The following is a 115,343-nucleotide window of genomic DNA, read 5'->3' on the forward strand; positions in this document are numbered from 1 at the left end:
CAACTCAACACACGGATGCGTCCCGATTTTATAGCTTATGACATAGATGATTTACCAAATAAAAAAGTCACTCATTTTAAAAACATAGGAACTCCTATATTGTTATGGACAGTGAGAAACCAGGTACAAATGGATAACTATCATACTATTTTTGACAACATCATTTTTGAAGGATTTACACCTTCTGTTTTAAATGATAACCTAGAATAAAGATGGTTCCTTTATGATTCTTGACCAAAATATATAGCAATACCTATAACAATAAGCACCGCCAAGATGGCAAAAAATATTTTCCAAAAAGAATAAGGTCTATTTCCTGAAACAGCTCCAGTCTCCCCATTTACAAAGAAGTTATATTCTTTCCCGTTATATCTATAAGCACTTACATACATAGGTAGTAATATATGTTTGAAGGTTTCTTCAGATAGACGCATGTCCATACTACTCACTCGTTGTGTATCTCCTCCTATGTCACTTTTACACCAGCGATCTGCTATACGACGTGCTTCTTCTTTGGATTCTAAATGTCCTTTTTGTAATGGTATCGTGTATTTTTCAGTAACAAAACCTGTTAAAAAATTAGTGTTAAAAGGTTCTAGTTTTTTTAAATTCCATCGTGCAATGGCTTTAGGAACACGTCCAGCTCTTTGCTTTGATGCTTTGATGAGTGTATCATCTACAAAACCTGAAATATTCCCTGAAGCTGGGTACCATCGCGTTTTACGCACGCGTCGTGTTTTTGTATTCCCTTTACTATCCCTATAGGTTTGTGACTCATAATAATATACTCCTCGTTGCCCAGTATAAGATGCTCTTAATTGTGCATCAAACGTCCAGAATGGCAAATACAATCCCTTTGTAAATTGAGGGTCTAAGGATGCTTTTTTAAGATTATTAGGTGCCCACCAAAGACCATCTACCCATTTTTTAAAAATTTGAAATGATTTTTTTTGATCTATCTGAAAAGGTAATACAGCTCCTGGTAATATCCAATCTTCTGTATACATGTCTTCTACAATCAAAGGCATACTACAATAGACACAGTGTAATGATTTATAGTTCTCTTCTACGTGTTGATTTGCTCCGCAGTTTTTACAATTCAGCATAGAGATTTTCTCACTATGTGATTGCGCTCCCATCTCTTTAAGATAAACAGATAACTCTAACTCTTCAAAACCATTAGGATCTACCGTTATTTGTTCTTCATGACCACAATATTCACATGTTATAGATGTGGTGCCTGGCTTATATTTAAGCTCTGCTCCACAATTAACGCAAGACTTCTTGAGTTCTGTATGTTGTTGTACAGTAGGTTCTGTTTCTGCCATATATTAAAGCCATTGCGCTTTTATAAAAGCACAACGTAACAAGGTTAATTATACTTACAATGTATTGTCAAAAAATGACTGTTTATTATTGAGGTAAAGGTGGTGGTGTACTTCCTCCTAAAAATGATTTAAGTTCTTCTACCTCTTTTAATGCTGTCCAACCTGACATTCCTTGTTTCCAGACTAAACTATCACGGTTTATAGCTCTACTTGCAAATAATGCTTTAAGTTGATCAAAAGAAACAGGTCCTTGTTGTGCTCCATTTGCCGCATAAAAGTATTGTACTTGTACTGGCATAGGTGGTGGTGACATAGGTGCTTGTTGTTGCATTTGCTGTCCTCCCATTTGTGGAGCCATCATACCTCCCATTTGTTGAGCAAGTACAAATCCCATACCCATACCCATACCTGCCCCAGCAGTACCACCTTCATTAGCTGCCGCAGCTTCGATCGCTTTGGCAGTTTTAAACTTGGTTAATTTATCAAGGTCTAATTTATCAATACGGCTATACTCAAAAATCTCCTTTTTAAGCTCTTCTGGCATAGAGACATTCTCTATATAGAATTTTTCTAGTGATATCCCTACAGATGTAAACTCTGGCTGCATCACTTCTTGACACGTTTCAGAAAGTTCTGATGTATTTGCTGCATATAATTCTATAGGCAGGTTTGCTTCCCCTACAGTATCGGTAAAGCGAGTTGCTATAAGGCTTTTTAAATGCTCATTAATTTCGAAGTTTGTAAAATTACTGTCTGTCCCTACAATGTCTACAATAAATTTGCCTGGGTTAGATACTTTAAAAGCATATGTTCCAAAAGCACGTATTTCTACAAGACCAAAACGCTCATCACTGAGTGTGATTGGGTTTTTTGTTCCCCATTTTTCGTCGGTAAATAAATGCGTATTTACAAAATATACCTCGGCTTTAAATGGAGAGTTAAAACCATATTTCCACCCTTTAAGAGTTGTCAAAATAGGTAGATTTTGCGTCGTTAGATCATATGTCCCTGGTGTAAATACATCTGCAAGCTGTCCTTCATTTATAAAAACAGCCGCTTGTCCTTCGCGTACGATTAGTTTTGCTCCGTTTTTTATTTCATTTTGATAACGCTCAAAACGATGCGCAATCGTATCATCAGTAAAATCAAGCCACTCAATGATATCAATAAATTCATTAGTAAGCTTTTCTTTTATCTTATCGAAAATTCCCATAGTTGATTGGTTTTTAATTGGTCTCCTAAATCTACAAAATACAAGGTTTATGTGAAAAATAAAATCCCTCAATCAAAATTAGACTAAATATAAATAACCTGTTGAATTTTAAAATCATAAAAAACCACTTAGATTTGCAATCTCATAAACCCAAAACAGTTTATGACATAAAAGAAAAAAACACATGTTAAGATTAAATACATATCATATAATTCCTGAAGCGCAGAAGCAGCTCACGGTAGGATATTGTAGTTAATATACTATACATACAATATATAAAACCCCTGAGCTTAAAAGCTCAGGGGTTTTTATTTTAAACACAACTAATAGATACCTATATGCTATTTAAAACAAACAATAACTCATAGACTGAAAATACCTTATGTGTTTCCAGTCTTTAATTTAAAATTAAAGTTTATGAAATCATGGAAACACTATACACAACACATGCATCCGAAGTAAAAACTACTTCAAAAGCTACTAGCAAATACATCACTCTTGTAGAAAAAATCTACAATGCAGAAAACAAGCCACAAGAATATAAAGGAACTGTGGAGTCATTACTGTGGAGTTCATTTTCAAAAATGAGCAAAACACGTACGACTTGGAAGCGTGTCACTTTTAAAAACCTCCTTATACATATGTATACTGAAGGGTGTTATAACGTTTTAAAAAGCCATATATATATTCAGGTTTTGGCAAATGTGAGCACTTTTGGACTTAAAATGGTAAGACCCATTGAAAGATGGCAACGACCAAATTTTGATCCCGAAAGACAGTTAGAGAGTTTAATTAATCACTGTTTTGCAAAATATCCTACCCCTTCATTTTTGGTAAGTTCTTTTTATGAACCATCATTAAGATATCAATTATGGTATGTACAACTTGGTTCTGGTAAAAGTGTAAAAACGCTTAAAGGCCTTCCTGATAAGTTCACTTCAAAAATGATGCACGAGTTTCGTAATACACCAAAAGGATTTAGTGTACGTCAGGCAATAATTCGTGCACAAGCATTAGGGTTTGGAGCATCACAACAATATGCAGAAGAACTTACTCTATCAAGGTTAAGCCAAGTTGAAGGGAATGCATTGTTCTGGATAAGTGTTATACAGTTTTTTGCAAATCAGAAGCAAATCACTCATTTGATTCTTTGTAATATATTAGAATTTCTAGAAGCTAGAATTCAAAGAGATCGGCTTTTTACAATGAAAGGAAGAACACTTGAATCTTTACTAAGTCAAGCACAAGAGTGGTATCTGGAAATGCAGAAAATGCGTAATAAAGCAAACTATTTGTCTTGGCCTCCTAGTGGAGTTACAGAAATGCGTCTAGAAACTATAAAAGATGGTAGCATTGTCACATATGTAGCAAAGGAATTGTTGACCTCTGATGAGTTATATCAGGAAGGGTGTGATATGAATCATTGTGTTGCAGATTATATAGATGACTGTTATGCTAAGGAAACTAGCATTTTCTCTCTAAGAAGACAAGAGGGAGATACCATTAAGAAGCTAGCAACTATTGAGATTGACCCAAGGACTTTAGACATTCTTCAAGCAGAAGGTAACTGTAATACACCTCTTTCTCCTGAAGCAACTAAAGCTCTAAATCATTGGATAAGTATACTTGGGATAAAAGAAAAAGGAACGTGTTCTAATCAAGTTCAGAATATCCCAGAAGACCCTCCTCCTCCAATTAAAGAGTTCTCTGATATACATTTTGGAACTCGAGGTTGGGGAATCATCTTATATTTAATTATAAGAATCATTATTGCTCTTATGCATTAAAAAAGAGTACACTTTTAATTTATATAAAAGTGTACTCTACATATCGTAGTACAAAAAAACGCCCTCTACTCCCCCAAGTATTAGACGTTTTTTTTATTCAAATAACTATGGCAGTGCGCATAGTTTTGTAAGCTATAGAATGATAATTCCCGTTAAGTTACTTTTCCCCTAGAAAAATCTGATGTAGAAAATTACTACATCCAAATCATTATTTATAAACAACATAAATTAGGTGTCTACAACTTAGACATTCTATAAGGCATTACTTTTTTGAATGGTTAATCTCTTACAAATGTCTAATAATTTTATGAATACAGCATCCTATTTAAGACTTATTCTATAGGGGTAAATGCCCCTTTTTTCTCGAAGCAAAGGGGCATTTACCCCTTTACAAAAGCATTAGACGCTGTATAAGATGTTCTATTTCGCCCTTTTTCTTCTGGATATAGCTCCCATACAGGATCACTTTGCCAAAACATTTTTGTATCTACATCTAGCACCGAGATAGTACCTAGAAAAGCAGCTCCAGTATCAATATTCCAAACATTTGCTTTTTGTACTGGCTCCGTTTCTCCTAAACGAGTGACAGGAGTATGCCCTATATAAATTTCTTTAAAAAGCCACAAACGCTTAGGATATAACAAATCTTCTGGAGTTAAATCTTCTCGCATAGCACATACCATTTCCCACAACGTACGATCCCAATAAAAAGTAGTGCTATTCCACTCATGACTTGGGCCATTAAGGTTTTGAAACCCCGCGTGACAAAACATACGGTTTTGATCATCTATATAATAATCTTGTAACCGTTCATAAAAAGGAAGATGCGCCTCTTTTTCTGCATCAGAAAGCTTAGCATACGCACGTTTTGTACTCTGTCCACCATGTTGTATCCATTTAGGACTCATCTCCTTTCCCTTAAGCCATTGATAAACCAAATTATCATGATTTCCTCGAATTAATGTGACTTCCTGTTGTTGAGATAATTCTATAAGAAAATCGACTACATTAACACTGTCACTCCAACCGTCTACATAATCACCCAGAAAAATCAAGTGATCTTCCCTTGTTACCGTTGCACGATCTAATACTTGTTTAAGAGCAATTAACCCCCCATGAATATCTCCTATAACTAGCGTTCTCTTCATATTAATTATATCTTACTTTTCGCAAAATGCGCATCGTTTCTTTATAACGACTATAAATGTCTCCTTTGTACTTTTTAAGAAAAGGTTTTACCTCTTCCAGTTTATAAATAGCCCCCTCAAACCCATTAAGGTAACAAATAAGATATGTGTTAGGCAATTCATATAAATCGTTATACTCCCCTTGATTGAGTTCTATTTTTCGTTTTAACTTATAAAAAATCACATTGTTATTATTGTAAATATGATACAATGTGCGCTTATCAAGCTGTGGTGGTTCAAAAATAAGTTTGGTGTCAATGGTGTAGGTTCCGCTTTCGCGAAAGCGTATAACAACTTCCTCCAAAGGATAATATTTAAATTGCTCCTGAACACCAAGATGTACATATTCTAACATAGAAAACGAATCCTCATTATATGTTATAGACACCTCATCTAGCGCCGAATAAAATAGGCGTACTTGCTCATTAATAAGTTCAATGTCAACTCTAGAGTAATAAACTTGTCCTTTGACCACCTTCTTTTTACCAGCCCAACACAATACAAATTGTTCTTTAAACACTTTATACTGACTTTCCATATCATTATGACGATGGTTTATAAAATCCATAACCCCATCTAATGTAAGTTTTATACTGTTTTTAGCATGATTTTCTATGGCTGTAACAATCTCACTATTTACATCTTCTACATCAGATTTAAAAACTTTAGGCATAGACATACTACCATCTCTAAAAAAAACAGTGCCTCCCCAATATTTCCAGATATTCTTCTTAAGCGCTGTCAGTTTATCTTGTTCTCTAATAGTTACAAGACCTACCACTCTATCTTCTGGTAAATGTGGAAATGGGATATTCTCATACGATATAATAGGAGGGTTATCCAAATAAGCGTTAATTAAGTTTTGCAACTTACTATCATCAAAAAATGGAACTCCTGGTATTGCATTATCCCCATCATCTACTCCTATTACTATAAAAGAATTATTCTTAGGGTTTGAATTAGAAAGTGCACAAATATGTTTTAAAAATTTGGCCTTTCCTTCTTTTGAGCTTATATCAATCTTACGCTTCTTATCATAAAAGCTATTCTCATCATTATGAGCTAGTAGATTTTTTACAAGAAGGCGTTTATTAATCAAGGCGTTAGATCTTAAAGATTGTTTTTATTAATAATGGTATTACTTGCTTGTGCTGTAGACATCACAACAAGGTCTGCAATATTAATATGATAAGGTCTTGAAATTACAAAGTATATAATGTCTGCTATATCTTCTGGTTTTAAAACATCAAACCCTTGATATACCTTATCTGCTCGATCTGTATCTCCTTTAAAACGCACCTCACTAAACTCGGTAGCAACCATTCCTGGATTGACAGCTCCTACTCTAATATTATGTTTATTAAGGTCTATACGCATTCCTTGATTAATGGCATCTACGGCATGTTTACTAGCGCAGTATACATTTCCGTTAGGGTATACTTCTTTCCCTGCTGTAGATCCTATATTGATAATATGTCCTTCCTTGCGATCTATCATTTGAGGAATAATAGCCTTACTTACATAGAGTAATCCTTTTACATTAATATCAAGCATCGCATCCCAATCATCTGTGTTTCCTGTTTGAATAGGGTCTAGGCCGTGAGCATTTCCAGCATTATTAATTAGGATATCTATTTGTTTCCATTCGGATGGAAGTTCTTCTATTTCTTGAGCTATTTTTTCTTTATCACGCACATCAAAATTGAGTGTATGTACTTTGACTTGGGTGCTTAATTCTTTTTGTAGCTCATCAAGGCGTTCTTGTCGTCTTCCACATAAAATTAAATGGATACCTTCTTTTGCAAAGCGCTCTGCCGTTGCTTTTCCTATACCACTTGTGGCACCTGTTATTAATGCTGTTTTCATAATATGTGCCTATAAAGGCGAGTATCTTAATTTGTTTTCAAAAGCTATATTTTAAAAATACTATGCATTAGGGTTTAAAAAGATTATGGTACTTTATGTCCTTGACTTTCTATAAGCATTGCAAACCAGTCTTGTAATTCAAGATCAAGATCTTGTGCTTTTACTGCATTTGTAATACGCTCTAAATTTGTCGTTCCTATCACTGGATGTACTCCAGCTGGATGTTTTAAAATCCAAGCTAATAAAAGTTGGTCTTCTGTTGCATTATATTTTTTTGTCAAAGAGTCGAGTAATACCTTAATACGCTGTGTTTGTGGTGTATCTTCTCTAAACACACTTCCCAAAGGACTCCAGCTCATAGGAGTAATACCGTGCGTTTGCATATGATCTAAATGACCATCATGCATAGCGGTATGTTGTGTAAGGCTAAATTCTATTTGATTTACGTCTACTTTTGATGCTGTTGCTATAAGGTTGGTCTGTGTTGGTGTAAAATTAGACACTCCAAAATCTACAATTTTTCCTTGCGTTTTTAATTCTTCTATCGCTTTTTGTATTTCATCGGTTTGCATTAAAGGGCTAGGGCGATGTAATAATAACAGGTCTAAATATTCCGTTTTTAAGAGTTTTAGAGATCGTTCTGTGCTCCAAATAATATATTTTGCAGTATACTCATAATGCTTTACTATGTTTTCAGATCTTGCTTTTCCTGTGTATTGAATCCCGCATTTTGAGATCAATTGGATGGTTGATCTGTCTATATTTGCTTTCGCGAAAGCGGACCCAAAATCCTTTTCAGTACTATAGTCCCCGTAAATATCTGCATGATCAAACGTAGTAATCCCTTGTGTAATGCAGTGATGCATCAAATCAACCATTTGAACATCATCTAGTTGTTTGCCCCAAGCGCCCCATGTCATGCACCCTTGAATTATTTTTGAAAAATTTGTCTTCATTTTATATTTTGCGTTCTCATTAAAAATACTGCTTCCCAAGATAGAAAAATACGTCGGAAGCCCTTTATTTGATAGAATTTTTAACCAATTGTTAACAAGAAGTTTGGGAATAAAACCCCACTTTGCAATGTTTTAAAATACCACAAATTTAATTTTGAACTATGGAAGAAAATATGACAACGATAGATATCGGTGCAATTAATGAAAAGATAGAAAAAGAAAGTGCATTTATAGACATCTTAACCATGGAAATGAACAAGGTGATCGTAGGTCAAAAGCACATGATAGAACGATTGCTTATTGGGCTCTTAGGGCAAGGTCACATCTTACTTGAAGGTGTTCCTGGTCTAGCAAAAACACTTGCCATTAATACACTCGCTCAAGCTGTAAAAGGATCGTTTAGTCGTATACAGTTTACTCCAGATTTACTTCCTGCCGATGTTGTAGGTACGATGATCTATAATATGAAAGTGAATGACTTTAGTATTAAGAAAGGTCCCATTTTTGCAAATTTTGTACTAGCAGATGAGATTAACCGTGCTCCTGCAAAAGTGCAATCTGCTTTACTAGAAGCGATGCAAGAGAAACAAGTAACTATAGGAGATGAAACTTTTATTCTTGACAAACCCTTTCTTGTAATGGCAACTCAAAATCCTGTCGAACAAGAAGGAACATATCCTTTGCCAGAAGCACAAGTCGATCGTTTTATGTTAAAAACAGTGATCGATTATCCAAAAATTGAAGATGAGCAAATGATTATACGTCAGAATCTTAAAGGAGGTTTTGAAAAAATAAATCCTGTTGTAACTGTTGAGCAGATTTTACGTGCGCAAAGTGCTGTTAAAGAGGTGTATATGGATGAAAAAATTGAGAAATATATTCTTGATATCATCTTTGCAACACGATACCCAGAAAACTATAAACTAGCAGAACTTAAACCGCTTATTAACTTTGGAGCTTCTCCTCGTGGAAGTATTAACCTTGCAATAGCGGCAAAGTGTTATGCATTTATAAAACGTCGAGGATATGTTATCCCAGAAGATGTAAGAGCAGTTGTACATGATATATTGCGTCATCGTATAGGTATCACTTATGAAGCAGAGGCAGAGAATATATCATCGGTAGATATTATTAATAAGATTGTAAATCAAATTGAAGTACCATAGCCAGTAGAAAGTAAAACAGTAATAGTACATAGGTATCCTTTTGTTGAGGTTACCTATTGTCATAAACTAATACTGATCATTAAAAACTGAACACTGAAAAAATGGACACAAAGGAATTACTTAAGAAAGTACGCAAGATCGAGATCAAGACACGACGATTGTCTGATCACATATTTGGAGGTGAGTATCACTCAACCTTCAAAGGTCGCGGTATGACTTTTAGTGAAGTGAGGCAATATCAATTTGGAGATGATGTACGTAATATAGATTGGAACGTTACTGCTCGTTATAATGAGCCTTTTATAAAAGTCTTTGAAGAAGAGCGAGAACTCACTATGATGCTTATTGCAGATGTGAGTGGATCTGAATTTTTTGGCACCGATAAGCAATTTAAAAATGAAATTGTTACAGAAGTAGCAGCCACACTTGCTTTTAGTGCTATGCAAAATAATGACAAAATAGGACTTATCTTATTTACAGACGAGATAGAACTATTTATCCCTCCTAAAAAAGGGAAGTCTCACGTACTTCGTATTATACGAGAGCTTTTAGAGTTTAAACCAAAATCTAAAAAAACAGATATCGCTCAAGCTATTAAATTCTTAAGTAGCGTTATGAAGAAAAAAGCAATTACGTTTATTCTTTCGGATTTTATTGCAGATGACTATGAGCAAACGCTTAAGATCGCTGCAAACAAACATGATATTACAGGGATACGTATATATGACCAACGCGAAGAAGCGATTCCTAGTTTAGGTATGGTCCAAATGGAAGATGAAGAAACAGGAGAATTGGTTCTTGTAAATACATCTTCAAAAAAAGTGCGTAGAAACTATGAAGCCTTCTATAAGGATCGTGTAGCTTACTATGAAGAAAGCTTTCGCCGAAGTGGTTCTGGAATCATAGACATACGTACTGACGATAGTTATGTAAAAAAATTATTAGGATATTTTAAACGACGAGGATAATAGAATAAAGAGATGACACATCCACATACTAAAATATCAAGAACAAAAAAAAGCATACATGCATTAAGCATGTCGGTATTCTTTGTTCTTTTCTCTTTTTTATCAATGCAAGCGCAGATAGAACCTGCCGTAAAAGCAAAGATAGATACTACAAGCATACTCATAGGTGAGCAAATAAACTACACGGTTACTGTTGAGGCAGATCAACTAGCAAGTGTCGTTTTTCCAGAAGGACAAACATTCTCTCCCTTAGAAATGATTGAGAGTTACAAAATAGACACCTCATTTGCACAAACCAGAATGACGCTCATCAAAAAATATGGGCTTACCCAGTTTGATAGCGGATCATATAAAATTCCAAGACAACGCATATTAATAGGAGATCGTACTATAAAAACTGATTCCTTTCAAGTAGAGGTTAATAATGTCGTTTTAGACACAGTAAACCAAGGGCTATATGATATTAAACCTGCTATAGAATTACCTACAGATTATAGTAAATTTTGGAAATACTTACTATGGATTTTACCTATTTTACTAGCCATCGCAGGATTTTTATTTTGGTTATTAAGAAGACATAAAAAACGAATTGAAGCCGAAAAATATATTCCTCCATTTGAGCAAGCAATCGCAACGCTACATCAACTCGATCAGAGTGATTTTATTGCTTCTGCAAAATATAAAGAATACTACTCAACCCTTACAGATACCGTACGTCGCTATTATGAAGAAAGAGTATATGATCGAGCTTTAGAAAGCACTACCGAAGAGCTTATACTACGTCTTATAGCAGAAAAAGATAGTGGCCATATTGATTTCAACTCAGAAACGATACAACAACTTAGTGATATTTTTAAACGTGCTGATCTCGTAAAATTTGCACGTATTAATCCACCATCAGGAAAAGCCGAAGCAGATCGTCTTGCTATAGAACAAATTGTAAAAGAAACCAAAGAAGCACTTCCAGCACCTACGGTAGAAGAGTTGATGAAAGATCAAGACTACCGAGAAGAGGTAGAGCGTAAGCGTACTAGAAAATTGTGGCTTTCAGGAATTGCCGGAGTTGCAGGTATCTTACTACTTGCTCTTGTTGCAGGAATTGCCATTAAAGGTGTTTCTGAAGTAAAAGATTTTGTCCTAGGAAACGCTACTCGTGAACTTGCTGAAGGTAATTGGGTTACAAGTGAGTATGGATATCCTAGTATTGTCATCAGTACCCCAAAAGTACTTGAACGTAAGGAAGTTCCTATACCTCAGGAAGCTCAAGGACAAGTTCAAGCTACATCTTTTGCTTGGTTTAGTGAGCCTCCTGCAATTACTATTGCACTTTTCCAAACACAATATCCCGAAGGAACAAAAGCTACGCATGAACCTATAATAGATGCTAGATTAAAATACTTTGAAGAAGCTGGGAATAAGTTCAACCTTTCTAAAAATGAAAAATTTCAAACACCTAATAACGCCGAAGGTATTAAAGTTTTTGGCTCTGGAACCACAGATTTTGCAGGTAATACAAAACCAATAGATGTAGAATACACATTTTTAATATTTGTTACTGATTCATATACGCAAGAACTATTTATAAGTTGGCCTTCTGATGACTCTTACAGTAAAGAAATTGCAGAGCGTATTCTAAACAGTGTCGAACTCCAAAAAGCCCCAACAAAATAATGTTTGATTCTATTGAATTTTCTAATCCACAGTTTTTCTGGTTGTTTCTTGCACTACCAGTTGCAATTGCATGGTATATCTGGAAACGAAAAAAACAAACCCCTTCTGTAAAACTTTCTAGTATAAAAGGGTTTAAAGCAACACATAGTATTTTACCTAAATTACGCCCTTTCTTATTCTTATTAAGATTGTTAGCCTTAGCCGCACTTATAACAGCAATGGCTCGCCCTCAAACGACAGACGTCTCTACAAAGACAAAAAGCACAAGAGGGATTGACATTATTATTGCTATTGATGTCTCTGCAAGTATGCTAGCAAAAGACTTAAGACCTAACCGTCTAGAGGCCTTAAAACTTGTTGCCGCAGATTTTATTAAAGGAAGACCTAGCGATCGTATCGGACTTGTCGAATATGCTGGAGAAAGTTATACAAAAACACCCATCACTAGTGATAAGAGTATTGTATTAACTTCGCTCAATAGTATCCGTTATAACAATATTATAGAAGGAGGAACAGCTATAGGTATGGGGCTTTCTACTTCAGTAAATCGTTTAAAGGATAGTAAAGCATTAAGTAAAGTCATCATCTTAATGACAGATGGAGTAAATAATGCTGGATTTATTGATCCAAAAATAGCAAGCGAACTCGCTTTAGAATTTGGTATTAAAACATATACTATTGGAGTAGGAACAAATGGAACCGCGTTATCTCCTGTTGCACGTAATAACAATGGGAATTTTGTGTATGATAATGTTCCTGTAGAAATAGACGAAGATCTATTAAAAGAAATTGCAGAAGTCACAGGAGGTAAATATTTCCGTGCTACAAATAATAAAAAACTGAAAGAAATATATGATGAGATAGACAAACTAGAAAAAACAGAAGTAGAAGAGTTTAAATACACCAATTACGAAGAAAAATATAGACCTCTTATTCTACTTGCAAGTATATTATTGCTTGTAGAATTACTTCTCAAGTTTACAGTGTTTAGAAGTTTCGTTTAATAAAAATACTAATTACGCTTTCGACATAGTCGAAGTTTATACTGAGCCTGTCGAAGTACGAAAGCATATACAATATGTACCTATTAGAAGAAAAAATATGGTTTTGGTTATTACTGGCAATCCCAGTCATTATCTTATTATTTTTAGGCGTGCTATTCTGGCAACGCTCTGCACAAAAACGCTTTGCAGACAGTGCTTTACTTAAAAAGCTAAGCCCAGAACGATCGCTGTTTAAACCTATACTTAAGATTTTTGTATTGAGTCTCGCTATTCTCTTCCTTGTACTTGCACTTGTAAATCCAAAAATGGGAACAAAACTAGAAACCGTAAAACGAGAAGGAGTCGATGTTGTTTTTGCAGTAGATGTATCAAAGAGTATGCTAGCAGAAGACATTGCTCCTAATAGGATGGAAAAATCCAAACAACTCGTTACTCAAATTATTAACAATCTAGGAAGTGATCGCATTGGTATCATTGCATATGCCGGTAGTGCCTATCCTCAATTACCTATTACTACAGATTATAGCAGTGCAAAGCTATTTTTAAGTCAGATGAACACCAATATGCTTTCTAGTCAAGGAACCGCTATTAGTGAAGCCATAGAGCTAGCCAAAACATATTATAATGATGAAGAGCAAACCAATAGAGTTCTTTTTATTATCTCTGACGGTGAAGATCACGTAGGAGAATTTTCTAATATTGCCGAACAAGCCAACGAAGAAGGGATTCGTATTTTTACAATTGGTGTAGGAGATTCAAATGGAGGCCCTATTCCTTTAAAACGTAACGGAATTGTACAATCTTATAAAAAAGATCAAAACGGAGAAACCGTTATTACAAAACTTGATGAACAAACCCTAAAAGATATTGCTGCAGAAGCAAATGGCGAGTATATCTATGGAAAAAACACATCAGAGGTTACAGAAAAAGTAAAAGAAATTCTTAACGGAATGAATAAAAAAGAGTTTGAAGCAAAGCAATTTGCCGATTTTAAAGATCAGTTTCAATGGTTTTTAGGAGCAGGATTGTTTCTTCTCTTTATAGATATATTTTTACTAGATCGTAAAACGAACTGGTTAAAAAAATTAAACTTATTTAATGAAAACTAAAGAAATGTTATGAAGCACCTTCTTTACATATATGCCGTTTTATGCCCTATAGCAGTATTTGCTCAGGACAAAAAGCAGGCACCTATAAATCCTTATGAAAATACGGCAAGAGAATTGGTTCTTAGCGGTAATGAATATCTAGAAGAAAAAGATGATAACGCTTTCGCGAAAGCGGAAGCCTCATACAGAGAAGCCATCTCTTTAGATCCTAAAAGCGTTCCTGCAAAATACAATGCAGGGAATAATTACTACCGTAACAAGAAGTATGAAGAAAGCACTGCTACACTTGCAAAAGCAGGTGAGGTAGCAGAAACTAAAAAAGAAAAACACAAAGCTTTTCATAATTTAGGAAACGCGTTATATCAACAAGAAAATTGGGAAGGCGCTGTAGAAGCCTATAAGAATGCCTTGCGTAATGATCCTACCGATGAAGAAACTCGTTATAATCTAATGCTTGCCAAAAAAGAAAAAGACAAAAATGGCGGTGGCGGTGGCGGCGGCGATGACGAAAATGAAAATCAAGACAAAGATCAAAATCAAGACAAAGACCAGAATAAAAAAGACGATAAAGGAGAAGGTGATCAGAAAGAAAGTGATGATGGAGAAAAAAAGGAAACTGATGATGAAGGAGAAGAAAAAGAAGATAAAGGAGAGCAGAAAGAAGATGAGAATGGTAAACCTGAAGAAAAAGATAAAGAACAATCTAGTGATAAAGGAGATGAGAAAAAAGAACAGCCTAAACAACAAGCTCCTCAACCTGGACAATTATCTCCTCAACAAGTACGTAGTCTATTAGAAGCAATGCGTAACGAAGAGCAAAAAACACAAGAAAAAATAAATGCCAAAAAGCAAAAAGGTGCAAAAATAAAAACTGAGAAAGATTGGTAAATTAATAATATCACTATGAAATTAAAATTATACATATTATTTATCCTCCTGCCTTCTATGGGAACGATATTTACACAAAATGGGCCTTTTAATACCAAAGCAGAATATGCGGAGGTAAGCATGAATGCATCTATAGACAAATCAAAACATATAGATATCGCTTCAGAAAAAATTCATGTAATCGCAGAAATTTCTAAAAGTAACCCATACCTCAATCAAGGGTTTGTTCTTGAGCATAAAATGTATGTATCTCCAGATATTAGTATTAATAACTGGAAAGAGATAGGCTCTCTAAAATTTACTAATTTCTGGAGTCAAGATATAGCTGAAAAGCCATTTAAAATACACGAAGGAAAATATAAAGGAAAACCCTACAGGTATGTCATTTTAAAGCGTACAGTCCTCTATCCTCAAAAGACAGGAGAACTTACTATAGAACCTTTAACTTTAAATATCTCTACTACGGTTCCTACAAAAGAACGTGATGCTTTTGGACGTTTTGTAACAGAAAAGATAGATATTACCGTTGCCTCAGAAAATAAAATTGTAGATGTCAAGCCTCTTCCACTGGAAGGAAAGCCAAATAACTTTACTGGAGCTGTAGGAACATTTGATTTTACTGTAAAAACAGATAAAAACCCATTACATACCTCAGAAATATTCCAAATAAGTGTAACTGTAAAAGGAAATGGAAACTTACCTCTTTTTAATCTTCCAAACCCTAATGTATCTAATAAATTAAAGGTATCTCAACTAGAAAGTGCAGATGAAATTCGTTCAGACCTAACTGGAGTTAATGGCTTGAAAAAAAACGTATATATCTTAAAGGTTATTACACATAATGAAAAATATACTATTGCTCCTATAACATTTAATTACTTCAATCCAAAAACAGAACGTTATGAAAGTAAAACCTCTGATGAATATGTAATAGAGGTGACAAGTAATGGGAAACAAGAAATTCGAGGAAAAATAAACAAGAAAAATAAAAATCATTAAAAGGTGAGTAAATCCTTAATATCACTATGAAATTAAAATTGTACATATTCTTTATCATGTTACTTTCTATAGCAACAGTAACCGCACAAGATGTGTCTTTTGTTGCCAAAGTAAATAAGAAAAAACTTGGTATTAATGAACGATTACGTGTTGATTTTGAAATAAATCAAGACGGTGACAACTTCAAGAGACCTAGCTTTGAAGGATTTAAAGTCTTCTCAGGACCTAATCAATCTGTAAGTAGAAGTTATATTAATGGGAAAGGGACATATTCTAAAACATTTAGTTATACACTTATTCCTACAAAACGAGGAAAGTTTACTATTAATCAAGCAGAGATTACCATTAATGGGGAAATCTATAAATCCCCTCCTATAGAGGTTACTGTTACCGCTGCTGTAAATAAGCCCAAAGATGGTAACGATGCAGCTTATATTGCCTCAGAAAACATACATCTTGTTGCCGAAATCTCTAAAACAAATCCATACCTCAATCAAGCATTTACTGTTGTCTATAAATTATATGTATCACAAAACACCAGTGTAAGCAATTGGAGAGAGATAGATTCTCCAAAATTTGCCGACTTCTGGAGTCAAAATATCGATGAGAAACAATTTAAAATTTATGAAGGAGAATATCAGGGAGAACCATATCGTTATGTCATCTTAAGACGTACTGTTCTGTACCCTCAAAAGACGGGAAAACTTAATATAGAACCTTTAAGTCTTAGTGTTTCTGTTGCTGTTCCAACAACTAGGCGTGATATTTTTGGGCGATTCTTAACTCAAAATGCGAATATTACCGTCTCTGCAAAAAATAGAACTATACAAGTAAAACCATTACCCATAGATGGAAAACCTGATGATTTTACAGGAGCCGTTGGTGATTTTGATTTTACTGTTACTACAGATAAAAAAACACTAGATGCTTCAGAAGCATTTCAATTAAGTGTAGAAGCAAAAGGAAACGGAAATTTAAAACTCTTTGATCTTCCCAAGCCTAATTTACCTAGTAAACTTGAAGTGTATGAACCTGAAAATGCAGACAAAGTACGCACAAATCTAGGCGGAATGAGTGGGTTAAAAAAGAACACCTATACTGTTGTTCCTGCTTTTAAAGGAAAATATCCTATCCCTTCGATTTCTTTTAGTTATTTCGACCCTAAAACAGAGCGTTATGAGCGCAAAACCTCTAGTGAGATTGTGGTAGAAGTACTCAATGGTCCTGTAGATGTAAACGCTTCTAGTACAACAACGCCAAATACCACAAATAAACAACAAGTAGTTTCGGCAGATAAGCAGTTTGCTTATATAAAATCTACTGCAAATCTGCAATCTATTACAAAAAAACAATTCTTTAAATCTGGATTATTCTGGGCATTAACGGGAATTCCTTTCTTACTAATCCCAATCGCAATGATTGTGCGCAAAAAACGACAAGCATACTCTAATGATGTGCAAGGCAATCGCATTAGAAAAGCAGATAAGCTTGCTCGTAAATTTTTAAGCGAAGCAAAAAAGAATTTAGGAAGTCAAAAAGAGTTTTACATTGCTATGGAACGCGCACTTCATAACTACTTAAAAGCAAAACTTAATATACAAACTAGTGAGATGAGTAAAGATCGTATCACTAGACTCCTTAAAGAACGTGAAGTAGATGAGTCTACAACTATTGAGTTTATAAGCTTGCTTGAAAGTTGTGAGTTTGCTCGTTACACCCCTGCAAGTAGTGTCGCTATGCAACAGGATTATGACAAAGCAGTTCGTGTAATATCAACGATAGATAAACAGTTATAAGATGGCAAAAATTTCAAAAACCTTTCTTGTTGTCGTAACTTTTCTTTTAAGTTGCACAACGTACGCACAACAAACAGAGCTACTTTTTAAAGCAGGTAATGATCATTATGCTCAAGGTAGATTTCAAGAAGCTATAGACGCTTATAAGAGAATTCTAGATCAAAAAGTGGAGTCTGCCGCACTCTATTATAATCTAGCAAATGCTCATTACAAATTAAATAATGTAGCACCTACGGTTTATTATTATGAAAAAGCATTACAACTGGCTCCTGCAGATTCAGATATACGAAACAATGCTGCTTTTGCAGAAAACATGAAAATTGATGCTATAGAATCCTTACCAGAAAACACCCTTCAAGTCTGGGCACAAAAAATACTTGGGTTACTCACGTCTGATGGATGGGCAAAAGCTACAGTATTATTTGTATTTCTATTTGTACTTAGTTTTTTAGGATACTATTTTGCCTTTAATACAGGGAAAAAACGTTTTTTCTTTATAACATCTTCTATAGTCCTTATTTTAGGCATTACTAGTTTAAGTTTTGCTTATACCGCTTTCGCGAAAGCGAAACAAGATAATCCCGCTATTGTATTTGCTCCAAAATCAGAAGTAAAAAGCGAACCTAATCTTTCTAGCACCCTAGCGTTTACATTACATGAAGGAACAAAGATTTTAGTACTAGAAGAAGTAAATGATTGGAATCGTATCAAACTCATAGACGGAAAAACTGGATGGATTCCAAAAACAGATATAAAATTGCTTAATAATTTTTAAAGCTACTTTAACAAAAATATATCTTAAAACCAGTATTTTTGCTACCTCATGCGAGGTATTGTTATCATATTACTTTCTTTTTTATTATCCCTATCTATATTAGGGCCTTCAGTTCTTGTGCTCTTAGATAATCACTCAGATATTGAGGTTGCATTAGAACTCGGAGAAGAAGAGAATAAGAAAGAAAACATAAAGGAACTTGATCTAAAGAATAGTTTTTTTCAATCACATTCTGACCCCGTAATTGCAAACATTCATGCATCTGCTTTAAATAGTGCCTACTATTTGCACTTTTATGGCACCTACGTTATAGATGTAAAATCTCCTCCTCCTGAGGATATTGCTTAGATTTAAAATTGTAGTTATTACAATTCATTTAAACCTCACTCAATCAACAATTAATAATTGAAAGCAATAGCTTTCTAAAAGTAAGATACTGTATCTGTTTTCACAAAACAACACATACAGATCTAACTATACAACAAGGAATTAACCATATTCTATTGTATTATTTAACTCATAACCAATAACTTGGTATAATAAAAAAAATATGAATACACCACCATTACCACCTGAAGGAACACAAACTGAAGAGTCTCAAAAAAATATGACTCCACAGTCTACTATTGAAAGATTAAGAGAAGGAAACAATAGGTATGTAAAGAACAAACAAGTACAACGTGATTATTCAGATCAAAGAGATATTACAAAAGGAGGACAATATCCATATGCAGTCGTATTAAGTTGTATTGATTCTCGTGTTCCTGTAGAGACCGTTTTTGATCAAGGGATCGGTGATATTTTCAGTGCTCGTGTCGCAGGAAATGTTGTTAGTCCAGATATTACAGCAAGTATAGAATATGGATGTAAAGTTGCAGGATCAAAGCTTGTTCTTGTATTAGGACATACTTCTTGCGGTGCTGTTAAAACAGCTATACAAGATGCAAATGCTACAAATCCTTTACAACTAGGAAGTATTAGATCATTACTAGATGGTATTAAACCATCAGTGCACGCGGTACATACTAATGAAGAAGATGAGCGTACATATACTAATGAAGATTTCTTTAGAGCTGTAGTCGATAAAAATGTAGAACTCACTATTAAAAACTTACGTAACGATTCTCCAATCTTAAAAGAGATGGAAGATAATGGCGATATTAAAATTATAGGAGCTGTTTATAACGTGAGTACTGGAAAAGTAAATTTACCTGAAAAGGGAGATGTAGTTTAATTTTTTTCTTGAAGATAAGGACAGGTATTTGCCACTTATTTTCTGTTTACTTAGTTAAAAAATCACATTTTAAAAACAATATACGTGAACAATTTTTTTAAACATTTTAAAGGAGATGCCCTAGGAGGCATCACGGCAGGAATTGTAGCATTACCATTAGCACTAGCCTTTGGAGTATCTTCCGGATTAGGACCTAGTGCAGGACTTTATGGAGCTATTATTATTGCATTTTTTGCTGCTTTTTTTGGAGGTACCTCAACTCAAATATCTGGACCTACAGCACCGATGACCGCTGTAAGTATGGTGATTATAGCTGGTATTGTAGCAGCAAATGATGGAGATATAAATAAGGCATTGCCTGCCATTCTCACTGTATTTTTACTTGCTGGACTTTTTCAAATCGGACTTGGAATTCTCGGTATAGGAAAATATATAAAGTACATTCCATATCCCGTAGTTTCTGGATTTATGACGGCCATTGGAGTCATGATTTTATTTACTCAAATCCAACCTTTAATAGGTTATAATGCAGCTGAAGATTCTGCTCTTATAGAGAAATTTACACCTCAGGCAGAAGAAGTATTACTTGATAAAATTCTAAAAGAAGAAGCAGGTGAAGGCATTATGGTACTTGAGGATTTTGAAGAAACTATCAAACGTGCCAAAGCCGTAGGAAAAGACGCTATCAAGTTGGAAGCAGTAGCCTTAGCCAAAGATTATGGAAAAGGTGTTACTGGAAATTTAAAAGTCTTGCCCTATGCTATTAAATCTATCCGTTGGCTTGAAGTTATACTTGCATTAGCTACTATTTTTATAATATATGGTTTTAAACGAATAACAAAGGCCATCCCTAGTGCATTGGTCGCTCTTATAGTGGTCTCTGGTGTTGCTTATTTTGCAAAATTGGATTACCTCCCTATAGAAGAAATTCCTCCAGGGTTACCAGATTTTAATTATGAGATCTTCACAGGGTTTAGTTTTAGTGCTATTTCTCCATATATATTGACCGCTTTGTCGCTAGCGTTCTTAGGAGCAATAGATTCTTTACTTACTTCTGTCGTTGCAGACAATATGACGAAGACCAAGCACAAGCCTAATAAAGAACTTATAGGTCAAGGAATTGGAAACTCTATTGCATCTGTTTTTGGAGGAATCCCAGGAGCTGGAGCAACGATTCGTACTGTCGTTAATATAAATGCAGGAGGAAAGACACGTCTTTCAGGGATGATCGCTGGAATATTATTATTTGTTATTTTACTAGCTTTAGGGCCGGTTGCTTCAAAAATACCAGCAGCTGTACTAGCAGGTATCTTAATTACAGTAGGAATTGGGGTTATGGATTATAAAGGTCTTAAAGCCATTCCTAACTTACCTAGGGATTTAAATATTTTAGGCCTTAAACTAAGTTCTGAAGTCATCATTATGCTTATCGTGTTATGTTTATCTGTATTTTGGGATTTAATAAATGCAGTAGGTATAGGTCTTGTATTATCTTCCTTGATCTTCATGAAAAAAATGGGAGATTTTACAGCTTCACAATCTAAGGTACTTGATCTTAAAGCTTCTGAAGAAAATGAACCTTTATGGAGCGATGAGATTTCTTTTCCTGAAAACCTAAAAGAAGAAATTTTTATTAAGCATCTAAGCGGTCCTTTATTCTTTGGCTACACAAGTGAATTTCAACAATTATCACAGCAAATTCCTAGTACAGCTAGTCATGTAATTTTACGTATGGATAACGTACCGTATATGGATCAATCTGGAGTATATGCTGTAGAAGATATTGTACTAGCTCTAGAACAACAAAATATACATACTCATATTGTAGGAGTTCAAAAACAACCTCAATATATGATGGAACGTATAGACATTATTCCCGATTTAATTCCTAAACAATGTGTATTTGATACTTTTGATGAGTGTATCACATATTTAAAAACATTTGTGAAGGATGTAGTATAATGCTGTATACGCTTTCGCGAAAGCGCACTGACAAAAACACAAGAGGGGTCTATTTAGATCCCTCTTCATCTTTATCTGGATTATAAATATTTTCTTCTTTTGCTTTTTCAAGAATAGAAGGTAAAATAGCTGGTGCAATAGATCTTACTGGATTAAAAAGTAAGGATTCTTCCATAGCTTCTTCACTCACAAAACCTATACGCTCATTTGCGGCATTTAAAAACATAATAACAACACTTAATAAAAAAGCATATTTAAGAACGGCAAACGCAGCTCCTGCAATCTTATTTATAACTCCTAACATTGCAAAATCTGCAATCTTTGTCAGGAGTTTTCCAGCCATAGATACAACTACTACAATAATAATAAACGTAATAGCAAACGCAGAAAGATTAATTATTTGCTCACTCCAAGACGTTTTATCTACAAGCCAGTCTCCTACAAAATGAGAAAAATAAATGGCACCAAAAATCCCTGCAATAAGACCTACTAGTGAAGCTAGCTCTACAAAAAGACCTTTACGTAATCCTTGTATAGCTCCTAAAATGAGAATAATCCCAAAAACAATATCGATTGTATTCATAAGATAAAGATAATAATTTAAGCCACTTTATACATGTAGGATTCATTATGAAGATTATCTTTGTTTAGCTTCAAATTAGGTAATAAGGCTTTGCGATAGATATAGAAAACGCAATAAAACAAAGAATCTTATAAAAATAGATTTTATAGTACTTATCCTGAGTTTATAAATTATGGCAAGAGACGAACAATTAAAAGAACGATGGGAGGTTGTTGTAAAACGACTTTCAGAGCGTTTTGCAGAAGGAGATACACTTGACCTTGATAGTATTATCTATCTTATCGGGATTCAAGAATTAGGGCAATTAGGGAGAGTTTTTAAAAAAGACGAAAAAGTAAATTTAATGCATATCGCAATATGTAGATTACTTGAACCTTTTGGTTATTATCAGTTTGACTATGAAGATCCTGAAGGATGGCCTCATTACAAAATATTGGAACCACTACCACCTTTAAAAGCCGGAGAACAACAAATCTTAATGAAAGAAGCTATCGTACAATACTTTATAGAGAAAGAGCTTATTTCATAATCTATTCTTATGGGGTTAGACGTGCGCAAACCTTCTTATAAATCTCATTGTTGGCAGATTAGTGGTTTCTAGAAACATCCTACTAAGACTAGCGTTAAGAGGTAATAAGTTATACTAAAAAGAACATATTGCTACACCAATAATATCTTGGCCTTTTAAAATAGTATTGATGGTAAAAAATCTATCCAAATAGAAAAAATCATTATTCTCTACATATACACTACAAATACTCGTTTTTTACTAAATTTGCACCTCCCGAATTTAAAAGGGTAAATTAATAGCTATGCTAGACAAGATCAAAGAACATATAGCAAAAGTAGAAGCCTTTTCTGCCTCTACTCTAGAAGATGTAGAAGCTTTCAGAATCAAATATTCTGGAAGAAATGGTGTCGTAAATGATTTTATGGCAGAGTTTCGCAATGTCCCTAATGAGCTTAAAAAAGATTACGGACAAGTCGTTAATAAACTCAAGACTGTAGCATTAGAGAAGGTAAATACTCTTAAAGAAGCTCTTGAAGATACGAATGATACTGCTAGTACTATTAATGATCTTTCTCGTCCGGGAGAGCCTATTTCTATAGGAGCTCGTCACCCTATTTCTATTGTAAAAAATCAGATTATAGATATTTTTTCTCGTATTGGATTTAATGTATCTGAAGGTCCAGAGATTGAGGATGATTGGCATAACTTTACAGCATTAAACTTACCAGAATATCACCCAGCTCGTGATATGCAGGATACGTTCTTTATTCAAACAAATCCAGATGTATTATTACGTACACATACCTCATCAGTACAAGTGCGTTATATGGAAAATAATAAACCGCCTATACGTACAATTTCTCCAGGACGTGTATATCGTAATGAGGCTATAAGTGGACGTTCTCATTGTTTTTTCCATCAAGTAGAAGGTTTATATATTGATAAAGATGTTTCGTTTGCAGATTTAAAACAAACACTACAGTACTTCACTACAGAAATGTTTGGAAAAAGTAAGATAAGATTACGTCCTTCTTACTTTCCATTTACAGAACCTAGCGCTGAGGTAGATGTATATTGGGGACTAGAAACAGAAACCGATTACAAAATGACCAAAGGAACGGGTTGGCTTGAAATTATGGGGTGCGGAATGGTAGACCCTAATGTACTAGAAAATTGTGGTATCGATAGTAAGGAATATAGCGGTTTTGCATTTGGTATGGGAATCGATCGTATTGCTTTATTACTGCATCAAATTTCTGACATTCGTATGCTTAGTGAGAATGATATCCGATTCTTAGAGCAATTTAAAAGCGCTTTATAAATAGTTTGCTTTCGCGAAAGCGTGATACAACAACACCCTATATTTATAAATCATAGCCACCGCAATTAGTTAGAATATGCGTAAAGATATTGAGATTCCAGAAGTAAAAGATGTATATGTCGCTGCTGTCAAAGAATTTAATGAAAAATTCAAAACAGAAGATTGGAATGCTTACATCATAAATGATGGAAAAGAACCTTTAGAGATTGTTCTTATTACTGTACAAGGATATAGTGACACCCAGATGACTACACATATGCGTCATAAAATTGCACTATTACCTGCAAAGGGGTTTGCTAAAATTGAGTTTATAGAAGAAAGTGTATTTAAGCTAGATAACTTTTACTCAATTACCTACTTCCTTAATAATAAGATGTACGAAAAACGTTGGGAATTTCCTGCAAACAGTATTAAAGAAGCAAATCTAGCTTCTATTCCTGTGATGAGTAAGAAAGGAGTGCTAGCTAAATAATGATTAATCCAGCTTATCTGTAAGCTTCTTAAAGACCTTATTAGGATCTTTTCCTTTATATAAAATACTATGCACAGCTTCTATAATGGGAATACGTGCCTTTTTCTCTCGAGTGTTATTGAGGTCTAAAGCACTTTTTGCAGCATAATATCCTTCAGCAACCATAGACATTTCCATCTGTGCACTCTTTACAGTATATCCCTTCCCAATCATATTACCAAACATTCTATTTCTACTAAAAACAGAATATCCAGTTACTAATAAGTCACCGAGATAAGCAGACCCATTGATATCACGTTTCATTTTATGAGCACGTTTTACATATCTTTTAATCTCACGTATTGCGTTACTCATTAAGACACTTTGAAAATTATCTCCATATCCCAATCCATGAGCTATTCCAGCTGCAATAGCATATATGTTTTTTAATGTCGCTGCATATTCTATTCCTATAATATCATCACTTGTCTTACATTTTATATAATGACAAGAAAGGTGATCTGCAACTGTTTGTGCTATTTCTTCTTTTGCACAGGCTATGGTTAGATAGGACAATCGTTCTAAAGCAACTTCTTCTGCGTGACAAGGCCCAGAAATTACGCCTATACGATCAAAAGGAATATTATAAACGTCATGAAAATGAGCTCCTACGAGTTTGCCACTTTCTGGCATAATCCCTTTAATAGCAGAAAATATAATTTTTTTATCAAGAGATACCTTTAAATTTTTAAGCTCTCCTCCTACAAAAGCAGACGGAACTGCAAATACAAGAATATCTGCATGCGCTACAATCTCATTAATGTCGTTACTCAACAATAGCTGATTAGGATCAAACTCAACAGCGCTTAAATAACTAGGGTTGTGTTGTTCTCTTTTTAAATGTTCTATAGCATATACGCTTCGCATATACCAACCTACTTGGTCTACGTTTTCGCAAAGCATTTTTACAATAGCTGTTGCCCAACTTCCGCCGCCTATAACCCCAAACTTAGGTTTTCCTTTCATTTACATATAATTATACAGTTTTGTAAAAATAAGACATTTTTTATCATTGTCGGCGTAGGGTTTGGTCTAAGTACGCTTTCGCGAAAGCATAAACATGTATATTCAAATAACTGATAAACAGTTGTTTACATTTTTGGCACGCCATTTGGTTTTATATAAGCAAATCAAAAAACAGAAAGATTATGAAGACGATCAAACTCCTTTCGGCATTTGCACTAGTTGCAATTTTATTTACTTCTTGTCATACAGAAGTAATTATTGAAGACGATATCGTGGTAGATACACCCGTTATTACATTAAATGATGTACTTAATGACTATGAAATATGGTATGTAGATATTAATCGTTCATCGGGTAATACGGTGATTCCATTTTTACAAAAGGCATTTACAATCTCTTTTAGAAACGGAAACATCTTTGCAAATAATAACCTTTCTGGAATTGGTAGTAATGGTGGTGGTTTTGGAATAGATGTAGGATATTATGATACTTATAACTTTGAACTCGATGCTCATCACGATTTAGATGGTGGATATAGTTTTGATGTAAGACAATTATCTGGTAATGAGATAGAATTACGTCATACAACATCTGGAGCTCGTTATATATTGGTAGGTTACCAGAGAAGTACTTTTGATTATGATCTTGTATTCTATGAGAATATCCATTATTTCTTACAAGAGTTTCAAGCATGGGAAAAAATATATACAAGTGATGAAGGAACTATTAATGCTTTTGATAATGAAAACTTCTTGCAGTTTCTTCCAGCAGGTCAAAGTGGAAACTTCAGAAGCTCTGAAGACACAAACGGCACGACTATTGATAATATATTTTGGGATTATGACGGGATTTATGATGTAGATGATATTGCCGGAGATTTGTATCAAAAAACTTTAACATTAGATTATAATTTTCCAGACAATGAATTTTTTGAACTCACCGTTATAAATGATGAAATGATAGAGCTGTATCAGGTTAGTTCTGGAACAACATATCAATTTAGAGGAAAAGGATATATAGAGTTTAGATATCTAGAACCTGGAAAAGCATCTCCAAAATTCAGAAAGAAAACGGAGGACATTAAAAAAGAAATAGAAGCTCTTAAAGCAAAAAAGCTCAAAAGAAGCTAGAAGATATAAAAATTTTGGTTGGTTATTTAGTTTGAAACCGCTCACCTAAGTGTTAATTAGTGTGGGCGGTTTCTTTTTTTATTGCTTTACATAGAGAACAAAAACAACACATTAAACAATAGTTTTAGATTTTATAATACACAATTAATTACCCAAAATAACTATTAGATTAAAAATACAGTAGGTAAACTACTATAGTATCAATAAATAATTTAACAAAATACTTGTGAATAATTCATTTACTGTGTATTTGATCGAAAAAAGCATGTTTTTTATCGATTTTATGAATCACTTCCTGTAGCTTTAGACTGATTAACCCCAAATCAATTTATATCATGAAGAAAATTACATTACAAATCTTTGCATTAGTAACATTATTAATGCTCAGTTGTTCCCCAGACCAAATTGAAGGTGACACATTAAACCTTACTCTTGATCCTAATTTTAGAGTTTATGAATCTAGTATTAAAGATTTAGATAATCAAAATAAGAATATGGAGGATGAATTTTGTCTTACTGTAAACCTTATTGCTGGTCAACATCATATAGCAGGAACAGTCACTGTAGCTATAGATGGAGAAGATTTAATCATCACGTATACAACAAACGAAGATTGGATCATTGATGCAACACATCTAAGTATTGGTAACTGTGCAGAACAAACGATTCCTACCACTGGTTCTGGAAATCCAAAAGTAGGTCGCTTTGAGCATTCAACGACACATAGCGATGGCACAAATGTCGTTACATATGTTCTTAATGCTTCTGTACTAGATGACAATTATTGCTTTGCTGCACATGCTGAAGTCTCTGGACCAACGGGAGGAGAAACAGCTTGGGCAGAAGGTGAGGATTTTGAAGGTAATAATTGGGCAATGTATGTAAGTGCATTATTATCTGATTGTGTATCTGATGGACCACCTCCTGTCATTTTTTAAAACTTTAATTATATCTTAAAAAAAAGAGGTTGCCTTAAAAGGCAACCTCTTTTTTTTAAAAACAGTGTTAAACCATATATTCTAATACTAGTTTAAAGATGGAGATATCAACTCTTTTATAAGTAACAGTATATATACAAATGAAGCCATTGCAAGAATAACCGCTATTACTTTTTTAAAAGAATGTATTTCGTTTTTTGCTTTAATGATGGTATATATACAAGCAAGACCGCAAAACACACATACAACCAAGATTGTTATAAATAGCCCTATAGGGACTTTAGTATCAGTAATCCTTTTTACTCCTTGTAATAAACTAATTACAAGAAACGAGATCAAAGCAATGACTCCAAAATAATAAGAGCGCCTTGAATATGGATTTTCTATATCTAGTTTTGGCATTTTGAGATGTTATTATTTATAAAAATGCATCTCATCAAGGTATTGGTATACCTCAGCAGGTAGTAAAGGTCTTATATTCTTACGCTCTTTAATCCCATTACGTATCATTGTAGAAGAAATTTCCATAATAGGAGCAGCTACTTTATGTATTTTAGGGTGATCATCAAATCGTGTTTCTACTACACCTTCTGAAATACGAGGATATACATATAGTTCATGACTTTCTAGAATCACTTCATAATTTTTCCATTTATGGAAACTTTTTAGATTGTCTTCGCCCATAATAAGACAAAACTCATAAGAAGGATACTTTTCTTGAAGGTGAGCAAGCGTATTTACGGTATAGTTAGGTTGTGGTAAATCAAACTCTATAGTACTCGCATTAATTTTAGGGTACTCTTCCAATGCTCTTTGCACCATCTGATAACGGTGATGGTTATCTAACAAGCTGCTTTTTTTCTTAAAAGGGTTATGCGGAGTAATTACCATCCAGATTTTATCTAGATCACTGTACTCTGCCATATGATTTGCAATAGCAAGATGTCCTACATGAATGGGGTTAAATGTCCCAAAATACAATCCTATTTTCATACTGATTATTAGGGCTTGTTTTATTTATTCCTCTTCCTCTTCATCTCTGCGTAGAGGGATTTTGATAAAATCTGCAACAACATCTTCTGCTTCTTCAAGAGCATTCTCTAGATGATCATTAAGTATAATATGGTCAAATTGAGGCGCAGTAGCAAGCTCTGCAGAAGCTTTTGCGATACGCATATTGATTTTATCTTCGCTTTCTGTACTACGATCTTTTAAACGTCTTTTTAATTCATCTATACTAGGTGGTTTTACAAAAATAGCAATTGTTCTTTCTGGAAATTTTCTTTTAATGCGTAATCCTCCGGAAACATCAATATCAAAAATCACATGTTTTCCTAAAGACCAGATACGATGTACTTCTTCTTTAAGCGTTCCATAAAAACTATCTCTATAGACTTCTTCCCATTCTAAAAAATCTTCATCCTTGATATGTTGTTTAAACTCTTTAAAAGACATAAAATAATAGTCTTTACTATGTTTTTCTTCTCCTCTAGGTTCTCTATTTGTTGCAGAAATACTAAACTTAAGATTAAGTTCTTCTTGTTTTAATAGATGCCGTACAATTGTAGTTTTACCACTTCCTGAAGGAGCCGAAAAAACAATAAGTTTACCTGAATGTTGGTTTATTTTTGTCACGTCTTACTTCTATATTAAAGTACGTTAAGCATTTGCTCTTTTACTTTCTCTAGTTCGTCTTTCATTTGTACAACAAGTTGTTGCATGGGTGCGTAATTAGATTTTGAACCTATTGTATTAATCTCACGACCTATTTCCTGACTTATAAAGCCTAGTTTTTTACCATTAGAGTTATCAGAATCTAATGCTTCTGTAAAATAATCTAAATGATTCTTAAGACGTACTTTCTCTTCTGTGATGTCGTATTTTTCTAGATAATAGATAAGTTCTTGTTCAAAACGATTCTCATCAAGCTCTATCTTAAGATCTGCGACTGCTTTTTCTAGCCTTACCTTTACACTATCTAAGCGATCTACATCCATTACTACAACATTTTCTAGTAAGGTTTGTAAATTCTTAATGCGTAATTCAAACTCTCCTTTTAAAGAAGCACCTTCATCAGATCTATATATATTTATCTCTTTTAAAGCTGTATCAAGTGTTTCTACAATGCTCTTATACTCGCCTTCATTCATCTCTTCACGCTCTACTTTTAACGCATCAGGAAGTCGCACAGCCATTTTCAATAACTCAATAGAATCACTGTTTGCTACATTTCCTAATTGTCGCATGTATTCTTTTACAATACCCTCATTTACTTTGGTGTTGGTATTCTCTCCTGTACTCTCTACATACAATGCAAAGTCTACTTTTCCTCTTACCAAGGATTTTGCAACAAGATTACGCATGGCAAGTTCTTTTTCTCTATATGTAGATGGAATACGAGCATTAAGATCAAGACTTTTACTGTTAAGTGACTTAATCTCAATGGTGATTTTTTTTCCGGGAAGTTGTACAACACTTTTCCCAAAGCCAGTCATTGATTTTATCATAAGACAAATATAACAGTTTTGGAATGAAGGATTCCCCTATTAGTAAAGGCTATTATGCTGAGTATTTCTTAATAAGGCGTATGAGTAATTCATTTAAAAATTCTACTTGATATTCACCTACACTAGCTTCTATATGATCATTCCCAATACCACTATCATTTGTAATAAATACATAGGTTCCGTTTGTGCTCATGGCAAAATAACGTAGTAAGAATTCTGTAGGTTTATCTATACCACTAGCAGCTACAGGAATCACTTTTATTCCATTTTGAGCTGCTGTAGCAATGGTAGATTGTAAATAATCAATCACCTGTGAATCATAATGCGGAGGAGCATCTAGCAATAAAAATGCAATACGAGTTCTTGCTTGTTCAGGCCATTGTAAATCATGTATTGCTGTACCAAGCCCTTCTTGTACAGCTTCTGGATAATCTCCACCACCTCCGGCATTTTGTTCTTGAATAAAATCAATCGTCGTACTTAAATTGGTAGTCATTGGAGAGTCTCTAACTAGGTATAAGTCCCCTTCATCTCTGTAAAACACACTTGACGTATAGATATCTATCAATGGATTATCTTGGGCCACTTCTTCGATTACATTTTGTAAGTCTGCTTTTAAAAAGGAAATCTCATCAGACATAGATCCAGTTGCGTCTACAATAAAAGAAAGCGCAACTGTATTTGAAACTTGAGCTGTTTCATTTAAAACAATCGAATTAATTCCTTGATCAAATAAGGTAATTACTTGAGAGATTGGTTCTTCATTTATTTCGATCGATATATCTTCTTCTTGTATTTGTGTAGGGCCTTCATATAAGCCTGCCCATAATGTTGCCTTTCCATAGTTATCTGTATGTGCTTCCCAAACTGTATTTCCAGTTATTTTTAGGCGAATAACAGCATCTACCAACGGATCTCCTTGTTGATTATTAAGTTGTATATCTACTCTATTTTTAGGATAAAACCCCCAATATTCTTGAGTTTCATTAAATTCTTCTTGTTCTAATAAATCATTCCAAAATGACCAATGATCAAGATCATTCCATTCTCCAGCAGTAATTAAACCTGCATTATCTTGACCATCACCATTCCCAGAAGAATCAGAAGTTTCGGCGCTAACATCTACAGTAGAATCTGGAGAATCAGATCTAGAATCTGCCTCACAGCCTACAAAAGTGATACTTAAAATGACAAATAGTAATGAGTATAAACGTTGCATAATAGATTGTTTTGTATCTATAAGATGCATAAAAGTATTAATGGTTGCTTATACGTTTTCGCGAAAGCGTATGTATCATACACTTTATTTTACAGTGTCTTGCATATAACGTCGCACTTGGAGTTGTGCAAGTAATAACAAAAAAACTAATAGTATATACCCTAAAGACATCGCATATCCCCAGTTTACAAAAAACATAGCCCCACAGAACACAAAAAGAATGATTGTATATAGAATGTATTTTTTTGCAAGAAAAACATAGGCTTTATCCCACGTTTGTTGATCTCTAGACCACCATTGGGGTGCTTTTAAAATAAATGCATTATCTATAGAAGGAGGAAAGAATCGTACTATTCCATAAGCAATAAGAGCTATTAAAGCTGGTGCCATTATTGTAAGTATGGTGGTTATATTCATAAAATCTTATTTCCGTTTTTATCAAAATGTTTATTAATTTCTTTTTCTGTATTCCAGACAGAAATTCCAAGTCCTATAAGCAATACGGCCATTTGCACAAGAACTTTAAATGGTATATCAAAAGGCAATAATGCCAAACCTGTGATCATAGTAACAATCGCTACACGCCAAAAATCTTTTGCGCTTTGTTTATTTGCAAAATCCCAAATATCTTGATTTGCCATAGATCGCCTTGTACGATATCCGTATAGGTGATTTATTTTTTTAGGTGGTTTTTTTAAGTAATAATAAGCTAAAAACAAAAATAAGAAACCGACTATTAAAAGAGCACTATTTTCCATACTCAAAAATACGATTTCTTGTTTTTAAACATGTATCAATAAGACTACTCTATACGCTTAATCTTAATATTACGATACCATACTTTATCACTATGGTCTTGTAATCCAATATGACCTTTCTGGTATTTTCCAAAGCCTTTCCAATCTGCAAATTTTGTTTTTGCAACCATAGTATCCCATGCTTCCCCATGTACAGGAAATGTAAAGGCATTCTTGTCATTAAGTTTTAACTTTGCAAGATTAGTTTTATGATTCACTTCTAGTTCCACCTTGTTCCACTCTCCTGCCGGATTGATGAGTCCATCAGGACGTTTGATCATATCATATAATGACCCTGCTTTGTGAGTTCCTTCTGCCACAAATGAATCAGGGTGCTTTGCATCATCCAATACTTGTATCTCTGGTCCCGTTTCATAGGCTTCTTTATATTCATCAGATTCATGAACTCCCCAAAAGATACCGCTATTCCCACCTTCAGATATTTTCCATTCTAGTGAGAGTATAAAATTCTCATAAATGTCTTTTGAAATAATGTTCTTCCCTCCTTGTTCTCCTGGAGTAAAAGCCATAGCACCATCTTCTATAGTCCATTCAGGGTGCATTTTTTCTGATCCATAACCCCTCCATTCATCCATGGAGGTTCCATCAAATAGTGTAATCCACTCTGATGTAGTATCCTCCACTTCTTTTATCTCTACCTCTTCGACTACTTCTGTTTTTGTTTCTGTTGTTTGTTTGCAACTAAATACGGCAAGTGCTACAGAAAGTACAATTAGCTTTTTCATGATCTTTATTTTAAAGTCCTAGTATTTTTTTTAATAATTCTTTATCTATGTCTGCTCCTGCAAAATCATCAAATCGTTTTTGCGTAGCTTCTATAATATGATTTGCAATAAATGGAGCACCTTCTCTAGCGCCTTGTTCTGGACTCTTCACACAACATTCCCATTCCATCACAGCCCATACATCACAACCATATTCTGTCAATTTTGTAAAGATAGTTTTAAAATCTATCTGTCCATCACCAGGAGAACGATACCGTCCAGCTCGGTCTTGCCAATCACTATATCCTCCAAAAGTTCCGCGTTTACCATCAGGTTTAAATTCAGAATCTTTTACGTGAAATGCTTTTATAAACGAATGATAATGATCTATATATGCTATATAATCTAGTTGTTGCAATACAAAATGGCTTGGGTCATATAAGATATTTACACGTTTATGGTTATTTGTTGCTTCTAAGAAACGTTCAAAAGTCACTCCATCGTGTAAGTCTTCTCCTGGATGAATCTCATAGGCTACATCAACTCCATTTGCATCATATTCATTAAGCAATGGCATCCATCTCTTTGCAAGTTCTTCAAAGCCCATTTCTACAAGTCCTGTTGGACGTTGCGGCCATGGGTGCATGGTATGCCATAATAAAGATCCACTAAAAGTAGCACTTACATTGAGTCCTAAATGTTTACTTGCACGAGCAGCACTTATCATTTGTTGTCGTGCCCATTCTGTTCGTTTTTTAGGATTATTTTTACAATCATCTGGTGCAAAATTATCAAACATCAAATCGTAGGCAGGATGTACAGCTACAAGTTGCCCTTGTAAATGCGTAGAGAGCTCTGTAATTTCAAGTCCATAATCATTGATTTTTCCTTTAAGTTCATCACAGTAGGTTTTACTTTCTCCTGCTTTGGTTAGATCTATCAATCGACTTTCCCATGTTGGGATTTGGATGCCTTTGTATCCTAAATCTGCTGCCCATTTACATAACCCATCTAGGGAATTAAATGGTGCTTTATCATCCATAAATTGCGCTAAAAATACTGCTGGCCCTTTTATTGTTTTCATAATAATGCCCGGATATACGGGTATCTTTTAGTCTATACTTTATTATCCTTTATACGCTTTCGCGAAAGCGTACTCACTAAGAATCCAGTGTTATCCACACATTCCCATCTCGATGTGACTGTACTGCTTTTTCGATAAAACTCATTCCTCTCACACCATCGGTCATTCCTGGGAATTCTCCTTCCTGATAATTTTCTCCGCGTATTGCTTTTGCAACTCCTTTATAAATATTACCCATCGCGTCAAAAATACCTTCAGGATGCCCCGGAGGAAGTTTTGTTCCGTCTAATGAGAAATCACTGTTATAGGTATGTCCTGGTTTTAATACACGCAGAGGTTGCCCATCTTCAAGTAAATACAGATAATTAGGGTTTTCTTGTTCCCATTTTAATCCTGCTTTTTTACCATAGATGGCTATCGTAAAGTTATTTTCTTCTCCGGTAGCTATCTGACTAGAGCGAAGTACACCTTTTGTATATTCATCAAGTCGTAATAAGACAGTTCCATCTATATCCATCTGATTATCTGCATACAAATGATTAAGATCTGCTAGAATAGAAGTGATTTTTTGTCCTGTCACAAACTCTAACATTTGATATGCATGAACTCCAATATCTCCCAGACAACAGCTTATTCCCGATTTTTCAGGATTTAATCGCCATGTAGTACTACGTTGTTCTTTATCATGTATCAATGGATTGATCCATCCTTGGTAATACTGAGCATCTACTTTTTGAATGGCACCTATATCTCCATTTGCAATCATTGCTTTCATCTGACGTACCATAGGATATCCTGTATAGGTATGCGTCAACCCAAAGACGTTTCCGTTTTTTTGTTGGATCGCTTGTAGTTCTAGAGCCTCCACATGTGTCATGGTCATAGGTTTCTCACAAATCACATGAAATCCTGCTTCCAATAACTGTTTTGCCATTGGAAAGTGCAAAAAGTTAGGCGTCAGTATCGAAAATACTTGTATACGTTCTTCCTCAGGGCGTGCAAGTTCTGCAGCAATCATGTCATCTAGATTGGCATGAATACGATCTGTTTCAATTCCTATTTCTTTCGCAAAAGCGATACTCACATTCACATCAGGGTTAAAAACAGCTCCTGTAAGTTGATATGCATCAAACATACTTGCTGCTACACGATGTAATACCCCTATTAAACTATCTCCACCGCCACCAAGGACGCCCCATCTTATTTTGTTACTCATTTCTAAACTATTATTGTCAGGCTGAGCTTGTCGAAGCTCTATCCCATTTATTTAAGTTAGACTCGTTTTCGACAGACTCAGAATGACATTTGATTATTCTGTGTATTCTATTTTTTCATTTTTAAATGCGATGGCAAAGATCACAAATACTACAGCCGCAAAAATCGCTGGGAATACCCAAATAGCATTCCAATTATGTCCTTCTCCTAGAATATTTGCATCTGTAATTTTTCCAGCTACATAAAACCCTACAAGCATTCCTACTCCATAGGTAGCAAGTGTAATAAGTCCTTGTGCTGCACTTTTTACTTTTTCTCCTGCTTTACTATCGGTATAAATCTGTCCAGACACAAAAAAGAAATCATAACAAATACCATGTAACGCTATTCCAGTAGCAACCATAAAGAAAAGGTCGCCTGTATTACCGTAAGCAAATAAAATATAACGAAGTGTCCAAGCTAGCATTCCTACCAAAATGGTCTTCTTGAAGCCAAATTTCTTAAAGAAAAATGGTAAAAGGAGCATAAATACGATCTCTGAGACTTGTCCCATAGATGCCCATGCAGTTGAGTTTTCTAAACTCGACTCTGTCAAAAATGGGCTTAGGTTTGCATAATAAAAAGCCAAAGGAATACAAATTAGTACCGAAGAAAGGAAGAATACTAGAAAGTTTCTATCCTTTAATAATTTTAAAGCATCAAGTCCTAAAATATCTGAAACACTTACTTTTTCTCCTTTTTCGCTAGGAGGTGTTTTAGGTAATGTAAAACTAAAAACTCCAAGTACCGCAGAAGCAATAGCCACCATTAAAAAAGTATTTGCAAGAAGACCATCTTTAATTCCTACTTCAGAATCCCATTTAAAGGCAAGACTAATTAACAATCCTGCAACAATCCAACCTAATGTACCCCATACTCTAATCAAAGGAAAATCCTTAGAAGGGTCTTTCATTTGATTAAATGACACAGAGTTTACCAATGCTAGTGTAGGCATATACGCAATCATATATCCTAATACGTATGGGTAAAATACCCCAAACTCTGTTGTTTGAGACATCAGATACATTAATCCTGCGCCTATAAGATGTAGTATTCCAAGAATTTTTTCTGCATTAAAATATCTATCGGCAATTAATCCTATAATAAAAGGGGCAATAATCGCTCCCCAAGATTGAGTAGAAAATGCTTGTGCAATTTCTCCCCCTTCGGCATTTAAGTTGTTTCCTAAAAAAGTTCCTAAAGTTACAAACCATCCTCCCCAAATAAAGAATTCAAGGAACATCATTATTGATAACTGTAATCTAGTTGATGCTTTCATAAGTTCTTATTTAAGGTTGTTTAATGATTTTTCTACTAAAGCTTTAGTCAATCTAATGCCTTCTTTTGGGTCTTCTAATGGTCCTTCATATTCTGTTCCTACATATCCTTTAAATCCTGAATCCTTCACAATTTGCATGATACGTGCATAATCTAGTTTTGTTTCATCTCCATGTTCATCAAAATTGTATGATTTTGCAGAGACCCCTTTTGCATAAGGCATTAATTCTTCAATCCCTTTATACGTATCGTATTCTTCTACACAAGGGGCGCCCCATCGCTCTCCACCTTCTCTTTTTACACAAAAGTTTCCAAAATCAGGGAGAGTACCACAATTAGACATATTAACTTCCTTCATGACTGCAGCTAGTTTTGCTCCATCACTAGACCATCCTCCATGATTCTCTATAAGGATACTAACTCCTTTGGTTGCTCCATATTCGGCGAGTTCTTTAAGAGAAGCAACAGAAACTGTATGCCATTTTTCTGGATCTAATTCTCCAAATAGATTTGCGCGAATAGAATGAGCTCCCATAACTGCAGCGGCATCCATCCATATTTTATGGTTTTCTATAGCTTCTTTCAGTTTTTCAGGGTCTGAATCTGCCAATTCTCCAGCATGATCCACCATAAGCAATACATTATCCATTTCGGCTTGTTTACTTATTTCAACAAGTTTGCTAGCAAGGGTCATCACACGCTCTCTGTAATTACCGCCAGTTTCAACTACAGAAGGATACAACTGCGTCACATACTCAATTCCTGTAAATCCTAATTCTTTTGCAATGGTTGCAAAATCCATAGGGTTTAAAGATCCATTTTGAAATGGTTCATGAAGTGACCATTGTGCAAGTGAATGTTTATAATTGTCACTAATCATTGCAACAGGGGTTTTTGTTTCTTCTTTTGTAGGAGTATTCTCTTCTTTTTTTACTTCATTCTTACAAGAAATAAAAGCAAATACACATACTAACGCAATTGTAAAATAATTTTTCATAAAGTTCTAATTAATTATGTCCGTACTACAACGTTTTCGCTTGTGATCAACTGTTAAATCTACGGTTTGACTAAGTTAGTCTTTTTTTAAAATTGACAAAAAACAACTTAAAATTTATATATTTGGTAGCATAGATCACAATATTTTCTCATTAATACATACTAAAGTGAATACAGTTACACAAAACGAAACGTACGATGCGATTGTCGTAGGGTCAGGAATCAGTGGTGGATGGGCTGCCAAAGAATTATGTGAAAATGGTTTAAAAACACTTGTTCTTGAACGAGGTCGCATGGTAAAGCATATCGAAGATTATCCAACGATGAACTTAGATCCTTGGGATTCTAAATTTAAAGGGGAGGTCACTCGTGAAACAAAAGCTCGTTATGAGAAACAATCACGTACAGGATATGTACACAAGGCAGAGCGTAATCACTTTTTTGTAGATGATATCGAACATCCTTATAATGAGACAAAGCGTTTTGACTGGATACGTGGATATCACGTAGGAGGTCGTTCTCTTATGTGGGGAAGACAGAGTTATCGTTTGTCTGACATTGATTTTGAAGCAAACAAAAAAGAAGATATTGCTGTAGATTGGCCAGTACGTTATGCAGACATTGCTCCTTGGTATGATAAAGTAGAAGAATATATATCTGTCTCTGGAGAAAGTTTAGGATTGGAAGTATTACCTGATGGTAAGTTCTCTCCTCCCATGGAACTTAACTGTGTAGAAGAAGTTCTCAAAAAGAACATGGCGCAAAGCTATAAAGATGGCCGCCTACTCACTATAGGTCGTGTAGCACATATCACGGGTGCAAAAACATATGATGGTCGTTCTGCCTGTCAATTTAGAAATAGATGTATGCGTGGGTGTCCGTTTGGAGGATACTTTAGTAGTAACTCATCTACACTTCCTGCTGCAGAACGTACAGGAAACTTAACATTACGCCCATTCTCTATTGCTGCCGAAGTTATGTATGATGATGCAACTGGGAAAGCAACAGGTGTAAAAGTCATCGATGCTGAGTCTGGAGAAAAAATAGAATTCAAATCTAAGGTTGTATTTCTTTGTGCTTCCGCTATTGCAAGTGCAAGTATTCTAATGCAATCTAAAAGTGATCGCTTCCCTAATGGAATGGGGAATGATAGTGGTGAGTTAGGACACAATCTTATGGATCATCACTTTAAAGCGGGAGCTACTGCAAAGTGGTCTGGTGATAAAGACAAATACTATAAAGGACGTCGTCCTAATGGAATTTACATTCCGCGATTTAGAAATATAGGAGGCGAGACAGAACAAAAAACGTTTAAAAGAGGATATGGATATCAAGGAGGAGCTGGACGTGGAGACTATCAACCTCAAATTGCAGAAGCTGGTTACGGAGCTGGACTCAAAAAAGTAATTCAAGAACCAGGTGGTTGGACAATAGGCCTTATGGGCTTTGGAGAATGTCTTCCATACCACGACAACAAAATGACCCTAGATTATAATAAACTAGATAAATGGGGATTGCCTACGGTAACCTTTGATGCAGAATGGAAAGAAAACGAATGGGAGATGCGTAAAGATATGATTGCATCTGCCAAGGAGATGTTGAAAAACGCAGGTTTTGAAGATATCCAAACAATGGACGATCCAAGTGCTCCTGGAAATGGAATTCATGAGATGGGAACCGCTCGTATGGGGCGTGACCCTAAAACTTCTGTATGTAATGGAAACAACCAACTACACGCAGTACCAAATGTATATGTAACCGATGGGGCTTTTATGACCTCTGCAAGTTGTGTAAACCCTTCACTTACCTATATGGCATTCACCGCACGTGCTGCAAATCACGCTGCAAATCAACTTAAAAAAGAAGCATAAGATGATGAATAGAAGACAAGTACTCAAAAATTTAGGACTAGGAGCAACAGCGCTTGTTGCAACACCTACTATATTAAGCTTATTACAAAGCTGTACAAACGAACCAGAATTTATCCCTTCTTTTTTATCAAAAGAAGAAGGACATGCATTACGTCGCATGGTTGATTTAATCATCCCTTCTGACGAGGCAATTCCTGGTGCTGTAGATGTTGGTGTTCATGAATTTATAGATAGCTATTGGGATCAAGTTTCGACACTAGAAGGTCAAGCACAAACAGCAATGGGATTTAAAGCACTAGCTACTCAGTTTCAAGCAACATTCAATAAACCATTAGGAGAAGGAAAAGCCGAAGATTTTGATCAGCTTTTAAAGAAATATCTCATCGTAGATAAGGCACAAGAAGAAGCATATGATGAAAAACTTGGAGAATTTTACCAAGCCTATGCAAAGGATAAAACGGCTACTCCAGATCCAGACGTTGCTTCATATGCACTTGTACAAGGAATACGTGGAATGACTATTTGGGGTTGGAAAACCTCTGAGCAAATAGGGGAAAATGTCCTTGCTTATGAACCTATCCCAGCACAACAAATAGGATGTCTTCCTGTGAGTGAAGCTACTGGAGGGAAAGCATATTCTATATAATAAAAGATCACGCATTCTAATTCTTGTTTTCTAAGCCCTAAAAGAAAACAAAAATTAATCTATATTTATTGATTCAAGGGCTAAAATCAAATAGATGAAACGAAGAAAGTTTATTCAAAAAGGAGCCTTAACAGGTTCCTTTTTGTCATTAGGAGGATTAAGTTTACATGGAATGGCAACAACTGTAGATAATGCCGCTTTCGCGAAAGCGGACATCGTAAAACACAATTTCAACTTAAACTATGCACCACATATAGGCATGTTTAAAGAACATGCCGGAGATGATCCTGTAGCACAACTTGAATTTATGGCTGCCCAAGGATTTACTGCTTTTGAAGATAATGAGATGCGTAATCGTCCTATAGCTCAACAAGAAGCCATGGCAAAAACCATGGAAAAACATGAGATGATCATGGGTGTATTTGTAGCTCATAAAATCTATTGGACAGAACCTAATCTTGCTAGTGGAAAAGAAGCATGGCGCAAAGAATTTTTAAATGATATCAAAAAATCTGTAGCTGTTGCAAAACGGGTACACGCCAAATGGATGACCGTTGTGCCTGGTCATGTAGACTTACGCCAAAACATGGCCTATCAAACCGCTAATGTAATTGAAACTTTAAAACAAGCTTGCGCTATTCTAGAACCTCACGGTATTGTGATGGTACTCGAACCGTTAAACTTTAGAAACCACCCAGGGCTTTTCTTATCAGAATCACCGCAGGCGTATCAGATATGTAAAGCGGTAAATAGTCCATCTTGTAAAATATTATTTGATATTTATCATCAGCAAATCCAAGAAGGGAACTTAATTCCAAATATCGAACAGTGCTGGGACGAAATTGCATATTTTCAAATAGGTGATAATCCTGGACGTAATGAGCCTACCTCTGGAGAAATTAATTACAAAAATGTTTTTAAGTATATACACAGTAAAGGTTTTACAGGTGTTTTAGGTATGGAACATGGGAATTCTATAGAAGGTAAAACAGGGGAACAACGCGTCATTGATGCGTATGTTGAGAGTGATCAGTTTTTATAGACGCTATTTAAAAACCAAAAAGCACTGTCTTCGTATGGGGACAGTGCTTTTTTTATATCCTTAGTTTTTATAGATTACTCTACAATAAACTTTCCTTTCATAAGTCCAGAATGACCTGGGAAACTACAGACAAAGTCATACGTCCCAGCGGCTGGTGCTGTAAACGTAACTGTAGTTGTTTGTCCTCCTCCTATCATCTTTGTATATGCAATTACATCTTTTCCTTCATTAGGAATCCAGTCTGCTTTTTGTCCAGCAGAGGCTGCACTTGCAGAAAATACAGGAATAGAAACATCTTGTTTTAATAACACAAAATTATGTCCCATAATCTTGATATCTCCTTTTCCGATATGACGTAATGTAAGTGTTATTTCTTGACCCGCTTTTACTGTAAATTCTTTCTTGTCAAATTGCATTACATCATTACCTGTAAGTGCAAGATTAACTTTAGAGTCATCTTTTTTTGCTTCCGTTTTTGAGCCTCCTATTTTAACACCTTCCTTCTTTTCTTCTTTTTTATCTCCCCCTCCGCAACTTACTAATAATCCGATAAGTACAAAAGCAGCTAACATACGTGTGATCTTCATTGTCGTATTTTTTAAATAAGCCTCTAATATAAGGCATAACAAGGAGTTTTACTCCATATATTCTTCAAAAAACTCTAAGGTTTTTTGCTCATTATAATAAAACTCTCCAGGAAGATAAAAACCCACATGACCTCCATGCTTTGGAGTCTCTAAAAAAAGACACCTATTATTGCCAGCAATCCCATATGGGTAGCAGTCTCCGTGTAAAAAAGAATCATTTTTGGCATTTAAAATAAAGGTAGGAATAGTGATCTTAGAGAGGTACTGAAAACTACTCGCTTTTACATAATAATCCAATGCATTTTCAAACCCATGAGCAGGCGCTGTATAGAGATCATCAAAATCTTTAAGAGAGTGTATTTTTTTATACGCATCTTGAGACATTTGATCTGGAAAATAGTGCATCTTTTTACGATATTTTCTTTTTAAATCTATTAAAAAAGATGTGCGGTACACAAAATTTTCTTTGTTTGTAAGTTGCTCTAAAGATGCTTTTAAATCTATAGGAACTCCTATCGTAGACACCGCTTTTAAGCTTGCAGGAATATCCTTATTTTCTCCTAAATATTTAAGAAGTGCATTCCCCCCTAGACTTACACCGTATAAAAATAAATTTTTATAGCTATTTCTTAAAGCGATAGTCTGTACTATAAAACGTATATCTTCGGTCTCTCCACTATGGTAAGAACGGTACATTTTATTCCCGCTGCCACTACATCCTCTAAAATTTACAGCGGCAACATCATAGCCATTTCTATTGAGCAACTTTGCCATCGCTAGCATATAAGTGCGCTGCGCATCACCTTCTAGACCATGAAAAAGAAGGGCCACTTTATTAGTTTGCTTTCGCGAAAGCGGAAACGACCAATCTACATCTATAAAATCTCCATCTGACAATTCAAAACGTTCTCGTTCTTGTTGCACTCCAAATACTCTCCTGATTTTTGCAGAGTAAATTGTAGAAAAATGAGTGTTTTTAAATAATCCTTTGGTTTTAAAACCAGATGTGAGTAATGGCATTATTATAAAAATATGACCTTGTTAGATGTGATAAAAGTACGGATTTGAGATATAGCAATCAAAGCCTTTTTGAGACACTTTTAAAACTTACAAAATCATAAATTTTTCTAAAATTTTATTTTGAAACGATCGTTTTAATTACATTTGTACCGATCATTTCAGATAATATGCCAAGAGTCGAAGTTTTTGATAGAGGACATGTCCTAGAAAAAGTAAAGGAATTATTTTGGAGCAAAGGCTTCAACGGGACTTCTATGCAAGATCTAGTAGATGTTACTGGCTTAAATAGAAGTAGTCTTTATAATTCTTTTGGCAATAAAGAAGCACTTTTTGAAACCGTTTTTAAACAATATCAAGAAGACACTAAATCTTTATTTAAGGATGCTCTTAAAGACGCAGATAGTCCACTAGATGCTATACATAACATATTCAAAAATATACTTCATTTAATCTTAGAAGATGTTGAAGGAAAAGGGTGCTTTAATTTAAATTGTAAAACAGAACTATCGCACACGGATACTCCTATAAAAGCAATTCTTAAACACAGTGAAGAAGGAACTTTACAACTATTTTCTGGCCTGATAAAAGAAGGACAACAACAAGCATTAATTAATAAGAATGATACTCCAGAAAATTATGCGTATTACCTATTTAGTGCTTTTCAAGGATTGCGAATGACAGGAATGCTTACTAGAGATTACAAAACACTTAAAAACATCATACATAATACATTAATCATACTTCATTAAAAAAATTTAATTCATTTTGGAACGATTGTTTCAAAACGAACAACAAACACTAAATATTAAAAATTCATGAAAAAATTAGAAAACAAAGTTGCTGTAATTACAGGAGGTAATTCAGGAATAGGATTTGCAACGGTACAACGATTTTTAAAAGAAGGTGCAAAAGTAGTATTCTCAGGAAGAAGACAAGAGGCACTAAATGAAGCATCTGCACAACTAGAAGGAGATTTTAAAACTGTTCTTGCAGATCAGTCCAGTCCTTCAGACAATAAACGTCTTATAGAAGAAGCCGTTGCCACCTACGGAAAAATTGATGTCCTTTTTGCAAATGCTGGTGTAGCACAATTTGCACCGTCTGACCAGATTACAGAAGACTTTTTTGACAATCAATTTAATACAAATATCAAAGGCCCTGCATTTCTTGTGAAAGAAGCAATTCCTAATCTTAATGATGGTGCTAGTATTATTTTCAACACCTCTATCGTTAACCAAAAAGGATTTGAAGGTTCTGGTGTATATAGTGCTACAAAAGGAGCTTTACGTTCATATGCTCGTGTCTTAACAAGTGAGTTAGCTCCTAGAGGAATACGCGTAAATAGTATTGCTCCTGGTCCTATAGGCACTCCTATTTATAGTAAAATGGATGGGATGACAGAGGAACAAGTACAGGAAATGGGAACAAATTTTGCACAAGGAGTTCCTTTAAAACGTTTTGGAGAAGCTAGAGAAATTGCAGGGGCAGCAGCGTTTCTTGCTAGTGATGATGCCAGTTATGTAAATGGTGTCGAACTTGAAATAGATGGTGGAATGAGCCAGATATAATCCTTTATCAATAGCATTAATGAACCTTCCCTAAAATAGGGAGGGTTTTTATTTGCACTTAATTAAAATTAATAAAATTTGAATACAAAGATACCAATTGGTATCTTTGTATATGCGCAACCCAGAAGCTACAAAAGAACTTATCATTACAAAGAGTGCCGATCTCTTTAATACACAGGGATATAAGGCAACTTCCCTTTCTGACATCACCAAGGCAACTGGACTTACAAAAGGTGCTATTTATCGTCATTTTGAAAATAAAGAAGATCTAGAACAACAAGCATTACATAGTCTTTCTAAACTCATGTTTAATGAGATAAGTACTTCTATCAAAGTAGCTGAAAATTTTCAAGACAAAATGGAAGCTATTTTTATTTTCTTTGATGGGTATATGAATACTCCTCTATATAAAGGAGGATGTCCTTTATTAAATGCTGCGATTGAGTCTGATGATGCAAACCCTATCTTACGACAGCAAACCTATAATATGTTATCTCGTTTAAGGGTGTCTCTGCAAACCTTATTTAACAATGGTATCAAAAACAATCAAGTAATCTCTTCTATTGATATTGATTATTACAGTACCATTTTTATAGCAACCCTTGAAGGCGGTATTATGATGAGTAAATTAGAGCGAGACAAAACCTCTATTACACACGCAATTACACATTTAAGAAATCTTGTAAAAGAAATATTGATTTAAAAAAAATTTAACCCTAAAGATACCAATTGGTATCTACAATGTTCTTATGGAAAAACTACTATTAAAGCTAACTGGATTGTATCTAAACTCCTCTGTGATTTTCCCTAAATACAATCGTGAATTCTCATTTAAGTTACTTTGTACCGTTAAGCCTCCCGTTTTGAAGCCAAAAACTATTATTTTTTTTGAAACAGGTACTACAACATTTCTTCCTACTTCTAGAGGCACAAACGTAGCATTACATGCTTGGGGAACAGGTCCAAAAAAACTATTATTCTTACACGGTTGGAAAAGTAATAGTAAGCAATGGCAACCTTATATAGAACAACTAGATATAAGCGAGTATACCATATATGCTTTAGATGCTCCAGCTCATGGAGCTTCTCAAGGAAATCACCTCAATGTAGAGCTCTATAGGGAATCCATTCAACTAGCTGTAGATTATATAGGTAAGGTAGACTGTGCTATATGTCACTCTCTAGGATGTTTATCGACTAGTTATGCTTATTTATTAAATCAAAACATCTCTATAGATTCTTATGTAGTTATGGGCGCGCCATCTGGAGTTGATGCCATCTTACTTTACTTTAAAGATTTACTATCTCTTTCTGATAAAGCAATAAAAAATCTACGTATAAAAATTGATAATGTGCTTAAATTACCATTTGACGAAGTAACTTTGTCACAGTTCTTTAAAAAAGTAAATAAACCATGTTTAGTGATACATGAAGTATCAGATAATGTAGCTCCAATTGCGCCCATAAAAACAGCAATTGAAAACTTACCATACATAGATCGTGTCTATATAAACGGTCAAGATCATATGCTTAAAGAGCAAGAAACAATAGATATTATTAAAGAATTTTTAAAATATAAAACTGTAAACAACTATGTACTTTAAAGAATTTGATGTCCGATGGAGCGATATAGATGCAAATAGGCATTTAGCGAATAGCGCTTACGTAAATTTTATGAGCCATACTCGTATGGGTTTTCTTATTGAAAACGGATTAAGTCAGAAAGAAATGGTCATTCATAACATTGGTCCAGTTGTTTTTCATGAGCAGTTATTCTTTTTTAAAGAGGCTTTTCAAGGAAAACCTATTCGTGTAAGTTTTGAATTAGGAGGAAGCAGTCCTGATGGTATGTTTTTCAAATTTGTACATAACTTTTACGATCACAAAGGACGTAATATCGCAAGAGGGACTATGCAAGGTGGGTGGATAGATCTTACAACACGTAAATTATGCGATCTACCGGAGTCTTTAATTCCTATGTTTGAAAACGCACCAAAAACACCCGATTATAAAGTGCTTACAAAAGAAGATATGCGAGCACATGGAGAGGCTCCTGTTCATTTAGAAGAATAAGAATTAAATAGTAGGTGATCTTGTGAAAGAAAATTTCATATAAATACATTTTTTCAATATTGCAAAAACTTAGTAATTATATGAAATACGATCAGATATCATAAAAACAATCATTCATCATTTCTAAGGCTTTAAATAAATATAAAACTTCTACATCGCTATAGTCATAAATGTTAAGTTTGTAAATAAATAATAAACAGGAAATGAAAAGAATATTCTTCTTAACAATGGCAATTGTTATGTTACAAGGTCATAATGTACAAGCTCAAAAAAGTTTATCTAATGATTACAGCTATACAGTAAGTGAGCCCTATCAGGTCTATGATTCTCCTCGGAAAAAATATTTTTCGGATGGAGAAACCATACTCGCAGTTAAGCCTTGGAAAAAGAAAGTTATTGTTCAAAAATATGATGTAGGTAGTTTAACAAACATTTCGGCAGAAACCTACGAAGATTTTCCTGACAATGCGCAAATAGAAGGAATGATCCAGTTGCAAGATAAATTCTATTTCTTTTTTTCAAGTTGGACAGGAAGAAAAACGAAACATGAGCAATTATTTGTTCGTGAAATTGACTATGCTTCAGGAACTTTTAAAGGTGAAGCAAAACGAGTTATTGACATTGATGGTCGATTAGCTGGTACTTTTGCGTCTACTGCAGGTGTCTCTACTCCATTTTCTTTTGGATCTGTGGGTGTTACTGATAAGTTTGATTTTTTCACATCTGCAGATGAGTCAAAATTATTGATACAATATAGAAGGAAGCCTACAGAGAAAAACGATAAAAAAAGCTATAGCATTTTGGGTGCTGAGGTTTTTGATACTGATTTAAATAAATTATGGGGTCAAGAGTACAAGATGCCATATACAGAACGTAAAATGGATTTTGTTGATTTTGCGGTAGATGCCAGTGGAACTGGTTATTTACTAGCCAAAATTTTCTTAGATGATAGTGGGAGAGACAAAAAGAAGAAAAAGGATGAAAAAGCAAACTATTATATGGAGCTTCTTATAATGCGAGCAGATACTGATGCTTTAGAGTCCAAAAAAATTGATCTTGAGAATAAGTTTATCAATGGAATTTCTCTTTTTGAATCATTTGATGGTACTTTAATTTGTGCAGGGTTCTACGCCGCAGGTAATAAAAGAGATCTTAATGATGCAGATGGTCTTTTTACTATAGCTATCACTCAAAGTGGAACGATTGAAAATCTAAAAACATATGAGATACCTGTAGCTTTAATAAATCAGTTTGAAAAAAACAAAACAAAAAGAAAGAATAATAAAAAAGAAGAAAAAGGCGAGGCAGAGTTTGAAAATTTAAGATTGACTGAAATTAGATTTTTTGAAGATGGAAGTCTCCTTCTTGTAGGTGAGCAATTTTTTAAAATTTATCATCGTACTAAAAACAGTGGTTATTTCACCTATCATTACGAGGACATCTTAGTGTCAAGGATAGATGTTTCTGGAAATTTAAAATGGATGAAAAAAATCCCAAAAAGTCAAATGGGAAAGCCTAGTATAGGACAAGTATACGACACTAGTTCAACCTATGTAGGTGGTATGTCTTATACGTACATGTACACAAATAACAGTCATTATATTATTTTCTTAGATAATGTAAAAAACTTTGGTTTAGAACTAGATGAGCGACCTGCAAGACATACAGATGGGAAGGGAGGATTTTTAACAGCTGTTAAGATTAATGACGATACTGGAGTTACAACTAAGGGATCTATTCTAGACACAAGAGAGGTGAAAGAAGATCTTGAAGTGTATCAATTTAACACAGATAGAATTGTACAGACAGCTGAAAACGAATTTGTTGTAGAGGTTTACAAAAAGAAAAAGGAAGATGTAATGATCAAGGTGAAAATAAAATAAATATAGTGTAGTAAAAGACGTTGTTTTTATAATCTTTACTTTTTATAAATATCCCAAATTCTAGAAAAAGTGATCTTTTTTAGAATTTGGGATATTATATTAATTAGGTTATTCTTTTATAATGTTCCCTCCTTTTACTTCGTATACTGTAATTTCTTTGGTTTCCATAAGGTCGGAGTTTTAATTATGTCTCTGAATTATTATATTTTATTTAAAATTACTTCATAAAACATAGTAATCGAGAGCGCCCATGTTAAACAAGCGCTACTATATGCCACATTTTTTAGTAACTTTAATGATAACTAATCAATAAAACAATACTAATTATGGAAGGTTTTGATATTAATTGGCTTGCATTGCTTGCGGCAGCAGCATCGTCACTTGTCGTAGGTTTTGTATGGTACGGCCCTTTATTTGGTAAAGCTTGGATGAAAGAATCTGGCATGACTGAAGAAAAAGTAAAGCAAGGTAATATGGTTCTTATTTTTGGGCTAAGTTTTGTCTTTGCTTGTTTTCTTGCAATCTCGATGTGGGCAGAAGTTCTGATAGGTGGCGGAGGGGGAGAAATTCATGGACAAGATCCTTTTCTCACATTTAAACATGGAGCTTTTCATGGGTTAATAACAGGTCTTCTTGTCATTCTTCCGGTCTTAGGAACGATTGCTTTGTATGAACGCAAATCAATAAAGTATGTTTTGATAGCTGTAGGATACTGGACAGTAACTTTAGCCATTATGGGAGGTATTATTAATGCTTGGTTATAGAGAATAAACAGCATTAAAAGAAAGTTCATTATGAAGAGCACCTCTTTTTAATGAACTTTTATGTTTTAAAAGGAGTATGTTGCTTATATGCTTTCATCTTAATCTGTCTAACAAGAGGCTTAAATAATAATGTTGCTACGGTTCTGCGATGTCTCACATAACAGGTAAGGTTTTCAGGCACTGCCCCAAAAGTACTTTTGATTTCTGAAGACGTTCTCCCAAAATTAACTTCTTCGACTTTTAATTCAATTCCTAAACGCACATAGTCATTTAGTATCCTAGGGTAAATGGATAACTCTTTATTATACTCGTAATCTATTCCTATAAAATGTGCATCAAGGATATTATTTACCTTAAAAGCAGTTGCAAATCCTACTAAACGATCTTGAAACCAGTAGGTGTTTATGAGTACGCTTTCGCGAAAGCGTATTTTTAATAATCGATATGTTTTCAGTTCTAAATCGATGGTCTTAAACAATGCTCGATCTGTGATATTGCAATAGAGTTGTTGTAATTCTTCAAGGTGTTTTTGAATATCTTCTGCTTCAAAAGCTTTTACAGTTAGAGGAGCGCTTTTCTTATCTGCCTTATTAACCTTTACACGGTATTTTGATTTTAAAGATGCTCTATATGCATCAAAATCTACCCAATCATCCTGAATCTTAAGACGCATGTTTGGCTCTACAGCAAAAGGCTGAAATTGGTGTTTCTCTATCTCAGAAACAATAGGAAGATCCTTATCGATAAAATCCTTAAAGAAAAATACAGATGCCTTTTCTTCTGTACGCAGTATTTTAACCTCTTGAGCAATTTTCTTGTATATAGGTTCTTGTGGTATTCCAGGTTTTATACAAACTCCATAATTTCCACTTAAAAACACATTTCCACATACTATTGTATTTACTTTACGAGCACTTATATAGCATTGTAAAGAACGTGCTATGCGTTTTGAGAAAGGAAGGTGTTCTTGTGCGTTATCTAAAGCAACGCTCATACGCTGTAAGATTGCTAAGGAGGTTATATCTTTATTTTCTTTAAAAACAAGATAACAATACTCTATTTTAGGGTTTGCTTGCTCAAAAGCCTTTAGAAAGCTTTTAGAAAAATAGAACGTATCCTCACATTCTAAAACAGAAAACACAAGGTCTGGAATCTCTTGTACTGTTGTGTAATATGTTACTTCTAATTTACTCAATAGCCGACTCTTTGCGTTTTGTGCTTAAATAAACTCCTAGAAAAATCAATGCTGCAGCAAAAATACGTATTCCTGTGAGGTTATCTGCCCCTAGGATAATAGCAACTAATGTTGCTATTAAAGGTTGTAGGTACATAAACACTCCTATCGTAGATGGTCTAAGCGTACGTAATGCAAAAACATTAAATAAATATGTGAGGTAGGTTGTTCCTACTACTACAAAAATCATCACTCCTATCACAGATAATGGAAGTTCTGTCCATTGTACTTCTAAAAACTCTGGAAGCGCTACTGGTAAATTTGTAAATACCGCTATCAGAAAAAACCATTTCATCAATGTAATAGATGAGTATTTTGCTGTAAGTGGTTTTACAATAATCAAGTATATAGAATATGCTGTTGCATTTATTATAAATAAGATGTTTCCTAAAGGTATATTGGGAGCATTTTCTTGTGTCTTTATTCCAAAAAGAATTAAAACCAAAGCTCCTATTAAGCCTATTGCTATCCCAGACCCTTTAAACCATGTGATCTTTTCTTTTAAAAAAACGGCAGATAATATTAATAAGATAACGGGTGATAGTGTAATAACAACACTACTATTTATTGGAGTAGATAATGCTAATCCTTTAAAAAACATAAGCATATTAATGGTCATCCCAAACAACGCACATAAGATGATTCGTACCCAATCTTTGCGATCTATTTTCTCTTTAGGAAAAAACAAACTAGTTATCCAGAATAAAAGAGCAGCACCTAGAACTCGTAACATAATAAACCCAAAAGGCTTAATATAGGTAGGCATTAAATCTTTTGCTATCGTATGGTTTACACCATAAATAAAACTAGCACCAAAAGCAGCAAGTATAGCTAGGTGTCGCTTATTCATACATTATTTTTTAAAAGCTTCTACAGCCTGTGCTACTACTTTTTTGCTATTGCCAATAAAGATCGTATCATTTATAATCATAACTGGTCGTTTTAGAAAAGTGTAGTGCTCTAGGATTAAATTTCTGTAATCGTCTTCAGAGAGCTCCTGTTCACTTAAATTACGCTGGCGATACAACTGCGCTCTTTTACTAAAAAGAGCTTCATAACTTCCTGCTAATACGTGCATAGCTTGTATTTGTTCTTGAGTGATTGCTTCTGTTTTAATATCTTGTAATTGTACTTCGTTATCAGGATTAATTTCCTGAATAATACGTTGACAAGTATTGCAAGTAGAGAGGTGGTATATTTTTTTCACAGCTAAATGGTTATCTGAGTTTGTAGTAACAAAATTCGGTCATTTATTATGAAAAGAAGTACTTTTAATAAAAAATTCACACGATGCTTTACGACTTTGATATTTGTCAAAAAAACAGACAATTACTCCATAACTTAATGGAAAAATTAACTCCAGAACAACTTAATGAAATCCCTGATGGATTTAATAATAATATCCTTTGGAATATAGGACATAGTATAGCTACGCAACAATTATTAGTATATGGGCTCTCGGGAAATGAATTTCATGTTCCTTCACATATTATAGATCATTATAAAAAAGGAACAAAACCAGAAGGATCTAGATCTATAGAAGAAATTGCAGAAATAAGATCATTGCTTTTTTCTACTATAAAACAATTAGAAAAAGATTATGCCGATGACATTTTTACAACATTTAAAACATATACATTAAGTACTAGTGGAGGTACGCTACATAAAGCTGAAGATGCTATTGCTTTTAATAACTATCATGAAGGGTTACATCTCGGATATATTATGGCATTAGTTAAAGTTATTACTAAATAACCTATCCATTCTTATCATTTAGAAAGCTTTTATATTAAAAAACCCATCACTTTCGTGATGGGTTTTTCTTTATGTAGTTAAAGATGTCTATTACATCTTGATAACTCTATGTACTCCTGTTTTACCATTTGAAGTCACTTGCATTAGGTAGGTACCTTTTGCCATAGTGCTTACGTTTAATTGGTATGAAGTTAAACCATCTACTTTTTGCTCAAGTACTTTCTGACCTAACATATTAAACATCGTTACAGTATCTATTCCTGTTCTAGCATCTAAATTAATTACATTTTCTGCTGGGTTAGGATAGAAACTAAAGTCTTCTAACTCATTGTCTCCTACTGATAATGCCTCTTCACAAGTAACTGCCATTGTGAAGTTACCAACACTACCTCCAAATCCTTCTACCATAATCGTATAAGAATTTCCTACGGTAGCAGTAAATGTAAGTAATGATTGTAATGTACCACAACCATCATCATCTGTTGCAATTTCACTTACAAGGTTACACTCATCATCAAATACTCTTAATAATGAATCATAATCTGTACCATCACATAATGATAACGTTACGTTTTGTGCAGTCTCTGGAGTTACATATGTATAGAATACATCTCCTGAAGGATTAAATCCTGAGTCATTTGCATTTGTTGTAGCTCCTGTTACAGTATCTCCACAAACAACTTCGATTGCATTTTCACAATCATCATTTGCTGGTGGTAAGAAATATAAGAAGTCTATAGACACATATACACTAAAGTCATCTGCAGTACATCCTGCTTGGATATAGAATGTATACATATTACCGTCTACAAATGCTCCAAGTGCTGTATCAAAAGTATCTACAAGTGTATTTCCAACAGCAATTGCTCCTGGATCTCCTTGAGGAACTCCTACATCTTGAATCTCCCAGTTGTAACCGAAAGCAGCCATTGGCATAGACCAAGAAAGATCAACAGATCCTGGTGCAAAGTTATCAGCTACTAAATCAAACGGTGCAAAACACGTAGGACAATCTCCTGTTACAGTTCCAGACTCAACATTTGTATCAACAGTTCCTGTTGCTACTTCTGCAAAGTTTGCATCTAAGATTCTATAAGAAACTTCTCCTGGGAATCCACCTCCGTCTACAAAGACAGTTGTAATATCATCTCCTGGAAGTATTTCAAATTGTAAAGAACCTTGAGTACCATCATTATCAGGATCATCATCTAATGAAACATCATTTAATGCAAGAACACCATTTCTAAAGACATCCATAATTGCACCATTCCATCCATCACCAAATGAATCATTCATTTCTAATGTATAAGAACAATCTCCTGGAGGTGCCATTGTTGTAAACCCTAAAGGTCCAGCTGGATTACTTACATCATCTGCAGCACAATTTGCAAACACATAATATTCATACTCAGTTCCTGGATCCAATCCAGAAAGCATAAATGAAGTTGTTGTAATTCCAGTCTCCATTGTACCAGTACCTAAGTCAAATCCGATAGGACCCCACTCTACAGTAAATTCTGGTGCTACTGGATCATTATTATCTGTCCAACTTAAATCTGCAGACGTATCAGTAACGTTATCTGCCATTAAGCCAGATGGTGCAAAACACGTAGGACAATCTGCCTCAAGTGTTCCAGTTTCAATATTTGTATCAACATTTCCTGCTCCTACTTCAGCTCCTTCAGCGTCTAATATTCTATAAGAAACTTCTCCTGGGAATCCACCTCCATCTACAAATACAGTAGTTACATCTGCTGTACTGTTTACTGGGAATGTAAGAATTCCTTGCACTCCATTATTATTAGGATCATCATCTAATGAAACATCATCAAGAACAACAACACCGTCAACAAGTACGTCCATAATTGCTCCATTCCATCCGTCACCAAAAGAATCATTCATTTCTAATGTATACTCACACATTAAACAAGCTCCTTCTCCTTCTCCATCTCTATTTATAATAATTGGATTTGAAAGGTCAAAACATCCATCAAGACCATCTAAGTTAGATCCCATATCAAGACCTGTAAGTCCATCTTCATAACGGATATAATACACAGCACAGATTCCTGGCTCAACACCATCTAAATCAAATGGAGGTGCCATAGGTAATCCTAAAATTTCACCTGTTGCATTATCTGTAATAACCCATCCGCTATTTGTACCTATACCATCTCCTACAACTGTAACATCTATTGGATCTGGCATATCATCTCCAACACAAATACTAGTTTCAGTATTACCTGTTCCAGTAATTTCTATACTCATTGCATCTACAGCACAATCACTATATGCCGCAACTTGGAAAGGTCCGAAGCCTCCGCCTCCCCATTCCCATACGCGAACGTAAAGTGGTGCTCCAGGATCTTGATCTATTAAATCTACTAAAGAGAATAATCCGTTTCCATCATCATCATCACAATCTATCTCAACAAGAGCTCCTATTTCTCCACTATATACAGCCATTCCTGTATCTGTAATACCGCCAGCAGTATCAGTCTCAATTACTAATTGTCCTGTACTTGGAGGAATAACACTAAACCAAACATCTGCACCTCCATAGTTTCCACAAGAAGGATCATCAATTGCTGTATCTGTAGCACTTACATTAGAAGCTGTTACAGGAAAATCTGTAAATACGGCACCTACTGTTAATGCAATAGCTCCTTCTGGATCATCATTTGCTGGTGGAGGAGTATCATATGCAGACATCTGGAAAGTTCCGAGAGAACCTCCATTCCATTCCCATACTCGTACAAAAAGAACTTCTCCTGGAGTTCTACCTTCTACTTCTGCTAATGAGAATAAACCTACACCTCCATCATCATTACAAACTACTTCAACTAGTGCTCCTACTTCACCTTCATAAATACTTAATGCAGTATCTGTAATAGAATCATCATCTGTTCGTGATTCTACACTTACAGAACCACTATCTGGTACTGTAACACTATACCATAAATCAGCCTCCGTAAAGTTTCCACAAGAAGGATCATCAATTGCTGTTGCTGTTGCTTCAGTATTGTCTGCAATAACAGGGAAATCTTCAAATACTAATCCTACAGTCAAGTTTGCTGCTGTTTCTGGATCGTCATTTAATGCTAATGGCGCACAGTTACCAAATAATACTTGAGCTACAAGCTCAACATTTACTCCTGTAAGATCTTCTATTTCTAAGCTTACAATAGGCTCTGCAGCTAAAAGACCTACAAATACTGGCCCAGTAGTAGTTACATCTGCTGTTACAGTGTCAATTAATCCACCTTCTCCTATTACTCTAATATCTACACTTGATCCTCCAGTAAGAGAATATAAATCAAACCCTACGCTAGTAACAGGGTCTACTGTAGTAAAGTTTATAATTGTAAAATCAAGAAATGTGATAGATCCTACTGCATTATCTGCTGTAAATCCATCTGCAGGAACAACGGCAACCATTGTATTACCTACATCTGCACCACTTGTGGTAAATTCGATACCTTCCTGAATTTCTCCAGCAGCATAACAAACATCTCCCACAGAAGAGATAGAACCACTACACGCTAAAAACCCTCCAGGTCCATCAGCAAGATCTTCTAACGTTAAAAGATCTCCATTCATACAGTTGGCTAAATAATCAGTCCTATCTGTAAATGTAGTAACATTTGCTCCTCTAGCTTCAACAGAAGGAACAAAACCTTCTGGTCTTTCTACAGTTCTTGCCTCATTATGTAAACCTGAGTCTACATACTCTTGAAGAGTAAGAGGGGTTTGCCCAAATGCCGCGACGGCAAAAAAGCATAATAGTAATGTAATTTTTTTCATGTTTGGTTTATTTTAAAAGTGAAATCAGCAAAAAAATGCTGACCTAAAAGATAAATACTCTAAATCTTTTTTAAGGAAAATGTAACATTTTTTCGATGAGTGACACCTATTAATCGCTATAAAACACCATATTTCTTAAAAAAGTAATACTATTAACATAGAAAAAGACGTTTGTATACGTATCTCTAAAATCTAATTTTGTTAAAAATCTGACTATTAATCATATAAAACATCATGTATTACTAGACACACCATACTATATTATTTATCTAAAAAAATTGAGTTTGTAAATTCTAGTATTTTCAATAAAATCATGTTTAGATTTTTCTCCTAAATATGTCTATTACATCTTGATACCTCTTATGTACTCCTGTTTTATTATTTTGAAGTCACTTGGTTAATACACTACTCCAACCATTATCAAATAAATTATTCATTTCTTTATATGCTTTCGCGAAAGCGTATGCCCACAAACCTCATAATAAACTAATTAAAACAGAGGGCTCCTTTTTATAATTTCATACATCAATAATTACTTTGTTTAAAGATGTGTTTAATTGTACTTTTAAACAGAAGGAAAGTGATGCATTTACAAAACAACCTATTCTTCTTAATACGTTATATATATTTATGAAATTTAACACCAAAACAATACACGGGGGTCAGGAACCAGACAAAGCCTATGGTTCAGTAATGCCTCCCATATATCAAACATCTACTTACGCGCAATCTACGCCAGGCAATCATAAAGGATACGAATACAGTAGAACGCACAATCCTACTAGAAATGCATTGGAAAATGCTTTTGCAAGTATAGAAAATGGAAATTATGGTCTTGCCTTTGGTTCGGGTCTTGCTGCCATAGATGCCGTCATAAAACTCTTACAACCTGGAGACGAAGTCCTCTCTACAAATGATCTTTACGGAGGGACATATCGTTTATTTACAAAGATATTTGAAGGTTTTGGCATTAAGTTTCGTTTTATAGGAATGGGGAATGCTAGTAACATTGAAAATTATGTTACTGAAAAAACAAAGCTTATTTGGGTAGAGACCCCTACAAACCCAATGATGAATATCATAGATATAAAAGCTGCTGCTATTGTTGCAAAAAAACATCATATCCTTCTTGCAGTAGACAACACCTTTGCGACACCTTATTTACAACAACCATTAGATCTAGGGGCAGATATTGTCATGCACAGTGCTACAAAATATATAGGAGGACATAGTGACCTTGTGATGGGAGCACTTATCGTTAAGGACAAAGAACTTGCTAAAAGACTTTATTTTATTCAAAATGCAAGCGGTGCTATATGTGGTCCTCAAGATAGTTTTCTTGCTTTAAGAGGAATAAAAACATTACACGTGCGCATGCAACGTCACTGTGAAAATGGAAAAACAATTGCACATTTCTTAAAAACACACCCTAAAGTTGGTAATGTATACTGGCCAGGTTTTGAAGATCACCCTAATCATGCTATTGCAAAAGAACAAATGAGTGATTTTGGAGGGATGATCTCATTTACAACAAAAGAAGATTCTTATGAAGGAGCTGTTAAGGTTGTAGAAAAACTAAACATATTTACACTTGCAGAAAGCTTAGGTGGTGTTGAGTCACTTGCTGGTCATCCAGCCTCTATGACTCACGCATCTATTCCTAAAGAAGATCGTGAAAAAACAGGCGTTAAAGATTCTTTGATTCGTTTAAGCGTTGGTATAGAGGATATAGAAGATCTTATTTCAGATCTCAAACAGGCATTAGATTAAATAACTGTACCTCATAAAATAAAATGGCTTCCAAATAACAATATTGGAAGCCATTTTTATGTTTGTAAGTACGCTTTTGCAAAGCCTACCATGTAATATCTTACTCTATATAATAGATGTATCCTACATTTAACCAGAAAATCCAATCATTTGCACGATTTACAGGTCTTGGGTCTGGATTTAATCCATCTACCCAGTTAGACGTATAATAATGCCATCTAGCATCTACAACCAAGTCACTTAAAAGACCTAATTTATAACGAACACCTGCACTCCAAGTGATCGCCCAAGTAGAACCTGGTCTATCATCTATACCACTACTATTCTGTCCTTCACCCTGTGAAAAACCTTGAAAGAGTGTAGGAGCTAGCTCTCCATTAAATGGATTTAAAAATTGCCCTTGGATATCTCCCAAGTCAGAACTTGCTTCTGGATCATAGGAAACAAAATGAACTCCAAGACTTACATATGGAGCTAGTTTATAAGCGCCTGCAGAAAAATCTCGAATACTCATAGGAAAATACTCTAATTGTGTTCCTATTTCAAAGACTTTGGCTTTTCCATTATGACTTCTGAGTTGTAACCCTCCTAAATCATTATCTTCTGATTCTTCTCCAAAGTGATTTAGATTTGTGACGTGATAATCTATTTCATTTCTCACTTTAAAGTGATCATTGAAGTAAGTATCCCGCGTATAGCAGTTACAATCTGCTCGATAAGCAAAGTTTAAATAATGCACAATTCCAATACCAAATCCAACGTTTCCGCGATTTGTATCAAAATTATTACGCAATCCATAATCAGATTGAAATGCCACAGGACCAGTGATAACGCCGACTTCATGGGAAAAGCCTAATTGCGCCTTCAGCTCCTGTTGAGCAAAACAAATTGTTACAATTGCCATGAGTAGGTATCTGGCTTTCATGAAAATATGTAATTTGAGACAGTAACAAATATATAAAAACTAGGCAAACAGCGAAATTTTATAGACAAAGGGTTTTAAAAAACACTACAAATCTTTAAAAAATGCCATTTTTTTTACGAATTTCTAAAAAAAAACGACTCAATTTTTAGGATGCATTATATTTGCACCCTATTAAAACGCATTTTTAATATTAAAATTATCCAACACTAATAAAGATATGTCAGACAGCATTAAAAACTTTGTCGATCATGTTGCTAAAAGCAATCAGAACGAACCCGAATTTATGCAAGCTGTTCAAGAAGTTGCAGAAACAGTTATCCCTTTTATAGAGGCAAACCCAAAATACCAAGGAAAGAAACTATTGGAACGTATGGTAGAACCAGAGCGTACCATTATGTTTAGAGTTACTTGGACAGATGATCAGGGAGATATCCAGGTAAATCGAGGGTATAGAGTAGAGTTTAATAGTGCTATAGGGCCTTACAAAGGAGGATTACGATTCCACCCTTCTGTAAACTTGAGTATTCTTAAATTTTTAGGTTTTGAACAGGTGTTCAAAAATAGCCTTACTACGCTTCCTATGGGAGGTGGAAAAGGAGGATCAGATTTTAACCCAAAAGGAAAGTCTGATGCAGAAGTAATGAGATTTTGTCAAAGCTTTATGACCGAGTTATCTCGTCATATTGGACCAAATACAGATGTCCCAGCTGGAGATATCGGAGTAGGTGGTCGTGAGATAGGATACTTATTTGGGCAATACAAACGTATTCGCAATGAGTTTACAGGAGTACTTACAGGGAAAGGTCTTTCTTATGGGGGATCATTAATACGTCCAGAAGCAACTGGATATGGAGATGTTTATTTTGCTCAAAGTATGCTTAAAACCAGAGGTCTTTCTTTTGAAGGAAAAACTGTTACCGTTTCTGGATCTGGAAATGTAGCGCAATATGCTACAGAAAAAGTAACACAGCTAGGAGGGAAAGTAGTAACTCTTTCTGATTCTGGTGGTTTTATCTTTGATAAAGACGGAATTGATGCAGAAAAACTTGCGCACGTTATGGAAATTAAAAACGTACGTCGTGGTAGAATTAAAGAATATGTAGATAAATACCCATCTGCAGAGTATCATGAAGGTCAAAAGCCTTGGAGTACTGTTTGTGACGTGGCACTTCCATGTGCTACTCAAAATGAGTTAGATCAAGATGCTGCAAAAACATTAATAGCAAATGGATGTGTCTGTGTTGCAGAGGGAGCAAACATGCCTTCTACACCAGAAGCTATTGAAGCTTTTCAAGATGCAAAAATTCTTTTCTCTCCTGGAAAAGCCTCTAATGCTGGAGGTGTAGCAACTTCAGGACTTGAAATGTCACAAAACAGCTTACGTTTTAACTGGACAGCAAAAGAAGTAGATGAAAAGTTACATACTATCATGTTAGACATACACGAAGCTTGTGTTACTTATGGAACACAAGAAGATGGATACATTGATTATGTAAAAGGAGCAAACGTTGCTGGTTTTGTAAAAGTAGCCGAAGCAATGATGGCACAAGGAGTTGTTTAATACAACACTTTATTTAAATATAGATGTAAAATAGGCGGCAATATGTCGCCTATTTTTTTAAGTACTTTTTTCGCTTTAAGCGAAAAAAAACAATAGGATACAATCTTATTTAAACACTAAGACAATAATTGTATTTTTGAAAGGTTTAAAAAGAAGATGTAAAAACAAGTGAAAAGACTCTATATACTTTTATTCGCGCTACTTTGCTCCCCTCTTTATTCGCAGGATTTCTCTGATGAATGGACTGGTTATTTTTCTTTTGCCAATGTTGGAGATATTGATGAAGGAAATGGGAGAGTATATGCTGCTTCAGAAAATGCAATCTTTATCTTTTCGACAATTGATGGGTCTACCGTTACTAGGTCTACTATTAATGGTCTCTCTGGGAATATCATTTCTTCTATCTATTATAGTGAAGCATTTGACACTTTACTTGTTGGATATGAAAATGGAATCATAGACATCATTGTAGGAAATGGCGAAAATGTAATCACTGTTGTAGATATCTTTAATAGAGTTTCCATCCCTCCAGATCGTAAACGTATTAATCATTTTACCGAATTTAACGGATTTGTTTATATTTCTACTGGCTTTGGTATTTCTCTATACGACTTAGGACAACTAGAGTTTAATGACTCTTACTTTATAGGGGATAATGGTTCTCAATTAAACATTACACAGACAGCAATTCTCGATGATTATATTTATGCCTCTAGTATAGACGGAGGGCTACGTAGAGCTATTGTAAACAACACAAATATTATAGATTTCAATAATTGGAATACTGTAGCAACGGGTTCGTATCAAGGAATCACTGCTCTTGAAAACACCATTTATCTAGCAAGTGGCAATCAATTATTACAATCTAATACAGGTACAAACTTCACTCCTTTTCAACAATTTCCTGAGGATATAGAAGACCTTGAAGCTAATGGAACAGAATTAAGTGTTACTTCATTAAGTACTGTAAGTTTATACAATACAGGGGGTAATCTTATAAATTCATTTTCAAATATTCCCGATTTTGATTCAGATTATAGCGCTTCTGTGGTAGTAGGTGGTTCTTTATTTATAGCAACCAGAGGTTCTGGAGTTATCAGAGCTCCTTTAAATGGAGGGGAAATATCTCAATTACTACCTAATGGTCCCTTATTTAATACTCCTTTTAATATCAATGCAGTAGCTAATGAGTTATGGGTCGTTTATGGGGAATATAGCATTACTTATAATCCTAGAAATAGAAGAAGAGGAATTAGCCATCTTAGACCTGAAGGCTTATGGAATAACATTCCTTTTGATAGCGTTTTTGGAGCACGTGACCTCTCTTTTATATCTATAAATCCACAAAATACAAATCAAATCTTTGTGAGTTCATTTGGATCAGGACTTCTTGAAGTAAATGATGAAATCCCTACGGTATTGTATGATGAAAACAACAGTACATTACGCGGTATAGGAGCAAATGGTAATAGCGTTAGAGTAAATGGTAGTGCTTTTGACAGACAAGGTAATCTCTGGATGGCAAATGCAAGGGTTCCCAATATTTTAAACAGACTTTCTCCTGGAGGACAGTTTTCTACAGTCTCTTTTCAAAATGATCTTCCTGAACTAGTAGAAGGCGCATTAGGAATAGACGATGTTGTTATTGCAGGAGATGGGAGAATTTATATGGGGACTAGTAATTCTGGACTTGCAGGATATGATCCTAACACTGGTGGTTTTGCTCGTATTTTTGGAGAAGAAGAAGGTGCAAATTTACCTAACGACGATGTAAGAGCTCTAGCATTAGATCGTAACGGGTCGCTATGGATCGGTACCAGAAGAGGATTACGTGTTTTGTTTTCTCCTTCATCTATCTTTACAGAAATAGGTGTATCGACCAACTCAATTATTATACTACAAGATGGTATTGCACAAGAATTACTCAATGACCAATTTGTGACAGAAATTGTTGTAGATGGAGCAAATAACAAATGGGTATCTACCGTAGATTCTGGCGTTTTTCTATTCTCACCAAGTGGACAAGAAACGTTAATGCATTTTACAGAAGATAACTCTCCTTTGCCTTCTAATAATGTTCAGGATATTGCACTTGATCCAGAATCGGGGACTGTTTATTTTGCAACAGCTCAAGGCCTTGTTTCTTTTAATGGAACTAATACTGGACCCGCCGAAGATTTAGAAAATGTGGTGGTTTATCCTAATCCTGTGCGGCCTACTTTTGGTGGCGAAGTAACTATTGAAGGGCTTACAGCTCGTACTAATGTGAAAATTACAGATCTTACAGGAAATCTTGTACATGAAGAAAATACAGTAGGAGGTAGTATTACTTGGGACACAAGAGCTTTTGGTAGACATAGAGTAGCGTCAGGAGTATACCTCATCCTTATTACAGGGCCTGATGCATTAGAAACTCAAATTGCAAAACTGATGATCATACGATAATGCTTATTACAACACAAGCAATTGTCATTTCTGCACTTAAATACAGTGAAGCAGATCTTATTGTAAAGTGTTTTACAAAAAGTAGCGGTCTTAAATCATACCTACTACGTGGCATTTTAAAATCAAAAAAAGGAAAGCTCAGAACAGCCATGTTTCAGCCACTTATGCAGCTAGAGATAGAAGCAAATCATAAAGACAAAGGGACTTTAGAAACCATAAAAGAGGCAAAAGTAATCTATCAGTATGCCAATTTACATACCGATATTACAAAGACAGCCCTTGTGTTTTTTATTTCAGACATTTTACGCAATGCTATTCAGGAGGAAGAGGAAAATAGTATGCTCTTTGATTTCTTAATCGCATCGACCATTTGGTTAGACACCCATGATACTATTGCAAACTTTCATCTTCTTTTCTTAATAAAGCTCACAAAATATCTTGGATTCTATCCTGACGAAACTCAAATTCATTATGAGTATTTTAATCTTATAGAAGGAACTTTTGAGTCTTCTGAAGTAAATATTTATTGTCAAAATGGATTGCAAATAAAAATTCTAAAACAGTTGTTAGGCACAAAATTTGATACATTACCAGAAATCAAACTAAATCAAAAACAACGTGGTGATTTTCTCACTATGTTATTACAGTATTATGAGCTACATTTGCACGGTTTTAAACAACCTCGCTCACTAGCTGTGCTTAATTCAATTTTTACCTAAATGCGCTACACATTTATTCTGTTTCTTTTTATTACAATTGTCTCACATGCGCAACAAATTACAGTACTCGATATAGACACTAGAGAGCCTGTTATAAGTGTTGCTATTTATAATGAAGATAAAAGTATAAGTACCATCACAGATTTTGATGGAAATGCAGACATTTCAGCTTTCTCAAAAACTGAAAAAATCATATTCTCTGAGGTAGCACATCAACAAGCTATTTATACAAAAGCTCAGATCCAAACCTACGGTAATAAAGTGTATCTAAAACAATTAGAAAACAGTTTAGGTGAGATTGTACTTTCCGTATCTAAGTTTGGACAGAAAAAAAATGAAATTTCACAAAAAATAGTAGGTCTTTCAAAAGAGGACATTGAATTATTTAATCCGCAAACAGCCGCAGATTTATTACAAAGTAGTGGGCAAGTATTTGTACAAAAAAGTCAATTAGGTGGAGGTAGCCCCTCTATAAGAGGATATTCTACAAATCGTCTTCTTATTACATTAGACGGTATACGCTTTAACACAGCAATTTTTAGAGGAGGAAATGTACAAAACATCATTTCTATTGATCCATTTTCTCTAGAACGTACAGAAGTAATTCTAGGCCCTGGGTCTGTTATTTATGGTAGTGATGCTGTAGGAGGGGTATTAAATTTTTATACAAAAAAGCCTACATTTTCTAAACAAGATAGTCTTGGTCTTGTAATTTCGGGAAATGCACTAACAAGATATAGTACAGCAAATAATGAAAAAACAGGACATTTTGATATTAATATAGGTGCGCATAAATGGGCATTTTTAACCAGTGCTAGTTATTCTGATTATGGAGATCAACGACAAGGACGTCATGGTCCTGATTCCTTTTTACGTAATGAGTTTGTACGTCGTATTAATGGAGAAGATGTTGTTGTACAAAACGATGATCCACTAAAGCAAGTAAGCACAGGATATAGTAGCTATAACTTCCTACAGAAAATACGATATGCTCCCAATGCTACTTGGGATTTTAATTTTAATGTCTCGTATGCTACCACATCAGATTTTGATCGTTATGATAGGTTAACCCAAAGAGACGACGATGGAGGTTTGCGATCTGCAGAGTGGTATTATGGTCCTCAAAAATGGTTTTTAACGAGTCTTCAGATAAATAAAGAAGGGAGTGGTCCTTGGTATGATCGTGTACAAGGAACATTTGCTTTTCAAAATTCTGAAGAGAGTAGAAATGATAGACGTTTTGGAAGAACAGGATTACGTTCTCGCACAGAACGTGTAAATGCTCTTTCTGGATCTTTAGATTTTACAAAAGCACTTAAAAACAGAAAAAACAAACTCAATTACGGAATAGAATATGTATATAATTACATTAATTCTAATGGTTCTGTAACCGACATAGAAACAGGACAATTTGAGCTTACAGATACGCGTTATCCAGATGGTTCAGAATGGCAATCACTTGCTGCTTATGTAAGCGGTCAGTTTGAACTCGCTCCAAAACTAAGACTAAACACAGGATTACGCTACAACCAGATTTTTATTTTTACAGATTTTAGAGGGAATAATCAATTCTTTAATTTCCCTTTTGAAAAGTCCCGTGTAAATTTTGGAAATGTAACTGGGAGTGCTGGTCTTAATTATGAGCTTTCAAAAACGGTGTTGCTTAAAACCAATCTTTCTACAGCCTTTAGAGCGCCTAATATTGATGACATAGGAAAAGTATTTGATAGTGGGGATGGGGATTTGGTCATTCCTAATCCAGACCTAAAAGCAGAATACGCATATAATGCAGAAATAGGAGCCGTTTTTAATTTTAATAACCTTGTCACTTTTGATGCAAATTTCTATTATTCACAACTTCAAAATGCATTAGTACGAAGAGATTTTACACTTAATGGATCTAGCACCATAGAATTTGAAGGAGAGACTGTTAATATAGAAGCTATTCAAAATGCTGGAACCGCAGAAGTTTGGGGGTTTGAAGCAGGCCTTGAAATTAAATTACCACACGATCTTACCCTTACTTCTCATTATAATATCACAAGAGGAGAGCAAAAAGAAGAAGACGGATCTCTTCTTCCTGTACGTCACGTAGCGCCTACTTTTGGAGATACACATCTTGTCTGGAAAAAAGAAAGATGGACACTAGATGCCTATGCATCCTATAATGGTTCCTTTGATTTTAATGATCTATCTCCTGAAGTAAGTGATAGTCCAGAACTTTTTGCTGTAGATGCTAATGGAAATCCATTTTCTCCAAGTTGGTATACGCTTAATTTTTCGAGTCAGTTCAAACTCAATGAGCATTGGAATTTTACAGCAAACCTAGAAAATATCACAGACCAACGTTATAGAACATATGCCTCTGGAATATCGGCTGCAGGTCGTAATCTTATCCTTTCGGCAAAGTATTCGTTTTAAAGTTTAAATCAATCTGATACTGCTTTCGCGAAAGCGGACTGCAACATAGGCACAACTTCTACATCAAACCAAGGGTTTTTAGTCAGCCAAAATCTATTACGAGGTGAAGGATGTGGTAACGGAATAATTTTAGGCGCATACTCTTCATAATTTCTCACAGTTTCGGTCAAGGTCTTTTTTGCTGTTCCTTTTAAATAGTATTTTTGAGAATACATTCCTATCAGAATAATCAATTGTATGTTGGGCATCTTACTAAGTAATTGCTCGTGCCATTCTGGAGCACATTCTGGTCTTGGAGGTAAATCTCCTGTTTTGCCTTTACCGGGATAACAAAACCCCATAGGCACTAACGATACCTTTGTTGGGTCATAAAAAGTTTCTGTATCACAATTAAGCCATTTGCGAAGTTGTTTTCCGCTAGGGTCATCCCAAGGGATAGAGGTTTTGTGCACTTTTGTTCCTGGAGCTTGTCCAATGATAATAACTCGTGCATCAGGATGTGCCGTGACGATAGGATTAGGCCCTAAGGGCAAATGTTCTTTGCAAATTGCACAAGATCTAATAGCGGTTAAAAGCGTTTCCATAATGATTGTATTTAAGCACAATTATAAGTAGATTATGCATAAGGTGTACTACTAGAAAAGGATTGTTTATTGTACTTTTTTAACTAGGCGTAATTTCATTTTTTCCCAGCCAATACAATAACAATCTCTCCTTTGGGAGGTTTTTTAGCATAATATGCTAGCACCTCTGTTACAGTTCCTCGAATAGTTTCTTCATGTAGTTTTGTAATCTCTCTTGATACAGATACGTGTCTATCTGCTCCAAAAAAGTCTACAAAATGTCCTAACGTCTTTACAAGTTTATGGGGAGACTCATAAAAAATGATAGTACGTGTTTCTTCGGATAATACAGTAAGGCGTGTTTGCCTTCCTTTTTTAACTGGGAGAAATCCTTCAAAAACAAATTTATCATTAGGCAATCCGCTATTTACTAATGCAGGCACAAAAGCAGTCGCTCCTGGTAGACAGTCTACCTCAATACCTGCTTCTACGCAGGCACGCGTTAATAAAAATCCTGGGTCTGATATTGCTGGAGTTCCTGCATCACTTATTAAAGCAATTGTTTCTCCTGCTTGTAATCGTTTAACTAAGCCTTCTACCGTTTTATGTTCATTATGCATATGGTGACTCATCATTTGAGTCGCAATCTCATAATGCTTCAATAATTTTCCGCTAGTACGTGTATCTTCAGCTAAAATAAGATCTACTTCTTTTAGTACACGTATTGCTCTTAACGTAATATCTTCTAGATTACCTATAGGTGTAGGCACAAGGTATAATTTGCTATTTTCAGCCATACATAGGTCGTACTTTCTTTCCTAAAAAATAAGAGATAGGCAAAGCAATCAATACTAATAAAGAAAACAAATACCCTCCATCATCTGCATTTATATGTGCCGCAAATGCTAGTACAGCATCAAAAAAGAATCCTGCGTATGCCCATTCTGTTAACCAAGGGATTCCTCTCCATAAAACCATGGCAATTCCTAACACCTTTACAATTGCTAGCGGAATCACTATATAGCTAGGATAATGGAGTGCCTCAAAATAACTTTCTACAGCTGCTGTATTTGAAAAATACATGAATGCAGAATATGTAAAAATTCCACAGGTAATTACGGTAGCAATCCAATATACTATCTTTTGAATTTTCATAATCTATCCTGATTAATTAAACTTATTCTCAATTACTTGTATAAAACGTTCTTCATACACTTCCTTTGTTTCCCAATTTTCATAATCAGGTTTTACCATTTGTGCTATAAATTGTTTTGCTTCTTCTACAGTTCCAAAAGTGCTTAACTGTGACAAGACACGATTATAATCTGTATCACTTCCATTAAAAAGATGTTTAATAAAAGCTAGCTTATCGTTAAGACCTATTTTAAGTCCATTCTTTAATTTGTCATTTAAGTTTTTAGGAGTCGCGTCTACCTCAGCTACAGCTACGGGGTCAAAAATAGGCGTTTGCGCGTATTCTCCTCCTATTTCAAACATATCGTTTTTCTGATAGCGATCTTGCGGTTCTATAGACTCTATAATATCATCTATAACAGAAGCTTCCGGAGGCATTTCTGCAACGATATCCTTTATTTTTTCTATAACAGGTTCGTGTAAAGGATCTTCTCCGTTAAAAACAGTACCATCTGGTCGATGTCTATCATCACTTCGTGCTGCGGCAAAACGCGCTTCGTTTTCGGCAACGATCTCAGCTGGTGTTTTTGTTTTTGGAACCTCTAGTTCAACTACGTTCTCTTCTATAATTTTCTCCTCTACAACTACATCTTCCAAAATTAACTTCTCTTCTATAGATGTTTGCTCAATAGTATCTACAATTATTTCTAGAGGAGAAACAATTTCTTCTATTTCTTTCTCAACTTTTGAAAGTCCTATTGTTGGTTTTCCAGATTCTTCTAACTTTTCTGCATACGCAAGTACCGTTAACTTCTCGTATAATGCACGAGATTGTTCCGTCATTTTTGCATATGAAGTGTCATCTTTAAGTTGTAAAATTTTGTGTGCAAGACTTACTAATTCTGCTTTAATAGATTTCTTCATAACTTTCGAATACTTAACGTTGATTACGCACCTTTTTTGATAAATTTACCCTGACTTAAAATCAAACGTCGGAAAAGACGTTTTGGTCTTGAAAAGTACAAAATGTTTCTTGAAAATACAGTAAATCATAAAGAGCAATTCGGTTGGATTGAAGTTATTTGCGGATCTATGTTCTCTGGTAAAACAGAAGAACTCATTCGCAGGCTCAAACGCGCCCAGTTTGCAAAACAAAAAGTAGAAATCTTTAAACCCGCTGTAGACACGCGCTATGACGAAGAGATGGTTGTTTCTCATGACTCAAATGAGATCCGATCTACCCCTGTTCCTGCGGCTGCAAACATCCCTATTCTAGCAGATGATTGTGATGTTATAGGAATAGACGAGGCTCAGTTTTTTGATGACGAAATCGTAAAAGTGTGCAATGATCTTGCAAATAGAGGCATTCGAGTCATTATCGCAGGTCTTGACATGGACTTTAAAGGAAACCCTTTTGGTCCTATGCCAGCTCTTATGGCAACAGCCGAGTATGTAACCAAAGTTCACGCAGTTTGTACTCGTACAGGAAATCTAGCACAATACAGTTATCGCAAAGCACAAAACGATAAACTTGTACTCCTAGGTGAAACCGAAGAGTATGAACCTCTAAGTCGTGCCGCCTATTATAAAGCGATGTTACGAGATCGTCTTAAAAAAATGGAGGTAAACGATCCTACAGAAGTCTCCTCAGAAGAAGTACAAAACGCAAACAAAGATAAATAGTCATATATGGGGGTAACCCGCCTAGAAATAGACCTTAATGCGCTGAGACATAATTATACATATCTCAGATCAAAACTTCGCTCAGAAGTAAAGATGATGGGTGTTGTAAAAGCTTTTGGTTATGGAAGCGATGCGTGTGAGGTAGCATTATATTTAGAAAAACTTGGTGTTGACTATCTTGCCGTTGCTTATGCTAGTGAAGGAAAAGTATTACGTGATGCTGGAGTTCAAACTCCTATTTTAGTGCTTCATCCTCAACCTGACAATTTTAATATCATTATAAAAAACTGTTTAGAACCTAGTTTATATAGCCCACGTGTTTTTAAAGAATTTATCGCTTTCGCGAAAGCGCAAAAACAAAAAAACTATCCCGTACACCTCAAATTTAATACAGGGCTTAATCGTTTAGGGTTCTGGGAAAATGATACTGATTGGATTTTAAAACACCTTAAGGAAACAGATTCAATTACAATAACTTCTATTTTTTCTCATCTTGCGGCAAGTGAAGATCATGAAGAGCGAACATTTACCCTACACCAGATTACTAATTTTACAAAAACGGCAACACAACTTCTTGATGCTCTAGAAGAGACTCCTTTTTTACATCAAAGCAATACATCTGCTATTATCAATTATCCAGAAGCACAGTTTGATATGGTACGTACAGGGATAGGACTATATGGCTATGGAAATGTAGTCGAAGAAGATCAAAACCTACAACCTGTTGCCACTCTTAAATCTGTGATTTCTCAGATACATATGATAGAACCGGGTGAAAGTGTAGGTTATAATCGTGCTTATAAAGCGACTCATTATGAAAAAACCGCTACAATTCCTATAGGACATGCCGATGGAATCCCTAGAGCCTATGGAAATGGTGTAGGTTATGTAACCATACAAGATAAAAAGGCACCTATTATAGGAAACGTTTGTATGGATATGCTTATGGTTAATATTACAGGTATAGATTGTAAAGAAGGGGATGATGTTATTATTTTTGGGCAAGGCGCTTCTGCTGTAGAGCTAGCGGCTACCATCAACTCTATTTCCTATGAACTACTCACATCTGTATCTCAACGGGTAAAACGTGTTGTTCTTCGATAAGGCAAGTGCCGCTCTTAACGTTTTGTTAAATGGGTTTCTTTTTTTAGTACCTTAGAAGTTCATTAACCTTTAAACCAAAACTAAAATGTTAAAAGAATTTAAGAATTTTATCATGACCGGAAACGTGATTGATTTTGCTGTTGCAGTGATTATGGCTGGAGCTTTAGGCGCTGTAATTAATGGATTTGTTTCTAAAATTGCTATGCCTCTAATTGGTCTAGTAACAGGAGGTGCAAGTTTCTCTGATCAATTTTGGACTCCAGGAGATGTAGAATATAAAACAGTTGAAGCTGCAAAAGAAGCTGGTGTTGCAGCTGTAGAGTATGGTGCTTGGATCGATACTATAATTAGTTTAATTGTCGTTGGTTTTGTAATGTTTTTAATTGTAAAAGCATACAATAAAACTAAAAAACCTGTTGAAGCTGCTCCTGCTGGACCATCAGAAATTGATTTATTGACAGAAATCAGAGATTCTCTTAAGAAGTAAATTATCGTAGCCACCGCTACATTATATATTCTAACCTTAAACCGCTTTAGTTATCTAACTGAGGCGGTTTTTTTGTTAGTAATTATACATTTTTATCTTCTTTTGTAAAAAACAGAAATATTAAGTCATTTTTATTAATTTTTAAATCAATTAATTAAGCACTTGTTGCTACATTTGAGCTTTTAAATTTAATTCATACTAATGAGAGTAGCCGTAGTCGGTGCTACCGGAATGGTAGGCCAAGTAATGTTGCAAGTACTTGCAGAACGTAATTTTCCAATAACTGAATTGATCCCAGTTGCATCAGAGCGATCGATAGGTAAAAAAGTGACCTATAAACAGAAGGAATACACAATTATATCTATGGCAGATGCAATTGCTGCAAAACCAGATATTGCTATTTTTTCTGCAGGTGGAAATACCTCTCTTGAGTTTGCTCCAAAATTTGCAGAAGTAGGTACAACCGTTATAGACAACTCATCTGCATGGCGTATGGATCGCACTAAAAAATTAGTCGTTCCTGAGATTAATGCACCAGCACTTACTGCAACAGATAAAATTATTGCAAACCCTAATTGCTCTACCATCCAGATGGTACTTGCACTAGCTCCTTTGCATAAAAAATATGGTATCAAAAGATTAGTCGTTTCTACCTATCAATCTATCACTGGTACAGGTGTAAAAGCTGTACAGCAATTAGAAAATGAATACACAGGTTCAACAGGAGAGATGGCATACCCATACCCTATTCATCGCAATGCAATTCCTGCTTGTGATGTCTTTGAAGAAAATGGATACACAAAAGAAGAACTTAAACTGGTACGTGAGACACAAAAAATCCTAGATGATCGTAGTATCGCTGTCACAGCAACTGCAGTTCGTATTCCTGTCGTAGGAGGACATAGTGAGTCTGTAAATCTAGAATTTCGCAATGATTATGATCTTAGTGAAGTACGTAAACTTCTTAGTGAGACAGATGGCGTTACTGTACAAGATAATCCAGATACAAATACGTATCCTATGCCTATATATGCTGAGGGTAAAGATGATGTATTTGTAGGACGTATCCGTCGTGATCACTCCCAGGAGAATTCTCTTAATATGTGGATAGTTTCTGATAATCTTCGTAAAGGAGCCGCAACTAATGCTGTCCAAATTGGAGAATATCTTATTGAGAAAGGATTGGTCTAGAAAAGTAAAATTATATACTATTATAAAAAACCTCCCTTGTGGAGGTTTTTCTTTTTCTTACATTGTCATATCTAAATATCATTTTGTGAAATCGCTTTTTATCTTATGTACTCTTTTTTGTGTTCTTTCTACTGCTACATATGCTCAGTCTTTTGAGTATACAGAAGATCTCAATAAAGACATAAAGTCTCTTTTACCCGAAGGGAAAATAGGTTTTGAAATTATGAATGGCATTTCTTCTTCTGATAGATCAGAAAAAATTATTGAAAAATTCACAAAAGCTCTTGTTGAAAACAAAGAATGGTTTAATCAACAAATGAAAATGGTCAAAGAGAAAGAAGGAGAACCTGTTCCTTATGATAAAAGAATGGGTATTACTAAGGAAGAATATGACTATATGGTTGCTAAAAAATTTGATCTTGGGATACATTCGACTGGACAACTATCTCTTAATATTATCTATTTAAAAAACAGGTTACATATTATTCCTTCAGATACTACAGATTTCAAACAAATAACGATTGACTTTACTTCTAAAAAAGCGACCATAGATGAAGTGATACTCAATTTTCATGCACCTATTAACATTGATGCTACAGATAATATATTTAATAGTACATGGAAAGGGTATGGATGGCGTCATGAAGAATCAAACACAAATACCGCAAGTCTAGATAATTCAGAAGATCTTGTTTTGAAAGTATATAATCTTACTGTTGGTTTTATAGACTCTTCAAAACAAGTATACATCAATATTAAAGGAGGAGAATATAGTAAAGGAGAAAAAACAGTAGATTTTAAATATAGATTACTTTCACAATAAATTAATACCATTGAGAAAAATTGATATTTCATCTTGGAAACGCAAGCAACACTTCGAATTCTTTAATCAGTTTGAAGAGCCTTATTTTGGACTTACCGTTACGGTAGATGTAACAAAGGCTATGCAGGTAGCAAAGAAAAACGGGTATTCTTTTTTTAAGTATTACCTACATAAATGCATGCTAGCAGCAAATGAAATTGAAAATTTTAAATATCGTATTACATCAGATAATCAAGTTGTTTTATATGATCATATAGGCGCTTCGGCTACGATGATGCGAGAAAACGAAACATTTGGATTTAGTTATATTCCTTATCTAAAAGATTTTAATACGTTTGCACAAGCTACCCAAAAAGAAATGGATCGTATTATGCAAAGCGATGCATTATTCCCTTCTGAAGACCCCATAAATGTCATCCATTATTCTGCAATTCCTTGGTTAGATTTTAGCGCTCTTACACATGCTCGCATGTACAAACGTGCCGATAGTATTCCTAAAATATCTTTTGGTAAAGTTACAGAACGCGATGGAAAAAAGACAATGTCCATTGCTGTATATGTTCACCACGGTCTTGTTGATGGTCTGCATATAAGCCGATTTATTACTCTTTATCAAGATTTATTAAATAGCTGAAGAGTTCCTTCAAAAGACAAATTGACAATTTTTTTATACATTGTTTGTAATTGAAGTATTTAAGCTACGTCTAAGTCGCTATAATAACCAAAACAAACAAACACATGAAAATAGTAAACACAATACTTAGAATTGGACTTGGAGTGATGCTCCTTATATTTGGACTTAATAAATTTTTCTGGTTTATGCCAGATTTTGATTTTGGAACAGATATAGGTGCAGAAAGTCTTTATAATTCATTTACAGAAAGTGGTTATATGTGGCCTTTAGTTGGCACGTTAGAAATTTTGGTGGGTATCTCATTAATTACAAAAAAAGCTTTTCATGCGGCTTTGCTAGCACAGTTACCCCTGTCTATAAATATTGTTTTATTTCATGCCGTACTTAACCCTGGAAATATAGTTCCTGCATTAATTGTAGCAATCATCAATATCTATTTTATTTATAAGAACTGGAATAACTATAGACATTTAGTTCATTAATACATGAACTACTTCAACCCTGAAGAAAACCTACCCTATTGGGGTGGGTTTTTTTATGCTTTCGCGAAAGCGTACAAATCCCTATCTTCACTCTTTCAACCATATACCCTACCATATGAAAAGAATTGCCTTTATAGTTTTTGCAAGTAGTATTTTATTCTCTTGCAAAAATGATGTACAATCCATAGAAAAACCAATTACTGTGACCTATACTGAAACCCATAAAGTAGACACCGTAGACACCTATTTTAATACCGAAGTACCAGATCCTTATCGATGGCTAGAAGATGACCGTAGTAATGAAACTATAGATTGGGTAAAACGTCAAAATGAAATTACGTATGGATATTTGGATACGATTCCTTTTAGACCTCAACTTAAGGAACGTCTAGAAAAACTATGGAATTATGAAAAAATAGGTGCTCCTTTTAAGGAAGGAGATTATTCTTATTTCTATAAAAACAACGGACTTCAAAATCAATATGTAATTTACAGATATAAAACAGGAGATGACCCAACAACAGCAACTGTATTTTTAGACCCAAATACATTTGCTAAAGATGGAACCATCTCATTAGGAGGTATTAGTTTTTCTAAAGATGGTAATACGCTCGCTTATAGTATTTCTGAAGGAGGAAGTGATTGGCGTAAAATCCTAATTATGAATACCGAATCCAAGGAAATTATTGAAGACACCCTTGTGGATGTAAAATTTTCTGGAATGTCTTGGTATAAGAATGAAGGTTTTTACTATTCTAGTTATGACAAACCTGAAGGGAGCGAACTTTCTGCAAAAACAGATCAACATAAATTATACTACCATAAACTAGGAACCTCTCAATCACAAGATGCTGTTGTTTTTGGAGATACACCAGAAGAAAAGCATCGTTATGTAGGTGGAAGTGTAACAGAAGATGGTCATTATTTAGTTATTTCGGCGAGTATTTCTACCTCTGGAAACAAACTATTTCTTAAAGATCTTACGGTACCTAATGCTCCTCTTACAACTGTAGTAGGTCATACAGATTCTGATACTAATATTATAGAAAATGAAGGAAGCAAGTTGTTTTTGGTTACAAACCTACATGCTCCTAACAAACGTATTGTGACTGTAAATGCTAGTAATCCTACATCAGATAACTGGGTAGATCTTATTCCAGAAACAAAAAATGTATTAGGTATTTCTAGAGCAGGAGGATACTTCTTTGCAAAATATATGGTTGATGCCGTTTCAAAAGTATTTCAATATGATTATAAAGGAAAATTAGTCCGAGAAGTAGCATTACCAGGGGTAGGTTCTGCTGGAGGTTTTAATGCAAAAAAGGAAGAGAAAGAACTTTACTATAGTTTTACAAATTATAAAACCCCAGGAAGTACATATACTTACCAAATAGAAGAAGGAGTCTCAGCGTTATATCGCAAACCAGATATTGATTTTAATCCAGATAATTATGAAAGTACTCAAGTCTTTTATAGCTCAAAGGATGGTACCAAAGTACCGATGATTATCACACATAAAAAAGGGTTAGAACTCAATGGGGAAAACCCAACTATATTATATGCTTATGGTGGATTTAATATAAGTCTTACTCCTAATTTTAGTATTTCAAATGCCGTATGGATGGAGCAAGGTGGTATCTATGCAGTGCCAAACTTACGTGGTGGAGGTGAGTATGGAAAAGCTTGGCATGATGCAGGAACAAAACAGCAAAAACAAAATGTATTTGACGATTTTATTGCCGCTGCAGAGTATTTAATTGATCAAAAATATACATCTAGCGATTTTCTTGCGATACGTGGAGGTTCCAATGGAGGTCTTCTTGTGGGAGCAACCATGACGCAACGTCCAGATCTTATGAAAGTAGCGCTCCCCGCTGTAGGCGTTATGGATATGCTACGTTATCATACATTTACTGCTGGAGCAGGATGGGCATATGATTATGGTACCGCAGAAGATAGTAAAGAGATGTTTGAATACCTTAAGGGATATTCTCCAGTACACAATGTAAAAGAAGGAGTTTCTTATCCTGCAACACTTGTCACAACAGGAGATCATGATGATCGTGTAGTACCTGCACATTCTTTTAAGTTTGCAGCAGAGTTACAAGCAAAACAAGCTGGAGATGCACCAACACTCATACGTATAGAAACCGATGCTGGTCATGGGGCAGGAACCCCTGTAAGCAAAACCATAGAACAACAAGCAGATATCTTTGGATTTGTGTTGTATAATATGGGATACAAAGTATTACCTGGAAAAGTGAAGGGTTGATATACTAAAACCTAATTTTACTTATAAAAAGAGAGAGCTTCTACTAAGTAGAAGCTCTCACAGTTTTCGAAAAAAACAAACTAATGTCTGTCTTAGATACAAATATACTAAAGTTTTATTAGTTATTAAACACTTAATAGGGGAAGTATCAAACACTTAATTATATTTTAAATACATCATCATACAAGTTCAAACAACTTACCAGGTAGCGGTCGGACTACACCTTTGAGCTCCATAGTAAGTAGTGTACTTGCTATTTTATATGTAGGTAACTTACAATGTAAAGCTATAAGGTCTAGTTGTTCTTTTCCTTGTTCTTTTAAGAATCGCCAAACACATTTTTCTTCTTCATCTAACTCTACAAAAAGCTTTTTCTGAATAGGTGAAGGTTTATTCTCTTTAAGTGTCCAATTAAGAATATACGCAAGATCTGCTGCAGAAGTAAGCATATGTGCTTTGTTTTGTTTGATCAAATTATTACATCCTATACTCAATGCATCATCTGCTCTGCCTGGTACTGCAAAGACATCTCGATGATATCCGTTTGCAAAATCAGCACTAACGAGGGAACCTCCTTTTGCTGCGCTTTCGATCACAATTGTAGCCTCGCTCAACCCTGCTATAATACGATTGCGTCTCAAAAAATTAGTGTGTATAAAAGTATCTGTCGTCCAGAAATCTGTCATAAAACCACCATGTGCTTCTACTTCTTTTTCATATTTGCTATGTACTTTGGGATACATCTGGTTAAGACCATGAGCAAGCACACCAATGGTCTGTAAATTATGTGCTACTGCTGCTTTATGAGCTGTAATATCTACACCATAGGCAAATCCTGATACAATAATAGGGTCAAATGGAGCAATTTCTTCAATAAATTTTTTTATAAATGCAGCACCATATGTCGTTATTTTTCGAGTCCCTACAATACTTATAATCTTGCGATTATTTATAGCGATATTGCCTCGTTGAAAAAGTACTACGGGTCCATCTATACAATGTTTTAATCGTTGCGGATAGTCAGCATCTGTATAACAACTATAAGTGATGTTATGCGTTTGGATGTGGCTTAATTCTGCTTTCGCGAAAGCGGTATGTTTCTCATCCCAAAAAGATTGTAATTTATGCTCTCCTATACCGTCAACATTAAGAAGGCTTGCCTTTTTTTGCTGTAACACCTCCTCTGCACTACCAAAGATTTTAATCAATTTTTTTATACTTCCATCTCCTAAATGAGGAATATGTTGAAGCGTTAGTAGGGCTATAAGTTCATTTTCGGTCATATTTTTTTATTACAAAAGACAAGAAACGATTTTTATAATTGAGATAAAAAAACACCCCCTATTTTTAATGCTAAAAAATTACTCCTTAATCGATATAGGCTAGATATACATCTCTTGGCAAAAAAAGTTTCTTGTATTTTGTAAAGAATATATATTACAGAGTAATTGCACATATAGAAAGGAAGTTTATTGAATATCAGGACGTCAGCTATTAATTTGATAGTTGTTAATAAAATATCTCCTTCTTCTCTTTTACGATATCAAAAAAAAAGTATCTTTATTTTATGCAACTAGACCAATACATAAGCGATCTTTTATACCGTTATGAGTGCGTTATATTACCAGGATTCGGTGCTTTTCTAACACAATATCAAAGTGCGATAGTGCACGAAAGTACACAAGCATTTTACCCTCCTAAGAAGAAGCTTTCTTTCAATGCTCAACTTATAGACACGGATGGTCTACTTGCAAATTATATAGCAAAAAAAGACATGATTCCTCATGAAGAAGCAAATATTAAAATTGCTTCTTATGTTCGCTTTCTTTATGATGGACTTCATAAAGGATCTATATTAGAAATTAAAAATATAGGAACATTTCGATTAGAAGAAGAAAACAGTCTTCAATTTGAGCCTTCATATCGTCTTAATTATCTCACTTCATCATTTGGACTTTCTTCATATACTTCTCCTCAAATTACACGTGAAGTTTACAAAGAAGAAGTGCAAAAATTAGAAGAAAAAGCTCCTATTGCATTTACTCCTGAAAGACGTACATCAAATGGATGGATGAAGTATGCTGCCATTGCCGTCATTGGTTTAGGTCTTACGGGTGCCGGTAGTTTTAATTACCTTAAGAACGTAGAGGCTCATAACTATGCTGCAAAAGAAGAAGCAAACATACAGCTTGAAGAAAAAATACAACAAGCCACTTTTGCTTTTGAAAATCCACTTCCTGCAATTACACTAGACATTATGCAACCTAAAGGCAATTATCATGTTGTCGCTGGTGCATTTAGAGTTAAAGAAAATGCAGAGAAAAGAACACTCCAATTAAAAGAGAAAGGATATACTAAGGCAAGACTAGTGGGTGTTAACAAATATGGTTTGTTTCAAGTTGTATACGGTAGTTATGTAAATAGTCAAGAGGCATTATCTATTCTCCGTCAAGTAAGAAAAGAAGATAATAAAACAGCTTGGTTAGACGTAAGATCACTGTAGGCATCACAATTTTTTATTCTTAATCCATACTTGTGTTTATTTTATAAATGCTATCAAGTATTTTTTTGAATTCAAACTTCTTATTTAGTCTTATACCTACTACCTTTGCTCAAAAATTTAAGCATTTATGGAAGATCGTACACCTAGCGAATCTAAGACAATACTCACAGACCTTGTTTTACCCAGTGAAACAAACCCATTAAATAATCTTTTTGGAGGTGAATTATTAGCAAGGATGGATAGAGCAGCAAGTATTGCAGCTAGAAGACATTCTCGTAGAATTGTGGTAACTGCTTCTGTAAATCATGTTGCTTTTAATAAAATGATCCCACTTGGAAGTGTCGTGACCGTTGAAGCAAAAATTTCTAGAGCATTTAAAACCTCTATGGAAATCTTTCTTGATGTTTGGATAGAAGATCGCGAAAGCGGTATCTGTAGTAAAGCAAATGAAGCGATCTATACTTTTGTTGCCGTAAACGAGCAAGGACAACCTGTACCTGTTCCTCAAGTAGTTCCAGAAACCGAAGAGGAGAAAGAACGCTATGACGCCGCTTTACGACGCAAACAATTAAGCTTATTGCTCGCTGGAAAAATAGGACCAAATGATGCTACAGAATTAAAAGCTCTTTTTACATAAAATAGTCTAAGATTATTATAAAAATTTAAAAACCATTGTAATATACAGTGGTTTTTTGTTTTTAGACTTAACTATATAAGGGTGTCTTATACGCTTTCGCGAAAGCGGACTTAAACCAGTAACCGTGTTATAAATAATATATGAGATCACAAACCCTGTAAGGAATGTTTCTGAAACTAGACTATATAAAGTCAGGCATGATTTTCTAAAGAAATTGTGTGATTTATATATCAAAATCCTACTATTATGAAAAAAACTACCTTCCTGTTTCTATTGATTTGTACTCCATATATCGTTATCTCACAAGTATCAAATGTCGTTACTGGACTTAATGGCCCTTTTGACGTTGTTATACAAGGATCTGATGCTTATGTTGCAGAGTTTACTGGCAATGCCATTTTACGTGTAGACCTCACAGCAACAAATCCAACTGCCGAAGATGTTATCACTGGTATTAATGGCCCAACGAGTCTTCTGTTTGATGGAGATGATGTTTATATTTCTCAGGTTGGCGGTACTATCACACGTAGAGATGCTAGTGACCTTACATCAAATCAAATAACAATTGCAACTGGACTTGTGACCCCTGTATCTATGATTCGTATAGATAATGATTTGTATTTTTCTGAATTTCAAGGAGGGCGCATAGGTCGCGTAGATCTTACTACCGGAACTGTTTCTACGGTTATAAATGGACTTAATTTCCCAGAACAAATTGTTCTTATAGGCGATGAATTATTTATAGCTCATGCTGGTGCAAATCGAGTTTCAAAATTTAATGTGACAGATGCAAATCCTACACTAGAAGATGTTGTTACTGGCCTTGATAATCCTGCAGGAATACATGCGGTAGGGACAACATTACTCGTAACCGAATTTGCAAATAATGGTGCTGTTTTTCGTATTGACACCTTAGAGGCTACCCCTACTGCTATAGCAATCGTAAATGGACAAAATAATCCTTTTGGGGTAAGTTTTTTTGACAATGATCTTTACTTTATTCAAAATGGCGCTGGAACATTATCAAGATTTCAAGGAGACATCCTTGCCGTAGAAGATGTTTCTGTTTTAAATGATATTCTAGTTTTCCCAAATCCAAGTCAAGGACAGTTTTCTATTGCTGGTTTGGAAGGACAAACGATTAATCATGTACAGCTTACTGATGTTACGGGTCGCGTTATAAAGCGTTTTAACACCCAAGAAATCTCTCAAAATACATTTGATCACCAACTTGCTAGTGGATCTTATTTTGTAACGATACAGACAGAGATAGGGCGTGTAACAAAACAGATGATCATACAGTAATCGCATACGTTAAAATTTAAATCCAGTACGGAGTCTTATTTTATTTGGGGCATTTCCTGTCTGAATCATGGGCTGTAAAAACTGTATAGACGCATCCCAGTTTTTTGTAAAATCATACGTAGTTCCTACTGTAAAAGTCTTCTCTCTTAATCCTATCACACCTGTAGTACGGTCACGCATCGCTTCTAATTGAGGTCCTGCAAATAGTTCTAACTGAGGTATTGCTTGGTACTGAAATAATAAAGGGAATTCTAAAAAATCATCATCTCCTATTCGGGATTGATTCAGTCCTACCAGTAAGCTTATAGTGGGACTTAATTTACTTTTAATATAAACACCCCTGTATTGCTCATAATACTCACTTTGATTTCCTTCCTGTTGACTTATAGAAGCTCCAGAAGTTTCTATAGTATATCTTTCTTTGTTTTGAGCATTACTAAGTACTGAAATAAAGATCACTATAACCGATACTATTGTTTTACTCATGATTGATCTTGTTTGTTTAAGACAAAGAAAGAGTCAATCGTTGTTAAACTTTATTAACCTACTCACAAACAAATCCGAAAGAAACGTTAAATAAACTTAAAGATAATCAGATAGTTACGTTTATATTATAGTTTTTTACACATCACTTCCCTACTCTAAATCTCAAACCTAGAAAAGGATATATGGACTGTGCGCTGTCAAAAAACGACCCTGTTTCTGAAGGAGCGTCTATACTTAAAAAATCAAAATGATTTCTGACTCCTAATGAAATATCTATCCATTTTATGATTCTATAATTAAGTGCTGTTTCAATCGCTATAAAAATACCGTCATCTCTAAATTCTCCATTGTCTGTGTTTTGACCTATTTTTAAATACCCTGCATGTATCGAGGGCAAAAAGCGCAATCTATCTAGTACTTCAAGAGGATATCCTAATCCTAAAGAAACTCTAGTAAAGTTTGCCGATCTAATGTTTCCTATCAAGTCAGGTCTCGTTACATCGCCAGAAGTAATGTTTATATCAGAGTGTAATGTTGTGTTATAAAAAAAAGCTGTTGTCACCCCTACATCTATAGTACCACTTAGATCATATCCTTTATTTATAAAATTATCACCGTAAGGTATAGGTTGTGCATACCCTATTTCAAAAAAGAGTTCAAATTCTTTTATTCCTCCTGTGTTCTTTTCTTCTTCTTCCTGAGACCAGCCTAGTTGTGTACAGAAAAAGAGGGCTATTAAAATTTTAAAATTCAAATGCATATTGTACAGTTTCTTGATTAATAGGAATCTCTATGGTATTTGTTTCTGTCTCGCCTCCAGTTGTTAACTCATAAGAGAATATGGCTGTTGTATTTTGAAGTGTTTCGAGGGTTATTGGCATTCCTGAAGAGTTAAGAGCTCCAGAACCTTCTATAGTATTAATTACGGATTCTTCTCCATTTGGAAATTGAAACTGCTGTAATCTTGTAGCATATGTAATTGTATACTCTAATGTTCCATCCATTGTAGGCACGTCTGTAATTGCTATTTCTAAAGATGCACTACGTTTTAGGACAACATCTGGAAGGATGGTCGTCTTCGTTAGGAGGCTATCTAGTTGATAGATTACAACTCCATAGTCTTCATTTAGTGAGTTCCCTGAGAACTGCTCATCGCTATTTATTAAAACCCCTATTTGGTCTACCGTTTGGTCTGGTTCTAAAGAAATCAATGTAAGTGTCCCTTGATCATTTGTGCTTCCTACACCTAGGATTCCATCAAAACTTGGTATTACTGGAAAAAAAATAATTCCTGCTGCTCCTCTGTGTACAGATGCATTTACGACTATATCAGAAATAGGTTGATTAGCGTCATCAATTACCTTTAGTTCAAAAGCAATTCGGCTGTTATTTTCTATGGGATCACTACAACTTAAAAAGGAAATACATAAGATGAGTAGTAAAGATATCTTTTTATACATACCATATAGACGTATAAAGATGCTTTTGGTTGCGTAGGTATGTCTCTTTATTAATTTACATGCCTTTTACCCAATCTGCAGGATTAAGTTTTGTATTGTTTTTTGTGACTAAGAACTTAAGAATTGTTTTTCCATTAAATGCGTTACGCCCTACTTCACCAATAGGTTGTTTAAAGTCAATCTTATCTCCCTTTTTAACTGTGATTTTCTTAATATTATGGTAGACGGTAATATAATCTCCATGCTTCACATATACGGCTAGATTACTTCCAGACACATCCTGTATACTTAATACTTCTCCTTTAAAAATAGCTCTTACGGTAGCATCAGGAGGTGTTTCTATATCTACACCACTACTATAGGTTGTAATATTAGGAAGTGTAGGGTGTCTTGAGTTTCCAAAACGTCTTACTATTCGACCACGTTCTACAGGCCAAATTAAACGTCCTTTATTTGAAGCAAAATTTGAAGCTAGAGTCACTTCTTCTGGTGTAAGGGCAAATCCACTATTTGTTTTCTTTTTTCCTGCTTTTACATTACTTGCTGCAATTGCGTCTCTAATAATTTTATCTATCTGACGATCAATGCGATCTGTTTCCTGTTGCTTCTTTTTAATTTGAGCTGCATAAGTACTTGATTTTTTACGTACTTGTTTGACAAGTGCGTCTTGTGCATTTTTTTCTTTATCCAGTTCCCTTTTGGCAAGTTTATTTTCGGCAATAAGTACTTCTTTATCTTTCTTTTGTTCTATAAGATCTTTATTTACTTGCTGTAATAGTGCTGCGCGTTCTTTTATTTGATCTCCTTGTTTTTTACGATGGTTTGCATATTGCTTCATGTATTGCATACGCTTGTATGCTTGCTTGAAGCTTTCGCTAGACAATAAAAACATGATTTTACTTTGACCACTTTTACTCTTATACGATTTTTGAATCATAGCCGCATAGTCCTCTTTAAGGTCTTGTAATTCATCCCTTAAATTTTCCATTTTATTGAGGTTCTCATCAATCTCTCGAGTAAGAAGGTTTGCCTGGCGGTTTGTGATTTTTATTAAATCGGTACGTACTTGTATTTGTTGGTCTAGATCTTCTACTTGTGTGAGTAAAGAGATTTCTTTTTTGTTATTGCTTTCGCGTAAGCGGGTTAATTGTTGCATTTCTGCTATTAGATCGGCTCTACGCTTCTCTAATTGCTTACGAGTAGGTTTTTGTGCCTGAGCCATAAACCCTCCTAAAAAAAGGGTTATCATAAAGACAACGATATATCTTTTTTTAGCGAAGCTCATCTAATTCTATTTTTTCATATCCTGAAGGAATTGAGAATGGAAATCGTACGGGTACATTAACATCAACACTACGATATTCTATATCAATACGTGTTTGATCCGTATTTTCTAATACTTCTATGGCAATGTTTTTAGGAAATGATTTTCCTTTTACGAGTTGATGGCTTGTATAATTTACATCTAGCGAGAGATTATCTTTAGGTTGGGTTACTTGTTGTTTTTTAATTAAGAACTTCTCTGGCTCCATATAAAAGAAAAGATTGAGAATTTCCAATTGTTTTTTGGGAGTAATCTTATAAAGTCCTTCTTCTTGATCTACCTGATAATTACCATCTCTAAGGTTGTAAACTGTTTGTCCAATAAGTAAACGTTGTAACTGTTGAAAATCCATTTGTACTCCAAAGTATTCACTTAAGAAGGAAAAATCACCTTCAAAATAACGTCCATTAATTTTTTCATAAAAAGATACACGATCTGGAGTAATTAATGCTTTTGCACCCGTTATTCCAAGGATAGAAGCACTCATCCATATTTTTTTATTTTTTTCTATTCGGATATTTACGGTAACGGTTTGTCTAGATTTTGCATCTTGGTATCGCACACGTGTGCGAGCTACAAGTGTCGTAAAATCAAAATTATTTGCATAGTGATTTTCTATAAGACGCGCCGTTGCTATATCTTCTGTAGTAGCTGTACTAGTTGTTGTCTTTGTACCACCACAACTAGCAAAAATAATGACGATAAGAAAGAAGGCTATTTGTTTCATGAATCTGTTTACGCTTTTAATGCATTTGCCTTATCTATATATTGTTGTCCTTTTGTAGCATTACCAGAACCTGTATAAGCTTCTCCTAGTTGTTTATAAAAGTCAGATTCCATTTTTGTATTATCAATGATATAATCTATCCCTATTTCTAGTTGTTCTATAGCATCTTTAAACTTGGACTGTTTATTAAGGGCCACGCCATAGATAAGGTATAATAATGGTTGTGAAGGGTATAACTCTAAGGCATCTGCCGCTGTCTCTTCTGCAGCCATATAATCTACTGTATCTAGTTGTAAAAGAAGTGTATTCTTAATAAGTTCTAAGTTTTCGGGATCACTATTAAGTGCTTTTTCAAAGTACGGTACTGCTTTACTTTTAAGATTCTTGCTTATGTAATAATTGGCTAGTTCTTGATAAATTTTTGCATCTGCTACCTGCTCATCAAAAATAGTGATGGCTTCTTCTAACCGACTTTCATACTGTGGGTTTTTAGTTACAAAAAACAAAAAATCATTAAGTACTTTATGTTTTGCTTTAGGGGTAATGCGTTTGCTTTGCAATACTTTTTTCATCGATTGGATAGCCTCTTCTGTCTTTCCTTCCTCAAGATGAAGTTTATATAATGCAAGGTCTACTTCTTCTGCATTAGGATTAATCGCTTTTAATTTTAAAGCTGTATCATACGCTTTTTTTGAATCTCCTTGCTCGCTATAGAGGTAAATCAATTTAAGGTAATCTGCCTCTGCTGTAGGGTTTTTGGCGATCTTTTTTTCTATAGCATCTGTACGTCCTTTTTCATTTCCAGAGAGCGCATATATACGATCCCTTAGTTGATCTCGGTAAATATCACCTCCTTTTTCAAAGTCAAGTTCATCAAGCAACATAATCGATTCATCGTATCGTTTTGTGGCCATATATATACGAGCGAGATCTTCTTTATATTGGATATCAAAAGGAATTAGTTTTTTAACAACACTTTCTGCCTTTTGATAATCTCGATTCTTATAATGCACTTTATATAACGCTTCTAAGACAGGTTCTTGATTAGGCTTAAGTTCCAGTGTTTTTAAAAAATCTTCTTCGGCAAGGTCATATTTTTTAAGAGCATCGTAGTTCTTTCCTCTTTCAAAATAAAGGATAGAACGTTTAGGTTCCATAGTAATGCACTCGTTTAAAGAAGTGATAGCGCGTTCATAATTTTCTATTCCCTTCTGTTTTAAAGCTTCAAAAAAAGCTTCTTGAAATTCGTCAGATACATCTCCTAGGTCATCTACATTTTCATCTGCAAATGGCGTTGGGTCTTGTGCGTATATACGCTTTCGCGAAAGCATACTTAGACACAAAAACAATACTAATATATACTGACTTCTTTTCATGTTCATTCCTTTTTTGCTCAAAGGCAACTTTTTATTCTAAAACGGTATAGTCTCCTAAACTCACTTGAGTAAACGTTCCATCATATTTTACATGATTCCCTATCATGGCTTGATCTAACTGTGCATTTTTAATACTACTATGTGACTGAATCAGGCTATTTTTTATAGTACTGTCTTCAATCACTGTGCCAGCTCCTACAGAAACGTTCGGACCTAGGGTTACATTGCGTAGGACTACGTTTTCTGAAACATAACAAGGAGGAATAATGCTTGCATTTTCTAGTACAGCACTTTTTGCAACCAATTGTTCTTCGCCATCATCGTGTAAAAACTGAAGCATTCTGCCATTGGTTTCTACCGTTACTGCTTTATTACCGCAATCCATCCATTCATCTACAGTTCCTGTCTTAAAGATACGACCTTCTGCCATCATTTTCTTAATACCATCATTGATCTGATATTCTCCTCCATTCATAATATTTTCTTCAAGAACTTCTTGAAGCTTCTCTTTAAGAACGGCAACATCTTTAAAATAATATATTCCGATCACTGCTTGGTCAGAAACAAAGGTTTCTGGTTTTTCTACAAGCTCTACGATTTCTTGTTTTTCGTTGAGTTTTACAACGCCAAAAGCTTCTGGGTTTTCTACTTTTTTTGTCCAGATCACACTGTCTGCTTCTGGATCAAGGTCAAACTCGGCGCGTATTAATGTATCTGCATATGCAATTACTGCTGGGCCAGAAAGTGATTCGGCTGCGCTCATGATTGCATGACCCGTTCCTAAGGGTTGATCTTGACGGTAGATAGATGGTCTTGCCCCAAGGCTTTCTGCAAGGTCTACAAGGCTTCCTACTACATCATCTCCAAACCATGCTGGATCTCCTAACACAAAGGCAATCTCTTCTATAGGCTGATTAAGCACTTTTGCAATATCACGTACAAGCCTATGTACGATTGGTTTTCCTGCAACGGGGATTAATGGTTTTGGTACTGTTAAACTATGAGGGCGAAGACGACTACCGCGTCCTGCCATTGGGACTATTATTTTCATATGTAGTTAGAGAGGTTGAGTTTATTTGTTTCTCATCAAAATGAGAATATTGCTTGGTTATTATTAATTTTAGGTTGAGCTTACTTTTGATTACTAGAGTATTCTCAAAGGTTTTTATTTGTCTTTTATAATGGAGGTTATACTTATACAAGAATTTATTTAGTCCCTGTACTTCCAAATCCACCTTCGCCTCTTTCAGTACTAGAAAGTTCAATGACTTCTTTCCATACGGCTTGTTCGTGTTGTGCAATGACCATTTGGGCAATACGCTCACCATTTTCTATTGTAAATGGTTCGTTAGAGAGGTTTACAAGAATCACGCCAACTTCGCCTCTATAATCTGCATCTATGGTACCAGGTGCATTTAAGACTGTAATTCCTTTTTTTGCTGCAAGACCACTTCTAGGTCTTACCTGCGCTTCGGTTCCTATAGGAAGTTCTATAAACAGTCCTGTAGGAACAATAGCTCGTTCTAATGGTCCTATTGTGATAGGTTCTAAAAGGTGTGCGCGTAGATCCATTCCTGCACTAGCAATCGTCTCATAATGTGGCAGTGCATGGCTTGATTTGTTTATGATTTTAATTCTCATGATCTTTTTAATATTACTTTTAATTGCTTTCTCTCCATAAAGAAAATAACCATTGCAAATATCCCTAACAAGATAGCACTTACCAAGTAATTTGCTCTGAAAATATAGAAGGAAACTCCAGAACATATAATAGCTAGTAAAAGATATGCGCTTATCCGTTTAAAGTCATACGGAATAGGGTAATGTTTTTTTCCAAATATGTAAGAGAGCACCATCATAGAACCATAAGCTGCAAGCGTGGCATATGCTGAGGCCATAAATCCAATAACTGGAATCAGAAAAACATTAAAACAAATCGTAATAATTGCACCTATTATGGAAAAGTACATCCCATATCTTGTTTTGTCTGTAAGTTTATACCAAATCGCAAGGTTATGATAAATACCAAGACAGAGGTTTGCCAATAATACATATGGTACTATCTCCATAGCTAGATGGTAAGAAGAGTCTTCTACTAATTGATCTTTTATAAGATCTACAAAACTTGTGATTATTAATAACCCAAAAGCGCCTACAATAACAAAGTATTTTAAAATAAGTGCATAGGTACTTGGCGCATTTTTTTCTTTTGCGTGATTAAAGAAAAATGGTTCGGCTCCTAATCTAAATGCTTGGATAAATATGGTCATAAAAACGGCTATTTTATAACAAGCCGCATACGCCCCTCCTATTTCTTTATTTAGCATTTTATTAATAAAGAGTTTGTCAAGTTGTTCATTTACTACAAATGCTAGACCTGCTACCATAATTGGCCAACTATAGGACCAAAGTTTTTTAAATATCTTTTTATCAAAAACAGCTTTGACTTTAAAAAATTCCGGAAAAATAAGTGCCAAAGTAACAATACTTGCTACCAAGTTTGCTATAAAAATATATTGCCTTAAATCTGTGGTATCATACCAACCAAACTGCCAATTGAATTTAGGTGTCGCCCATAAGAAGAAAAAATTAAGCACAACATAGATACATAAGTTTGCTAGTTTAAAACCTGCAAATCGCAATGCCTTTCCTCTAGCTCTTAAATATGCAAATGGAGCAACAACAAGGGTATCAAGTAAAACAACGCCTGCCAAATACCAAAAATAAGATTCTGGTAATTCTAAAACTCCTAAGATTGGTGTCTTGCAAGCATATAGTAGTAAAGAAATAAGTATGGTACTTATGGTAAGAGATAAGAAAACAGTACTATATACTTTTTCTTTTTGATCACTTTTGGAGAAGAAACGGAAGAAAGCGGTTTCCATCCCGTAGGTTAAAATAATATTAAGAAAAGCAGCACCTACATAAAAAGAAGCAACATCTGCATATCCTTCTCTAGGAAGTGCATCCGTATGAAGACGCACTAAAATAATACCCATTAACCTAGGTAGCACAGTTGCTAATCCATAAATAACGGTGTCTTTAAAAAATCGTTTAAGTGTACTCAAAAAAGGAAGTATTATCTGCTGTTAAAAGTAACGAATTTATAATAGATGTGCCTGCTAAATATGGAAGGCTGTTCCTCTTTCTTTTTAAACAGTAAAGAAGTTTTTGATGTGATTATAATGTATATATCCTTAGTGTACTCGCTTACACAATAGAAGATTCTGAACTCTTCATCATAAGATTTCTACGTACTGGGCACAAAAAAAGTAAGCCTCGAGGAATATTACATCTCGAGGCTTACAACTCAAACCAAAATATTTGTGAAGAAAGTGTTGTAAATATATTTTCAAACTTCACAAGATCAGTGAGTCCCGATAATCGTTTACTTAATCATAATGCAGAATGTTTTATAAGGTCTATTATTTACTGTTTAAACACTAAGAATATGTCCTTAGAAGCAGTGCCTATGACTCATTTAAAAAGGAAAAGCGTCTTTCTAGAGGTATTTGTTGCATAATTTATGATAAGACTCCTTAGTCCTTCTACCATACAAATGTTTGTTTTAAAAACAATATGTTCTAAGGCGATCTTAAGAACCTCTTTATAATTTTCAAACCCTTACGAATGATGTTGTTTTTGAGTAATTTATTAGATAATGTTAACTCCAGAATAAAAAATGTGAATTAGATGTATCTACATCCCTACCAATGATTTCTTTATTAGGTTTTCTCTTATATGTAAAAAAAGATACCCCTCGAGGAATTGTACATCTCGAGGGGTATAACTCAAACCAAAATATTTGTGAAGAAAGTGTTGTAAATGTATTCTCAACGCTCATAAAGTCAGTGAGTCCCGATAACCATTTACCAAATTTATTCTAAGAAAGTTCTAACATCCTGAGATTTGTCTCCAAAATATTTGCTGTTATTATAGGCTTCCGCGACGGTCTGTAGGCAGACCGGAAAGCAAAAAAACATTCCAAGTTTTGAAACGCTTTATTTTGAATATTCTAAAAATATATGCAATATCACCTAGATAAAGTCTCTACATTCTTATAAACTACTGTCTTTATATAACTTTTCAATTTCCTTTTCTAAAATTCTAACAACTTCTTTTTCTAAATCTGCTTGACGGATACTTGAATTATTATTGATAATAAGATTTGCAACTAGCGGTTTCGTATCTGTAAACATATTTTCTAAATCTTGTGTAGCATTGCTAGCTGTTTTGTTTTTATCTGTATCCATATGCATGTTGTTTTTTTAATATGACACTAATAAAGTATCTAAATATCATTTTCAAAAATACAAGTAAGTGGTATAATCAACTACTTTTTGGAGGTGTAAAATCAATGATTTCAGCAAAGAATTTATTTTACTGAAACTACTGATAAGCATATCGTTATGATTGAATTATTTTAAAATATCGCCTTATTTTGCTCCTCTTAAGCTTGGAGAATGGAGAATTTACAATTTACAATTTCATTAAAAAATACAGAAGAGACATCCTTGATACATCTAAGGAATGAACTCACTACTATTTATTGTAAAGAATATGAAAATCATCAAAACAAAAACACTCATGCACCTATTGAGCAAATAGATATTGTCGTAGACATTGCAGACACTCCGTATGATGATCAAGCGCTTGCCGCAAAGATTCATGAACAGCTTTTTTATGTAAAACAAGAAATCCATGCAAAGGGATATAATAAGCAAATACAAGCTCAAGAAGAAAAAGCAATAGTTACACTTATTAATAACCCAATGCTTATTGAGATTTTGATGATTCATGAAGACATCATCAAAAAAACATATCGAGGTAAAGATCGAAAAGCTTTTGCTATTTTCTTTAATAATGTCATCAATAACCTTATAAACAATGAAAAGTCAGCATATGATATTTTAGATACTTCAGAAAAGAAGTACAAACATATTATAAAACATGTCAGAGCGACACATCCTAATTATGTGATCCATAAACATGAAAAAAGAGGCTTTAGAGATGAGTCTAGATACTATACAGAAGAAAAAGGATTTGAAAAAGCAATGACTCTTCTTGGAAAAGCGATAGACATTTTATACTTAACAAGAAAAAATCCTATAAACGAGGTAAATACTTTCTGGTATAAATTAAAAAGAGATCTACGTAAAAAAGTAATATCTATTCACGATTTATTAGAGGATCAAAATTATCAAGAGCTGCGTGCATATATCTATAAAGAAAAAGAGGTTACGTATTCTAAAGTAAATATAGAACAGTACCGTCCTGAAATTTTAAAACAAATTCAGCAAGCATTAAGGTATTCAAAGTTTAGGTTAAAAGAAATCAATAGCTATAAAGAAACGACTCCAACACTCAGAAATGAACGAAGGGATACAAAAATTCGTATAAAAGAATACAAAGCTATCTTATCACTTTTGGAGAACAGAAACAAATATCCACTTGTAGATATACTAAACAAACATCTCATTATCTTTTTCTTCTTTACCATAGAAGGACCTACAGAAGCAGAGCTTACGGATGAAAAACTATATCCTAAATTAAGTCATGTGTACAAAAAATACATGAAGAGTTGGATTTATGGTAAAAAGCAAAAAACTATTGATCCAATCGAGCTTGATGAGATTGTTATAACGGGATTAGGTTTATACAAACCTACCTTTGGCAATCCATATTACAGAATCACTACTGGAAAAATTTATGGTTTCTTAAAAGAGAATGTAGGAGAGATCATAACACTAAAAGAACATTTTAGATATGGTACGAAACACAAAGTCAAATTTGCTCTCGATCTAGGAGTATACAAAGAACATCTTCCTGAGCTTCGTTTTAGACAATTGTTTAAAAATAAAAAGCTAATTAAAGAAAGCACCTTTGATCTGAGCTGTATTGACGCAGAAATAAAAATAAAAGAGGTTACAGAAAGAATTGGAAGACGAGGTACAAAAAAGACCGTACGTCCATGCTTTTATATCTACATAAAAAACACGCTAGGAGACGTCTTGCTGGTATTAGAAACCATGAGACCACAAACGTTTGAGCGGATTGTAAAAGACTTGCAAGTAAACGTTTCTGCACAAAACATAAAAGAACTCAATGCTTTCTTTAGAGAAAACATACAAAAATACAGAGCAAATCGAACAGGCTATAATGAGGAAATGCTTGCCTTCTTTTACAAATATTTACCAGAAAGCACCTATAAAAATGAGCAAGGTAGGCGTGTCATATTTGATGATGATGATGATGGGAATATTAAAAATGATAAAATTGGAGACAGGGAGATTGGTTTTACGTTTGAAGAGCTCAAAGAAGATCTTGAAGTATTACTGGATTCTTGGCGTGTAGGCGATGGGAAAGAGAAAGCGATTGTTAGTATTCTTATGGCGATGCCTCCAGAAGAAGCTTACAAATATCTTTATAATGATACAGCGACGTTAAAATTACTAGTCGATGCTATAGACGGAGACAACTTCCATAAACTATTTGTACAGTATGTAGCGTTCCTTATTGACCAATTTGGATATAAACAACCTAGAACTATTTGGTTTGGGAATGATACCTGGTTTCCAGAAATACAACTGGATGGTTCATGGGATGGTGGAGACAGTTTTACACTTTCCAACTTTACACAAAGTTCTATCACACCTTGGTTTGAATATGGGGAACGTACAGACATTAATTTGGAAGAAGTACCCTATCACCCTATGGATCTAGTTGCCATGAGTACAGTCATAGATAATGAAGTGATAGATCCGATTTATGTTCCTGCTTTTTATATCGCAAAAAAGATACAACTTAAGAGCAATTGGGATTTCTTTACGATAGCCTTAGATGTTATAAGCTTGATATCACTACAAGCTTCTGCACGATTTATTCTAAAAGCAGCGCTTAAAAAAGCGGGTAATAGAATTGCCAAAAGAGAAGCTATAAAGCTTGCTTTAAACGCTGCAAACGTCTTAAAAGAGACGAGTAGTTTTGCCATACGTAGCGAAACTCTCAGAAAAGCAATGGATCCAGATGTGTATAGAGCATGGCGTATGCTTGATACTGCTGGAGATCTTATTTATTTAGGAGTAGGGATACGAAGTCTTAAAAACTTAAACATTTTTAAAGCAAAACCAAAAGCTCTAGAAGGACTAGATGGACTAGGTGGAGGTCGTACATTATTAGGAAACACAGCAGATCTTGCAGAAGCAAATCATAGATATGCAAAGCTTAAACAATTCTTAGAGGCTTCTAAAAAAGCCATCAAGCAATTTAAAGAAGCGGGAGAAGAAATCCCTGCAAAATTAAAAGCAAAGTTACTTGCACTGGAAAAAGAGTTAAACGATTTTATAGATCAAGTAGGCCTATTACCTCCTAACCAACAACGTTTGGTTCTTGAAGGAGTAGATGGATCTAGAGTACGTGTAAACCTCTTTGATGATGCGGCAGATGGGTCTAGAAAATTAAATATAGATGCTCCAAGTGGAAGTGGTTCTGGGAAAAAAGTTTCTAATCAAGTAGAAGAAATAAATCCGTTACAGAAAAAATATAACCTAGAGACTCCTACAGAAAAGCAACTCGACTATTTTAAAGCTTTAGATAAATTAGGTATTACTGATCAAAAGATTATAAAACAACTGATTCAAGCTGGCAAAAAGTTTCCTAAAAAATTGGGGACGTTTACTCGTTTATTGGGAAAACTAGAAGGAGCAGATCCTACTATAAAACAACTAGTCCTTAAACTCGCATTACAAAATAATAATATAAAATCACTTATAAAGTTTTCTCCGGAACAGTTAAAACACCTTGGAGAAGGATTGCTTCCTAACGCTAGATTTGGTAATGCGGCAGACACAGGAGCGTTTATTAATAAACCAAAAAACTTTAATCAAGTAACTCCTGAAGATCTTGAGGTATTCTTACGAATCATGAATAAAGCAGGAAGTGTTAAAAAAGGAAAAGGCCTATTTAAAAAGTTTGATCTTAATGTATTAAGAGGAAAAGAGCTCAAAATTACTCGTATAGAAAAAACCATACGAATACTAGAAGAAAAAGGATATAAACATTTAGTTAAACTCGCTAAAAGAACCAGAAACTACCAAACAATACATGATAATGGTCTTAAAGCATTTATTAAAAAAGCTACTGATGCAGAATTTGATGAATATTTAAATATCTTTAGGATAGATGGTAAAGTGGGCAATGCTTTTATGCCGTATTATAAACAATTAGGAGAAGGCTTGGAAAACCTTAGAAAAACGACAAAGAGCAAAATAGATGAAGTAGCAAAAGCAGGAGGTGATGTTTCTAAGGTAAAAGTAAATGCCAAAGCATTAAAAGAAGTCATGAAGGGTTATGAACGCCATCACCAAATCATGATAAGTATTATGCAAAAAAACCCTACTTTCCAAAAAATTATGGATTGGGCACTACAACAAACCCCACCTTTGGATCTTGGGTTTAATGACTTTAGAAAAAATATTATTATTTTGGTAAAAGAACAGCATGGGTATCATAATTTAAGAACAGAAATAATTCAAGAAATGGTAAGTGATATTGAAAAAGTGTTCGATAATGGATTAGAATCTATTACAAATAAAATAGGAGGACTAGACAATATTATCTCAGTTGGAGGAAATAAAAACTTCAGAAAGGCATATAATAGATTAGAAAAAATAATTGAACAAGAGACTAAAATTATTATTGAAAAAGTTATCCAAATTCAAAATAGTAGTTTAGATAAGATAAGTAAAAAATAAACACATGTATATATTAGAAAAGTCAATAATAAAAACATCAAATAATAGTAAAGAGATTATATCTAGTATGGATGGAGAAAGTGTAAAGGATAGGGAATTATTTTTTAAAAAAGACTATTATAATAATATTTTAGATAGTCATTTCAAGTTCGATTATTTATTACCAAAATATATGGACGAATATAAAGAAGTCGAATTTATTTGTGATTTCCATAATTGGATTAATTATAAACCAAATTTATATAGTTTTATAATTTCAGAAAAAATGAAAAACATATTAGAGCAATTTGATATACACAAAAAACAATTTTATAATGCAAAAGTATTATTTGAAGATAAATATCATGACTACCAAGTCTGGCATTTATTCCTAGATGGTTTTAATGAATATGTAGATTTTAAACAAAGCATTTTTTGCGAATATAATTATGAGCATACAGAAAAAAAAGGTTTGGAATTGTTTAAAGTAAATAATCAAGAAGAACTTACAGATTTAGAATATAATAAAAATTGGGATAGCTGGGGTTTTGAACGAGCCGTTATGAAACCTGAATTTAAAGAAATTGATTGTATGGCTATGCCCTATCCATATGGCATCCTTATAAGCGAGCGTTTAAAAAACGAACTAGAAGAAGCAAAGCTTACAGGGTTTGAAATCAAACCATTTCCAGTTGATTTTGAGTATTTGTAGAAAATATAAGAAATGGAAGCAATCCTAAGACCTACAATTGACAAAGAAGTTATAGAAGATTATTTAGAAGATTTAGATAAACTAATCAATGATATAGAGGGACATATTTATAATCCAGATTTAAAAACATTTGGTCGGTTAGGACTTACCGCCTATTGGGGTGCACAAGCGGCTATGGCCGCCAACAGGTCACAAGAAGATATCTGGAGATACTTATGCTTAACACGTGATTTTTTCAGAGCACATCATGGTAATATAAAGCACCAAGGGAAACGCATATATATATATATATAGAGAATCAAGAATATACCATCAAAAAATCAAAAAAATTTACAGGAAAAGAAGACTATGGGATGTTTTTAGAACCTGAATATTGGTTTTTGCAATATGCGCTTTGTGAAATTACCAATGACATAGAGAATCGTAATTTTTTAATAGAAAATATCACTGAAAAAGTGATGCGTAAATATTCCAATGAAGCTGATATCTTTTTAAAAAGTGAATTTGCTTTTATAGATTTTTTAATGGCTCTTCATTTACAGATAACAAGTGAAGAACAAGTACAGATTTATGAAAATGCTGTAGATATTGTAAATAATGAAGCTATTGACGATGAAAAAACAGTTACTTATAAAGACGAAATGATTACAAATCCTTTTAAAGTTTTCTCAACATTTTTATATAAAACTAACGAAAAAGAATTTAATGAATTGTTGTATGATGCAATAGAGGGATTTAAATATTATGATGAAAATTATGATGAAAATGAAAGTCCTGAATTTTGGCAACCTATTTTATTAATCAGTGCTGCAGCTAGTATGATATATAATAAAAATTACAACATCTTATTTACGTCAGATTATTTACCTATGTGGTTGATAGAAAAATCTATTGAAGTGGCTAAATAATAGAAATAACAATAAATCCTTTTTAAACCAGCTAGTATAAAATATGGCTTAAATAAAGGTATTAGTAAATGTTTAAAAAAACACCCTAGAAGAAGCAAAGCTTACTGGGTTTGAAATCAAATCATTTCCTGTTGATTTTGAGTATTTGTAATATCTCACGATGTTGTAGAAAAATCACATAGGTAAAAAATATGGTGAAAAATGAAATCTAATAAACATATAATAAACACAGCACAAGATTATAGGGATGCTATGGTTCAGCAAATAAAAGAGCAATACATTTCAAATGATCCTGAAAGTAAAGAAAATAAATATTGGTTACAAGCATGTCAAAACTTAGAGATGCAAAAAGAAAGAAAGCACGCTTCACTAGAAGAAGAAGATCTTCTTTCTGACATAGCTCCTATACTTGATGTTTCTTTTCAGAGATCAAACCCAACTATAGAAACAGATGCTATCATCTACAACTTGCGTCTTCCCATATTTTCTCCTATCAATAGCATTTATGCAACACTTACCGTGTGGAAGCCTATCCATACCTATCCAGAAATGAATAGTGCTAGTCATTTTAGAAAGAAAAAGGTTGTCGTGGAGGTATTATAGCTTTTTTCTTAAAACAGCCTGTAAACGCTTCTTTAAGATGTGGTACACAATTTTTATACAGTATCATAAGGTTCTTATCCAGATAATAACAGCATTCTAACTATACGATCATAAGATTCTTACCTAAGCGGGAATAAAAAAGATACCCCCCGAGGAATTGTACATCTCGAGGGGTATAACTCAAACCAAAATATTTGTGAAGAAAGTGTTGTAAATGTATTCTCAACACCCACAAAGTCAGTGAGTCCCGATAATTGTTTCCAAAATAAAAATATCAAAATAAAAAGGAAGAGCACAGAACCCCTTTAAACACTGGCAAAACAAAAAAATTCCCAATCTTAAAAAAGATTGGGAATTTTGTATTGACAAATCCACTTAAGTGGATATATATTAGTTATTCAGTGCTTCTGCTCCTCCTACGATCTCTAAGATCTCATTTGTAATAGCAGCTTGACGTGCTTTGTTATATTGTAATTTAAGCGCATCTCTAAGCTCTGTCGCATTATCTGTCGCTTTATGCATCGCAGTCATACGAGCTCCATGCTCACTAGCTACAGAATCACGGATTCCTTTAAATAATTGCGTTTTTAACGCCTTAGGAATTAACCCTTCTACGATTTCTTCTTTAGAAGGCTCAAAAATGTAATCTACATTAGAAACTTCTGTCGTTTCTACAGGTACAATAGGTAAAAACTGTTCTGTTGTTACAATTTGTGTTGCAGCATTTTTAAACTTATTATAGATGATATCGATTTTATCAAACTCACCTGCAATAAAACGCTCCATTAAATCTTCTGCAATAGCAGCTACATTATCAAAAGTAAGGTCATCAAACACTTGATTATTATTTAAAACCACTGTATGTGATTTTTGAATAATATCATTTGCTTTTTTACCTAAAGTCAAAAAACTTACTTCCTTACCAGCATAGGTAGTTGTAGCACGGTTTTTTGCTTCTTTGACAATATTTGAATTGAAAGCTCCTGCAAGACCACGATTAGATGAAATCACTACAATAAGTACTTTATTCACCTCACGGTCGTCTGCATAATTACTTCCAGAACCACTTCCAATACCAGCACTTAGATTTTGCAAAAGCTCAGTAAGCTTATCTGCATAAGGTCTCATTGCTGTAATTGCATCCTGTGCTTTCTTCAATTTTGCAGCAGATACCATTTTCATGGCACTGGTAATCTGCATCGTAGAAGATACTGAGGAGATTCTATTTCTAATTTCCTTAAGATTTGCCATTGGCGCTCTTGTTAAGGGTTATTGTTTATACTCTTTGTTCGCATTTCTGTCTGAGACAGCTTTCGCGAAAGCGTACTCTTAATTATACTTAGCCGAAAGATCTTTTGCTACACTTGCAAGTGTATCTGTCACCTCATCGGTAAGTTTTCCTGACTTTAATGTATCAAGAATTCCTCTATGCTTTACATTTAAGAATTCTAAATATTCTTTTTCAAATTCTTTGATCTTATTTACTGGTACAGCATTTAATAAATTCTTAGAACCTGCATAAATGATCGCTACTTGATCCTCTACAGTAAACGGATCGTTTTGAGCTTGCTTTAAGATCTCTACGTTACGTTTTCCTTTTTCGATCACATTAAGTGTTGCTGCATCAAGATCTGACCCAAACTTTGCAAACGCTTCTAGTTCACGGAACTGCGCTTGATCAAGTTTAAGAGTACCAGATACTTTCTTCATTGACTTAATCTGAGCGTTACCTCCTACACGTGATACCGAAATACCTACGTTAATTGCCGGACGTACACCTGAGTTAAATAAATCTCCATCTAAGAAGATTTGCCCATCTGTAATCGAGATTACGTTTGTTGGGATATATGCAGATACATCTCCTGCTTGTGTCTCAATGATAGGAAGTGCTGTAAGAGATCCTCCTCCTTTTACTAAAGGTTTAAGGCTATCTGGAAGGTCATTCATATCCTTTGCAATCGCATCATCATTGATCACTTTTGCAGCACGTTCTAATAATCTAGAGTGAAGGTAGAATACATCTCCAGGATATGCCTCACGTCCTGGTGGACGACGTAATAAAAGAGATACCTCACGGTAAGCAACCGCTTGCTTTGATAAATCATCATAAATGATTAAAGCTGGACGACCTGTATCACGGAAGTACTCTCCAATCGCTGCTCCTGCAAATGGTGCATATACCTGCATAGATGCTGGATCTGATGCATTTGCTGCTACGATTGTTGTGTAAGCTAGTGCTCCTGCATCTTCTAATACCTGAGCAATGTTTGCTACAGTAGATGCTTTCTGACCAATGGCTACATATATGCAATATACTGGCTCGCCAGCATCGTAAAATTCTTTTTGATTAAGGATGGTATCAATACAAACAGTAGATTTTCCTGTCTGACGGTCACCAATTACCAACTCACGTTGTCCTCTACCTACAGGGATCATCGCGTCTATAGACTTGATACCTGTTTGTAATGGCTCAGTTACTGGCTCACGAAAAATTACCCCTGGTGCTTTACGCTCCAATGGCATTTCATACGTGTCTCCAGCGATAGGCCCTTTACCATCTATAGGAAGTCCTAATGTATTTACAACACGACCTGTAATTCCTTCACCTACTTGGATAGAAGCAATACGTTGTGTACGCTTTACAGTATCTCCTTCTTTAAGATCTTTTGAAGCTCCAAGAAGTACAACTCCTACGTTGTCTTCTTCAAGGTTAAGAACGATTGCTTCAAGACCGCTTTCGAACTCTACTAATTCTCCATATTGAGCATTAGAAAGTCCGTAAACACGAGCAATACCATCACCCACGGTCAATACTGTTCCAACTTCATCAAGTGAAGCTGATGCTTCAAAACCTGAAAGTTGTTTTTTTAAAATTGCTGAAACTTCTGCTGGTTTAACTTCTGCCATTTTGTATTTGTTTTACGCTTTCGCGAAAGTTTAATTATAAACTATTACTAAATTCTCTTTTTAATCTGCCTAACTGGCTAGCAATACTTGCATTGTACTGCGTATCACCTACACGTAATATAAAACCACCAATAATATCTTCATTAATGATGTTTTCTAATTTTACGTCTGTACTTCCTGTTAACTCTGTTACTTTAGCTAGTACTTTAGCTTCTAGTTCTGGAGTTAGTCCTGCTGCTGTTGTTACCGTTGCTGTTTGTACTCCTTGACTTTTATTGTAAAGGTCTACAAAATTTGTAGCTACGTTTCCAAGTATATCAATACGCTTGTTATCTACTAAGATATCGATAAGTCCGATGGTCTCTTTTGAAGCTGTACTAAAGACTTCTTTAAGAACCGCACGTTTATCTTCTGCTTTTACCACAGGGCTTTGTAATGCAAGACGAAGATCTTTACTTCCTTCTAGCGTAGTTACAACACCTTTCATATCATTCAATACAGTATCAACAGTGTTTTGATCTTTAGAAAGATCAAGAACTGCTCTTGCATAACGTATTGCTGCTCTTGTGCTACCCATATCGGTTTAGTTTAAAGTGGCTTGACTTAGCATCTCTTCTACAAGACCTAGTTGCTTATCTTTATCTGAAAGCTCATTCTTCACAACTTTTTCTGCAATTTCTACAGAAAGTAATGCTACTTGACTCTTAAGATCTGCAACTGCAGATTTACGTTCTGCTTCAATAGCTGCTTGCGCTTGAGTAATCATTTTATCGGCTTCTACTTTTGCTTCTCCTTTTGCATCTTCGATCATTTTTGTTTTGATCTCACGAGCTTCTTTAAGCAAGTTTTCGCGTTCTGCACGAGCTTCTTTGATTAACTTTTCATTATCAGCTTGAAGGTTTTGCATTTCCTTCTTAGCATCTTCTGCTGCATCTAATGCTCCTTGAATACTTTCTTCACGGTCATTTAACGCTGTAAGAATAGGTTTCCAAGCAAATTTTCTCATCAAAAAAATAAGCAAAAGAAAAAGGACAGTAAGCTTAACGAATAAGTCTAGTGAAAAATTTTCTAATAATTGATCCATATTTTAATACTTTTTAACTGTTGCTTTAATAATCATTTTCCTGCAACCAACCGTTACAGGAAAATGATGTTTCATTTACGCTTTTCCAAGGAAAATCGCTGCGAATGCAAGTCCTTCCAAAAGAGCGGCGATAATAATCATCGCTGTTTGGATTTTTCCAGATGCTTCTGGTTGACGAGCTATCCCTTCCATTGCACCTCTACCGATTTGACCTAAACCGATTCCGGCTCCGATCACGATTAGACCAGCACCTACTAACATAGGAACTGCTGATACTGCTTCTGTAGTTGTTTCTTGAAGAATTGCTAAAGACATAATTTAAATATATATAGTTAAAAAAATAAATTCGATTCTTAGTGATGCTCAGGCTCTTCTACCGCCATTCCGATAAATAAAGCTGAAAGCATCGTAAATATATAGGCTTGTAGAAACGCTACTAATAATTCTATAAGCATAATAAACAATGATAATACAAATGATAATATCGTAGATCCTACTGCAGTCATTTGCTCTTGCATTGTAATACCAATTGCAATAAGACTCATTAATACAATGTGTCCTGCTGTAATATTAGCAAATAAACGTACCGCTAATGAAAACGGCTTAATAATAAGCGTTCCTGCTAATTCTATAATAGCTAATACGGGTCTAAGTAAATAAGGAACTCCAGGCATCCATAATTGATGACTCCAGAAATGTCCATTACCACTTACTATATAGATGATAAATGTAAAAATGGCTAATGATGCTGTAATGGCTAATTGACCTGTTACATTAAATCCGAATGGTAATAATCCTAATAAGTTTGAAATCCAGATAAAAAAGAATACTGTCATTAAATATCCCGTAAACTTTCTGTATTTAGGACCAATGTTTGGCTTTGCTATTTCATCACGCACATACAATATCAGTGGCTCTAAAACTCTTCCAAAACCTGTAGGAATTGGTTTTTTCTTGTATTGCTTTGCTAATCCTCCAAACCACAGTAGCATTAACAACCCTAATAATAAGATTCCAAATACACTTTTAGTAATTGATAAATCAATTGGTGTAGAAGCGTTTGTTGCATGATGTGTTTCATCATTCATCTCAACCTTAGTCGCTCCTGCGTTCAATTCGTAAATCTTTCCGTGTAATCTCACGAATTGGCTACCGCCTTTTTCTACAATTTCTTTCCCTTCATCATCGTGATGAAAAGCAGAAGACATAAAAGCTGTTAATCCGTTTTCTCCCCAAAGAATTACTGGAAGTGGAAAACCTACATGATGTTCTTCTCCATCAGAGAAGTATGAAAACAAGTGAAAATCATGAGAATCCTTGACGTGATGTTGAATATACTCACTAATTTCTGCTTGAGTATTTACAGGATCTCCGTGACTATTTTGATCGTCTTTTTTATCTCCACCAGCAAAAGCTGTATATGAAATAAGTAAAATAAGACTTAAAGATGTAATTGTTTTTGATATTACCTTCATTCCTTTATAATTCCTTTATGATCCGAATAATGAGGTCTAAAATTCGGCGCAAAGATATGTATTATTTTTTGACTAAAAACACCTTATTTAGCATTTTTTAAAGGGCTTGTATTTTTCAACAACTTACTCATAAAAAATACTTCCAAAACAAGAGGTAAAATCATAGGAATCAACAAGTTAATGCTTTCTATATTTGTAAAAGAATCCTTAGTAAAAATATGTTTATAAAAAACAAAACAAAACAGCATGATCTTTAAAGCAACACTAACTAAATATAGAAATCCTAATTGATCTTTAAACTTCTCTGTTTTTGATAGTAGAAAAAGTAGTGTGCATAGCATTAAAGAAAAGATGCCATAAAACAGATACACTTTTTTTAAAGATATGGGTGATTCGTTAGCTACTTGCGAAAGTAATATGGTATGTATATTATATCCTATAAGAGATAATAATCCAAAGCCTATCGCATAAAACCCTATTTGTTTTATCATTTCTTATTAAGTCTATTTACACGATAAACAACCGAAAACATAGCTAAGAAAACGGCTATGATAGTTATGGTATCTTCTAAAAAAGTTTTCTCAAGTTTTACATCCATCCAAGATCCTAGAACGTTTCCTAAAAAGATGATCAACCCCATTTGCAAACCAATACCAGAAAAGATTGCCCAATTTTTAAGCGCTCCGTTCTCCTTGTTTTTTGCCATCTTTTGCAATGGATTTTAAATTGCCTTTCATATCACAAGAAGCATTAAAAGTAGCTCCAGGCTCAACGGCAAGCTTCCCTACTGTAACTTCTCCTTCTATACGCGCACTCGATTTAATAGATAATAAATTACTCACTTGTATCACTCCATCAATATGACCTTCTACATCTGCATCTTTACAAATAAGCGAACCTTTTACAATTCCTGTCTTGCCAATTACAATCTTATTCGGTGTATTGATATTGCCTTCTATTTCCCCATCTATACGAAAACCACCTTGAGATTCTATATCTCCAGTGATTTTTGTTCCTTGACTTATTCTATTCTGTTGGTTACTATGATCTGAATTCTTTCCTTTTTTATTATCTGAAAACATGTTAGGGGGGGGTATAGAGGGTTATTTTGTGCTTTGCTGTATATAGTCTTCTAGGTTTTTATGAAGTTGTACCAATTTATAATTTTCGGATGCTATAACGGTATTTCCTTTTGTTATTGGGGATTCAATGTCTTTGTTTATTGCTAACAACTCTGTGAGTCCTTCTGCTCGTGATTTACTGTCTAAATAATGTACAACAACAAAAGATTGTTTATCGTTATATACATCAAATGATGTTGCATAATTTGTATAGCCTAATTTTTCAAACGCTGCATCTAATTGTTCTCTTAGCGCTGTCGCACTTTGGATCTGAGAATTATCAAAAGCATAGAGTAATTTCCAGTTTACAGAGGTAGCCTCATCACTAAAACTAGTAAACTTCATTTTAGGAATTGCTTTGTTAAGTAATTGTTGTGCTTTCTTTCCTTCATCTGCACGAGGATAAGTAAGTGCCACATACTTCAAGGCTTCACCATAGGCTTTATATCCTTTATACCTACCTATTGTCATCGCTTTAAGCAATTCAAATTTTGGCAAATACGGATCGCCAAAAAACAATTCTATTTTTTCATCAAGACTTGTTAATAATGGCCCATAACGTTGGTTCTGAAATTCTCTAAACAACCCATTATAAATAGCTTCTGGAGAAGATGCATCTTGCTCTAATGCTATTTCAGGATTATTTATAATAGATGCATAACGCGAATCCGGGTAGTTTGATGTAATGTCATTTTTATATAGATTCTGCTTTGTAGCATCTTCCATTTGATCATATATCTGATACAGATTATATTTTGAAGGCAAAATCAATTGTTCTTCAGGGCTTAAATCTAGAAGTTTTTCTAATCTATTAGCCGCTAGTGGATATTCTTTAAACTTCTCTTTATAAATAAGACCTAATTGAAAATAAGCAAAATCACGTTCTTTTTTAAGACTGTCTACCGCTTTTTCTCCCTTAGGAATTAACGCCATATAATCATCTACCGTAAGAGAAGAATCTTCTTCACCAGGACCTCCTAAAGATGGAAGTGTTTTTGAATCTAAAGAAACACTTTGTTTTGCAGAAATACGCCACCCATCTGCTGAAGCTCTCTTTCCCCAACGCTTTCTAAAAGCTTGTCTACCATAAGCAACGGCTGTGGTATTATAAAAATAGAACTCTCCTACTTGACCTCCTCCAGAACGTGGAAACCCACCAGTAGTAGACTTATCCGTATTGCTTTTATAAAACTCGTTATTTCTAATTTCCTCTACACGATTTATAGAATCCTGAAGCTCTTTTGCTTTAATTTTTGCGATATACTCTTGAAAAAATTTGCGCTGGTCTTCTTCTGGAAGTGACGTCAACTTCATAATACTATCATTACGCTGTGTGAGTTCTTCATATTTAATAACATCTGTCAAATTTTCTCTCTTCTTACGAATAAGCCTAAATTCTCTCGTATTATTATCTAGGGCACCCATCACACTATCATAATAAGAACCTGCTGTTTGATATTGTGCACTATCAAAGTTATACTCAGCTAATGCTAGATAATCTCTAGAATTAAGATATTTATCTTGAGAATCTTGTCTTAATGATTTATTATAGTTTGCAAGTGCAGAATCTACCTGGTTTGTCTTCTCATAATACTCTGCTTTTGCATAGTATATTTTATCTAAGAAAGGTCTATTTTCTCTATTATTTTCTAGTTTTTCTAACAATTCAAGCAATACCAATTGATCATTATTATCATAATCAAAATTACGAGCTTGTTCTATATGAGCATTGATTAAATATTTACGAGGAATTTTTCTGTTTAAATCTATCACTTCTTGAAAAGCAAGATTTGCACTGTCCTTATGTCCTAAGTTATTATATAACTGCCCTTTTATATAGTTGTATCTACCACGCTCTTCATTTTTCTTTGTAAGTGTCGTAGCTTCCTTCATATAGATAAGTGCCGTATCTTTATGTTTAAGGTTAAGGTATGCTTGCGCTAAAATGGCATAAGCATCTGCTTTATCTTGATCCTTAAGTTTGTCCTCTATTTTAAAAATCTTTAAAAGATTTTCAATAGCAACCTCGTTATTCTCTAATCGAATATTTGCTTTCTCTTTCCAGATTTTGGCTTGCGCAATATTATTACTCTTTGGATAATATGCCAATACGTAATTAAATGCTTCTAGCGCAGGAACAAAACGTTGATCATAGTATCGTGATTTTCCTAATAAGAGAAAAGCTTCATCTATTTGGGGATTGTATTCTTCCCCATCTATTTTCATAGAATGCTTTTGTATCGCTTTTATTGCTTTCTCTTCTGCTTTTAAGAAGTTAGGATCTCCATCATCTTCATTTAAACGAATTGAAATCTCTTCGTCAAAAGCAATACGCTCTATAGGTAAGATATCCCAATAGTTGTCATTAAAAGTAGAGATTAAAGACTCTTGCCCTAGATCTAGAGCAATCTGTCCATTGTATAATGTATTATACTCTGTAGTGACCGCATGAAAGTTACGACTCACAAAAGAGTTTTTTTTACGAGAGCAGCTTGTTAAGAACAAAACTGCAAAAAGAACACAACAAACGTATTTTATAAGTAATTTCAAACCTAGATCGTTTTTTGATAAAAACAGAAAATGTCCATTTTTAGTATGGAAGCCTGTAAAAATACACTTCTTTTTGAAAAAACCGAAGGTTACATCTTTAAAATTGGAGTATTTAGACATCTCATACCATATAATTTAACAAGAACAAACGCTATTTTGCTCAGAAAATACATCCTGAGCAAAATAGCGTTTGTTATAAATTACATGTTTATACTTAAAACAAAGAGTGATTTTTAAATCACTTCTTCTCTAGAAAAATAATTTTCAAGCTCCTTTAATGTTTCTGGAGACGTCATAATATCTTTTACTTGTTCCCCTTTTTCTAGTACGACAATACGCTCACAAACTTCTGTCACATGTTGCAAATCATGACTCGACACCAGTACAGTAACATCTTTATTTGTCGCTAGTTTTTTAATGATCCCTTTTAAGCGTATTTGTGTTGTAGGATCTAGATTTGCAAAAGGCTCATCTAGAATAATAACTTCGGGATTCCCTATTAAGGTGGCTACAATTCCTACTTTCTTTTGATTTCCTTTAGAAAGATCTCTTAAATACTTACGCTTTCCGATAATCTCGTCATTAAAAAAATCTTCAAATCCAGCAAGAAGAGCATTAACATCTGCTTTGTTTTCTCCTCGTAAATCTCCTATAAAATAAAAATACTCCTCAGGCGTAAGATATCCTATTAAGAACGTCTCGTCTATAAATGAAGCAGTATGTGTTTTCCACTCTTCACTTGTATTTACTTCAAATCCTCCGTTCTTGATGTATCCAGTTGTAGGCTGGATAAGATCTAGTAGACTGCTAAATAAGGTTGTTTTTCCAGCCCCATTATTTCCTACAAGTCCAAAAGCTTGTCCTTTAGGAATGCTTATACGTTCTAAGTTTAAAACGCTTACTCCGTTATAGCTTTTTGATAAATTATGTATCTCGATCATAGTCTTATTTTTTTTGTTTGTAGGCGTCTAATGTTTTATACTTTTCTTTCTTGTAGATCTTAATGATCATATTAAATACTTTATCTCTAAATGCAAATCCTGCAAGTCCTGCGATTGCTACAAGAGCAAATCCAGAGACAGGTCCTAATGTAAAATGCCCTATTGCATAAAGCGCCATAGGCCCAAGCATTTTAGGTAAACTTATAAGTAATGTTTTTACATTAAATGCACTCTTGTCTCCAAAGGCTTTCTTACCACTTGTAAGATCAATAGGTGTTTTTATATACGCACCCCCTAATAACACTAAATGTGCATTAACTCCCATATTAAAAATGGCACCTACGACAATTGCAGCTAGCACTTCCCATCCAAAATATAGGTAAGGAATACACAATATGGTAGATATTCCGGTCGCAATAACCACTAGTAACCATTTTGATCGCAAGTATTCTTTATATCTAATGTTTTGCGTCATCATTAATGGATAGTACGCACTATCCCAACTAGGTACAAATTGTCCAAAACTAAATAAGAATCCTCCTGTTACAAAAACAGCTGCAAACATTCTCCAAAATGGTCCATCATATACTTCTATAGCATTTCCAAAAAACAACAACCCATAAAAGAGAAATAACACACTCATAAACACCGTTGTTTTAGAACGCTTATTACGAAGGATTAATTTAAGGTCATTCTTTAAGAATGTAGATAGTTTTCCAAAACGATCTAGCCATTCCATATTTTCTGTAGTAGCAGTCGCTGTCTTTTTAGACAAGCCCGCATCTAGATATAGACGTTTTTTGAAGTATATAAAAGCATAGTAAGCAACCCCAATAAGAATTAGTATAGGAATGATAGCCATCCAAGGTGCTTCATATAATCCTTGAAAAAACAGCTTCGTATATTCTGTAACATCAAAATAACCATAGAACTGTAATCCTCCTAAAATTACAAATACAGTTCCCAAAATCACGACAAGAGCCGTTTCATCATTTAAGAACACATTGATAAAATTATTGATATAAATCAATGCCATAATACCAAGATGCCATCCTACGACTCCTAAAAAGCTATAATCTTGAGCAACAAGAATAATACTAAACGGAATAAAGAAAAACGCGTGCATTATGTTAAAGAAAGACAGCACTGTTTTTCCCAAAGCAAAATTTACAATTTTACTTTTATTAAAAGGCATGAGTAACATAGGTTTTATGTTAATCACCGGCATTTTCTGGAAGAAGTAACGTAATACTAAATCTAGGATTATATAATAAATCAGAAATTTATTTACGGTCTCTAGAGGCTCTAATTCCATTTTTTCAAGTCCAAAGAATAATCCAATTCCGAGTCCCGCAAATACAAAAATAAAATAGAGAGCTCCCAACCCCATCAGGATTTTAAGGAACACATTTACTTGAAAAGAGGCACTTCTAAAAAATGCTTTCCATTCTAAATTTAGAAATTGTTTAATCATTTGCTCTTGATTGTTTATGTGCTGTTAGTGTTTAAAAAATGTGAAATGTTACATCTTCATCGTAATCCTTTGTATTTTTGCGCACAAAAATATACAATGTCAGACTTTCATAAACTTACTATACAATCGATTACCAGAGAAACAGCGCAAGCAATTTCTGTTGGTTTTTCGATCCCTTCAGATTTAAAAGACGTTTTTAGTTACCTAGCTGGACAATATATCACATTAAAAACAACCATTAATGGTACCGAGATACGTCGTGCATATTCCATTTGTAGCACCCCACAAAGTGGAGAATTACGTGTTGCGATCAAAGAAGTAGAAAATGGCACTTTTTCTGTCTATGCAAACAAGGAATTGAAAGAAGGGGATACGATTGAAGTCTCTGCTCCCGAAGGTAGGTTTGTTCTAGATTCCGCTTTCGCGAAAGCAAAAAAAACCTATCTCACCTTTGCTGCAGGCTCTGGAATTACTCCTATTATGAGTATGATCAAGACCGTTCTTGAAAACTCTTCAGAAAGTGAATTTGTACTTGTTTACGGAAACAAACGTCCAGAGGATGCTATTTTTAGAGATGAGTTACTAGCATTACGAAACCAATATAATGATCGTTTTTCTATAGAATTTATTTACAGTCAGTCACGTGAAGATGGTGCTCATTTTGGACGTATTATGAAGTCTACAGTTAATTTTGTAGTCAAAAACAAATATGCTTCCCACAACTTTAATGACGTATACTTATGTGGTCCAGAAGCCATGATTCAAGAAGTAACAACAGTATTAAAAGACAATGGTACTGCTGATTCAAATATCCATTTCGAACTTTTTACCGCTTCTACAGAAGAAGTCGTGATAGAGGAAGCTTTAGATGGGAAATCACATATTAAAGTCCTTGTAGATGATGAGGAATTTGAATTTACGATGGGACAAGATGTGATTATTCTGGATGCAGCACTAGATGAAAATATAGACGCACCTCATTCCTGCCAAGGAGGGGTTTGTAGTAGTTGTATCGCTCGTGTCACAGAAGGAGCAGCTGTAATGGAAAAAAATCAGATTCTTACTGATAGTGAAGTTGCCGAAGGTCTTATTCTTACGTGTCAAGCACATCCTACCTCAGCAAAAGTAGTGATAGATTATGATGATGTTTAAAAAAAGATCGTTCACTTCGTTCTCTTTTAGAATATAGATCGCGTGCGTTGCTCGCTGTTAGAGTATAGATGTTGGAAACACCCTCATTCTAATCTTCTCATTAAAAGAAAAGGGTTATAAAATTAAAAAATAGAGTAATACTCTATTTTTTAAATCTTGATTCCAGATACATTCCTAGAATAAAATATTACCATTTCTTTTAGATTTTTAAAATTCTGAATTTGTAATTTCCGCATATATGTGGACCTATTATCGGGATGTAACTTTATATACACTAGCGATCACATTGCTTACTTCACTTGCTAGTGTAGCGATGTATGATTCTTTCAGTGCTGGTTTGTTTAATGCTGTTTTGATTTTTGGAGTTTTTGGAACGGGTCTAGGCGTATTAGCTTTTAATTATTTCCAAAAAGCGCAATACTATATGTATCACAATTTAGGGTTTACCAAGACTGATTTGATAATGCGTGCTTGGTTTGTAAACCTTGCTATTGCCATCATACTTCTTGTAATTATCAGTCTGTTCTAATGAAGAAAGTATTACAACTACGTCATGTCCAGAAGAGGTTCGGAAAAAAAGAAGTTTTAAAAAACGTTTCTTTTAATGTCGCTCAAGGCGAAATTTTAAGTGTTTTTGGACGCAATGGCTCTGGTAAATCTACATTACTCAAAATTCTTTTTGGCACTTTAAAAGCAACAAAAATACATCTAGAAATAAATGGAAAGCACATCCCTCCTAAAAAAGTCATTCCAAATCAACTTATTGGATATTTGCCTCAAGATAATTTTTTACCTAGGCACCTTAAAGTACGTGATGTGATTCCTTTATTTCATCCTGATGGGGATGATCAAGATTTAATTTTTAGAGCACCCTTTGTAGAACGCATCGCTACTCGCAAAATAGGAACTTTATCTCTCGGAGAGCTTCGGTATTTTGAGTTGTTACTTGTGGCACATCTAAATCATCCATTTTTATTACTAGATGAACCCTTCTCTATGATCGAACCTCTATACAAAGAGGTCATCAAGGAATTTTTGCTTTCGCTTACTGAAACAAGTTCAGCACAAGTTTCGCCAAAAAAAGGAATTCTCCTCACAGATCATTATTATAGAGATGTTCTGGACATTTCTGATCGTAATCTGGTGCTAGTAGATGGGGTTTCTCAAACCGCTACTAGTGTAGAAGATTTGAAAAGAATGGGATATTTAAAATAGCTTATTGATAACAAGGAATTGTTAGCATTTCTCTTTTTCCTGACCGACTGATAAAAGCCATTGTTGCGCTATCCGTCTTCTTTATCACTTGCTGACCTATAAAACTTTTTTTAAGAACTTCCTGAGGGGTTTCAAAATCATAAACAAAACCCTTTTGCACACTATCTATCGTTCTGAAGCTTACTCTTTGATAGTTTTTTGAAATTTCAAAGACAAATGCTTCAAACTCAAATCCTAGTTCGGCTTTGCACTCAAAAGAATTACGGTATTCTGTTGTTCTCATTTTTTCTAATAACATACTACCTCCTATCCCAACAAGTCCAACTATGATAATAACAGCTACAGGAATTGCCCTACGCTTACTATAATGATTCTTAATTTTATTGGAAATCATCTTTTTATTTGCAGATTTGGTGATACTCTTTTGAAGCGTCGTTTTTCAGTCGCTTTTAAATAAGAAGTATCTTTTGTTTTCTTTTTCTATTCTTGTTTGTATTATGAATACACGTACTATTAAATTATAGCAATAATTTAATATATAAAAATAGCAAAAAAAAGATTGTACTTTTTTAGAGAGAGAAATCTAAATTTTAGATAAATCGTTTTATAATTGTCTTTACAGGCTCAATTGCTGTTGTTTCTTCTATAGATGGCCCTGCAACCCAAACGGTTTTATAAGTGGCGCCCTGAGCTGCTTTTGTAGTATCCCGCATCCCTTTTGCAAAACGAATCATCTTCACCCACTTTTTAAGTTTCTTATTCTTATTAAGAATACCTTCCAACCAGGTTTGTTTTGTTCCTATTTTTTGGACATAGGGTGTGTTAATTACCGTACAAGGAGTTCCAGATATTTTTTGTGTCATCACAATATCATCTGCTCCATAATCTACACAGGCTTGTTTATAATCTTGAGATACTGGCGCTTCTTCACTTGCTATAAAAGGGCTTCCTATACTTGCTCCGATTGCTCCGTAAGAAATAGCTCTATCAAGATCTTCTTTATTACTTACACCTCCTGCTGTAATGACAGGAATCGTACAGTTTTCATCTAATTCTTTAATTAAATCTTCTGGAGTCGCATCTCCACGATGTCCTCCTGCTAGATTGTTTACCGCCACTAATGCATCGCATCCCATGGCTTCTACTTTTTTAGAATATGCAAGGTCTACAACATCACAAAACACTTTAATTCCTTTTGGTTTTGCGCTTTCTATCACCTGTCTTGGACTTCCTAGAGAGGTAATGATAAAATCAACACCTAGTTCGCAGGCTGCTTCTAGTTGTGCAGGATATTTTAAATTTGATTTATTGACAATAAGATTGATTCCAAAAGCGCCACCAGGTACTTTTGCAGCTTTCAATTCTAGAATAGCTGCTTTCAATTCTTCTATCGTTCTATAATTAAGAGCTGGCACACAGGCTGCAACTCCAGATTCCATTCCTGCAGTAAGCATAGCTACATTAGACACCAAAAACATAGGTGCCATAATAATAGGATGCTTTATATCAAGAAGTTCTGTAAGTGGCATTTTCTGGCTCATAATCTTTTATTTAATAACTCAAAGATACAAAATATTATGCATGCATAATAAATTATATACTGCTTATCATTTTTGTCACAATAGTTTCTGGTAATATCGTTCGCATAACATCTTCATATCCTTCAGGCACTTTATTTCCATAGATAGATGTAGGAATGGCTGGATATTGGACTCTATCTGAAAGCAGACAGTTTGCTTCTTGTTTAAAAGGGGCAAATCCAGCATAAGGATGTGTAACTCCCCATACACTTACTGTAGGAACATCATACATAGCCGCAAGATGTCCATTACCACTATCCATAGAGAGCATCCCGTTTAGTTGAGATATCAAATTAATTTCTTCTGGAAATTTGAGCATTCCTGCAACTACGGTTGCATTTTTACAACCGTCTATCAGTGTTGTCAAGATTTCTTTTTCATTAGGTGCTCCAAATAAAAAAAGGTGTATTGCAGATTGTTTGTCAAGTTCTTGAATGACTTCCTTCATCAAATCTAGAGGATATTGTTTGCCTTGGTGTGCTGCAAAAGGAGCTATTCCAACTTTTTTACCATCTTTATCTAAGAGTAGTTTTATTACAGCATCTTGAGGAATTGGTTCTGGTACTATTTCTGGTTTGATGTCTGTAAATCCTAGTGTTTCAAAAACATCAACATACCTTTGTATGGTTGTTTTTAAAGGCTCAAACACTTTGTTATTTGCTTGTGTTAGCGCTTTTTTTTCTTCTCTTCCTTTTTCTATACGAGCGCTTGGAAGTCCTAAAAAAGTTCTAAGAAGTTTTGAGCGAAGTACATTATGAGTGTCTGCTACGTGGGTAATTCCAAGAGATTTTAATTCGCGAGATAATTTCCAAATACCACCTATGCCTTTATGTACATCTTTTGTTTTGGCAGCAACAAAATGCACATTGGGTAATGTGTCTATAATAGACTTAAAAAAAGGTTTAGAAAGAAATGTAATTTTTGTTTCTGGGTACGCTTTCGCGAAAGCGTATATCACAGGAATCAACATCGCCACATCTCCCATAGCCGAAAGCCGAATAACAAGGATATGTTTTTGTTGTTGCATGTGATCTCTCTCGCCTAAATCCTCTCCCAAAGGGAGAAAGCTTTTTTGATCTATTTTTTTATGTTACGTAATACGGGATTAAGCTCATCATCATTATACATCTTCATTTGTTTATATACTTTCATATACTTATCTCCGTGTGCAATGTCACTTAACAATGTGTCTATGGCTGTAGAAAGGTCAACGCGCTGTTCTAACAGAATATCTAGTTTAACACCACAAGCATCTCTGTGTTCTTGTGAAGCTTCTGAGCGTGTTGCTTCTTCGTGCATATGGTATACTTTAAGAGCAAGAATAGATAAACGATCTATTCCCCAGGCAGGGCTTTCTGTATTAATCGTAGCGTCTTCTTTTACCTGTACACCATTATGCTTATCAAGAAAGTAACTGTCTATATACTCTACCATATCTGTACGATCTTGGTTTGAAGCATCTATTTTTCGCTTTAAAGTAAGTGCCGCTACTGGGTCTATTTGTGGATCACGAATGATATCTTCATAGTGCCATTGTACTGTATCTATCCAACATTTACGGTATAAAAGATGACATATTAAATCTTCTTCTTTTTTGTATTTGTTTTCAAAAGGTTGATCTACCGTATTTAAGATATGGTAGTTTTCTATGGCTTCTCTAAAAATACGATTTGCTTTATCTGTAAACATAGTTTTACTTTTCTAAAATGTGTAAATATTCTGTAGTACTCGTTGCTTTATGATTTCGATTTTCGGTTTTGTCTGCCTTAAATCTTTTATAATCCGTGGTAGCAAGGTCATATTTTCCATAATCCCCCATAACACGTCTTACCACATTAGGAGGCATTAAACCTTCATTATTATAACTTAAAAAAATGTATTTAAATTGTGCATTTTTTATAAGCTCTTCAAAAGCATTTACCACTTTTACGCTACTACAATAGGCACTTTTATTATAGGTTCTTAAACCTGTTTTGCCTCTTGGTGCAAAGGTATCATATTTTGCAATAGTATTAAGCACATGATAGTTTGCTCCGTATTGTCTTGCATTATACGGTGGATCTAGGTATAAAATATCTCCTTCTATCTTTTTTATAAGTGTATTTCCATCTTCCTGAAATACACGATGACTTGACGATGTTTTCTCAAAATGTGCAGGTTCTAATATCATTGTTCTTGCCGCAGACTTTTTTATTTTCTTTAAATAAGCGCCATATATAGAAGCTGTATTTGCGATTTTATCGGCGCTTTCAATAAGAGAGGCTAGTAGGAAAAAATAGTCGTCTTCGGTTATAGTATTTGCATTCCTCCAGGTTTCTATTTCTATACGTATAGCATCTATCTTTTGTGCATTTGCTTTTGAAAAATAGAGCCGTTTTCCTATACCTCCTTCGCCATATTGTTGAGAAATAAAACCTTGGACTCCTTCTAATTTATTAAGAATACTAAAATAAGAAGCGATGTCTGTCTCTTTGTGGTTTCCTATATAGTTTCTATTTAAAACATAACTATAATACTCTAGGTCATTTGCTATGACAGATCCCACAAGAGGTTTAAAATTACGTCCTACACTTCCAGTTCCTGCAAAAAGATCACAAAACACAGTATGACTTATATTTTCTCCACAAACATCAGTCACAGCTGTTTTTATAAAGTCAGAAAGTCTATGTTTTGATCCTATATAATTCATTTTGTAGTCCAAATGATATCAATAAGTAATGCATCATTGGTGTGCAAATGTAAGGAGATCATATGATCTTCTATCTTATAGCGTATATGTGTCTTTGTTGTCATTTTAAGTAATTCCTATTTTTCTCAGGTTATTGTATTTAAGATAATACATAACGCACAAAAGGGAGTACAACAATAATCCAAAGCAAAA

114 protein-coding genes (2 of these 114 running past the window's edge) are annotated in these 115,343 nt (G+C 34.5%); 54 read left to right on the forward strand and 60 right to left on the reverse strand.

The features are described 5' to 3' along the window. A protein-coding gene (locus tag ABJD27_RS21100) for a glycerophosphodiester phosphodiesterase family protein (RefSeq protein ID WP_348164213.1) crosses the window boundary here: on the forward strand, positions 1–210 show its 3' portion. It extends 537 nt beyond the left edge of the window; only the last 210 of its 747 coding nucleotides appear in the window; its start codon lies beyond the left edge, outside the window; the stop codon is at positions 208–210. Between the two features lie 11 nt (positions 211–221). Here the strand turns inward: ABJD27_RS21100 and ABJD27_RS21105 are convergent, their stop codons facing one another. Together ABJD27_RS21105 and ABJD27_RS21110 are read right to left on the reverse strand one after the other, a co-directional pair. After that, on the reverse strand, positions 222–1,328 hold the full coding sequence (locus tag ABJD27_RS21105) for a DNA helicase PriA (protein WP_348164216.1): 1,107 nt from the start codon (positions 1,326–1,328) through the stop codon (positions 222–224). Between the two features lie 85 nt (positions 1,329–1,413). After that, entirely contained in the window at positions 1,414–2,541 is a 1,128-nt protein-coding gene (locus ABJD27_RS21110; RefSeq protein ID WP_348164219.1) for an SPFH domain-containing protein, read from the reverse strand. 425 nt (positions 2,542–2,966) lie between these two features. Between ABJD27_RS21110 and ABJD27_RS21115 the strand changes: the two genes are divergently transcribed. Next, on the forward strand, positions 2,967–4,328 hold the full coding sequence (locus ABJD27_RS21115) for a PcfJ domain-containing protein (protein WP_348164222.1): 1,362 nt from the start codon (positions 2,967–2,969) through the stop codon (positions 4,326–4,328). A gap of 380 nt (positions 4,329–4,708) precedes the next feature. Here the strand turns inward: ABJD27_RS21115 and ABJD27_RS21120 are convergent, their stop codons facing one another. From ABJD27_RS21120 to ABJD27_RS21135, 4 genes are all read right to left on the reverse strand, one after another. Beyond that, the gene (locus ABJD27_RS21120; RefSeq protein ID WP_348164225.1) at positions 4,709–5,476 is read right to left on the reverse strand and encodes a metallophosphoesterase family protein; all 768 of its coding nucleotides are present in this window, start codon (positions 5,474–5,476) and stop codon (positions 4,709–4,711) included. 1 nt (position 5,477) lies between these two features. Beyond that, a complete protein-coding gene (locus ABJD27_RS21125; protein WP_348164228.1) occupies positions 5,478–6,614 on the reverse strand; it encodes an ATP-binding protein in 1,137 nt (378 codons plus the stop codon). A gap of 11 nt (positions 6,615–6,625) precedes the next feature. Then, positions 6,626–7,381 carry an SDR family NAD(P)-dependent oxidoreductase gene (locus tag ABJD27_RS21130; RefSeq protein WP_348164231.1) on the reverse strand — a complete coding sequence of 252 codons (756 nt, stop codon included), beginning with the start codon at positions 7,379–7,381 and terminating at the stop codon, positions 6,626–6,628. Positions 7,382–7,464: 83 nt separating this feature from the next. Next, on the reverse strand, positions 7,465–8,337 hold the full coding sequence (locus ABJD27_RS21135; RefSeq protein WP_348164234.1) for an aldo/keto reductase: 873 nt from the start codon (positions 8,335–8,337) through the stop codon (positions 7,465–7,467). Between the two features lie 161 nt (positions 8,338–8,498). Here ABJD27_RS21135 and ABJD27_RS21140 point away from each other — a divergent pair, with 161 nt between their 5' ends. The 12 genes from ABJD27_RS21140 to ABJD27_RS21195 all read left to right on the forward strand — a co-directional run bounded on the left by ABJD27_RS21140 (position 8,499) and on the right by ABJD27_RS21195 (position 21,909). Continuing rightward, positions 8,499–9,503 (forward strand): MoxR family ATPase, encoded by a 1,005-nt coding sequence (locus ABJD27_RS21140; RefSeq protein WP_348164237.1) that lies wholly within the window; start codon positions 8,499–8,501, stop codon positions 9,501–9,503. A 101-nt stretch (positions 9,504–9,604) separates the two neighbouring features. Then, positions 9,605–10,471, forward strand: coding sequence for a DUF58 domain-containing protein (locus ABJD27_RS21145; RefSeq protein ID WP_348164240.1), 867 nt, complete (start codon positions 9,605–9,607; stop codon positions 10,469–10,471). Positions 10,472–10,483: 12 nt separating this feature from the next. Then, positions 10,484–12,142, forward strand: a complete 1,659-nt coding sequence (locus tag ABJD27_RS21150; RefSeq protein WP_348164243.1) for a hypothetical protein — start codon at positions 10,484–10,486, stop codon at positions 12,140–12,142. Further along, positions 12,142–13,146 (forward strand): VWA domain-containing protein, encoded by a 1,005-nt coding sequence (locus ABJD27_RS21155; RefSeq protein ID WP_348164246.1) that lies wholly within the window; start codon positions 12,142–12,144, stop codon positions 13,144–13,146. Before ABJD27_RS21150 ends, ABJD27_RS21155 begins: the two co-directional genes overlap by 1 nt. A gap of 74 nt (positions 13,147–13,220) precedes the next feature. Further along, a complete protein-coding gene (locus tag ABJD27_RS21160; protein WP_348164248.1) occupies positions 13,221–14,255 on the forward strand; it encodes a VWA domain-containing protein in 1,035 nt (344 codons plus the stop codon). Positions 14,256–14,264: 9 nt separating this feature from the next. Beyond that, positions 14,265–15,143, forward strand: coding sequence for a tetratricopeptide repeat protein (locus ABJD27_RS21165; RefSeq protein ID WP_348164251.1), 879 nt, complete (start codon positions 14,265–14,267; stop codon positions 15,141–15,143). A gap of 15 nt (positions 15,144–15,158) precedes the next feature. Further along, on the forward strand, positions 15,159–16,142 hold the full coding sequence (locus ABJD27_RS21170; protein WP_348164254.1) for a BatD family protein: 984 nt from the start codon (positions 15,159–15,161) through the stop codon (positions 16,140–16,142). 26 nt (positions 16,143–16,168) lie between these two features. Further along, positions 16,169–17,938, forward strand: a complete 1,770-nt coding sequence (locus ABJD27_RS21175; RefSeq protein ID WP_348164257.1) for a BatD family protein — start codon at positions 16,169–16,171, stop codon at positions 17,936–17,938. Position 17,939: 1 nt separating this feature from the next. Beyond that, positions 17,940–18,713, forward strand: a complete 774-nt coding sequence (locus ABJD27_RS21180) for a tetratricopeptide repeat protein (protein WP_348164260.1) — start codon at positions 17,940–17,942, stop codon at positions 18,711–18,713. Between the two features lie 48 nt (positions 18,714–18,761). Next, entirely contained in the window at positions 18,762–19,061 is a 300-nt protein-coding gene (locus ABJD27_RS21185) for a hypothetical protein (RefSeq protein WP_348164262.1), read from the forward strand. 202 nt (positions 19,062–19,263) lie between these two features. After that, a complete protein-coding gene (locus ABJD27_RS21190; protein ID WP_348164265.1) occupies positions 19,264–19,947 on the forward strand; it encodes a carbonic anhydrase family protein in 684 nt (227 codons plus the stop codon). Between the two features lie 84 nt (positions 19,948–20,031). Further along, the gene (locus tag ABJD27_RS21195; RefSeq protein WP_348164268.1) at positions 20,032–21,909 is read left to right on the forward strand and encodes a SulP family inorganic anion transporter; all 1,878 of its coding nucleotides are present in this window, start codon (positions 20,032–20,034) and stop codon (positions 21,907–21,909) included. A gap of 49 nt (positions 21,910–21,958) precedes the next feature. Here the strand turns inward: ABJD27_RS21195 and ABJD27_RS21200 are convergent, their stop codons facing one another. Beyond that, positions 21,959–22,492, reverse strand: a complete 534-nt coding sequence (locus ABJD27_RS21200) for a CvpA family protein (protein ID WP_348164271.1) — start codon at positions 22,490–22,492, stop codon at positions 21,959–21,961. Between the two features lie 172 nt (positions 22,493–22,664). On the opposite strand from ABJD27_RS21200, the gene ABJD27_RS21205 reads away from it, so the two are divergent. From ABJD27_RS21205 to ABJD27_RS21215, 3 genes are all read left to right on the forward strand, one after another. After that, on the forward strand, positions 22,665–23,021 hold the full coding sequence (locus ABJD27_RS21205; RefSeq protein ID WP_348164274.1) for a hypothetical protein: 357 nt from the start codon (positions 22,665–22,667) through the stop codon (positions 23,019–23,021). A gap of 283 nt (positions 23,022–23,304) precedes the next feature. Continuing rightward, on the forward strand, positions 23,305–24,324 hold the full coding sequence (gene pheS, locus ABJD27_RS21210; RefSeq protein WP_348164277.1) for a phenylalanine--tRNA ligase subunit alpha: 1,020 nt from the start codon (positions 23,305–23,307) through the stop codon (positions 24,322–24,324). 76 nt (positions 24,325–24,400) lie between these two features. Continuing rightward, the gene (locus tag ABJD27_RS21215) at positions 24,401–24,796 is read left to right on the forward strand and encodes a hypothetical protein (RefSeq protein WP_348164280.1); all 396 of its coding nucleotides are present in this window, start codon (positions 24,401–24,403) and stop codon (positions 24,794–24,796) included. 3 nt (positions 24,797–24,799) lie between these two features. Here ABJD27_RS21215 and ABJD27_RS21220 read toward each other — a convergent pair whose 3' ends face one another. Then, entirely contained in the window at positions 24,800–25,801 is a 1,002-nt protein-coding gene (locus tag ABJD27_RS21220; RefSeq protein ID WP_348164283.1) for an NAD(P)H-dependent glycerol-3-phosphate dehydrogenase, read from the reverse strand. 182 nt (positions 25,802–25,983) lie between these two features. Between ABJD27_RS21220 and ABJD27_RS21225 the strand changes: the two genes are divergently transcribed. Then, on the forward strand, positions 25,984–26,931 hold the full coding sequence (locus ABJD27_RS21225) for a nicotinic acid mononucleotide adenyltransferase (protein WP_348164286.1): 948 nt from the start codon (positions 25,984–25,986) through the stop codon (positions 26,929–26,931). A gap of 335 nt (positions 26,932–27,266) precedes the next feature. Next, the gene (locus ABJD27_RS21230; protein ID WP_348164289.1) at positions 27,267–27,869 is read left to right on the forward strand and encodes a hypothetical protein; all 603 of its coding nucleotides are present in this window, start codon (positions 27,267–27,269) and stop codon (positions 27,867–27,869) included. An 87-nt stretch (positions 27,870–27,956) separates the two neighbouring features. Here ABJD27_RS21230 and ABJD27_RS21235 read toward each other — a convergent pair whose 3' ends face one another. The 12 genes from ABJD27_RS21235 to ABJD27_RS21290 form a co-directional block, all read right to left on the reverse strand. After that, complete coding sequence (locus tag ABJD27_RS21235; RefSeq protein ID WP_348164292.1) at positions 27,957–28,271, reverse strand: hypothetical protein; 315 nt, start codon at positions 28,269–28,271, stop codon at positions 27,957–27,959. Positions 28,272–28,283: 12 nt separating this feature from the next. Beyond that, positions 28,284–28,862: a nicotinate (nicotinamide) nucleotide adenylyltransferase gene (gene nadD / locus ABJD27_RS21240; RefSeq protein WP_348164295.1), complete on the reverse strand. Its 579-nt coding sequence runs from the start codon at positions 28,860–28,862 to the stop codon at positions 28,284–28,286. Positions 28,863–28,886: 24 nt separating this feature from the next. After that, positions 28,887–29,504, reverse strand: coding sequence for a guanylate kinase (gmk, locus tag ABJD27_RS21245; RefSeq protein ID WP_348164298.1), 618 nt, complete (start codon positions 29,502–29,504; stop codon positions 28,887–28,889). 14 nt (positions 29,505–29,518) lie between these two features. Beyond that, positions 29,519–30,376 carry a YicC/YloC family endoribonuclease gene (locus ABJD27_RS21250; protein WP_348164301.1) on the reverse strand — a complete coding sequence of 286 codons (858 nt, stop codon included), beginning with the start codon at positions 30,374–30,376 and terminating at the stop codon, positions 29,519–29,521. Between the two features lie 52 nt (positions 30,377–30,428). Next, positions 30,429–31,595: a hypothetical protein gene (locus ABJD27_RS21255; RefSeq protein WP_348164304.1), complete on the reverse strand. Its 1,167-nt coding sequence runs from the start codon at positions 31,593–31,595 to the stop codon at positions 30,429–30,431. An 84-nt stretch (positions 31,596–31,679) separates the two neighbouring features. Next, positions 31,680–32,012: a hypothetical protein gene (locus ABJD27_RS21260; protein WP_348164307.1), complete on the reverse strand. Its 333-nt coding sequence runs from the start codon at positions 32,010–32,012 to the stop codon at positions 31,680–31,682. Continuing rightward, complete coding sequence (locus ABJD27_RS21265; RefSeq protein WP_348164310.1) at positions 32,009–32,353, reverse strand: SdpI family protein; 345 nt, start codon at positions 32,351–32,353, stop codon at positions 32,009–32,011. Before ABJD27_RS21265 ends, ABJD27_RS21260 begins: the two co-directional genes overlap by 4 nt. Positions 32,354–32,397: 44 nt before the next feature. Beyond that, positions 32,398–33,138, reverse strand: a complete 741-nt coding sequence (locus ABJD27_RS21270; RefSeq protein WP_348164313.1) for a DUF1080 domain-containing protein — start codon at positions 33,136–33,138, stop codon at positions 32,398–32,400. 10 nt (positions 33,139–33,148) lie between these two features. Then, entirely contained in the window at positions 33,149–34,201 is a 1,053-nt protein-coding gene (locus ABJD27_RS21275) for a sugar phosphate isomerase/epimerase (protein ID WP_348164316.1), read from the reverse strand. 76 nt (positions 34,202–34,277) lie between these two features. Then, entirely contained in the window at positions 34,278–35,417 is a 1,140-nt protein-coding gene (locus ABJD27_RS21280; RefSeq protein ID WP_348164319.1) for a Gfo/Idh/MocA family oxidoreductase, read from the reverse strand. A 93-nt stretch (positions 35,418–35,510) separates the two neighbouring features. After that, positions 35,511–36,734 (reverse strand): nucleoside permease, encoded by a 1,224-nt coding sequence (locus ABJD27_RS21285; protein ID WP_348164322.1) that lies wholly within the window; start codon positions 36,732–36,734, stop codon positions 35,511–35,513. Between the two features lie 6 nt (positions 36,735–36,740). Beyond that, positions 36,741–37,730: a sugar phosphate isomerase/epimerase family protein gene (locus ABJD27_RS21290; RefSeq protein WP_348164325.1), complete on the reverse strand. Its 990-nt coding sequence runs from the start codon at positions 37,728–37,730 to the stop codon at positions 36,741–36,743. 166 nt (positions 37,731–37,896) lie between these two features. Here ABJD27_RS21290 and ABJD27_RS21295 point away from each other — a divergent pair, with 166 nt between their 5' ends. The 3 genes from ABJD27_RS21295 (at position 37,897) to ABJD27_RS21305 (ending at position 41,288) form a co-directional block, all read left to right on the forward strand. After that, on the forward strand, positions 37,897–39,600 hold the full coding sequence (locus ABJD27_RS21295) for a GMC family oxidoreductase (protein WP_348164328.1): 1,704 nt from the start codon (positions 37,897–37,899) through the stop codon (positions 39,598–39,600). A 1-nt stretch (position 39,601) separates the two neighbouring features. Beyond that, complete coding sequence (locus ABJD27_RS21300; protein WP_348164331.1) at positions 39,602–40,246, forward strand: gluconate 2-dehydrogenase subunit 3 family protein; 645 nt, start codon at positions 39,602–39,604, stop codon at positions 40,244–40,246. A 94-nt stretch (positions 40,247–40,340) separates the two neighbouring features. Then, a complete protein-coding gene (locus ABJD27_RS21305; protein WP_348164334.1) occupies positions 40,341–41,288 on the forward strand; it encodes a TIM barrel protein in 948 nt (315 codons plus the stop codon). Positions 41,289–41,362: 74 nt separating this feature from the next. On the opposite strand, the gene ABJD27_RS21310 is transcribed toward ABJD27_RS21305, so the two are convergent. Both ABJD27_RS21310 and ABJD27_RS21315 read right to left on the reverse strand, forming a co-directional pair. Continuing rightward, positions 41,363–41,875, reverse strand: coding sequence for an azurin (locus tag ABJD27_RS21310; protein ID WP_348164337.1), 513 nt, complete (start codon positions 41,873–41,875; stop codon positions 41,363–41,365). A 48-nt stretch (positions 41,876–41,923) separates the two neighbouring features. Beyond that, complete coding sequence (locus ABJD27_RS21315; protein WP_348164341.1) at positions 41,924–42,895, reverse strand: alpha/beta fold hydrolase; 972 nt, start codon at positions 42,893–42,895, stop codon at positions 41,924–41,926. A gap of 167 nt (positions 42,896–43,062) precedes the next feature. On the opposite strand from ABJD27_RS21315, the gene ABJD27_RS21320 reads away from it, so the two are divergent. From ABJD27_RS21320 to ABJD27_RS21350, 7 genes are all read left to right on the forward strand, one after another. Next, positions 43,063–43,644, forward strand: coding sequence for a TetR/AcrR family transcriptional regulator (locus ABJD27_RS21320; protein ID WP_348164344.1), 582 nt, complete (start codon positions 43,063–43,065; stop codon positions 43,642–43,644). A gap of 66 nt (positions 43,645–43,710) precedes the next feature. After that, positions 43,711–44,463: an SDR family oxidoreductase gene (locus ABJD27_RS21325; RefSeq protein WP_348164347.1), complete on the forward strand. Its 753-nt coding sequence runs from the start codon at positions 43,711–43,713 to the stop codon at positions 44,461–44,463. Positions 44,464–44,575: 112 nt separating this feature from the next. Next, a complete protein-coding gene (locus ABJD27_RS21330; RefSeq protein WP_348164350.1) occupies positions 44,576–45,166 on the forward strand; it encodes a TetR/AcrR family transcriptional regulator in 591 nt (196 codons plus the stop codon). Between the two features lie 46 nt (positions 45,167–45,212). Then, positions 45,213–46,067 carry an alpha/beta hydrolase gene (locus ABJD27_RS21335; protein ID WP_348164353.1) on the forward strand — a complete coding sequence of 285 codons (855 nt, stop codon included), beginning with the start codon at positions 45,213–45,215 and terminating at the stop codon, positions 46,065–46,067. Continuing rightward, the gene (locus ABJD27_RS21340) at positions 46,057–46,536 is read left to right on the forward strand and encodes an acyl-CoA thioesterase (protein ID WP_348164356.1); all 480 of its coding nucleotides are present in this window, start codon (positions 46,057–46,059) and stop codon (positions 46,534–46,536) included. Before ABJD27_RS21335 ends, ABJD27_RS21340 begins: the two co-directional genes overlap by 11 nt. A 203-nt stretch (positions 46,537–46,739) precedes the next feature. Beyond that, positions 46,740–48,419 carry a hypothetical protein gene (locus ABJD27_RS21345; RefSeq protein ID WP_348164359.1) on the forward strand — a complete coding sequence of 560 codons (1,680 nt, stop codon included), beginning with the start codon at positions 46,740–46,742 and terminating at the stop codon, positions 48,417–48,419. A gap of 326 nt (positions 48,420–48,745) precedes the next feature. Beyond that, positions 48,746–49,183, forward strand: coding sequence for a DUF1761 domain-containing protein (locus ABJD27_RS21350; protein ID WP_348164362.1), 438 nt, complete (start codon positions 48,746–48,748; stop codon positions 49,181–49,183). Between the two features lie 58 nt (positions 49,184–49,241). Here the strand turns inward: ABJD27_RS21350 and ABJD27_RS21355 are convergent, their stop codons facing one another. Genes ABJD27_RS21355 through ABJD27_RS21365 form a run of 3 tightly spaced genes read right to left on the reverse strand, consistent with a single transcriptional unit; the run spans position 49,242 to position 51,624 of the window. Continuing rightward, positions 49,242–50,378, reverse strand: coding sequence for a hypothetical protein (locus tag ABJD27_RS21355; RefSeq protein WP_348164365.1), 1,137 nt, complete (start codon positions 50,376–50,378; stop codon positions 49,242–49,244). After that, the gene (locus ABJD27_RS21360) at positions 50,371–51,267 is read right to left on the reverse strand and encodes a DMT family transporter (RefSeq protein WP_348164368.1); all 897 of its coding nucleotides are present in this window, start codon (positions 51,265–51,267) and stop codon (positions 50,371–50,373) included. Before ABJD27_RS21360 ends, ABJD27_RS21355 begins: the two co-directional genes overlap by 8 nt. 3 nt (positions 51,268–51,270) lie before the next feature. Continuing rightward, positions 51,271–51,624: an ArsC/Spx/MgsR family protein gene (locus tag ABJD27_RS21365; RefSeq protein ID WP_348164371.1), complete on the reverse strand. Its 354-nt coding sequence runs from the start codon at positions 51,622–51,624 to the stop codon at positions 51,271–51,273. Between the two features lie 83 nt (positions 51,625–51,707). On the opposite strand from ABJD27_RS21365, the gene ABJD27_RS21370 reads away from it, so the two are divergent. Next, positions 51,708–52,172 carry a DinB family protein gene (locus ABJD27_RS21370; RefSeq protein WP_348164374.1) on the forward strand — a complete coding sequence of 155 codons (465 nt, stop codon included), beginning with the start codon at positions 51,708–51,710 and terminating at the stop codon, positions 52,170–52,172. Positions 52,173–52,262: 90 nt separating this feature from the next. On the opposite strand, the gene ABJD27_RS21375 is transcribed toward ABJD27_RS21370, so the two are convergent. Next, positions 52,263–55,976 (reverse strand): T9SS type A sorting domain-containing protein, encoded by a 3,714-nt coding sequence (locus tag ABJD27_RS21375; RefSeq protein ID WP_348164377.1) that lies wholly within the window; start codon positions 55,974–55,976, stop codon positions 52,263–52,265. A 630-nt stretch (positions 55,977–56,606) separates the two neighbouring features. Here ABJD27_RS21375 and ABJD27_RS21380 point away from each other — a divergent pair. Continuing rightward, positions 56,607–57,746, forward strand: coding sequence for a cystathionine gamma-synthase (locus ABJD27_RS21380; RefSeq protein WP_348164380.1), 1,140 nt, complete (start codon positions 56,607–56,609; stop codon positions 57,744–57,746). A 100-nt stretch (positions 57,747–57,846) separates the two neighbouring features. Here the strand turns inward: ABJD27_RS21380 and ABJD27_RS21385 are convergent, their stop codons facing one another. After that, positions 57,847–58,671, reverse strand: a complete 825-nt coding sequence (locus tag ABJD27_RS21385) for a glutamate dehydrogenase (protein WP_348164383.1) — start codon at positions 58,669–58,671, stop codon at positions 57,847–57,849. Between the two features lie 217 nt (positions 58,672–58,888). Between ABJD27_RS21385 and gdhA the strand changes: the two genes are divergently transcribed. From gdhA to ABJD27_RS21405, 4 genes are all read left to right on the forward strand, one after another. After that, positions 58,889–60,232 (forward strand): NADP-specific glutamate dehydrogenase, encoded by a 1,344-nt coding sequence (gene gdhA / locus ABJD27_RS21390; RefSeq protein ID WP_348164386.1) that lies wholly within the window; start codon positions 58,889–58,891, stop codon positions 60,230–60,232. 168 nt (positions 60,233–60,400) lie between these two features. Next, a complete protein-coding gene (locus ABJD27_RS21395; RefSeq protein ID WP_348164389.1) occupies positions 60,401–62,677 on the forward strand; it encodes a two-component regulator propeller domain-containing protein in 2,277 nt (758 codons plus the stop codon). Continuing rightward, complete coding sequence (gene recO, locus ABJD27_RS21400) at positions 62,677–63,396, forward strand: DNA repair protein RecO (protein WP_348164392.1); 720 nt, start codon at positions 62,677–62,679, stop codon at positions 63,394–63,396. The genes ABJD27_RS21395 and recO overlap by 1 nt, the downstream gene beginning before the upstream one ends. Beyond that, positions 63,397–65,817 carry a TonB-dependent receptor gene (locus ABJD27_RS21405; protein WP_348164394.1) on the forward strand — a complete coding sequence of 807 codons (2,421 nt, stop codon included), beginning with the start codon at positions 63,397–63,399 and terminating at the stop codon, positions 65,815–65,817. Positions 65,818–65,825: 8 nt separating this feature from the next. On the opposite strand, the gene ABJD27_RS21410 is transcribed toward ABJD27_RS21405, so the two are convergent. The 4 genes from ABJD27_RS21410 to ABJD27_RS21425 form a co-directional block, all read right to left on the reverse strand. After that, positions 65,826–66,401: a uracil-DNA glycosylase family protein gene (locus ABJD27_RS21410; RefSeq protein WP_348164396.1), complete on the reverse strand. Its 576-nt coding sequence runs from the start codon at positions 66,399–66,401 to the stop codon at positions 65,826–65,828. A 95-nt stretch (positions 66,402–66,496) separates the two neighbouring features. After that, positions 66,497–67,177: a 16S rRNA (cytidine(1402)-2'-O)-methyltransferase gene (rsmI, locus tag ABJD27_RS21415; protein ID WP_348164398.1), complete on the reverse strand. Its 681-nt coding sequence runs from the start codon at positions 67,175–67,177 to the stop codon at positions 66,497–66,499. Beyond that, positions 67,170–67,535 carry a DoxX family protein gene (locus ABJD27_RS21420; RefSeq protein WP_348164400.1) on the reverse strand — a complete coding sequence of 122 codons (366 nt, stop codon included), beginning with the start codon at positions 67,533–67,535 and terminating at the stop codon, positions 67,170–67,172. Before ABJD27_RS21420 ends, rsmI begins: the two co-directional genes overlap by 8 nt. Positions 67,536–67,547: 12 nt before the next feature. Next, a complete protein-coding gene (locus ABJD27_RS21425; RefSeq protein WP_348164402.1) occupies positions 67,548–68,438 on the reverse strand; it encodes a hypothetical protein in 891 nt (296 codons plus the stop codon). 102 nt (positions 68,439–68,540) lie between these two features. On the opposite strand from ABJD27_RS21425, the gene ABJD27_RS21430 reads away from it, so the two are divergent. The 8 genes from ABJD27_RS21430 to ABJD27_RS21465 all read left to right on the forward strand — a co-directional run bounded on the left by ABJD27_RS21430 (position 68,541) and on the right by ABJD27_RS21465 (position 76,190). Further along, positions 68,541–69,197, forward strand: a complete 657-nt coding sequence (locus ABJD27_RS21430) for a thymidine kinase (protein WP_348164405.1) — start codon at positions 68,541–68,543, stop codon at positions 69,195–69,197. Between the two features lie 6 nt (positions 69,198–69,203). After that, a complete protein-coding gene (gene alr / locus ABJD27_RS21435) occupies positions 69,204–70,301 on the forward strand; it encodes an alanine racemase (RefSeq protein ID WP_348164408.1) in 1,098 nt (365 codons plus the stop codon). An 85-nt stretch (positions 70,302–70,386) separates the two neighbouring features. Further along, complete coding sequence (mscL, locus tag ABJD27_RS21440) at positions 70,387–70,788, forward strand: large conductance mechanosensitive channel protein MscL (protein ID WP_348164411.1); 402 nt, start codon at positions 70,387–70,389, stop codon at positions 70,786–70,788. Between the two features lie 201 nt (positions 70,789–70,989). Beyond that, positions 70,990–71,979 (forward strand): aspartate-semialdehyde dehydrogenase, encoded by a 990-nt coding sequence (locus ABJD27_RS21445; protein WP_348164414.1) that lies wholly within the window; start codon positions 70,990–70,992, stop codon positions 71,977–71,979. An 85-nt stretch (positions 71,980–72,064) separates the two neighbouring features. Continuing rightward, positions 72,065–72,802, forward strand: a complete 738-nt coding sequence (locus ABJD27_RS21450) for a hypothetical protein (protein ID WP_348164417.1) — start codon at positions 72,065–72,067, stop codon at positions 72,800–72,802. Positions 72,803–72,812: 10 nt separating this feature from the next. After that, positions 72,813–73,436, forward strand: coding sequence for a chloramphenicol acetyltransferase (locus ABJD27_RS21455; RefSeq protein ID WP_348164420.1), 624 nt, complete (start codon positions 72,813–72,815; stop codon positions 73,434–73,436). A 104-nt stretch (positions 73,437–73,540) separates the two neighbouring features. Beyond that, the gene (locus ABJD27_RS21460; RefSeq protein ID WP_348164423.1) at positions 73,541–73,918 is read left to right on the forward strand and encodes a DoxX family membrane protein; all 378 of its coding nucleotides are present in this window, start codon (positions 73,541–73,543) and stop codon (positions 73,916–73,918) included. 115 nt (positions 73,919–74,033) lie between these two features. Then, complete coding sequence (locus tag ABJD27_RS21465) at positions 74,034–76,190, forward strand: prolyl oligopeptidase family serine peptidase (RefSeq protein ID WP_348164426.1); 2,157 nt, start codon at positions 74,034–74,036, stop codon at positions 76,188–76,190. A 179-nt stretch (positions 76,191–76,369) separates the two neighbouring features. On the opposite strand, the gene dprA is transcribed toward ABJD27_RS21465, so the two are convergent. Beyond that, entirely contained in the window at positions 76,370–77,473 is a 1,104-nt protein-coding gene (gene dprA, locus ABJD27_RS21470) for a DNA-processing protein DprA (RefSeq protein WP_348164429.1), read from the reverse strand. 284 nt (positions 77,474–77,757) lie between these two features. Here dprA and ABJD27_RS21475 point away from each other — a divergent pair, with 284 nt between their 5' ends. From ABJD27_RS21475 to ABJD27_RS21485, 3 genes are all read left to right on the forward strand, one after another. Further along, positions 77,758–78,693 (forward strand): SPOR domain-containing protein, encoded by a 936-nt coding sequence (locus ABJD27_RS21475; RefSeq protein WP_348164432.1) that lies wholly within the window; start codon positions 77,758–77,760, stop codon positions 78,691–78,693. Between the two features lie 127 nt (positions 78,694–78,820). Then, positions 78,821–79,330 (forward strand): acyl-CoA thioesterase, encoded by a 510-nt coding sequence (locus ABJD27_RS21480; RefSeq protein WP_348164435.1) that lies wholly within the window; start codon positions 78,821–78,823, stop codon positions 79,328–79,330. A gap of 246 nt (positions 79,331–79,576) precedes the next feature. After that, on the forward strand, positions 79,577–80,635 hold the full coding sequence (locus ABJD27_RS21485) for a T9SS type A sorting domain-containing protein (protein ID WP_348164438.1): 1,059 nt from the start codon (positions 79,577–79,579) through the stop codon (positions 80,633–80,635). Between the two features lie 9 nt (positions 80,636–80,644). Here the strand turns inward: ABJD27_RS21485 and ABJD27_RS21490 are convergent, their stop codons facing one another. The 10 genes from ABJD27_RS21490 to ABJD27_RS21535 form a co-directional block, all read right to left on the reverse strand. Continuing rightward, entirely contained in the window at positions 80,645–81,121 is a 477-nt protein-coding gene (locus ABJD27_RS21490) for a hypothetical protein (protein ID WP_348164441.1), read from the reverse strand. A gap of 142 nt (positions 81,122–81,263) precedes the next feature. Beyond that, on the reverse strand, positions 81,264–81,875 hold the full coding sequence (locus tag ABJD27_RS21495; RefSeq protein ID WP_348164444.1) for a hypothetical protein: 612 nt from the start codon (positions 81,873–81,875) through the stop codon (positions 81,264–81,266). Further along, positions 81,865–82,581 carry a hypothetical protein gene (locus tag ABJD27_RS21500; RefSeq protein ID WP_348164447.1) on the reverse strand — a complete coding sequence of 239 codons (717 nt, stop codon included), beginning with the start codon at positions 82,579–82,581 and terminating at the stop codon, positions 81,865–81,867. Before ABJD27_RS21500 ends, ABJD27_RS21495 begins: the two co-directional genes overlap by 11 nt. A gap of 55 nt (positions 82,582–82,636) precedes the next feature. Continuing rightward, a complete protein-coding gene (locus tag ABJD27_RS21505; RefSeq protein ID WP_348164450.1) occupies positions 82,637–83,830 on the reverse strand; it encodes a peptidoglycan DD-metalloendopeptidase family protein in 1,194 nt (397 codons plus the stop codon). Between the two features lie 22 nt (positions 83,831–83,852). After that, positions 83,853–84,632 (reverse strand): DUF4292 domain-containing protein, encoded by a 780-nt coding sequence (locus ABJD27_RS21510; protein WP_348164453.1) that lies wholly within the window; start codon positions 84,630–84,632, stop codon positions 83,853–83,855. Between the two features lie 8 nt (positions 84,633–84,640). After that, entirely contained in the window at positions 84,641–86,008 is a 1,368-nt protein-coding gene (locus tag ABJD27_RS21515; RefSeq protein ID WP_348164456.1) for a tetratricopeptide repeat protein, read from the reverse strand. A 31-nt stretch (positions 86,009–86,039) separates the two neighbouring features. Beyond that, positions 86,040–87,059, reverse strand: coding sequence for a sugar phosphate nucleotidyltransferase (locus ABJD27_RS21520; RefSeq protein ID WP_348164459.1), 1,020 nt, complete (start codon positions 87,057–87,059; stop codon positions 86,040–86,042). Between the two features lie 155 nt (positions 87,060–87,214). Continuing rightward, positions 87,215–87,649: a dUTP diphosphatase gene (dut, locus tag ABJD27_RS21525; RefSeq protein ID WP_348164462.1), complete on the reverse strand. Its 435-nt coding sequence runs from the start codon at positions 87,647–87,649 to the stop codon at positions 87,215–87,217. Beyond that, positions 87,646–89,076, reverse strand: coding sequence for an oligosaccharide flippase family protein (locus ABJD27_RS21530; RefSeq protein ID WP_348164464.1), 1,431 nt, complete (start codon positions 89,074–89,076; stop codon positions 87,646–87,648). The genes dut and ABJD27_RS21530 overlap by 4 nt, the downstream gene beginning before the upstream one ends. A gap of 990 nt (positions 89,077–90,066) precedes the next feature. Beyond that, positions 90,067–90,261 carry a hypothetical protein gene (locus tag ABJD27_RS21535; protein ID WP_348164467.1) on the reverse strand — a complete coding sequence of 65 codons (195 nt, stop codon included), beginning with the start codon at positions 90,259–90,261 and terminating at the stop codon, positions 90,067–90,069. Positions 90,262–90,471: 210 nt separating this feature from the next. Here ABJD27_RS21535 and ABJD27_RS21540 point away from each other — a divergent pair, with 210 nt between their 5' ends. From ABJD27_RS21540 to ABJD27_RS21560, 5 genes are all read left to right on the forward strand, one after another. After that, positions 90,472–94,761, forward strand: coding sequence for a hypothetical protein (locus tag ABJD27_RS21540; RefSeq protein WP_348164470.1), 4,290 nt, complete (start codon positions 90,472–90,474; stop codon positions 94,759–94,761). 4 nt (positions 94,762–94,765) lie between these two features. Beyond that, positions 94,766–95,452 (forward strand): hypothetical protein, encoded by a 687-nt coding sequence (locus ABJD27_RS21545; protein WP_348164473.1) that lies wholly within the window; start codon positions 94,766–94,768, stop codon positions 95,450–95,452. A gap of 12 nt (positions 95,453–95,464) precedes the next feature. Beyond that, positions 95,465–95,746 (forward strand): hypothetical protein, encoded by a 282-nt coding sequence (locus ABJD27_RS21550; protein ID WP_348164476.1) that lies wholly within the window; start codon positions 95,465–95,467, stop codon positions 95,744–95,746. Positions 95,747–95,805: 59 nt separating this feature from the next. Next, positions 95,806–96,360: an Imm49 family immunity protein gene (locus tag ABJD27_RS21555; RefSeq protein ID WP_348164479.1), complete on the forward strand. Its 555-nt coding sequence runs from the start codon at positions 95,806–95,808 to the stop codon at positions 96,358–96,360. A 201-nt stretch (positions 96,361–96,561) separates the two neighbouring features. Then, positions 96,562–96,963 (forward strand): hypothetical protein, encoded by a 402-nt coding sequence (locus ABJD27_RS21560; protein ID WP_348164481.1) that lies wholly within the window; start codon positions 96,562–96,564, stop codon positions 96,961–96,963. A 390-nt stretch (positions 96,964–97,353) separates the two neighbouring features. Here the strand turns inward: ABJD27_RS21560 and atpG are convergent, their stop codons facing one another. From atpG to ABJD27_RS21620, 12 genes are all read right to left on the reverse strand, one after another. Then, positions 97,354–98,214 (reverse strand): ATP synthase F1 subunit gamma, encoded by an 861-nt coding sequence (gene atpG / locus ABJD27_RS21565; protein ID WP_348164484.1) that lies wholly within the window; start codon positions 98,212–98,214, stop codon positions 97,354–97,356. Between the two features lie 78 nt (positions 98,215–98,292). Further along, positions 98,293–99,870, reverse strand: a complete 1,578-nt coding sequence (gene atpA, locus ABJD27_RS21570) for a F0F1 ATP synthase subunit alpha (RefSeq protein WP_348164487.1) — start codon at positions 99,868–99,870, stop codon at positions 98,293–98,295. Positions 99,871–99,904: 34 nt separating this feature from the next. After that, positions 99,905–100,447, reverse strand: a complete 543-nt coding sequence (gene atpH / locus ABJD27_RS21575; RefSeq protein ID WP_348164490.1) for an ATP synthase F1 subunit delta — start codon at positions 100,445–100,447, stop codon at positions 99,905–99,907. A 6-nt stretch (positions 100,448–100,453) separates the two neighbouring features. Beyond that, positions 100,454–100,954, reverse strand: coding sequence for a F0F1 ATP synthase subunit B (locus ABJD27_RS21580; RefSeq protein ID WP_348164493.1), 501 nt, complete (start codon positions 100,952–100,954; stop codon positions 100,454–100,456). A 75-nt stretch (positions 100,955–101,029) separates the two neighbouring features. After that, on the reverse strand, positions 101,030–101,215 hold the full coding sequence (gene atpE / locus ABJD27_RS21585) for an ATP synthase F0 subunit C (RefSeq protein ID WP_348164795.1): 186 nt from the start codon (positions 101,213–101,215) through the stop codon (positions 101,030–101,032). Between the two features lie 92 nt (positions 101,216–101,307). Then, a complete protein-coding gene (gene atpB / locus ABJD27_RS21590; RefSeq protein ID WP_348164496.1) occupies positions 101,308–102,429 on the reverse strand; it encodes a F0F1 ATP synthase subunit A in 1,122 nt (373 codons plus the stop codon). 83 nt (positions 102,430–102,512) lie between these two features. After that, complete coding sequence (locus ABJD27_RS21595) at positions 102,513–102,920, reverse strand: DUF6168 family protein (RefSeq protein WP_348164499.1); 408 nt, start codon at positions 102,918–102,920, stop codon at positions 102,513–102,515. After that, positions 102,917–103,135, reverse strand: a complete 219-nt coding sequence (locus ABJD27_RS21600) for an AtpZ/AtpI family protein (protein ID WP_348164502.1) — start codon at positions 103,133–103,135, stop codon at positions 102,917–102,919. The genes ABJD27_RS21595 and ABJD27_RS21600 overlap by 4 nt, the downstream gene beginning before the upstream one ends. After that, a complete protein-coding gene (locus tag ABJD27_RS21605; RefSeq protein WP_348164505.1) occupies positions 103,104–103,511 on the reverse strand; it encodes a polymer-forming cytoskeletal protein in 408 nt (135 codons plus the stop codon). The genes ABJD27_RS21600 and ABJD27_RS21605 overlap by 32 nt, the downstream gene beginning before the upstream one ends. Before the next feature lie 21 nt (positions 103,512–103,532). Then, complete coding sequence (locus ABJD27_RS21610) at positions 103,533–106,016, reverse strand: hypothetical protein (protein WP_348164508.1); 2,484 nt, start codon at positions 106,014–106,016, stop codon at positions 103,533–103,535. A gap of 317 nt (positions 106,017–106,333) precedes the next feature. After that, positions 106,334–107,041, reverse strand: coding sequence for an ABC transporter ATP-binding protein (locus ABJD27_RS21615; RefSeq protein WP_348164511.1), 708 nt, complete (start codon positions 107,039–107,041; stop codon positions 106,334–106,336). Between the two features lie 4 nt (positions 107,042–107,045). After that, positions 107,046–108,515: a DUF5687 family protein gene (locus tag ABJD27_RS21620; protein WP_348164514.1), complete on the reverse strand. Its 1,470-nt coding sequence runs from the start codon at positions 108,513–108,515 to the stop codon at positions 107,046–107,048. 96 nt (positions 108,516–108,611) lie between these two features. Between ABJD27_RS21620 and ABJD27_RS21625 the strand changes: the two genes are divergently transcribed. The 3 genes from ABJD27_RS21625 (at position 108,612) to ABJD27_RS21635 (ending at position 110,882) form a co-directional block, all read left to right on the forward strand. Next, positions 108,612–109,667 carry a ferredoxin--NADP reductase gene (locus ABJD27_RS21625; RefSeq protein ID WP_348164517.1) on the forward strand — a complete coding sequence of 352 codons (1,056 nt, stop codon included), beginning with the start codon at positions 108,612–108,614 and terminating at the stop codon, positions 109,665–109,667. A gap of 238 nt (positions 109,668–109,905) precedes the next feature. Continuing rightward, entirely contained in the window at positions 109,906–110,196 is a 291-nt protein-coding gene (locus ABJD27_RS21630; protein WP_348164520.1) for a hypothetical protein, read from the forward strand. Continuing rightward, positions 110,196–110,882 (forward strand): ATP-binding cassette domain-containing protein, encoded by a 687-nt coding sequence (locus tag ABJD27_RS21635; protein WP_348164523.1) that lies wholly within the window; start codon positions 110,196–110,198, stop codon positions 110,880–110,882. The genes ABJD27_RS21630 and ABJD27_RS21635 overlap by 1 nt, the downstream gene beginning before the upstream one ends. Position 110,883: 1 nt before the next feature. On the opposite strand, the gene ABJD27_RS21640 is transcribed toward ABJD27_RS21635, so the two are convergent. The 6 genes from ABJD27_RS21640 to ABJD27_RS21665 form a co-directional block, all read right to left on the reverse strand. After that, on the reverse strand, positions 110,884–111,276 hold the full coding sequence (locus tag ABJD27_RS21640; RefSeq protein WP_348164526.1) for a hypothetical protein: 393 nt from the start codon (positions 111,274–111,276) through the stop codon (positions 110,884–110,886). Between the two features lie 196 nt (positions 111,277–111,472). Then, positions 111,473–112,423, reverse strand: a complete 951-nt coding sequence (locus tag ABJD27_RS21645; protein ID WP_348164529.1) for a nitronate monooxygenase — start codon at positions 112,421–112,423, stop codon at positions 111,473–111,475. Positions 112,424–112,475: 52 nt separating this feature from the next. After that, positions 112,476–113,519, reverse strand: a complete 1,044-nt coding sequence (locus ABJD27_RS21650) for a glycosyltransferase family 9 protein (RefSeq protein WP_348164532.1) — start codon at positions 113,517–113,519, stop codon at positions 112,476–112,478. Positions 113,520–113,539: 20 nt separating this feature from the next. Then, positions 113,540–114,151, reverse strand: coding sequence for a DUF4254 domain-containing protein (locus ABJD27_RS21655; RefSeq protein WP_348164534.1), 612 nt, complete (start codon positions 114,149–114,151; stop codon positions 113,540–113,542). Positions 114,152–114,155: 4 nt separating this feature from the next. Continuing rightward, on the reverse strand, positions 114,156–115,151 hold the full coding sequence (locus ABJD27_RS21660; RefSeq protein ID WP_348164537.1) for a DNA adenine methylase: 996 nt from the start codon (positions 115,149–115,151) through the stop codon (positions 114,156–114,158). 139 nt (positions 115,152–115,290) lie between these two features. Then, a protein-coding gene (locus ABJD27_RS21665; protein ID WP_348164540.1) for a DUF6427 family protein crosses the window boundary here: on the reverse strand, positions 115,291–115,343 show its end. It continues 874 nt past the right edge of the window; only the last 53 of its 927 coding nucleotides appear in the window; its start codon lies off the right edge, out of view; the stop codon is at positions 115,291–115,293.

The organism is Dokdonia sp. (assembly GCF_039945015.1).
Classification (GTDB): domain Bacteria; phylum Bacteroidota; class Bacteroidia; order Flavobacteriales; family Flavobacteriaceae; genus Dokdonia.

Coding starts and splice junctions, on each gene's coding strand:
- ABJD27_RS21110 (WP_348164219.1), bottom strand. CDS start 2,541: ATGGGAATTTTCGATAAGATAAAAGAAAAGCTTACTAATGAATTTATT.
- ABJD27_RS21625 (WP_348164517.1), top strand. CDS start 108,612: ATGTCAGACTTTCATAAACTTACTATACAATCGATTACCAGAGAAACA.
- ABJD27_RS21660 (WP_348164537.1), bottom strand. CDS start 115,151: ATGAATTATATAGGATCAAAACATAGACTTTCTGACTTTATAAAAACA.
- ABJD27_RS21630 (WP_348164520.1), top strand. CDS start 109,906: ATGTGGACCTATTATCGGGATGTAACTTTATATACACTAGCGATCACA.
- ABJD27_RS21340 (WP_348164356.1), top strand. CDS start 46,057: ATGTACTTTAAAGAATTTGATGTCCGATGGAGCGATATAGATGCAAAT.
- ABJD27_RS21600 (WP_348164502.1), bottom strand. CDS start 103,135: ATGGCAAAAAACAAGGAGAACGGAGCGCTTAAAAATTGGGCAATCTTT.
- ABJD27_RS21635 (WP_348164523.1), top strand. CDS start 110,196: ATGAAGAAAGTATTACAACTACGTCATGTCCAGAAGAGGTTCGGAAAA.
- ABJD27_RS21300 (WP_348164331.1), top strand. CDS start 39,602: ATGATGAATAGAAGACAAGTACTCAAAAATTTAGGACTAGGAGCAACA.
- ABJD27_RS21615 (WP_348164511.1), bottom strand. CDS start 107,041: ATGATCGAGATACATAATTTATCAAAAAGCTATAACGGAGTAAGCGTT.
- ABJD27_RS21510 (WP_348164453.1), bottom strand. CDS start 84,632: ATGAAACAAATAGCCTTCTTTCTTATCGTCATTATTTTTGCTAGTTGT.
- gdhA (WP_348164386.1), top strand. CDS start 58,889: ATGTCAGACAGCATTAAAAACTTTGTCGATCATGTTGCTAAAAGCAAT.
- ABJD27_RS21315 (WP_348164341.1), bottom strand. CDS start 42,895: ATGCCATTACTCACATCTGGTTTTAAAACCAAAGGATTATTTAAAAAC.
- ABJD27_RS21190 (WP_348164265.1), top strand. CDS start 19,264: ATGAATACACCACCATTACCACCTGAAGGAACACAAACTGAAGAGTCT.
- ABJD27_RS21140 (WP_348164237.1), top strand. CDS start 8,499: ATGGAAGAAAATATGACAACGATAGATATCGGTGCAATTAATGAAAAG.
- ABJD27_RS21290 (WP_348164325.1), bottom strand. CDS start 37,730: ATGAAAAATTATTTTACAATTGCGTTAGTATGTGTATTTGCTTTTATT.
- ABJD27_RS21485 (WP_348164438.1), top strand. CDS start 79,577: ATGAAAAAAACTACCTTCCTGTTTCTATTGATTTGTACTCCATATATC.
- ABJD27_RS21545 (WP_348164473.1), top strand. CDS start 94,766: ATGTATATATTAGAAAAGTCAATAATAAAAACATCAAATAATAGTAAA.
- ABJD27_RS21605 (WP_348164505.1), bottom strand. CDS start 103,511: ATGTTTTCAGATAATAAAAAAGGAAAGAATTCAGATCATAGTAACCAA.
- ABJD27_RS21555 (WP_348164479.1), top strand. CDS start 95,806: ATGTTTTTAGAACCTGAATATTGGTTTTTGCAATATGCGCTTTGTGAA.
- ABJD27_RS21535 (WP_348164467.1), bottom strand. CDS start 90,261: ATGGATACAGATAAAAACAAAACAGCTAGCAATGCTACACAAGATTTA.
- ABJD27_RS21310 (WP_348164337.1), bottom strand. CDS start 41,875: ATGAAGATCACACGTATGTTAGCTGCTTTTGTACTTATCGGATTATTA.
- ABJD27_RS21115 (WP_348164222.1), top strand. CDS start 2,967: ATGGAAACACTATACACAACACATGCATCCGAAGTAAAAACTACTTCA.
- ABJD27_RS21505 (WP_348164450.1), bottom strand. CDS start 83,830: ATGATAACCCTTTTTTTAGGAGGGTTTATGGCTCAGGCACAAAAACCT.
- ABJD27_RS21380 (WP_348164380.1), top strand. CDS start 56,607: ATGAAATTTAACACCAAAACAATACACGGGGGTCAGGAACCAGACAAA.
- ABJD27_RS21320 (WP_348164344.1), top strand. CDS start 43,063: ATGCCAAGAGTCGAAGTTTTTGATAGAGGACATGTCCTAGAAAAAGTA.
- atpA (WP_348164487.1), bottom strand. CDS start 99,870: ATGGCAGAAGTTAAACCAGCAGAAGTTTCAGCAATTTTAAAAAAACAA.
- ABJD27_RS21220 (WP_348164283.1), bottom strand. CDS start 25,801: ATGAAAGGAAAACCTAAGTTTGGGGTTATAGGCGGCGGAAGTTGGGCA.
- ABJD27_RS21105 (WP_348164216.1), bottom strand. CDS start 1,328: ATGGCAGAAACAGAACCTACTGTACAACAACATACAGAACTCAAGAAG.
- ABJD27_RS21460 (WP_348164423.1), top strand. CDS start 73,541: ATGAAAATAGTAAACACAATACTTAGAATTGGACTTGGAGTGATGCTC.
- ABJD27_RS21655 (WP_348164534.1), bottom strand. CDS start 114,151: ATGTTTACAGATAAAGCAAATCGTATTTTTAGAGAAGCCATAGAAAAC.
- ABJD27_RS21385 (WP_348164383.1), bottom strand. CDS start 58,671: ATGAAAGCCAGATACCTACTCATGGCAATTGTAACAATTTGTTTTGCT.
- ABJD27_RS21370 (WP_348164374.1), top strand. CDS start 51,708: ATGCTTTACGACTTTGATATTTGTCAAAAAAACAGACAATTACTCCAT.
- atpE (WP_348164795.1), bottom strand. CDS start 101,215: ATGTTAGTAGGTGCTGGTCTAATCGTGATCGGAGCCGGAATCGGTTTA.
- ABJD27_RS21120 (WP_348164225.1), bottom strand. CDS start 5,476: ATGAAGAGAACGCTAGTTATAGGAGATATTCATGGGGGGTTAATTGCT.
- recO (WP_348164392.1), top strand. CDS start 62,677: ATGCTTATTACAACACAAGCAATTGTCATTTCTGCACTTAAATACAGT.
- ABJD27_RS21130 (WP_348164231.1), bottom strand. CDS start 7,381: ATGAAAACAGCATTAATAACAGGTGCCACAAGTGGTATAGGAAAAGCA.
- ABJD27_RS21265 (WP_348164310.1), bottom strand. CDS start 32,353: ATGGAAAATAGTGCTCTTTTAATAGTCGGTTTCTTATTTTTGTTTTTA.
- ABJD27_RS21345 (WP_348164359.1), top strand. CDS start 46,740: ATGAAAAGAATATTCTTCTTAACAATGGCAATTGTTATGTTACAAGGT.
- pheS (WP_348164277.1), top strand. CDS start 23,305: ATGCTAGACAAGATCAAAGAACATATAGCAAAAGTAGAAGCCTTTTCT.
- ABJD27_RS21520 (WP_348164459.1), bottom strand. CDS start 87,059: ATGAAAATAATAGTCCCAATGGCAGGACGCGGTAGTCGTCTTCGCCCT.
- ABJD27_RS21580 (WP_348164493.1), bottom strand. CDS start 100,954: ATGGATCAATTATTAGAAAATTTTTCACTAGACTTATTCGTTAAGCTT.
- ABJD27_RS21280 (WP_348164319.1), bottom strand. CDS start 35,417: ATGAGTAACAAAATAAGATGGGGCGTCCTTGGTGGCGGTGGAGATAGT.
- ABJD27_RS21250 (WP_348164301.1), bottom strand. CDS start 30,376: ATGATAAAATCAATGACTGGCTTTGGGAAAAGTGTTGTACAACTTCCC.
- ABJD27_RS21150 (WP_348164243.1), top strand. CDS start 10,484: ATGACACATCCACATACTAAAATATCAAGAACAAAAAAAAGCATACAT.
- ABJD27_RS21275 (WP_348164316.1), bottom strand. CDS start 34,201: ATGAAAACAATAAAAGGGCCAGCAGTATTTTTAGCGCAATTTATGGAT.
- ABJD27_RS21175 (WP_348164257.1), top strand. CDS start 16,169: ATGAAATTAAAATTGTACATATTCTTTATCATGTTACTTTCTATAGCA.
- rsmI (WP_348164398.1), bottom strand. CDS start 67,177: ATGGCTGAAAATAGCAAATTATACCTTGTGCCTACACCTATAGGTAAT.
- mscL (WP_348164411.1), top strand. CDS start 70,387: ATGTTAAAAGAATTTAAGAATTTTATCATGACCGGAAACGTGATTGAT.
- ABJD27_RS21180 (WP_348164260.1), top strand. CDS start 17,940: ATGGCAAAAATTTCAAAAACCTTTCTTGTTGTCGTAACTTTTCTTTTA.
- ABJD27_RS21515 (WP_348164456.1), bottom strand. CDS start 86,008: ATGAAAAGAAGTCAGTATATATTAGTATTGTTTTTGTGTCTAAGTATG.
- ABJD27_RS21335 (WP_348164353.1), top strand. CDS start 45,213: ATGGAAAAACTACTATTAAAGCTAACTGGATTGTATCTAAACTCCTCT.
- ABJD27_RS21620 (WP_348164514.1), bottom strand. CDS start 108,515: ATGATTAAACAATTTCTAAATTTAGAATGGAAAGCATTTTTTAGAAGT.
- dprA (WP_348164429.1), bottom strand. CDS start 77,473: ATGACCGAAAATGAACTTATAGCCCTACTAACGCTTCAACATATTCCT.
- ABJD27_RS21595 (WP_348164499.1), bottom strand. CDS start 102,920: ATGATAAAACAAATAGGGTTTTATGCGATAGGCTTTGGATTATTATCT.
- ABJD27_RS21200 (WP_348164271.1), bottom strand. CDS start 22,492: ATGAATACAATCGATATTGTTTTTGGGATTATTCTCATTTTAGGAGCT.
- ABJD27_RS21375 (WP_348164377.1), bottom strand. CDS start 55,976: ATGAAAAAAATTACATTACTATTATGCTTTTTTGCCGTCGCGGCATTT.
- ABJD27_RS21350 (WP_348164362.1), top strand. CDS start 48,746: ATGGAAGGTTTTGATATTAATTGGCTTGCATTGCTTGCGGCAGCAGCA.
- ABJD27_RS21405 (WP_348164394.1), top strand. CDS start 63,397: ATGCGCTACACATTTATTCTGTTTCTTTTTATTACAATTGTCTCACAT.
- ABJD27_RS21285 (WP_348164322.1), bottom strand. CDS start 36,734: ATGAAAGCATCAACTAGATTACAGTTATCAATAATGATGTTCCTTGAA.
- dut (WP_348164462.1), bottom strand. CDS start 87,649: ATGAGAATTAAAATCATAAACAAATCAAGCCATGCACTGCCACATTAT.
- nadD (WP_348164295.1), bottom strand. CDS start 28,862: ATGAAAATAGGATTGTATTTTGGGACATTTAACCCCATTCATGTAGGA.
- ABJD27_RS21640 (WP_348164526.1), bottom strand. CDS start 111,276: ATGATTTCCAATAAAATTAAGAATCATTATAGTAAGCGTAGGGCAATT.
- ABJD27_RS21145 (WP_348164240.1), top strand. CDS start 9,605: ATGGACACAAAGGAATTACTTAAGAAAGTACGCAAGATCGAGATCAAG.
- ABJD27_RS21160 (WP_348164248.1), top strand. CDS start 13,221: ATGTACCTATTAGAAGAAAAAATATGGTTTTGGTTATTACTGGCAATC.
- atpG (WP_348164484.1), bottom strand. CDS start 98,214: ATGGCAAATCTTAAGGAAATTAGAAATAGAATCTCCTCAGTATCTTCT.
- ABJD27_RS21425 (WP_348164402.1), bottom strand. CDS start 68,438: ATGAAGAAATCTATTAAAGCAGAATTAGTAAGTCTTGCACACAAAATT.
- ABJD27_RS21550 (WP_348164476.1), top strand. CDS start 95,465: ATGGAAGCAATCCTAAGACCTACAATTGACAAAGAAGTTATAGAAGAT.
- ABJD27_RS21560 (WP_348164481.1), top strand. CDS start 96,562: ATGAAATCTAATAAACATATAATAAACACAGCACAAGATTATAGGGAT.
- ABJD27_RS21475 (WP_348164432.1), top strand. CDS start 77,758: ATGCAACTAGACCAATACATAAGCGATCTTTTATACCGTTATGAGTGC.
- ABJD27_RS21170 (WP_348164254.1), top strand. CDS start 15,159: ATGAAATTAAAATTATACATATTATTTATCCTCCTGCCTTCTATGGGA.
- ABJD27_RS21410 (WP_348164396.1), bottom strand. CDS start 66,401: ATGGAAACGCTTTTAACCGCTATTAGATCTTGTGCAATTTGCAAAGAA.
- ABJD27_RS21645 (WP_348164529.1), bottom strand. CDS start 112,423: ATGAGCCAGAAAATGCCACTTACAGAACTTCTTGATATAAAGCATCCT.
- ABJD27_RS21235 (WP_348164292.1), bottom strand. CDS start 28,271: ATGCCAAAACTAGATATAGAAAATCCATATTCAAGGCGCTCTTATTAT.
- ABJD27_RS21360 (WP_348164368.1), bottom strand. CDS start 51,267: ATGAATAAGCGACACCTAGCTATACTTGCTGCTTTTGGTGCTAGTTTT.
- ABJD27_RS21270 (WP_348164313.1), bottom strand. CDS start 33,138: ATGAAAAAGCTAATTGTACTTTCTGTAGCACTTGCCGTATTTAGTTGC.
- ABJD27_RS21255 (WP_348164304.1), bottom strand. CDS start 31,595: ATGCAACGTTTATACTCATTACTATTTGTCATTTTAAGTATCACTTTT.
- ABJD27_RS21185 (WP_348164262.1), top strand. CDS start 18,762: ATGCGAGGTATTGTTATCATATTACTTTCTTTTTTATTATCCCTATCT.
- ABJD27_RS21225 (WP_348164286.1), top strand. CDS start 25,984: ATGAAGACGATCAAACTCCTTTCGGCATTTGCACTAGTTGCAATTTTA.
- ABJD27_RS21420 (WP_348164400.1), bottom strand. CDS start 67,535: ATGAAAATTCAAAAGATAGTATATTGGATTGCTACCGTAATTACCTGT.
- ABJD27_RS21480 (WP_348164435.1), top strand. CDS start 78,821: ATGGAAGATCGTACACCTAGCGAATCTAAGACAATACTCACAGACCTT.
- ABJD27_RS21215 (WP_348164280.1), top strand. CDS start 24,401: ATGCGTAAAGATATTGAGATTCCAGAAGTAAAAGATGTATATGTCGCT.
- ABJD27_RS21260 (WP_348164307.1), bottom strand. CDS start 32,012: ATGAATATAACCACCATACTTACAATAATGGCACCAGCTTTAATAGCT.
- ABJD27_RS21305 (WP_348164334.1), top strand. CDS start 40,341: ATGAAACGAAGAAAGTTTATTCAAAAAGGAGCCTTAACAGGTTCCTTT.
- ABJD27_RS21165 (WP_348164251.1), top strand. CDS start 14,265: ATGAAGCACCTTCTTTACATATATGCCGTTTTATGCCCTATAGCAGTA.
- ABJD27_RS21325 (WP_348164347.1), top strand. CDS start 43,711: ATGAAAAAATTAGAAAACAAAGTTGCTGTAATTACAGGAGGTAATTCA.
- ABJD27_RS21230 (WP_348164289.1), top strand. CDS start 27,267: ATGAAGAAAATTACATTACAAATCTTTGCATTAGTAACATTATTAATG.
- ABJD27_RS21465 (WP_348164426.1), top strand. CDS start 74,034: ATGAAAAGAATTGCCTTTATAGTTTTTGCAAGTAGTATTTTATTCTCT.
- ABJD27_RS21540 (WP_348164470.1), top strand. CDS start 90,472: ATGGAGAATTTACAATTTACAATTTCATTAAAAAATACAGAAGAGACA.
- atpH (WP_348164490.1), bottom strand. CDS start 100,447: ATGGGTAGCACAAGAGCAGCAATACGTTATGCAAGAGCAGTTCTTGAT.
- alr (WP_348164408.1), top strand. CDS start 69,204: ATGGGGGTAACCCGCCTAGAAATAGACCTTAATGCGCTGAGACATAAT.
- ABJD27_RS21135 (WP_348164234.1), bottom strand. CDS start 8,337: ATGAAGACAAATTTTTCAAAAATAATTCAAGGGTGCATGACATGGGGC.
- ABJD27_RS21330 (WP_348164350.1), top strand. CDS start 44,576: ATGCGCAACCCAGAAGCTACAAAAGAACTTATCATTACAAAGAGTGCC.
- ABJD27_RS21445 (WP_348164414.1), top strand. CDS start 70,990: ATGAGAGTAGCCGTAGTCGGTGCTACCGGAATGGTAGGCCAAGTAATG.
- ABJD27_RS21205 (WP_348164274.1), top strand. CDS start 22,665: ATGGCAAGAGACGAACAATTAAAAGAACGATGGGAGGTTGTTGTAAAA.
- ABJD27_RS21430 (WP_348164405.1), top strand. CDS start 68,541: ATGTTTCTTGAAAATACAGTAAATCATAAAGAGCAATTCGGTTGGATT.
- ABJD27_RS21500 (WP_348164447.1), bottom strand. CDS start 82,581: ATGTATAAAAAGATATCTTTACTACTCATCTTATGTATTTCCTTTTTA.
- ABJD27_RS21155 (WP_348164246.1), top strand. CDS start 12,142: ATGTTTGATTCTATTGAATTTTCTAATCCACAGTTTTTCTGGTTGTTT.
- atpB (WP_348164496.1), bottom strand. CDS start 102,429: ATGAAGGTAATATCAAAAACAATTACATCTTTAAGTCTTATTTTACTT.
- ABJD27_RS21490 (WP_348164441.1), bottom strand. CDS start 81,121: ATGAGTAAAACAATAGTATCGGTTATAGTGATCTTTATTTCAGTACTT.